Origin of the sequence: Flavobacterium sp., assembly GCF_025352425.1 — a bacterium.
Classification (GTDB): Bacteria; Bacteroidota; Bacteroidia; order Flavobacteriales; family Flavobacteriaceae; genus Flavobacterium.
Genome location: NZ_JANXTI010000031.1, coordinates 1 through 115,343 on the forward strand (window position 1 = coordinate 1; position 115,343 = coordinate 115,343).

Annotated in this window: 111 protein-coding genes and 1 tRNA gene (1 of these 112 running past the window's edge); 50 read left to right on the forward strand and 62 right to left on the reverse strand. The window is 35.1% G+C overall.

The window, feature by feature from the left end:
- Positions 1–218 precede the first annotated feature (218 nt).
- The gene (locus Q0Q99_RS03890; protein WP_293891733.1) at positions 219–1,274 is read left to right on the forward strand and encodes a ferredoxin--NADP reductase; all 1,056 of its coding nucleotides are present in this window, start codon (positions 219–221) and stop codon (positions 1,272–1,274) included.
- 41 nt (positions 1,275–1,315) lie between these two features.
- Here Q0Q99_RS03890 and Q0Q99_RS03895 read toward each other — a convergent pair whose 3' ends face one another.
- On the reverse strand, positions 1,316–2,353 hold the full coding sequence (locus Q0Q99_RS03895; RefSeq protein ID WP_293892175.1) for a glycosyltransferase family 9 protein: 1,038 nt from the start codon (positions 2,351–2,353) through the stop codon (positions 1,316–1,318).
- A 57-nt stretch (positions 2,354–2,410) separates the two neighbouring features.
- On the reverse strand, positions 2,411–3,016 hold the full coding sequence (locus Q0Q99_RS03900) for a DUF4254 domain-containing protein (protein WP_293891736.1): 606 nt from the start codon (positions 3,014–3,016) through the stop codon (positions 2,411–2,413).
- Positions 3,017–3,145: 129 nt separating this feature from the next.
- On the opposite strand from Q0Q99_RS03900, the gene upp reads away from it, so the two are divergent.
- The gene (gene upp, locus Q0Q99_RS03905; RefSeq protein WP_293891739.1) at positions 3,146–3,799 is read left to right on the forward strand and encodes a uracil phosphoribosyltransferase; all 654 of its coding nucleotides are present in this window, start codon (positions 3,146–3,148) and stop codon (positions 3,797–3,799) included.
- On the opposite strand, the gene Q0Q99_RS03910 is transcribed toward upp, so the two are convergent.
- Positions 3,794–4,723, reverse strand: a complete 930-nt coding sequence (locus tag Q0Q99_RS03910; protein WP_293891742.1) for a DUF6427 family protein — start codon at positions 4,721–4,723, stop codon at positions 3,794–3,796. The two genes, upp and Q0Q99_RS03910, sit on opposite strands and share 6 nt — an antisense overlap.
- A gap of 45 nt (positions 4,724–4,768) precedes the next feature.
- On the opposite strand from Q0Q99_RS03910, the gene Q0Q99_RS03915 reads away from it, so the two are divergent.
- A complete protein-coding gene (locus Q0Q99_RS03915; protein WP_293891745.1) occupies positions 4,769–4,999 on the forward strand; it encodes a uracil phosphoribosyltransferase in 231 nt (76 codons plus the stop codon).
- Here the strand turns inward: Q0Q99_RS03915 and purD are convergent.
- Entirely contained in the window at positions 4,991–6,265 is a 1,275-nt protein-coding gene (purD, locus tag Q0Q99_RS03920; RefSeq protein ID WP_293891748.1) for a phosphoribosylamine--glycine ligase, read from the reverse strand. The genes Q0Q99_RS03915 and purD overlap by 9 nt on opposite strands.
- Before the next feature lie 113 nt (positions 6,266–6,378).
- Between purD and Q0Q99_RS03925 the strand changes: the two genes are divergently transcribed.
- Both Q0Q99_RS03925 and Q0Q99_RS03930 read left to right on the forward strand, forming a co-directional pair.
- On the forward strand, positions 6,379–7,737 hold the full coding sequence (locus Q0Q99_RS03925) for a T9SS type A sorting domain-containing protein (RefSeq protein ID WP_293891751.1): 1,359 nt from the start codon (positions 6,379–6,381) through the stop codon (positions 7,735–7,737).
- Between the two features lie 59 nt (positions 7,738–7,796).
- Positions 7,797–9,110, forward strand: a complete 1,314-nt coding sequence (locus tag Q0Q99_RS03930) for a phenylacetate--CoA ligase family protein (RefSeq protein ID WP_293891754.1) — start codon at positions 7,797–7,799, stop codon at positions 9,108–9,110.
- Positions 9,111–9,116: 6 nt separating this feature from the next.
- On the opposite strand, the gene Q0Q99_RS03935 is transcribed toward Q0Q99_RS03930, so the two are convergent.
- The 22 genes from Q0Q99_RS03935 to Q0Q99_RS04040 form a co-directional block, all read right to left on the reverse strand.
- Positions 9,117–9,884 carry a glycosyltransferase family 2 protein gene (locus tag Q0Q99_RS03935; RefSeq protein ID WP_293891757.1) on the reverse strand — a complete coding sequence of 256 codons (768 nt, stop codon included), beginning with the start codon at positions 9,882–9,884 and terminating at the stop codon, positions 9,117–9,119.
- Position 9,885: 1 nt separating this feature from the next.
- Entirely contained in the window at positions 9,886–11,253 is a 1,368-nt protein-coding gene (locus tag Q0Q99_RS03940) for an undecaprenyl-phosphate glucose phosphotransferase (protein ID WP_293891760.1), read from the reverse strand.
- Between the two features lie 6 nt (positions 11,254–11,259).
- The gene (locus Q0Q99_RS03945) at positions 11,260–12,243 is read right to left on the reverse strand and encodes a UDP-glucuronic acid decarboxylase family protein (protein WP_293891763.1); all 984 of its coding nucleotides are present in this window, start codon (positions 12,241–12,243) and stop codon (positions 11,260–11,262) included.
- The gene (locus Q0Q99_RS03950) at positions 12,240–13,607 is read right to left on the reverse strand and encodes an O-antigen ligase family protein (RefSeq protein ID WP_293891766.1); all 1,368 of its coding nucleotides are present in this window, start codon (positions 13,605–13,607) and stop codon (positions 12,240–12,242) included. Before Q0Q99_RS03950 ends, Q0Q99_RS03945 begins: the two co-directional genes overlap by 4 nt.
- The gene (locus Q0Q99_RS03955) at positions 13,543–14,655 is read right to left on the reverse strand and encodes a DUF1972 domain-containing protein (RefSeq protein WP_293891769.1); all 1,113 of its coding nucleotides are present in this window, start codon (positions 14,653–14,655) and stop codon (positions 13,543–13,545) included. The genes Q0Q99_RS03950 and Q0Q99_RS03955 overlap by 65 nt, the downstream gene beginning before the upstream one ends.
- Positions 14,656–15,030: 375 nt before the next feature.
- Positions 15,031–16,200: a glycosyltransferase family 4 protein gene (locus Q0Q99_RS03960; protein WP_293891772.1), complete on the reverse strand. Its 1,170-nt coding sequence runs from the start codon at positions 16,198–16,200 to the stop codon at positions 15,031–15,033.
- Positions 16,197–17,423: a hypothetical protein gene (locus Q0Q99_RS03965; RefSeq protein WP_293891775.1), complete on the reverse strand. Its 1,227-nt coding sequence runs from the start codon at positions 17,421–17,423 to the stop codon at positions 16,197–16,199. The genes Q0Q99_RS03960 and Q0Q99_RS03965 overlap by 4 nt, the downstream gene beginning before the upstream one ends.
- Positions 17,423–18,100, reverse strand: a complete 678-nt coding sequence (locus Q0Q99_RS03970; protein WP_293891778.1) for a hypothetical protein — start codon at positions 18,098–18,100, stop codon at positions 17,423–17,425. The genes Q0Q99_RS03965 and Q0Q99_RS03970 overlap by 1 nt, the downstream gene beginning before the upstream one ends.
- Before the next feature lie 42 nt (positions 18,101–18,142).
- Complete coding sequence (locus tag Q0Q99_RS03975) at positions 18,143–19,408, reverse strand: oligosaccharide flippase family protein (protein WP_293891781.1); 1,266 nt, start codon at positions 19,406–19,408, stop codon at positions 18,143–18,145.
- Between the two features lie 87 nt (positions 19,409–19,495).
- On the reverse strand, positions 19,496–20,035 hold the full coding sequence (locus tag Q0Q99_RS03980; RefSeq protein ID WP_293891784.1) for a hypothetical protein: 540 nt from the start codon (positions 20,033–20,035) through the stop codon (positions 19,496–19,498).
- A 55-nt stretch (positions 20,036–20,090) separates the two neighbouring features.
- Complete coding sequence (locus Q0Q99_RS03985; RefSeq protein ID WP_293891787.1) at positions 20,091–21,938, reverse strand: glycosyltransferase family 39 protein; 1,848 nt, start codon at positions 21,936–21,938, stop codon at positions 20,091–20,093.
- Positions 21,939–21,940: 2 nt separating this feature from the next.
- Positions 21,941–22,654: a glycosyltransferase gene (locus Q0Q99_RS03990; protein WP_293891790.1), complete on the reverse strand. Its 714-nt coding sequence runs from the start codon at positions 22,652–22,654 to the stop codon at positions 21,941–21,943.
- On the reverse strand, positions 22,642–23,400 hold the full coding sequence (locus Q0Q99_RS03995) for a hypothetical protein (protein WP_293891793.1): 759 nt from the start codon (positions 23,398–23,400) through the stop codon (positions 22,642–22,644). Before Q0Q99_RS03995 ends, Q0Q99_RS03990 begins: the two co-directional genes overlap by 13 nt.
- A 3-nt stretch (positions 23,401–23,403) precedes the next feature.
- Positions 23,404–24,291: a dTDP-4-dehydrorhamnose reductase gene (rfbD, locus tag Q0Q99_RS04000; protein ID WP_293891796.1), complete on the reverse strand. Its 888-nt coding sequence runs from the start codon at positions 24,289–24,291 to the stop codon at positions 23,404–23,406.
- Complete coding sequence (gene rfbC, locus Q0Q99_RS04005) at positions 24,285–24,836, reverse strand: dTDP-4-dehydrorhamnose 3,5-epimerase (protein WP_293891799.1); 552 nt, start codon at positions 24,834–24,836, stop codon at positions 24,285–24,287. The genes rfbD and rfbC overlap by 7 nt, the downstream gene beginning before the upstream one ends.
- A 3-nt stretch (positions 24,837–24,839) precedes the next feature.
- Entirely contained in the window at positions 24,840–25,697 is an 858-nt protein-coding gene (rfbA, locus tag Q0Q99_RS04010) for a glucose-1-phosphate thymidylyltransferase RfbA (protein ID WP_293891802.1), read from the reverse strand.
- A gap of 3 nt (positions 25,698–25,700) precedes the next feature.
- Positions 25,701–26,681, reverse strand: a complete 981-nt coding sequence (locus Q0Q99_RS04015) for a hypothetical protein (RefSeq protein ID WP_293891805.1) — start codon at positions 26,679–26,681, stop codon at positions 25,701–25,703.
- 9 nt (positions 26,682–26,690) lie between these two features.
- The gene (locus Q0Q99_RS04020; protein ID WP_293891808.1) at positions 26,691–28,385 is read right to left on the reverse strand and encodes a hypothetical protein; all 1,695 of its coding nucleotides are present in this window, start codon (positions 28,383–28,385) and stop codon (positions 26,691–26,693) included.
- Positions 28,386–28,424: 39 nt separating this feature from the next.
- Positions 28,425–29,300 carry a carboxypeptidase-like regulatory domain-containing protein gene (locus Q0Q99_RS04025; RefSeq protein ID WP_293891811.1) on the reverse strand — a complete coding sequence of 292 codons (876 nt, stop codon included), beginning with the start codon at positions 29,298–29,300 and terminating at the stop codon, positions 28,425–28,427.
- Positions 29,301–29,307: 7 nt separating this feature from the next.
- Positions 29,308–30,807, reverse strand: coding sequence for a GH3 auxin-responsive promoter family protein (locus Q0Q99_RS04030; protein ID WP_293891814.1), 1,500 nt, complete (start codon positions 30,805–30,807; stop codon positions 29,308–29,310).
- 3 nt (positions 30,808–30,810) lie between these two features.
- A complete protein-coding gene (locus Q0Q99_RS04035) occupies positions 30,811–31,164 on the reverse strand; it encodes an SdpI family protein (protein ID WP_293891817.1) in 354 nt (117 codons plus the stop codon).
- Positions 31,165–31,174: 10 nt separating this feature from the next.
- Positions 31,175–31,975 carry a M23 family metallopeptidase gene (locus Q0Q99_RS04040; protein WP_367174975.1) on the reverse strand — a complete coding sequence of 267 codons (801 nt, stop codon included), beginning with the start codon at positions 31,973–31,975 and terminating at the stop codon, positions 31,175–31,177.
- A 237-nt stretch (positions 31,976–32,212) separates the two neighbouring features.
- On the opposite strand from Q0Q99_RS04040, the gene Q0Q99_RS04045 reads away from it, so the two are divergent.
- Entirely contained in the window at positions 32,213–32,407 is a 195-nt protein-coding gene (locus Q0Q99_RS04045; RefSeq protein WP_293891823.1) for a twin-arginine translocase TatA/TatE family subunit, read from the forward strand.
- Between the two features lie 64 nt (positions 32,408–32,471).
- Here the strand turns inward: Q0Q99_RS04045 and Q0Q99_RS04050 are convergent, their stop codons facing one another.
- The 3 genes from Q0Q99_RS04050 to rpiB are packed head-to-tail and all read right to left on the reverse strand — an operon-like array spanning position 32,472 to position 36,014.
- On the reverse strand, positions 32,472–34,637 hold the full coding sequence (locus Q0Q99_RS04050; protein WP_293891826.1) for a Tex family protein: 2,166 nt from the start codon (positions 34,635–34,637) through the stop codon (positions 32,472–32,474).
- Between the two features lie 42 nt (positions 34,638–34,679).
- Positions 34,680–35,582, reverse strand: coding sequence for a cation diffusion facilitator family transporter (locus tag Q0Q99_RS04055; protein ID WP_293891829.1), 903 nt, complete (start codon positions 35,580–35,582; stop codon positions 34,680–34,682).
- Positions 35,583–36,014, reverse strand: a complete 432-nt coding sequence (rpiB, locus tag Q0Q99_RS04060; RefSeq protein ID WP_293891831.1) for a ribose 5-phosphate isomerase B — start codon at positions 36,012–36,014, stop codon at positions 35,583–35,585.
- 727 nt (positions 36,015–36,741) lie between these two features.
- Here rpiB and rnr point away from each other — a divergent pair.
- The 3 genes from rnr to Q0Q99_RS04075 are packed head-to-tail and all read left to right on the forward strand — an operon-like array spanning position 36,742 to position 40,361.
- A complete protein-coding gene (gene rnr / locus Q0Q99_RS04065; protein ID WP_293891833.1) occupies positions 36,742–38,925 on the forward strand; it encodes a ribonuclease R in 2,184 nt (727 codons plus the stop codon).
- Between the two features lie 20 nt (positions 38,926–38,945).
- On the forward strand, positions 38,946–39,611 hold the full coding sequence (locus tag Q0Q99_RS04070) for a head GIN domain-containing protein (protein ID WP_293891835.1): 666 nt from the start codon (positions 38,946–38,948) through the stop codon (positions 39,609–39,611).
- A 54-nt stretch (positions 39,612–39,665) separates the two neighbouring features.
- Positions 39,666–40,361, forward strand: coding sequence for a LysE family transporter (locus Q0Q99_RS04075; protein WP_293891838.1), 696 nt, complete (start codon positions 39,666–39,668; stop codon positions 40,359–40,361).
- 231 nt (positions 40,362–40,592) lie between these two features.
- Here the strand turns inward: Q0Q99_RS04075 and Q0Q99_RS04080 are convergent.
- Positions 40,593–40,663, reverse strand: a tRNA-Cys gene (locus tag Q0Q99_RS04080).
- A gap of 78 nt (positions 40,664–40,741) precedes the next feature.
- Positions 40,742–41,101, reverse strand: a complete 360-nt coding sequence (gene folB / locus Q0Q99_RS04085) for a dihydroneopterin aldolase (RefSeq protein WP_293891841.1) — start codon at positions 41,099–41,101, stop codon at positions 40,742–40,744.
- A gap of 117 nt (positions 41,102–41,218) precedes the next feature.
- On the opposite strand from folB, the gene Q0Q99_RS04090 reads away from it, so the two are divergent.
- The 4 genes from Q0Q99_RS04090 to Q0Q99_RS04105 all read left to right on the forward strand — a co-directional run bounded on the left by Q0Q99_RS04090 (position 41,219) and on the right by Q0Q99_RS04105 (position 44,116).
- Positions 41,219–42,904: a glutamine--tRNA ligase/YqeY domain fusion protein gene (locus Q0Q99_RS04090; protein WP_293891844.1), complete on the forward strand. Its 1,686-nt coding sequence runs from the start codon at positions 41,219–41,221 to the stop codon at positions 42,902–42,904.
- 275 nt (positions 42,905–43,179) lie between these two features.
- Complete coding sequence (locus Q0Q99_RS04095) at positions 43,180–43,509, forward strand: YtxH domain-containing protein (protein WP_293891847.1); 330 nt, start codon at positions 43,180–43,182, stop codon at positions 43,507–43,509.
- On the forward strand, positions 43,506–43,859 hold the full coding sequence (locus Q0Q99_RS04100; protein WP_293892178.1) for a competence protein: 354 nt from the start codon (positions 43,506–43,508) through the stop codon (positions 43,857–43,859). Before Q0Q99_RS04095 ends, Q0Q99_RS04100 begins: the two co-directional genes overlap by 4 nt.
- A gap of 2 nt (positions 43,860–43,861) precedes the next feature.
- A complete protein-coding gene (locus Q0Q99_RS04105) occupies positions 43,862–44,116 on the forward strand; it encodes a DUF6327 family protein (RefSeq protein ID WP_293891850.1) in 255 nt (84 codons plus the stop codon).
- 28 nt (positions 44,117–44,144) lie between these two features.
- Here the strand turns inward: Q0Q99_RS04105 and Q0Q99_RS04110 are convergent, their stop codons facing one another.
- Positions 44,145–45,131 (reverse strand): SPFH domain-containing protein, encoded by a 987-nt coding sequence (locus Q0Q99_RS04110; RefSeq protein ID WP_293891853.1) that lies wholly within the window; start codon positions 45,129–45,131, stop codon positions 44,145–44,147.
- Positions 45,132–45,209: 78 nt separating this feature from the next.
- Here Q0Q99_RS04110 and Q0Q99_RS04115 point away from each other — a divergent pair, with 78 nt between their 5' ends.
- Together Q0Q99_RS04115 and Q0Q99_RS04120 are read left to right on the forward strand one after the other, a co-directional pair.
- A complete protein-coding gene (locus Q0Q99_RS04115) occupies positions 45,210–45,854 on the forward strand; it encodes a PorT family protein (protein WP_293891856.1) in 645 nt (214 codons plus the stop codon).
- Positions 45,855–45,884: 30 nt separating this feature from the next.
- Positions 45,885–46,949 (forward strand): hypothetical protein, encoded by a 1,065-nt coding sequence (locus Q0Q99_RS04120; protein WP_293891859.1) that lies wholly within the window; start codon positions 45,885–45,887, stop codon positions 46,947–46,949.
- A gap of 415 nt (positions 46,950–47,364) precedes the next feature.
- Here the strand turns inward: Q0Q99_RS04120 and Q0Q99_RS04125 are convergent, their stop codons facing one another.
- Positions 47,365–47,577 (reverse strand): hypothetical protein, encoded by a 213-nt coding sequence (locus Q0Q99_RS04125; protein ID WP_293891862.1) that lies wholly within the window; start codon positions 47,575–47,577, stop codon positions 47,365–47,367.
- Between the two features lie 59 nt (positions 47,578–47,636).
- On the opposite strand from Q0Q99_RS04125, the gene Q0Q99_RS04130 reads away from it, so the two are divergent.
- On the forward strand, positions 47,637–49,067 hold the full coding sequence (locus Q0Q99_RS04130; RefSeq protein ID WP_293891865.1) for a hypothetical protein: 1,431 nt from the start codon (positions 47,637–47,639) through the stop codon (positions 49,065–49,067).
- 27 nt (positions 49,068–49,094) lie between these two features.
- Here Q0Q99_RS04130 and gltX read toward each other — a convergent pair whose 3' ends face one another.
- On the reverse strand, positions 49,095–50,600 hold the full coding sequence (gltX, locus tag Q0Q99_RS04135; protein WP_293891868.1) for a glutamate--tRNA ligase: 1,506 nt from the start codon (positions 50,598–50,600) through the stop codon (positions 49,095–49,097).
- 130 nt (positions 50,601–50,730) lie between these two features.
- On the opposite strand from gltX, the gene Q0Q99_RS04140 reads away from it, so the two are divergent.
- From Q0Q99_RS04140 to Q0Q99_RS04165, 6 genes are all read left to right on the forward strand, one after another.
- Positions 50,731–54,105 (forward strand): DUF4175 family protein, encoded by a 3,375-nt coding sequence (locus Q0Q99_RS04140; protein ID WP_293891871.1) that lies wholly within the window; start codon positions 50,731–50,733, stop codon positions 54,103–54,105.
- Positions 54,098–54,520 carry an rRNA maturation RNase YbeY gene (ybeY, locus tag Q0Q99_RS04145; RefSeq protein ID WP_293891873.1) on the forward strand — a complete coding sequence of 141 codons (423 nt, stop codon included), beginning with the start codon at positions 54,098–54,100 and terminating at the stop codon, positions 54,518–54,520. Before Q0Q99_RS04140 ends, ybeY begins: the two co-directional genes overlap by 8 nt.
- Position 54,521: 1 nt before the next feature.
- Entirely contained in the window at positions 54,522–56,393 is a 1,872-nt protein-coding gene (gene mnmG, locus Q0Q99_RS04150) for a tRNA uridine-5-carboxymethylaminomethyl(34) synthesis enzyme MnmG (RefSeq protein ID WP_293891876.1), read from the forward strand.
- Between the two features lie 54 nt (positions 56,394–56,447).
- Positions 56,448–57,305, forward strand: a complete 858-nt coding sequence (locus tag Q0Q99_RS04155; protein ID WP_293891879.1) for a class I SAM-dependent methyltransferase — start codon at positions 56,448–56,450, stop codon at positions 57,303–57,305.
- A gap of 224 nt (positions 57,306–57,529) precedes the next feature.
- Positions 57,530–58,117 (forward strand): OmpH family outer membrane protein, encoded by a 588-nt coding sequence (locus Q0Q99_RS04160; RefSeq protein WP_293892181.1) that lies wholly within the window; start codon positions 57,530–57,532, stop codon positions 58,115–58,117.
- 99 nt (positions 58,118–58,216) lie between these two features.
- On the forward strand, positions 58,217–60,481 hold the full coding sequence (locus tag Q0Q99_RS04165; RefSeq protein ID WP_293891882.1) for a helix-turn-helix domain-containing protein: 2,265 nt from the start codon (positions 58,217–58,219) through the stop codon (positions 60,479–60,481).
- On the opposite strand, the gene Q0Q99_RS04170 is transcribed toward Q0Q99_RS04165, so the two are convergent.
- Positions 60,482–60,868, reverse strand: coding sequence for a DoxX family protein (locus Q0Q99_RS04170; protein WP_293891885.1), 387 nt, complete (start codon positions 60,866–60,868; stop codon positions 60,482–60,484).
- A gap of 5 nt (positions 60,869–60,873) precedes the next feature.
- Positions 60,874–62,022 (reverse strand): DNA polymerase III subunit delta', encoded by a 1,149-nt coding sequence (locus Q0Q99_RS04175; RefSeq protein WP_293891888.1) that lies wholly within the window; start codon positions 62,020–62,022, stop codon positions 60,874–60,876.
- Between the two features lie 214 nt (positions 62,023–62,236).
- Here Q0Q99_RS04175 and pgk point away from each other — a divergent pair, with 214 nt between their 5' ends.
- The 4 genes from pgk to Q0Q99_RS04195 all read left to right on the forward strand — a co-directional run bounded on the left by pgk (position 62,237) and on the right by Q0Q99_RS04195 (position 67,233).
- Complete coding sequence (pgk, locus tag Q0Q99_RS04180) at positions 62,237–63,424, forward strand: phosphoglycerate kinase (protein ID WP_293891891.1); 1,188 nt, start codon at positions 62,237–62,239, stop codon at positions 63,422–63,424.
- 98 nt (positions 63,425–63,522) lie between these two features.
- Positions 63,523–65,772: a LysM peptidoglycan-binding domain-containing protein gene (locus Q0Q99_RS04185; RefSeq protein ID WP_293891893.1), complete on the forward strand. Its 2,250-nt coding sequence runs from the start codon at positions 63,523–63,525 to the stop codon at positions 65,770–65,772.
- Between the two features lie 39 nt (positions 65,773–65,811).
- Entirely contained in the window at positions 65,812–66,783 is a 972-nt protein-coding gene (locus Q0Q99_RS04190) for a DUF4837 family protein (protein ID WP_293891896.1), read from the forward strand.
- A 3-nt stretch (positions 66,784–66,786) separates the two neighbouring features.
- Complete coding sequence (locus Q0Q99_RS04195) at positions 66,787–67,233, forward strand: GNAT family N-acetyltransferase (RefSeq protein WP_293891899.1); 447 nt, start codon at positions 66,787–66,789, stop codon at positions 67,231–67,233.
- On the opposite strand, the gene Q0Q99_RS04200 is transcribed toward Q0Q99_RS04195, so the two are convergent.
- The 7 genes from Q0Q99_RS04200 to Q0Q99_RS04230 all read right to left on the reverse strand — a co-directional run bounded on the left by Q0Q99_RS04200 (position 67,230) and on the right by Q0Q99_RS04230 (position 75,064).
- Complete coding sequence (locus Q0Q99_RS04200; protein WP_293891902.1) at positions 67,230–68,042, reverse strand: OmpA family protein; 813 nt, start codon at positions 68,040–68,042, stop codon at positions 67,230–67,232. The two genes, Q0Q99_RS04195 and Q0Q99_RS04200, sit on opposite strands and share 4 nt — an antisense overlap.
- A gap of 1 nt (position 68,043) precedes the next feature.
- Positions 68,044–69,681: a S41 family peptidase gene (locus tag Q0Q99_RS04205; RefSeq protein ID WP_293891905.1), complete on the reverse strand. Its 1,638-nt coding sequence runs from the start codon at positions 69,679–69,681 to the stop codon at positions 68,044–68,046.
- A gap of 48 nt (positions 69,682–69,729) precedes the next feature.
- Positions 69,730–70,119: a ribonuclease P protein component gene (gene rnpA, locus Q0Q99_RS04210; RefSeq protein ID WP_293891908.1), complete on the reverse strand. Its 390-nt coding sequence runs from the start codon at positions 70,117–70,119 to the stop codon at positions 69,730–69,732.
- A gap of 1 nt (position 70,120) precedes the next feature.
- The gene (locus Q0Q99_RS04215; RefSeq protein WP_293891911.1) at positions 70,121–70,531 is read right to left on the reverse strand and encodes a hypothetical protein; all 411 of its coding nucleotides are present in this window, start codon (positions 70,529–70,531) and stop codon (positions 70,121–70,123) included.
- Positions 70,532–70,609: 78 nt separating this feature from the next.
- Positions 70,610–72,496: a M1 family metallopeptidase gene (locus Q0Q99_RS04220; protein WP_293891914.1), complete on the reverse strand. Its 1,887-nt coding sequence runs from the start codon at positions 72,494–72,496 to the stop codon at positions 70,610–70,612.
- A gap of 45 nt (positions 72,497–72,541) precedes the next feature.
- Positions 72,542–74,116 (reverse strand): S8 family peptidase, encoded by a 1,575-nt coding sequence (locus Q0Q99_RS04225; RefSeq protein WP_293891917.1) that lies wholly within the window; start codon positions 74,114–74,116, stop codon positions 72,542–72,544.
- An 87-nt stretch (positions 74,117–74,203) separates the two neighbouring features.
- Positions 74,204–75,064, reverse strand: a complete 861-nt coding sequence (locus Q0Q99_RS04230; RefSeq protein ID WP_293891919.1) for an MBL fold metallo-hydrolase — start codon at positions 75,062–75,064, stop codon at positions 74,204–74,206.
- A gap of 166 nt (positions 75,065–75,230) precedes the next feature.
- On the opposite strand from Q0Q99_RS04230, the gene Q0Q99_RS04235 reads away from it, so the two are divergent.
- The 10 genes from Q0Q99_RS04235 (at position 75,231) to Q0Q99_RS04280 (ending at position 83,104) form a co-directional block, all read left to right on the forward strand.
- A complete protein-coding gene (locus Q0Q99_RS04235; protein WP_293891921.1) occupies positions 75,231–75,560 on the forward strand; it encodes an iron-sulfur cluster assembly accessory protein in 330 nt (109 codons plus the stop codon).
- Positions 75,561–75,576: 16 nt separating this feature from the next.
- Positions 75,577–77,025 (forward strand): Fe-S cluster assembly protein SufB, encoded by a 1,449-nt coding sequence (gene sufB, locus Q0Q99_RS04240; protein ID WP_293891923.1) that lies wholly within the window; start codon positions 75,577–75,579, stop codon positions 77,023–77,025.
- A 24-nt stretch (positions 77,026–77,049) separates the two neighbouring features.
- Positions 77,050–77,802 (forward strand): Fe-S cluster assembly ATPase SufC, encoded by a 753-nt coding sequence (gene sufC / locus Q0Q99_RS04245; RefSeq protein WP_293891926.1) that lies wholly within the window; start codon positions 77,050–77,052, stop codon positions 77,800–77,802.
- A 68-nt stretch (positions 77,803–77,870) separates the two neighbouring features.
- Positions 77,871–79,187 (forward strand): Fe-S cluster assembly protein SufD, encoded by a 1,317-nt coding sequence (sufD, locus tag Q0Q99_RS04250; RefSeq protein WP_293891929.1) that lies wholly within the window; start codon positions 77,871–77,873, stop codon positions 79,185–79,187.
- A gap of 251 nt (positions 79,188–79,438) precedes the next feature.
- Positions 79,439–80,659: an aminotransferase class V-fold PLP-dependent enzyme gene (locus tag Q0Q99_RS04255; RefSeq protein WP_293891932.1), complete on the forward strand. Its 1,221-nt coding sequence runs from the start codon at positions 79,439–79,441 to the stop codon at positions 80,657–80,659.
- A 13-nt stretch (positions 80,660–80,672) separates the two neighbouring features.
- The gene (locus tag Q0Q99_RS04260) at positions 80,673–81,110 is read left to right on the forward strand and encodes a hypothetical protein (protein WP_293891935.1); all 438 of its coding nucleotides are present in this window, start codon (positions 80,673–80,675) and stop codon (positions 81,108–81,110) included.
- Positions 81,107–81,526 (forward strand): SufE family protein, encoded by a 420-nt coding sequence (locus Q0Q99_RS04265; protein WP_293891938.1) that lies wholly within the window; start codon positions 81,107–81,109, stop codon positions 81,524–81,526. Before Q0Q99_RS04260 ends, Q0Q99_RS04265 begins: the two co-directional genes overlap by 4 nt.
- Before the next feature lie 3 nt (positions 81,527–81,529).
- Entirely contained in the window at positions 81,530–82,258 is a 729-nt protein-coding gene (locus tag Q0Q99_RS04270; protein WP_293891941.1) for a hypothetical protein, read from the forward strand.
- A gap of 11 nt (positions 82,259–82,269) precedes the next feature.
- Positions 82,270–82,593, forward strand: a complete 324-nt coding sequence (locus Q0Q99_RS04275; protein WP_293891944.1) for an SUF system Fe-S cluster assembly protein — start codon at positions 82,270–82,272, stop codon at positions 82,591–82,593.
- Position 82,594: 1 nt separating this feature from the next.
- On the forward strand, positions 82,595–83,104 hold the full coding sequence (locus tag Q0Q99_RS04280) for a DUF2480 family protein (protein WP_293891947.1): 510 nt from the start codon (positions 82,595–82,597) through the stop codon (positions 83,102–83,104).
- Between the two features lie 51 nt (positions 83,105–83,155).
- Here Q0Q99_RS04280 and Q0Q99_RS04285 read toward each other — a convergent pair whose 3' ends face one another.
- Positions 83,156–84,298 (reverse strand): cystathionine gamma-synthase, encoded by a 1,143-nt coding sequence (locus tag Q0Q99_RS04285; RefSeq protein WP_293891950.1) that lies wholly within the window; start codon positions 84,296–84,298, stop codon positions 83,156–83,158.
- Between the two features lie 207 nt (positions 84,299–84,505).
- A complete protein-coding gene (locus Q0Q99_RS04290) occupies positions 84,506–84,961 on the reverse strand; it encodes a DinB family protein (RefSeq protein ID WP_293891953.1) in 456 nt (151 codons plus the stop codon).
- 69 nt (positions 84,962–85,030) lie between these two features.
- Between Q0Q99_RS04290 and Q0Q99_RS04295 the strand changes: the two genes are divergently transcribed.
- The 6 genes from Q0Q99_RS04295 to Q0Q99_RS04320 all read left to right on the forward strand — a co-directional run bounded on the left by Q0Q99_RS04295 (position 85,031) and on the right by Q0Q99_RS04320 (position 89,484).
- The gene (locus Q0Q99_RS04295; RefSeq protein ID WP_293891956.1) at positions 85,031–85,384 is read left to right on the forward strand and encodes an arsenate reductase family protein; all 354 of its coding nucleotides are present in this window, start codon (positions 85,031–85,033) and stop codon (positions 85,382–85,384) included.
- Positions 85,384–86,274, forward strand: a complete 891-nt coding sequence (locus tag Q0Q99_RS04300) for a DMT family transporter (protein ID WP_293891959.1) — start codon at positions 85,384–85,386, stop codon at positions 86,272–86,274. Before Q0Q99_RS04295 ends, Q0Q99_RS04300 begins: the two co-directional genes overlap by 1 nt.
- Before the next feature lie 89 nt (positions 86,275–86,363).
- Positions 86,364–87,224 carry a YicC/YloC family endoribonuclease gene (locus Q0Q99_RS04305; protein ID WP_293891962.1) on the forward strand — a complete coding sequence of 287 codons (861 nt, stop codon included), beginning with the start codon at positions 86,364–86,366 and terminating at the stop codon, positions 87,222–87,224.
- A gap of 9 nt (positions 87,225–87,233) precedes the next feature.
- Entirely contained in the window at positions 87,234–87,806 is a 573-nt protein-coding gene (gene gmk, locus Q0Q99_RS04310; RefSeq protein WP_293891965.1) for a guanylate kinase, read from the forward strand.
- A 33-nt stretch (positions 87,807–87,839) separates the two neighbouring features.
- Entirely contained in the window at positions 87,840–88,421 is a 582-nt protein-coding gene (gene nadD / locus Q0Q99_RS04315; protein ID WP_293891968.1) for a nicotinate (nicotinamide) nucleotide adenylyltransferase, read from the forward strand.
- A gap of 67 nt (positions 88,422–88,488) precedes the next feature.
- The gene (locus Q0Q99_RS04320; protein WP_293891971.1) at positions 88,489–89,484 is read left to right on the forward strand and encodes an NAD(P)H-dependent glycerol-3-phosphate dehydrogenase; all 996 of its coding nucleotides are present in this window, start codon (positions 88,489–88,491) and stop codon (positions 89,482–89,484) included.
- A gap of 92 nt (positions 89,485–89,576) precedes the next feature.
- Here the strand turns inward: Q0Q99_RS04320 and Q0Q99_RS04325 are convergent, their stop codons facing one another.
- The 12 genes from Q0Q99_RS04325 to Q0Q99_RS04380 form a co-directional block, all read right to left on the reverse strand.
- Positions 89,577–89,984, reverse strand: a complete 408-nt coding sequence (locus tag Q0Q99_RS04325) for a hypothetical protein (RefSeq protein ID WP_293891974.1) — start codon at positions 89,982–89,984, stop codon at positions 89,577–89,579.
- Positions 89,985–90,110: 126 nt separating this feature from the next.
- The gene (locus Q0Q99_RS04330) at positions 90,111–91,130 is read right to left on the reverse strand and encodes a phenylalanine--tRNA ligase subunit alpha (RefSeq protein WP_293891977.1); all 1,020 of its coding nucleotides are present in this window, start codon (positions 91,128–91,130) and stop codon (positions 90,111–90,113) included.
- A 40-nt stretch (positions 91,131–91,170) separates the two neighbouring features.
- Positions 91,171–91,527, reverse strand: a complete 357-nt coding sequence (locus Q0Q99_RS04335) for a hypothetical protein (RefSeq protein WP_293891980.1) — start codon at positions 91,525–91,527, stop codon at positions 91,171–91,173.
- A gap of 123 nt (positions 91,528–91,650) precedes the next feature.
- Entirely contained in the window at positions 91,651–92,397 is a 747-nt protein-coding gene (locus Q0Q99_RS04340; RefSeq protein WP_293891983.1) for a tetratricopeptide repeat protein, read from the reverse strand.
- Between the two features lie 46 nt (positions 92,398–92,443).
- Positions 92,444–92,824 (reverse strand): GxxExxY protein, encoded by a 381-nt coding sequence (locus Q0Q99_RS04345; protein WP_293892184.1) that lies wholly within the window; start codon positions 92,822–92,824, stop codon positions 92,444–92,446.
- A gap of 109 nt (positions 92,825–92,933) precedes the next feature.
- A complete protein-coding gene (locus Q0Q99_RS04350) occupies positions 92,934–94,700 on the reverse strand; it encodes a BatD family protein (protein ID WP_293891986.1) in 1,767 nt (588 codons plus the stop codon).
- A 19-nt stretch (positions 94,701–94,719) separates the two neighbouring features.
- Positions 94,720–95,466, reverse strand: a complete 747-nt coding sequence (locus Q0Q99_RS04355; RefSeq protein ID WP_293891989.1) for a tetratricopeptide repeat protein — start codon at positions 95,464–95,466, stop codon at positions 94,720–94,722.
- Positions 95,466–96,503 carry a VWA domain-containing protein gene (locus Q0Q99_RS04360; RefSeq protein ID WP_293891992.1) on the reverse strand — a complete coding sequence of 346 codons (1,038 nt, stop codon included), beginning with the start codon at positions 96,501–96,503 and terminating at the stop codon, positions 95,466–95,468. Before Q0Q99_RS04360 ends, Q0Q99_RS04355 begins: the two co-directional genes overlap by 1 nt.
- Positions 96,504–96,618: 115 nt before the next feature.
- On the reverse strand, positions 96,619–97,620 hold the full coding sequence (locus Q0Q99_RS04365) for a VWA domain-containing protein (protein ID WP_293891995.1): 1,002 nt from the start codon (positions 97,618–97,620) through the stop codon (positions 96,619–96,621).
- Positions 97,617–99,248, reverse strand: a complete 1,632-nt coding sequence (locus Q0Q99_RS04370; RefSeq protein ID WP_293891998.1) for a hypothetical protein — start codon at positions 99,246–99,248, stop codon at positions 97,617–97,619. The genes Q0Q99_RS04365 and Q0Q99_RS04370 overlap by 4 nt, the downstream gene beginning before the upstream one ends.
- A 105-nt stretch (positions 99,249–99,353) precedes the next feature.
- Positions 99,354–100,220 (reverse strand): DUF58 domain-containing protein, encoded by an 867-nt coding sequence (locus tag Q0Q99_RS04375; protein WP_293892001.1) that lies wholly within the window; start codon positions 100,218–100,220, stop codon positions 99,354–99,356.
- Positions 100,221–100,300: 80 nt separating this feature from the next.
- Positions 100,301–101,305, reverse strand: coding sequence for a MoxR family ATPase (locus Q0Q99_RS04380; RefSeq protein WP_293892004.1), 1,005 nt, complete (start codon positions 101,303–101,305; stop codon positions 100,301–100,303).
- Between the two features lie 215 nt (positions 101,306–101,520).
- Here Q0Q99_RS04380 and Q0Q99_RS04385 point away from each other — a divergent pair, with 215 nt between their 5' ends.
- Genes Q0Q99_RS04385 through Q0Q99_RS04405 form a run of 5 tightly spaced genes read left to right on the forward strand, consistent with a single transcriptional unit; the run spans position 101,521 to position 105,401 of the window.
- On the forward strand, positions 101,521–102,387 hold the full coding sequence (locus tag Q0Q99_RS04385; protein ID WP_293892007.1) for an aldo/keto reductase: 867 nt from the start codon (positions 101,521–101,523) through the stop codon (positions 102,385–102,387).
- A 19-nt stretch (positions 102,388–102,406) separates the two neighbouring features.
- The gene (locus Q0Q99_RS04390) at positions 102,407–103,558 is read left to right on the forward strand and encodes an ATP-binding protein (RefSeq protein WP_293892010.1); all 1,152 of its coding nucleotides are present in this window, start codon (positions 102,407–102,409) and stop codon (positions 103,556–103,558) included.
- A complete protein-coding gene (locus Q0Q99_RS04395) occupies positions 103,551–104,288 on the forward strand; it encodes a metallophosphoesterase family protein (protein WP_293892013.1) in 738 nt (245 codons plus the stop codon). The genes Q0Q99_RS04390 and Q0Q99_RS04395 overlap by 8 nt, the downstream gene beginning before the upstream one ends.
- Positions 104,289–104,322: 34 nt before the next feature.
- Positions 104,323–104,817, forward strand: coding sequence for a DUF6646 family protein (locus Q0Q99_RS04400; protein WP_293892017.1), 495 nt, complete (start codon positions 104,323–104,325; stop codon positions 104,815–104,817).
- A gap of 2 nt (positions 104,818–104,819) precedes the next feature.
- Positions 104,820–105,401 carry an alkylphosphonate utilization protein gene (locus Q0Q99_RS04405; protein WP_293892020.1) on the forward strand — a complete coding sequence of 194 codons (582 nt, stop codon included), beginning with the start codon at positions 104,820–104,822 and terminating at the stop codon, positions 105,399–105,401.
- A 49-nt stretch (positions 105,402–105,450) separates the two neighbouring features.
- On the opposite strand, the gene Q0Q99_RS04410 is transcribed toward Q0Q99_RS04405, so the two are convergent.
- The 4 genes from Q0Q99_RS04410 to Q0Q99_RS04425 form a co-directional block, all read right to left on the reverse strand.
- On the reverse strand, positions 105,451–105,825 hold the full coding sequence (locus tag Q0Q99_RS04410; protein ID WP_293892023.1) for a carboxypeptidase-like regulatory domain-containing protein: 375 nt from the start codon (positions 105,823–105,825) through the stop codon (positions 105,451–105,453).
- A gap of 105 nt (positions 105,826–105,930) precedes the next feature.
- On the reverse strand, positions 105,931–107,499 hold the full coding sequence (locus tag Q0Q99_RS04415) for an aldehyde dehydrogenase family protein (protein ID WP_293892026.1): 1,569 nt from the start codon (positions 107,497–107,499) through the stop codon (positions 105,931–105,933).
- Between the two features lie 161 nt (positions 107,500–107,660).
- Positions 107,661–108,197 carry a 3-hydroxyanthranilate 3,4-dioxygenase gene (locus tag Q0Q99_RS04420; RefSeq protein WP_293892029.1) on the reverse strand — a complete coding sequence of 179 codons (537 nt, stop codon included), beginning with the start codon at positions 108,195–108,197 and terminating at the stop codon, positions 107,661–107,663.
- A gap of 132 nt (positions 108,198–108,329) precedes the next feature.
- Positions 108,330–109,439, reverse strand: a complete 1,110-nt coding sequence (locus tag Q0Q99_RS04425; RefSeq protein ID WP_293892032.1) for an endonuclease/exonuclease/phosphatase family protein — start codon at positions 109,437–109,439, stop codon at positions 108,330–108,332.
- A gap of 140 nt (positions 109,440–109,579) precedes the next feature.
- Between Q0Q99_RS04425 and Q0Q99_RS04430 the strand changes: the two genes are divergently transcribed.
- From Q0Q99_RS04430 to Q0Q99_RS04440, 3 genes are read left to right on the forward strand one after another with little or no spacing between them, the layout of a single operon-like run.
- A complete protein-coding gene (locus Q0Q99_RS04430) occupies positions 109,580–112,393 on the forward strand; it encodes a carboxypeptidase-like regulatory domain-containing protein (protein ID WP_293892035.1) in 2,814 nt (937 codons plus the stop codon).
- 11 nt (positions 112,394–112,404) lie between these two features.
- Entirely contained in the window at positions 112,405–113,022 is a 618-nt protein-coding gene (locus tag Q0Q99_RS04435) for a choice-of-anchor J domain-containing protein (protein WP_293892038.1), read from the forward strand.
- 13 nt (positions 113,023–113,035) lie between these two features.
- Positions 113,036–114,415, forward strand: coding sequence for a DUF5689 domain-containing protein (locus Q0Q99_RS04440; RefSeq protein WP_293892041.1), 1,380 nt, complete (start codon positions 113,036–113,038; stop codon positions 114,413–114,415).
- A 425-nt stretch (positions 114,416–114,840) separates the two neighbouring features.
- Here the strand turns inward: Q0Q99_RS04440 and Q0Q99_RS04445 are convergent, their stop codons facing one another.
- Positions 114,841–115,343 carry the 3' portion of an OmpA family protein gene (locus Q0Q99_RS04445; RefSeq protein ID WP_293892043.1) on the reverse strand. Its footprint extends 1,366 nt past the window's final position, so 503 of the gene's 1,869 nt are visible here — the last part of the coding sequence; its start codon lies beyond the right edge, outside the window — the gene reads right to left on this strand; the stop codon is at positions 114,841–114,843.

Genomic DNA, 115,343 nt, shown 5'->3' on the forward strand with positions numbered 1-115,343 from the left:
CTTCTAAAACTCTAAAATAATTTTTTACTATATTTGACATAGATATTGGTTTGTTTGGCGACATCAAGATACTGAATTTCAGTATCTTGACCAATATCTAATCAATTTATTTTACTTCAAATAATTACACCCAACGGGTTATACATAATAATCTTATGTGTTGTTTTTATATTTCCTTAAAACTTAATCATTTCTTACCTTTGCAAAAATTATTTTACATGCATTCATTTTATAAATTACAGATTAAGGAAGTAAAACACGAGACTCCTAATGCCATTTCTGTTGCTTTCAATATACCTGCCGAATTAAAAGCTGCATACCAATTCACGGCGGGTCAATACGTAAACCTAAAACTAACTTTAGACGGACAGGAAATTCGTCGTGCCTATTCAATTTGTTCTTCACCTAATAGTGGCGAATTGCGAATTGCGATAAAATCTGTTAGAGAAGGTCATTTTTCAAAATTTGCGAATGAAAATTTAAAGGTTGGGGATATTTTGGAAGTTGGTCAACCGGAAGGAAAATTTACTTTCGAGCCATCGTTTTCTAACTTGAAAAACTATGCCGGTTTTGTTGCAGGTAGTGGCATTACGCCGGTTGTGTCTATCCTGAAATCGGTTTTGGAAAGCGAACCAAAAAGTACTTTTGTTTTGGTTTATGGCAACAAAACTCCGGATGAAACTATTTTTTACAATGAGTTACACGAGCTGCAACTCAAATATGTTGGGCGCTTTTTTGTTCATTACGTTTTTAGCCAAGCTAAAGCCGATGGTGAGCTTTTTGGACGCATTGAGAAGTCGACCGTTAATTTTGTTTTGAATAATAAACACAAGGAAAAAGAGTTTGATAAATTCTATTTATGTGGTCCGGAAGCCATGATTAATTTGGTTTCTGATGTTTTGGCAACCCACAATATTCTTGAGGAAAATATCAAATTCGAATTGTTTTCTACATCTACAACGAACGATAATCCAAGTGCTGAGACGCATACCGGACACACCAAAATTACCGTGATGGTTGATGATGAAGAAACTATTTTTGAAATGTCGCAAAAGCAAACGGTTCTCGAAGCCGCTTTGAAACAGGGAATTGATGCGCCTTATTCCTGTCAGGGTGGAATTTGTAGTTCCTGCCTGGCGCGAATTACTAACGGAACAGCCGAAATGAAAAAGAATACTATTTTAACTGATAGTGAAATTGCCGAAGGATTGATCTTAACGTGTCAGGCACATCCCACTTCTGCAGCCATTTATGTTGATTATGATGATGTATAATTAGAGCAAGAAGCAAGAGAAAAGAATATAGATTTCTTCTTTCAGCGAAGCGGTCTTGCTTCATACAGCAGATCGGTCTTGGCTCTAATTTTTTCAACAATAGCTTCAACAGGAATTGTTCGCATAGCCTCTTCATAACCTTTAACTTTCTTATTCCCATAAACCGATGTCGGCAATTGCGGAAACTTCTCTCTGTCGGAAACCAAACAGTTTTCCAACGGTTGATTGAATGGTGCAAATCCCGCAAAAGGATGCGTTGCGCCCCAAAGCGTAATCACTTTTAACCCAAGCATTGCGGCAATGTGTGCATTCCCAGAATCCATAGAAAGCATTACATCAAGGTTAGAGATTAAATCCAATTCTTGTGGAAGTTTGAGTTTCCCGGCAACGTTAATGACGTTATCTTTTCCTAAAGCAAACAAATTCAGGATTTCACTTTCCTTGTTTCCTCCGCCAAAAAGAAAGATATTATTATTTGAATCTGATGACAATTCATCAATCACTTTCTGCATCAAATCCTGCGGATAAACCTTACTGTCGTATTGGGCAAATGGCGCGATTCCTATCCACTTGTGATTTGCTTTTTCGCCTGAAATTTCTAAAATTTCTTTTGATAAATCCGCTTTTTGAGGAAACTGTGGATTAGATAAATCGAGTTTAAAACCCAGTTTTTTAAACGTTTCAACATGCCTTTCAATCATTGTTTTGGTTGGCTTGAAGACTTTATTTTGGGCTCGGGTTAAAGCTCTTTTTTCTGCTCTGCCTTTATCCGTAAAAGCTACTTTTTTTCCGCTTAAGGCAAATAAGTTTCGGATAATTTGTGAACGCAACACATTGTGCAAATCGGCAACAGCATCAATGTTTAATTTCTTTAAATCGGAATATAATTTCAATAAGCCCAGGAAACCTTTGTGTCTTTCTTTAACATCAACTGCAAAGAAATTCACATTTTCAATTCCGTCAAAAAAAGGTTTGAAAAACGGTCGGGAAACAACCGTGATTTTCACACTTGTCCCGACGCTTCGGGATTGTTCAACAAATGCTCTAATAACAGGAACTGTCATCGCGACATCGCCCATGGCAGATAATCGGATGACAGCTATATGTTCGATTGGTTTTGACAAAAGATTGCCGGTTTATTTTTTATTTTGGTACAAAACCGGATTCAAATCATCATCGTTGTACATTTTCATTTGCTTGTACACTTTCATAAATTTGTCGCCATTTTCAATATCGGTCAATAAATCATCAATTGCTGTTGACAAATCGGTTCTTTGTTCCAATAAGACATTTAATTTTAACTGGCATTTATCTCGGTGTTCTTGTGAAGCTTCAGCACGATTGGCTTCTTCTGTCATATGGAAAATCTTTAATGCTAAAATGGATAGTCTGTCAATCGTCCAGGCTGGACTTTCGGAGTTTATTTTAGCGATATCTTTTACTTTAACATTGCTGTATTTTTGAAGAAAATAGCTGTCGATATATTCAACCATATCGGTTCGCTCCTGGTTGGAAGCATCGATTCTTCTTTTCAAAACCAAAGCAGCAACCGGATCAATGTTTGGGTCACGAATAATGTCTTCAAAATGCCATTGAACTGTATCAATCCAATTCTTAAAATACAACAAATGTTCTATCTTCTCTTTTGGATACGGATTGTTAACCGGTTGGTCTACGTTGTCATGAACATGATAATCCCTGATGCTTTGTTCAAATATAGAATAGGCTAATTTTGAAAACATAATTTTAAATTTTATTTATTTAACTTCGTTCGGTTCCCGCTTTGGCGGTTCGGGTTATAAATTCGACTAAAGTCTCGGGGGCAAAGATAGTTTTTTATACTTTTACCTAAACATACAAATTCCACATTCATGCAACTTCATAATATTTCGGAAAACAATAGTATCCTCAATCATTTTTTAGCCCAAATTCGCGATGTCAACATTCAAAAAGACAGCATGCGTTTCAGGAAAAACATTGAACGAATAGGTGAAATAATGGCGTATGAATTGAGTAAAACTTTAGAATACAAAGCTATTGATGTTCAAACTCCGTTAGGCATTAAACACACCACAACCATTGCCGACAATGTAGTTTTGTGTTCCATACTTCGGGCCGGATTGGCATTACATATGGGTTTTATGAATATTTTTGACAATGCGGAAAATGGCTTTGTTTCTGCCTATCGCCATCATTATAAAAACGATGATGATTTTGAGATTTTGGTTGAATACCAGGCTGCACCTTCTTTTGAAAATAAAAACCTCATTATGATTGACCCGATGCTTGCCACAGGCCATTCGATGGTGGCGGTTTTAAACAAGTTACATTTGGAACAAAAACCAAAAGAAATCCATATTGCGGTTGTAATTGCGGCACCCGAAGGTATTGAATACCTGAAGCAAAATCTTCCGGATAGCTGCCATCTTTGGATAGCTGCGATAGATGAAAAACTAAACGAGAAAAACTACATCGTGCCTGGCCTTGGCGACGCCGGAGATTTGGCGTATGGAAGCAAATTATAGCTGAGAAAAATAGCTAAAAAAACATCCCAAAATAATTAATAACAATACGATTTCCTGATACATTTTGTTTTGGGAAGATTCAATGTTTATGGTACACATTACTGCTAATGGCATAAAAGTAAAAATCAACATGTCATTGTTTTTCTCAGGCGAAATCAGAAATATTGTTACTCCGATTATAACTCCGAAAATCATTTTTTTATAAGAAGCTTGTAAAATCAAAGGTTTGTTGGTCAGGGAAAAAATCAATGATGACAGAAAATATAAGGCAATAACAACAAAAAATGAAAGAGCAATATTTTGATAATTATTGCTAAAATAATCCAATTCAAAATTAGTTTGGGTTTGATTTAAAATGTGGGTTATCCATGTTTGATCAAATGCTAAAGCACCAACCATAAATATAATCGCGGTTGCAAAAAAAGCTAAAAATGGCAAAAGCCAGTTCCTGTAATCTCTTGAAACGTGAAAAATAATGGAGATATATACCAATAAAATAAAGAGAATGCACCAAAAATGAAATAAGCTGGCTATGAAAATCCACATCGAAGCATCGAAAATCTTTTCTTTTGGCGCTTTTAACGTTTGCAGTGAAATCATTCTTCGGATAGCCAGGAGAAGAAAAAAATTGGCAAACAATAAATTAGAATTATTAAAAACAGCCGGAAAAATGAGCAGAAACAATAAGAAAAATAAAATAGTATAACTGCTATTTCTCGTAAGGTTGTTCTTTTTTACCGTAAAGTTTACCAGGAAAAAGGAAGCCAATAATAGCAAAACAAGAGCTGCCGTTTTATAAAATCCATTGGAAAAAATCGTTGTAAGCAAATCACTTGATTGATACATAAAAAAGAAAAGAAGCAGCAGAACGACCACCAAAGCATTATTAAGCAATGTAGATTTTTTAAAAACGCTTGTTATCATAAGGATATTTTATACATTTGTGCTGTAAATATAACATTTTATAAAATGAGAGCATTTTTTGAAGGTATTCAATCTTTATTTGTAGATTTTTTATTCAAACCACTTGATTTTTTGCGTTCTTTAGAGTTAAGCAGTTGGTGGTTGGCTAACCTTGTTAGCTGGATTATGATAATAATTTGTGGATATTACATTGTTTACTGGTGTAAACAATTAACCATCCACCGCGCTAACAATGAAGAAAACCAGGATACCACGGCCCATTCTTTCTTAAAGTAAGTCGAATCCAATATCTTTTCTAAAATACATCTTATCAAAATGCAGCTTGACTATATTTTGGTAAGATTTTTTTATGGCTTCTTGGAAGTCATCGCCAAACGAAGTGATTGCTAAAACTCTTCCGCCATTGGTTATTACTTTCCCATTTTCTATTGTTGTTCCTGCATGGAAAACAAGAGAATTTTCAATATTGTCCAGTCCTGAAATTTCGTAGCCTTTTCCATAATCTTCAGGATAACCACCGGAAACTATCATAACTGTGGTAGCGCTTCTTTCATCAATTTCCAACGACATTTCATCTAATTTCTCATTGCTTACAGCCTGAAATAATTCCACTAAATCAGATTTTATTCTCGGAATTACAACTTCCGTTTCGGGATCACCCATTCTAACGTTGTATTCAATTACTATTGGTTCCCCATTAACAATGATTAATCCAATAAAAACAAAACCTTTATATTCAATTCCGTCTTTCTGTAAACCCTGAATGGTTGGTTTTACAATTCGGGTTTCAATTTTTTCCAACAAAACAGCATCTGCAAATGGAACTGGAGAAATTGCTCCCATACCACCGGTATTTAAACCCGTGTCTCCTTCACCAATTCGTTTATAATCTTTAGCCGTTGGCAGAATTTTGTAATTTTTACCGTCTGTCAATACAAAACAACTTAATTCAATTCCGTCCAGAAATTCTTCAATAACTACTTTGCCACTTGCATTGCCAAATTTTGCATGAACCAACATATTTCGTAATTCTGTTTTCGCTTCTTCTAAATCGTGAAGAATTAAGACGCCCTTTCCGGCGGCTAAACCATCCGCTTTTAATACATAGGGCGGGTGTAGGGTTTCTAAAAATTCGCATCCTTTTTCAATAGTTGCTGCCGTAAAACTATCATACGCTGCGGTTGGGATTTCATGTTTTACCAAAAATTCTTTGGCAAACTCTTTACTTCCTTCCAATTGAGCGCCAACTTTTGATGGTCCAATAACCGAAATATGATGTAATGCAGAATCATTTTTAAAGAAATCATAAATTCCTGACACTAATGGATCTTCAGGGCCAACGACAACCATTTCAACTTTTTCCACAATGGCAAATGATTTTAAAGCCGTAAAATCGGTCGGAGTGATGGAAATGTTAGTTGCTATTGCGGATGTTCCGGCGTTTCCTGGCGCTACAAAAAGTGTTGAACATTTTGAACTTTGAAGGATTTTATATGCTAAAGCATGTTCTCTTCCGCCGGAGCCAAGTAGTAAGATGACCATCTTTTTAATTTTGATTGCAAAAATAACCTTTTCTCTATTAAAGATTTAATAAAATTTAAGTTGGTTAAAATAAAAATGTTATTTTTGTTTTCAATTATTTAAAACTAAAAACTATGAAAAAATTATTACTTACTTTTTCTTTAATTGCTTTAACCTCAACAATAAACGCTCAGTGGATTTCTCAGGAAACGGGCTTTCCTGACGCGAGCAGAGGTCTAAGCCAAATTAGCATTATCGATGCTAATACTGTATGGGCATTAGCCTACGATGGTTCTGGTCTTGGTGCTAATATTCAAGAATTTACAAGAACAACTGATGGCGGAACTACTTGGACTCCGGGAATTATAGATGTGGGAAATACGGTTTGGGAAATAAATAATATATCTCCTGTTAGCGCAGAAATTGCCTGGGTTTCGGCTATAAACAATATCTCCGGGGACGCAAATAATGGTGTTGGTTATATTTATAAAACTGCCGATCACGGTATGAACTGGACGCAACAATGTGCAACATGTTTTCAAACTGCTGGTTCGTCTTTCTTAAATGGGGTTTACTTTTTTAATAATCTTGTTGGTGTTGCCTATGGTGATCCTGTAGGTAGTGAATTTGAAATTTGGAGAACTACAAATGGTGGTACTAACTGGACTCAGGTGCCAGGTGCCAGCATAACAAATCCGTTAAGTGGAGAATATGGGTATAATAGTACGCCAATTGCTGCAGGAGGTACATTATGGTTCCCAACAAATAAAGGAAGATTATACAGAACCACTGACCAAGGAGCTACTTGGACAGCTGCTCAAGCGCCATTGACTGATTTTGGTGCTGCTTTACCGGCAAATAGTGGAAGTGCAATTTTTAGTAGTGCTACCAATGGTTATTTATTAAAAACATCGGGAACCGTTGCTACTCCTGTTTATACTTACTATACTACTACAAACGGTGGAGCTCTTTGGTCTGCAGGAACAACTTTTACAGGTACTCGTAGAATTCTTAATTACATTCCCGGAACTACAAATATCGTTGCTACTTCCCAAGCTGCACCCGTTGGGACATCTATTAGTACAAATAACGGGGGGGCCTGGACTGATCTTGAACCAACTGGGACAACTCAAAGAGGAGCCTCAGCATTTTTAACGGCATCTGTTGGTTGGAGTGCCGGTTTTAGTGATGGTGATCCACTTGGTTCGGCGGGTATTTTTAAATTATCTGGTCCTTTAGCAACGCCAGGTTTTGGAAACGCTGCTAAATATAAAGTATACCCTAATCCTGCTACTTCAGTAGTAACCATTTCTACTCCGGATGTTGATACTGCAAATTTATCAGTAACTGATTTATCAGGTAAAGTAGTGATGACTAAATCATTAAACGGAATTGAAAATACGGTAGATATTTCTAACCTTTCTACTGGTGCTTATTTCTTCGAAGTAAGTTCTAACAACAAAAAAGAAGTGGTAAAGATTCTTAAAAATTAATTCCAAATAAAATAGTATTTTTAAGGGCTGACATTTGTTAGCCCTTTTTTTATTGTCTTATGTTCAATTTTTTCAATTTATCGCTGCGGTTAAATGGTTTTCCTATAAAGGAAGCGTCTGCCGAATTGAAAAAGATTATGACTATTTCAGAAATTGATTATGGCAATTATAGCAATCAAAAGAAAAAGGAAATTGTTGATTATCATTTGCGACACAACAAATCATATCAAAATTTTGTTGGAAAAACATCTGTTGACCATTGGGATGAACTTCCCATAATGACTAAAAAAGATTTTCAAAAACCCCTCGCAGAAAGACTTTCGGAAGGATTTACTCCAGCAACCGTCTACGTAAACAAAACCTCAGGTTCTAGTGGCGATCCTTTTATTTTCGCAAAGGATAAATTTTGCCATGCCTTAACCTGGGCAAATAACATTCGTTGTTTTAGCTGGTTTGGAATTGATTTTAATTCATCGTTGCAAGCACGTTTTTATGGAATCCCATTAGATTTCATTGGCAACAAAAAAGAGCGCCTTAAAGACTTGCTGAGCAATCGTTATCGCTTCACTATTTTCGATTTGTCGGATGAAGTTTTGGAAAAAGTATTACTGAAGTTTGAAAAGAAAAAATTTGATTATATCAATGGATATACTTCTTCCATAGTTTTATTTGCTAAATTTTTACAAAAGAAAAATGTTGTTTTAACAACAGTGTGCCCAACATTGAAATGTTGCATCGTAACTTCTGAAATGCTTTTTGATGATGATAAAATTTTGCTTGAAAAACAATTTGGTGTTCCGGTTATCAATGAATATGGAGCTTCTGAACTCGATTTGATAGCGTTTCAAAATGCTGCTGGTGAATTACAAGTAAATTCAGAGACGTTATTTGTGGAAATTTTAGACAATAGTAACAATGTTTTGCCATTTGGAAAAGAAGGAAGAATTGTGATAACTTCATTATACAATAAAGCACATCCTTTTATCAGATATGATATTGGCGATGTTGGAATTTTAGACGAAAAAAGTACCACAAAGAAACCTATTCTTAAGAAGTTAATTGGCCGAACCAATGATGTGGCGGTTTTACCAAGCGGGAAAAAATCACCAGGATTGACCTTTTATTATGTTACAAAAAGCATCATTGAAGACGATGGTAATGTGAAGGAATTTGTGATTAAGCAAACAAAAATCGACACTTTTAACATTGAATATGTAAGTGAATTTGAGTTAACCGAAATTCAGATTCAACAAATTGAAAAAGCCATTACAACTTATTTAGAAAATGGTCTGACTTTTTTATTTGTCAGAAAAGATAAACTAGAACGTAGCAAAAGCGGAAAATTAAAGCAATTTGTTTCATTAGTTAAATAAAACAATTTATATTTTCTTACTATATCTTGGTTTAATAATAAGTTGTGTGAAAATAAATAGCATAATACAACCAAATGAAGCAAAATAATTCATTTTATGGAACTTATGGTAAACATTGAAATTGAACTTTAACAAATCCATTTTTGAAGACGAAATCGAATTATTCCTTATTCTGTAATAGGCCAGAACTTCGGGCACAGGTTGGGCAGCTTTTATTTTTTTTACAATGGTAAGCCACAACATCCAGTCCTGTCTTTTCCTTATTTGATTTATAGGGATTTTTCCAAGAATTTCCGCATTATAAATTACTGTAGAATTCCCAATGTAGTTACAAAAAAACAATTTTTTATAGGTCGTAAGGCCCGGTGCTTCTTTTCGTATATTTAAATCAATTCCTGCATCATCAATACATTCATAGAAACTAAAAGTAAATAGTAAATTGTTTTCTTTCATGAAATTCAATTGCCTTTCAAGTTTATTTGGCTTCCATAAATCATCCGAGTCCAGAAAAGAAATGTAAGATCCTTTGGATTTATCAACGCCATGGTTTCTTGCTACACCTGTGCCTTCATTTTTTGTTAAAGAATATAGCTTGATTCTAGCATCTGATTTAATTTCATTATTGATAATCTCAACCGTTTTATCGGTTGAAAAATCATCAATTATAATCAATTCCCAGTTTGAGTAGGTTTGTTTTTGAACCGATTGAATTGTAGCAGAAATGAATTTTTCAGAATTATACGTTGGTGTTATTATTGATACCAAGCTATCCATTTTAATAAGCTTTATCTTCTCCCCTAAAGATATTAAATACCGTTTGGAAAATGATTTTAATGTCCATGATTAACGACCAGTTTTCTATATAAAAAACATCAAGTTTTATACGGTTTACCATATCTTCTTCGGTTTCAATTTCTCCTCTGAACCCTTTCACCTGAGCCAAACCTGTAATTCCTGGCTTTACATAATGACGAACCATATATTTCTTTATTTTACTGGCGTAAGCTTTGTTTTGTGACCATAAGTGTGGCCTTGGTCCCACAACTGACATATCGCCAAGCAATACATTAAAAAACTGTGGCAATTCGTCCATACTTGTTTTTCTCATAAATTTGCCCATTCTAGTAACCCTTGGGTCATTTTTTGAGGCTTCCTGTTCGGTAAATCCGTTTACCTGCATGGAACGAAATTTATAACAGAAAAATTCCTCTTCATCCATTCCTGGTCTGCCTTGCATAAAAAATACCGGCCCTTTTGACTCCAGTTTTATTAATAAAGCCAATAAGGGAATAAGCCAGGAAAGTAGAAATATAATCACTAACAACGAAAAGCAAATATCAAAGCCTCTTTTTAGACCTTTTATGAACGGGTGATGAAGTTGTGTTTTTTGAAGCGAAAGAACAGGAAACAATTCATAGTAATCTATTTTAAGATTTTTGGAATAAATCTCTTTTGTATCCGGGATAAATTTTATCGCTTTTTTATTATCATCGGCAAACTCAACTAATTCCTTTAATTTTTCATTTGAGATTTCATTTAATGAGCAATAGATTTCGTCTACTTTGTTGTCAATCACAAATTGCTCTAAATCTTCTATTTTTCCTTTAACTTCCGGATTTTGCTTTTTATCTGAAAAGTACCCTAAGAATCTATAACCATAATCTTTTCTGGTTTCAAATACTTCTTTTAGTCTTATTGCTTCTGGTGTAAATCCAATTATAACAGCATTTCTAAAATTGCTTCCTGTTACAATTCTGTATTTTTTCAAGTAGAAAAACCAAAAATATTTGAAAGTTACAATAACGAGAAAACTTACGGTCATAAAAATTGCAATTGCTTTTCCGCTAAAGATTGTAGTTTTAGCAAAAGGGAAAAAAGCAATAACAACCAATAAAAAAACACTAAATTGTTTAACTAATTTAGTGACGATTTCTACCGGCGTTGTAAACCTGTAGACCTCATAATATTTTACAAGTACGGCGATAACAATCCAGGTGAAAGTTTGATACAACAAATAGTAAAACTGATTAAGATTCAGTTCTTTAAAGGAATATAAGCTCAATGAAGTGATAATGGCCAAATCGAAAAGTATATTTATCGGCCTTATATATTTTGAGTATCTACCTGTTTGTTGTGCAACCATATACTTCTAATGAATATATCCTTTAAAGTCTTTGTGTTCTTCTTTTAAAAGTTCTTCAGACGAAAGTGATTTGAAATATTCGTAGGTCAGTTTCATTCCTTCTTCTCGTGAAACTTTGGCTTCCCAACCTAAAATATTTTTGGCACGTGTGGTATCGGGCTGTCGTTGCATGGGGTCATTGATAGGCAGTGGATGGTAAACAACTTTTTGATTGGTACCTGTCAATTTTATAATTTCATCGGCAAAGTCCTTAATTGTAATTTCGTTCGGGTTTCCAATGTTAACTGGTTGTTCATAATCAGAATGAAGTAGTCTGAAAATTCCCTCTACCTGATCGGTAACATAACAAAACGAACGGGTTTGACTTCCATCTCCAAAAATGGTTAAGTCTTCGCCACGCAATGCCTGGCCAATAAATGCGGGAATAACACGTCCATCATTTAATCGCATCCTTGGTCCATAAGTGTTGAATATCCGAACGATCCGGGTTTCTACACCGTGAAAAGTGTGGTAAGCCATTGTGATTGATTCCTGAAAACGCTTAGCTTCATCATAAACACCTCTTGGTCCAATGGTATTTACATTACCATAATACTCTTCAGTTTGCGGATGAACCAATGGATCTCCATAAATTTCAGAAGTGGATGCAATAAGGATTCGGGCTTTTTTTACCCTAGCCAATCCTAAAAGATTGTGAGTTCCGAGAGAACCAACTTTTAAAGTCTGTATTGGGATTTTCAAATAATCTATTGGACTTGCAGGCGATGCAAAATGAAGAATATAGTCCAAATTTCCAGGCACATGAACAAACTTGGTTACATCGTGATGATAAAACTCAAAGTTTTTGAGTTTGAATAAGTGTTCAATATTTTTTAAATCTCCGGTAATCAAGTTATCCATTCCGATAACAAAATATCCTTCCGCAATAAAACGATCACAAAGATGCGAACCTAAAAACCCCGCAGCACCCGTAATTAATATTCTTTTCATATAATTTTTTCGGATTTGGAATTATTCTGTATAATTCCTGAATTAAAAAGGCAGTATAATAAAGTAAAAAACACAACACCTCTTTGTCTCCATAAAAATGATTCGGTCAAAAATAAACTTATCATTAGAACTGCGAAAGTAAAATGAACAAAATCTTTTGATTTAATTGCATTTTTAATGTTAGCTATCAACATAATTAACAACAATATTAAGCCAAAAATACCTAATTCAGAAAAATTTTGGATATATTGATTGTGAAAATTTTTTGATTGATAACCGCTGTCTGAATCATTTTTTTCTCCCATATAGAGATTGTAATGAATGGCTTTTTCTTTAATTTTTGGATAGGATGCGTTCAATCCAAAGCCTGTTAAGAATACCTTGTTTTCATTGATTAACTCAATAAAAATTCGCAATTGATATACCCTAAATGCCGTTCCGTTGAAGTAATCATTCGGCGTAAATGTTGGATTTGACCAAGCTTCTTTCAAACTCACATAATGAACGCCTGATGGAATACCTTCAACGACATTGGCACTTAAGCTTTTGTCTGTATTGGTTTGAAATTCGACTTTAAATCTGTCTTTTATCCTTCCTATTGAAAAGATTATTCCTAATAACAATCCAAAAATAATTAAGTTTCTAAGCCTTAATTTATGGGCAGTTTTAGAAAAAAAGAAAATGTTTATCAGCAAAAGAAATAAAACAACGAGTATGATGTTTTTGGAAGATAAAAGTAATATAAATCCAAAAAGCAAAACCGAAAGTAAGGTATCGGTTTTTGATTTTATTTCTTTGGTAAAAAAATAAAAGAAAGCAACCGCAACAAAAACTGACATGTGTATGGCATTCAGCAATTTTGGTACCAGTCCGAAGTCTTTGTCGTTTTCACCATGATAAAAGAACATTCTTGCATCTCCAATTATTAAATAGCGAATTATGGCTCTTACTGAATAATATAAGACAAATGCAACGATGACATAACTATAATATTCAATAATCTTTCTTTTTTGCTCCGAAGTATTTGTTTTAAAAATCAGAAAACCAAGAGGAATTAAAAGCAACGGTACTTCCTTTGACAAAGCGGAAAGTGTTGCTTTTGAATCTATGGACCAGAAATAGGAGATTACCATTAAAACGTAGAGCAGAATAGGAAAAATCAACTCTTTTTGAAGTTTGAAGTGTTCCCTTTTTAAAGAGATAAAAGCAACTAACAAAAATATTCCCAAAGAAACATTGTTTATCGCAAAACTAAAAGGAATGGTAAAAAGGACTAAAAGTATTGGAATAAAAGAACTGTTACTTTTGTTTTCTTTTATTAGATTTTGAATAACATTCTTCGAAAAGTTGTAAATATTCCCCATTTATTTTTTCCCAATTAAATTCATTCACAATCGAATCAAAATTGTTTTGAACTAATTGCAAGTTATCATTTTTTTTGATTGTATTCAGAATATTTTTTACTTCAAGTGCACTCGAGAAATAGTGGCTGTTTTCCTTTAAAATTCCTTTGTTGAAATCATTGTTATGTGCAATTACTAAGGCTCTGGAGGCCATCGCTTCCAGTAAGGATGGATTGGTTCCGCCAACAGAATGCCCATGAAAATACAAATTAGAAAAATAACGAAGATTATTCAAATGTTCGAGGTTATAGATTCCTCCCACGAATCGAATATTCTCGTGGCCTTTGAATTTATTTTTTAAATACTCCCCATATTTAGTCATGTGCTTTCCAATGACCAAAATTGGTGTCTTATCTTCATTCAAGGCTACTCCTTCAAGAACCATATCCATATTGTTTTCGGGTTCAAAGCGTGCCATAATCATATTGTAGTTTCCTTTTTCTACATTATATTCCTTTAAAAATTCTTCATTTGGAGAGGAAAAAGGATAGGCTCCATAAGCGATATAGGTAGATTCTTTTTTATATTTTTTTTCAAGAAACTTTTGAATCCCTAGTGAATCTGAAACCAAAAAGTCACTATTAATTGCCGCCAGTCTCTCAGCAAACTTTAAAAATTGTTGCACAGGTTTAGAGTATTTTGTTCTTTTCCACTCTAATCCGTCCATATTAGTAATAATGATTGATTTTTTAGGCAGTAAAAAATGCCAAACCGAATTGCTCGTATATCCCAATTGTAAAATGATATCGAAATCTCTTTTGCGTGAATCTATAATGCAATTGAAATCATAAACGAATTGCCCAAAGGTTCCAAATTTGTATTCAGGATCATATTGATGAATAATATTTACCCCGTTAAAATTCTGATTCTGAAAAGGATGATCGTGTGAGTTATAGCAATACACTTCGTGCCCTTGTTTGGCAAGATATACTGAAAAAAATTCAGCAAACTGCTCAAATCCCCCATAATAATTGGGCACACCACGAGTTCCTAGTATGGCTACTTTCATTGAAATCTAAACTTAGTGTGCAAAAATAACTTTTTTAGTAGTTTAAAAAAATTATTGCCGGTGTACTTTGATTTCTTTTTTATACTCTCTTCAAAAATCGCAATAAAGTTTGATAAAAGTATTTCTATAATAAACCATATACAACAAAAATGAAGTGTTGAAATTCTTTGATTATGAAATTTTCGGAGAAATGAAAAACGCGCAATATTTGGATAAAAACGGATTTTTTGTTGGTAATCACCAAGTTCCGTTAACCGAAGAAATGAAACATTTATATACCGTTTTATTGTTTTAGGAAATGGCTTTTTTGAATTGTTCCGCTGCGAATTGCCATGTGAATTTCTATTCCAAATAAACATATTCATTTTTTTTGTTTTATTCAAATAAGCTCTCAAAAATGTCCTCGAATTTTTCAACGTGTTTTTGTAATGAAAAATGATTAACGGTTCTGGTATAGCCATTTTCGCCAAAAAGCTTTCTCTTTTCACCATCCACTATAATGCTTTCTATAGCGCTGGCCAACGAAGCAGAGTTGTTTGGTTTGAATAATATGCCTGTTTCATTAGGCAATACTATTTCGGTCAAACCGCCGTGATTGGCTGCTATTACCGGTTTTTTGGAAAGCATGGCTTCAATAGCCACCATTCCAAAAGGTTCCGGTTCCGTTGAAGGCACGACTGCAATATCAATTGAATCCCAAAATTTCCAAATCCCTTCCTGAAAAGGAATGATCACGACTCTTTCTGTAAGGGCAAAATCGATTATTTTATGCTTTAAATCTATTTCAAAAACTTCTTGGTTTGGCGGTGCTGAACCAATAAAAACTAATTTGGTGTTTTGGTATTTGTCGGCAATTTTGTGAAATGCTTCCAATAATAACTGTTGTCCTTTCCAGCTGTTAATCCTTCCGACAAGTGCTATAACCAGCTCATTATTGCTGACTTTAAAATACTCTTTCCTAATCGCTGCAATCTCTTCTTGGGTGGTGTTTTGCTTTTGGGTTACATCCAAACCATTCCAGACAAAATGGGATTTTTTGGTCAATTTCTCATTGTCTTTTATCCAAAATTCCATCGTGGTTTTCGAATCATAAGCCGCTACATGATTGCAATCCAGCGACAATAATTTCACGAATCCTTTGTTGAATATTACCGGTTTGGCAATAATCTCCTGAACATGCCAAAGGTGTTTGATTTTGTTCTTTCGGGCAAAAATAATGCCTATCAACGCCGCCAAAGTATGTGAATATACGATGCTGAAGTTGTATTTTTTGTGAAGTGCATTAAGGGTTTTTAGTCCGTCGCGGTATTCTTTGAAAAAATTTAAGATGCCTTTGGGGGTAACCATTTTTCGGTAAAGCTTCAAAACCGGAGCAATAACGACTTCAATACCATTCTTTTCAAATTCTCTTTTTAATGATCCGTCAAATGGTAGAATCACTACTGACTTGTATTTCTGTTTATCCAAACTGGAGATAAACATTAAAATCGTTTTGTCGGAACCGTAAAGTTCGGCCGATTGATGTATAAAAAGGATGCTTTTCATTGATTATTGATTTTCTCTCTATAGGCAATTAAGAATCCTATTAGTATTGATTTGGTTTCTGTTAAATTATAAAACCCTAAAAATACCCAATTGGATACTAAAAGGAAAACACCTGTTCCAATAAAAAGCAGGTTGATATTGGAGACTATCGGTTTATTGGTTTTCATTTTTCGAAAGAAAAAGATCATGGTAAACAGATAAATAAAAATGCCTAACAAGCCCGATTTCAAGAAGACAATCATAAAACCATTGTGAAGAATGGAAATAAATCGGAGATTCATATCGCCCAACCAAACTTCTTGTTTTAAATCGATTTGAGAACCGATTCCTTTACCAAAGATTGTTGGTGTCAATCCGTCATTGGTCACTTGCCGAATGGTCATAATATTTTCATAGGAACGATAATTATCGTTGAAATCTTTATAATCTTCTCTGTTAATTTTGGTTTTGAACGGCTCCATCGGCGCCACTTTTATTTTATACAAAAATCCTTCAAGTCCTTCTGCGTTACGTCTTGGATTGGTTGAGACAATAATAAAATAACCAACCACAGAAGTGATTACAATACTAGCGATAATGGTTAGTGATTTTTTATTGATAACCAAATAACCTTTTACCGCTAAAAACAGAATAACGAATTGGATAAAATTGGTTCTAGCCAAATACATAAAAGCAGAAAACCCGACAATTAAAGTGAATATCCTTAATGTTTTTTTGGAATAATCAAGTTGAAACTGTTTATGAAACAATAAAATGATAAAAGTATAAACCTCATAATCACTGAAATAACCCGAAATATATCTGATTTCTGCTACGGTCGCTGCTCGGTAAATCAATACGGCGCTAAACAATGTTATGAAGTGACAAATCGCTATAAAAACACCCGTTTTCACAATCAATCTAAAGGCATTCTGAAAATTACGACCACACAATTGGTAACCCAAAAAGAAGCCTATCATTGGTTTGCAGAGATAGGTTATATCTCTAATGATTAAGTATTTTTGATAGTCGAAATTAAACGAAACTACTGTGGCAATAAGTAAAATTAAAGCATAAGGAATAACTAGTTTAAATAGCGAAATCGAATATCTTTTCTGGATTGTAAGTACAAAAGCTAAGCTCCATACTGATATGGTCAACTCAAAAATATCTAAATAAGGTACGGCAATACAGAGTATAAAAAGGAATTGATGAAACCAATTGTTAGGAATGGTTATTTTCATTAGGCTAACGTTTTGATTACTTTGGCCGGTATTCCACCAATAACGACATTATCGGGATAGCTTCCGTTTACCACAGCACCAGCGGCAACCACAGAATTATTGCCAACCGAGCAACCGTCTAAGAAAGTAACTTTGGCACCAACCCAAATATTATTGCCCAACTTAATGCCTTTAGACGTTATGCCTTGTTCTCTGATTAGTTTGGATGTATCGGTGAAATTGTGGTTTTCCGAATGAAAAGAAATATAAGAACCCATGATAACATCGTTTCCGATTTCAATGCCACCCGGCGCGCCGAAATGCGTAAAATCGCCTATGGCCGAATTGTTTCCCATCGTCAATCCCTTTCCGAATTTTGAAAAATGACTGGTAGAAAGTAATTTAGAATAGCATCCAATTTTGACACAATCACCTAAGATTATTTTTTCGGAAGCAAAACCGTCAATATCACAATGGCTTCCGATAGTAACGTTTCTGCCAAAAACTATGTTCCTGGAATTTAAGATTCTCGTGTTACTGCCAATGAATACTTTTTTCCCCGTTTTCAAAAACCCTCTAATCAACATTATCATGCGATTATAAAGAACCGAATAAATCAGTTTGGATGGAATTCGGTCATCAATTTGATAACTTTTTCCGGAGTTGGCCAGCATTTTTTTAAATAGTCTTTTAATCATCTAAGCGCAATTTTACTAAACGTTTCAAAAATACAATAGTTTTTAACTTGGGCGAAGAAATAAGCTGTTTTTAATCGTTTTGAAAAAAACGAATGAGGTAATAATTTCGGTGGCAATTAAGGCTATAAGCACACCTAAAACATGGTAAATTGGTGTAATCAGCAGAATAATAACCAAACTGATTATCGTAATAATCATGGTAACTTTAACATATCCACTTTGCTTGTTGGAAGCCAAAACCAATTGTTTCAGAGGAATTGTTATGCCTTGCAATATCGGAATAATGGTAGCAATTTTTAGCAAATTGCTTATAGTGGTTATTTCTTTAGGATTAAAATAGGTGACAATTTCAACCGAAAAAAATATAATGCCCATCATGGATAAAACGATAAAAAGAAAGTTCAAGCCATTGTAAAGTTTCCAGAAACGAAGCGCTTCATCGGTGCTTTTTTCTAATAAATAACACACTCTCGGATAAACAAAATTGAAGAAAAGTAAAATATAGGTTTTAAAAATGACAATGATTTGGTCGATGATTTTGTATTGTCCGGCCATCACATTTCCGCCAAAAAAACTGATTAACACTATGGGTGAATACATTTGCAGAGAAACAAAAATCTGAGAAGAAAAGATGGAGAAATTTGCTTTAATCATTTTGATTACTTCGGACTTCTTTGCATTCGAGAAAGAAAAAGAATGATGAAAAAGAATATAAAACCAAGTAATTGCGTAGGCAACAATCATCCCGATTCCCCAAAGGAGATTGCAGTAAACATAATCTTCTGCTTTGTTGATAAAGAGAAAAACACCGATTAGGTAAATTACTTTTGACAGAATATTGAGAATGGTTATCCATTTGAAATTTTCGATACCTTGTAGAAACCATGTTGGGTTGATATATTGCCCAACTACCATAGACAAGCTGAAAAAGAAAAGTGTTTTTTCTTGGCTGAAATAAGGAATAATATAGAAGAAGATTGAAGCCAAAACCAACATTGCTGTCAACAATAATAGCTTCGCCAAATAAGTGGTAACAAAAATACGCTCTAACTCCGCATGATTTTCCCGATTAATAGCGACCTCTTTTACCCCTACAATTTCGGAACCATAATCAACAAAAACCATAATAAAAAAGGCCAATGCCATTCCTACGCCTATTTTACCATAACCTTCTTCACCACAAATAGAAACAATATACGGAATGACCAGCAAAGGCGTTATCAAATTAAACCCTTGCCCAAAACCATAGATTATAAGATTTGAGAATTGTTTTTGATTTTTAAAAAGAGAGATTCCTTTTTGGAGCATTTCTAAGAAATTTTTTATAGCTTGAAACTAAAAAACCATAAATTGAAATTCAATTTATGGTTTTTTAAAATTTATAATACTTATTAATTATCTTGTTATCTTAATTAATTCTTCTTCTAATGTTGTGTGAGGATAAATTGAAGGTGCGGTAACTTGGTCAACTGTTTTTCGTTTTAAAACTCCTGTAGATTTATCAACAATAGTGTTTTCTTGATTTGGATAAAAATAATTGAAAATATCAGCACCTGAAGCAACAAACATTTTGTCTAAATAATTGAATGTCATTTTCTTTAAAACAATCTCTGTTTGTTCAACATTTTTGCCATATCCAAGGTCTATTCTAAAATCTGTTGGAATAACATCTTCGGGTAATTTAAAAACAACTTGTTGTACATTATCACTACCTTTTATTTGAGCCCAAACCGATTCTGTCTCTTCAAAATTAATAGATTTATCTTGAGTGTAGTAAAGATGCATATTATCATCTTTTTTAGCAATCAAATCTAATGTTACTAAAAACTGTTTTTCTTTAACTTCAGCAGGTTTTGCTTCTTCTGCTTGTTTTACATCATTTTTACATGAAAGTAAAGCGATGAGTGGTAAAAAAAATAAAACTTTATTTCTCATATTTTAAGTATATAATCTGCAAATATAAATTTTAATTTAATTCAAAACATATTAATTATTCAAAACTAAAATTTTTATCTGTTAGGAACAGTCCTTTTTTATTATTTTTAGTATCTATAATATATAAAGCAAGCACATAGGTTCCTTTATTAAAATCCGATTTTGAGAAAGTAGCATTAAAACCACAATTGGATATGTCATAACTGCTCTTAAAATAGCTTGTTACATCATCTCTTTTTACATTTTCACTTAAAATAATCCTGTTTTCATTATCTTTTATTGCCAACAATTGTATTTTGGTGCTTTCTGAACTTTGATCTAAAAAATAGGCCCATCCACTAATCGTTATTTGATTTGATTTTTCTTCAAACTTTTCAATATAAAAATTGATGTTATCTCCATTCTTTTCCTGAAAAGGGATAAAAGAAGAAAGATCAACAGTTGGTTTGTAATCACTTTTTATAACATAGTGTTTCACAAATGCATCAAAGTATTCGACGCTTTCATCAAGAAAATAATTCTTTTCTAAAAATGCTTTAGTTTCATGTGTTGGCTTAAAGACAGGTGTATGTCCATCAAAATACCAAAAACTTTTTAAATGTAGCGTATCGGCTTTTATACTTGTAACATAACCATTTATATCGTTTTCTATTACAGGTTTGTAATAGTTGTTTTGATTTAAATAATAGTTAAGATAAAAGCCGCCAAGTCTTGCTACAATTGTCTCATTTGCGTGTTTTTGAACCATATAGATGATAGCATGGCTAAATTGTGTTTTATAATAACTTGAGTAGAATTTTTTATCGTAAATCAAGTTTTTAATAGAAAAAAAAGAAAACAACAACAATACTGCTATTTGCAGGTATTTATTTTTAAAAGTACTAATTGCCATTGCAAGCAAGATTATAACCATAGGAAGAATGCAAATGTAATATCGGCTTACAACTATTGGTAGTAAAACATAAGAATAAATTAATGGAAATATGATGGTTATTACTATCAATAACAAAAGTAAAAGAACTGGATTAATAATCACTCTACCATCTTTTTTATTGATGCCTTTTTTATAGCCAATGAACGATAATACTATTGAAGCTATAAAAACGACAATTATAATGATGTTCAATATAGAATTGAATCCAAAGAATTCCTTAAACATCATTTCATAAGTATCCCATGTTGGCAGTTGAATCCAGATGGAGTCGCGTTTCGGATTTAATAAAACAATTATTATTGCCGGAATGTAAAGGATTGTAGTAATCAAACCTGCAAAAACGGATAGTTTTAGTCTTTTAAACAACTGATTTTTTCCATCCTTAAAGATAAAATACAAGAGTATAAAATAAAAGGAAATCAATACAAATACACCAAAAAACTGACTGTAAATCATTAACGATGAGCCAATAACAAATAAAATCATCGTCTTATAGTTGGGTTTTTTTAGGAATTTTATCAAAGTATATAATGCTATACATGTGGTGAAAAACAATAAGGAATACATCCTGCCTTCCTGAGAGTAGTATATCTGAAAGTAATTTATTGAGGTTAAGAATGCGGCTATTAAACCTACCTTCTTAGTAATTAATTCTTTACCTGCATAGAAGATGGAAAAAATTCCTAAAATTCCTAAAATTGCAGAAAAAAGTTTTAAAACCAAGGTAGTATATCCAAATAATAAGAAAAATATATGAACCAAAAAATAATATAACGGTGGATGCGGATCATGGTCTCTTAAAAAAGCATAAATGAATTGAAAATCATATTTAGGATCAGCAATATTTACCGTAAAAATCTCATCAATCCAAAGACTTTGAAAATCTAACTTATAAAACCTAAATAGCGCTCCAATAAAAGCAATGGCCAATAAGATTTTATTACTCTTTATCCAATCGATAATTTTCATTTTTAATAATTTTTAATCAATAAATACAGTTCTTTCAAGATTTTAAATGCCGTTTTCCAACCCAGCTTTGAACCATCAACATCTTCCCAGTTGTACACCGGAATTTCCCTTCCTTTACTTAGCAGGCTTTTCTGTTTTAACCGAACAAAAATTTCTACATCAAATAACCAGGAAGTTTTAAATGGTTTATCAAAAACTTGTTTTAAAATGGCACTCGAAAATATCTTTGCGCCACATTGGGTGTCGTATATGCCTAACTTGAATTTTAGGTTTATAAATGTAATGATAACCCTTCCAATGATATGGCGATGATATTTTCTTTTTATCCCAGAATTCAGTAAAAGTATCCTTGAACCTAATAAAAATTCTGTCTCACCCTTTTCAATCTCAACTAACAATCTTTTGACCTCAGATTCTGGAGTCGAAAAATCCGCATCAAAATAACCTATATAATCATAATTGTTTTTTTCTAGTAATAGATTAACTGATTTAAAGATTGTATTTGCTTTTCCTTGGTTTTGTTTAAAATTAAGCACAAAACATCTTTCTTCGTTTTTTAATGCAAAGTCAGTTATAACGTCTAATGTACCATCTTTACTACCGTCATTTGCCAAGTATATATCAATGCTTGTGTTTTCTATCAAATAGATTAATGAAGAGGTTTTTAACCTTTTTTCTTCGTTATAACACGGAATTATAATTGCTATTTTTTGCATAAACAATAACAAGAAAGTCCAGGAATAGTCATTCCAAGTTTTTTCAACAATAAGCTTATCTCAAAATCTATGGTCAACATCGTGTTTATTGCAGCTGTTTTTAGTTTTCCGGCTTTCCAATTGTCTATGGATTCATCTAGGTCCTTTTTAAGGAACTTATCCAGCTTTCTAAACAGCAGTAAAGAAGTGAAATAATATCCTTTGTCAATTATTGTAAACTCGTTTTTATCTAAAACGTTTTTTAATTGATTAAGCGAATATCTTCTATAATGACCTAATAAAACATCGTGGCTAGAAAAAACAGACTGAAAAGCCGGGACTGCAAAAAAGAAATAATTACTTTCTTTTGCCTGTAAATCATCAAGGATAATTTTCTCGTCTTCTAAATGTTCCAAGACATCCATACACAAATACAATGTTGGTGCTTTTTGTGTTATTGTTGTCAGATATTCATTGAGATTCTGGAAATAAACAACCTGACTGTTGTTGTTATTTGCTTTTAATTGTGCGATGACTTCGGGAGTGTAGGCCGTATCAATCGCATAATATTCTTGAGCCAAATTTTTATCTACTAAGGTGTGGATTATAAATGCATCACCACTGCCAATATCAACAATTCTGTCAATTGGAAATTTGATTTCTGATTGTTTTAAAAAGGTATGCAAAACATTCTTCCTCGAGGTTTCCCAAGGATGTCTGCTGTAATTACTCTTGTCATTTAATCTTGTGAACTCTGATATATCCATTTGTTAATGCTTAAGCTGTTGTAAACTGTCTTCCCAGTTTTTGATTTGAATTCCAAATGTAGTCTTCATTTTGGTCTTATCCAAAACACTAAACTTTGGTCTCATAGCTGGAGTTGGAAAACTTGAAGTAGGAATGGGCTGTAAATTTATAGTTATATTATTGACTTCAAATATCTTTTTTGCGAAATCATACCAACTGCACTGCCCTTCGTTGCTGAAGTTGTAAATGCCAAAGTTGAATGCTGGGTGTTGCACTTCGACAAGCTCAGTCTGACAAATTATTTTTACTAAACATTCGGCTAAATCAACGGCATTTGTTGGAGTTCCTATTTGGTCATTAACCACGGAAATCGAATCTTTTTCCGAAGCCAATCTCAACATGGTTTTCATAAAATTATTTCCAAATTGGGAATAAACCCATGAGGTTCTGATGATGTAATAGCTTTTAAGAGTCGCCTGAATAGCTTTTTCTCCGTCTAATTTGGTTTGCCCATAAACTCCAGTTGGATTTGGAATATCGTCTTCCGTATATCCTTTACCATTTTTCACACTGAGCGCAGTCGAAGTGCCATCAAAAACAAAATCGGTGGAAATATGAAGTAAAACCGTTGAATATTCTTTGCAGACTTGAGCTAAATTTTTAGCGCCGGTAACATTAATCAAATATGCTTTTTCGGGCTCGCTTTCGGCTTTGTCAACAGCAGTGTAAGCTGCGGCATTTATGCAATAGTTAGGTTTTATTTTAGAAAAAGTGGATTCGCAATTTTCGATATTGGTTATATCTAAGTCAGCAGAAGAGCAAAAAACAAAATGTAGTTCAGGATAATTTGGCGCAATAAATTGCAAACTCTGTCCTAATTGCCCATTGGCTCCTGTGACTAAAACTACCATACTTTTTTGGCGTTTTCTAATGTAGGTTGGACTTTATCCTTTTCTGAAATGATTAATTCCTCAACGGGAAAATCCCAATTAACATTTATGGTTTTATCATTATAGCTAATGCCACCTTCAGACTCTTTGTTATAAAAGTTATCACATTTGTAGAAAAAAGTCGCTGTTTCACTCATCACTAAAAACCCATGGGCAAATCCTCTTGGGACAAAGAACTGTCTCTGGTTTTCCCCGGATAAAACTACAGCTTCATATTGCCCAAATGTTTGCGAACCAGGTCTGATATCAACGGCAATGTCTAAAACTTCTCCATGTAATACGCGAACTAACTTGGCCTGAGCGTGCGCTCCTGTTTGATAATGCAAACCGCGTAAAACGCCTTTGGATGAAAACGATTGATTGTCCTGAACAAAATGTACTTGTTGATTAACTCCTTTTTGAAAAGTGTCTTCGTTGAAGCTTTCCATAAAATAACCACGTTCGTCTTTGATGATTTTTGGTTCAATGATAAAACAGCCTTGAAGTTTGGTTGGAATAAAATTCATGTCTTAAATCAAGCTAAGTAAATGTGTACCGTAACCACTTTTTAACAAAGGCTGGGCTAATTTTTCTAATTGTTTTGAATCTATATAACCCATTCTATAAGCGGCTTCTTCTATAGCGCCAATTTTTAATCCTTGACGTTCTTCAATAACCTGGACAAATTGTCCCGCCTGCATTAACGATTGGAATGTTCCCGTGTCTAACCAGGCTGTGCCTCTGTCGAGAATGCTCACTTTGAGCTTTCCTATTCGTAAATACTCTTTATTGACATCGGTGATTTCAAGTTCTCCCCGATGGCTTGGTTTAATATTAGCCGCGATTTCGACTACGTTATTATCATAAAAATAAATACCGGGAACGGCAAAATTTGATTTAGGATGTTCCGGTTTTTCTTCTATAGAAATTACTTTCCCGTCTTTATCAAAATCGACAACTCCATAACGTTCCGGATCCTGAACATGGTAAGCATAAATGATTCCTCCATCAGGATTATTATTAGTTAACAACAAATCTGAAAGTCCTGTTCCGTAAAAAATATTATCGCCAAGAACTAAGGCAACTTTATCGTTACCAATAAACTCTTTTCCAATAATAAACGCTTCGGCAAGGCCATTTGGATTTTCCTGTACAGCATACTCAAATCGACATCCCAAGCTTTTCCCATCGCCTAATAATTGTCTAAATAATGGTAAGTCATGAGGTGTTGATATGATTAAAATTTCATTAATACCGGACCACATCAAGGTTGACAACGGATAATAAATCATTGGCTTATCATAGATCGGCATCAACTGCTTACTAACCGCCAATGTCAATGGATGCAACCTTGTTCCCGATCCACCAGCTAAAATAATTCCTTTCATAATCTAACTTTTCAATTTTGCCATTTGGGTTTTGTAATACGATTTGAGGTACCCACCTAATACAAATAAAAATATAAACAATAATGGCAATATTAATTTCATTTTCCCGTTGACAGCCTTGTTGCTTTTAACATTTAATGTCGCACTGCTTTCCTTTATTATTTTGTCAAGATTAACCAATTCCAAACGGTGTGCACCTTGTTCATTAACCAGCTGATCTTTAATTTTAATGACTTCGTTTAATTGTGAATTTTCGTTGTAGTAAACCAGTTTATCACTTTTTTGTGATCCATTTGTAGTGTTTGAAAAAGCATTTAAAAGTCCGTTAATTTGAGAAATTATCGAATCATTCTCAGCCATTTTAATTTTAATGTTATTCACATATTCCTTCTGGATTATTTTATAGTAATCAGAATTATTAAGATAATTCAAAATAGGCTGAACCGTTTTTTCGTCTGAGGTTTCGTTAAGTGTCGAAAATGAAATAATATGATATGGGTAATTTTTACTTGTCAAACTTTCGTTTACAATCTTCTTAATGTCGCCGTCTTCTGCCATCAGTTTTATCAATTCAAAATTTTGAGCTTTATTGTCAATGAACTTATAGACGTCTGTAATTGGTATAATAGTAATTGCTTTGAGGTTTCTAGTCTCTTTAATTCCGATAATGTCTTTCAGGAATAGCGTGTCGTTATCTTCAATTTTGGAATTAATCAATTCAACTTTTGCATACAAATAATCTACTGCACCAAAATTTGGGCTTACAATAATCTGACTATCATATATTTTTGAAGTTTTATCAAGATACACCCCTAATCCGGCTCCAAGAACAAATAGTATTCCGATCCAAAGAATGTTTCTTTTAAAAAACAAAAATCCCCTGAAAATACTCGTTGAAATGTTCTCTAAAAAGTTGCCAATTTTCTTGGAAATCTGTGACAAATCTATTTCCTGATTGTCATTATTTTGAGATGTTGCACTCATAAAGAATAATTATTTTACGTTAAAAATTTGTTCTAATATCTTAATTGTAATCAAATAGGTGGGCTTTACTCCTGTCGTTCCCAAACCTCCTGAAGCCAAAGTGCTTCCTGTCTCTAAAGGATTATCAGAAGCATAATATGCATACCTTACTTTTACATTTTCCGGTATGCTTTTTCTGATTTTAGATGCCGATTGAATGGCTTTTTGATAATAGGCACCTTCCATCTCAAGTCCGATAACTTCCCATGTTGATTCGTGAAAAAACTTCAATAAATCTTTATTTTGAAGAGATGTCCCCAAAACCGTTACCATTGGTCCTGAACAAACAGGAATTCCGTTTCCTTCAAACATTTCTAAAGTCAGTTCATTTTCAAACGGATAGTTATCTGCTGTTCCTTCATTGATATGTGCGGACGGAATCATAATGTCACCTTTTCCGCCTTCCAGAATCCCGGCTTTACCCATTATCGAAACAGATTCAACATCCAAATGCGTTCTGATTTTTCCTTCTTTGTATGGTTTTAATAATTCGTCAATCGTTTCAAATGCCTGTTCGCCAAAAGCATAATCCATCACAATAAGTACCGGTGCTTTTTTGCCAACAACTGCCTTTGGAAAACTAGACTTCGCCCAATCAATTTTGGCGGTGTCAAATATCTGAACATCTATGTTGGTTCCTGAAAAGACATCCGGAAGCGAAATCATCCCTTGCTTTACGGCTACTTCTTCCACCTTGTTTCGAACGTCTTTTGCTCCCGATTTGCTTAATTCTTCATAAATAAAGAAATCTGATTTGTCCTTGAACTTCGTTTTTAAAACGTTTGTGGCAAATATCGAATTCATCACGCTATGCATGTTGGCACTGATAATGTGGATTGGCCGTTCCAGAAGATCATTGGCTTTCAAGGCTTCCTTAATATTGTTCGCCCAAATCTCTCCGTGGATATGATGACCTAATCGTTCCCTTAAAATCGGGCTAAAGGTGATAGTCCTTTTATTGTTATGGATAATTTCATCTATCGCCAATTTTCCTAACCAATAAACAACATGTAAAAAGCGATCTGGTTTTTCTTTGGTTCCAAAATCATCATAAATAGCTAATACTTCTGAAAAACTTCTACCTAAAACATTCGCCGCGTGAGATATTGCAATTTCCTTTTCCGTAAGCGACATTTTTTTGTTCTGTAAAACGGCTTCTTCCAGCTTTTCCCAATCGCGGGTTAGTTCTACTTCAAGCTCATCTAGCAAAACCCTGTCTTTTATTTTATGTGATTCGATAAAAATAAAAGTCAAATGCGTCAAAATATCATAAATGTCCGAACGTCCGCGTGTGATTTCCACATTCATTTGTTCGTTATCAATGCGATAACAGTTTCTTCTACGTTTTGGAGGAACAATCGGCTGAAAATGTGATTTTGAATATCCTTCGTCTGAAGTTAAGTTGATAAAACGGCATTCTTCAATGCCTACCGGAAGTCTTTCAATTACGTAAAGCAAACCACTAAGTTCTACTTTTTCTTCTGCAATGCTTCCATAAATTTCCGGTCGTAAAGAAAGCAAGGCTTCTCTTAAAGTTTCTCCCGAAACACCCATTGGTTTATAGAAACCTCTGTTGAATAAATGTCTCATGGTAATGTACAATCGTTCGATAGCAGCCGACGATTCTTGCGCTCTTGAGCGCGAAATGTTTTTAATTTCTTTCATTAATTTATTTTCTAACCCGCAAATATAGGGTTTTTGTCGTTAGTTGGTGAGAATAAGGTTTATTGCAGGTTCGTATACTTTCATTTTATCTGATGGATTGGCAATATCCTCTTTGGTTTGTTTATTCCATTTTCCGCCAGAGAAGGTGTAGATAAATTCTCTTTCTACATAATTATATAACACAAAAGGAAAGTATGTTTTTTGTATTGTTGTCTTATTGGTATTCGAATCTTTAACTTCTTTTTCCAATTTATTCTTTTCGATTATTAGCTTTTCAAAACCTACAAAGATGCCGGTTTTTGGCATTTTTAGTCCAAAATCGGTAACATCAAAGTACGATTTCTTAACGCCTTTTTTTACCGAAACCAAAAAGTCTTTATTCAGTAATTCATCTCCGGGAGAACCATCAGGATTAACCGAATAAAGATGGATTTTAAAAGACGCGCTTTCTAATTGGCTGTCTGTGAAAAAATTTACTTGTTTGATGTATCTTGTTCTTTTGTATTTTGGATTATATGGGAAAAATTTAGCGTCAATTCTTGGTGCGTTGTCAAAAGCCTGATAGTTTTCATTTTTAACTTTTCCAATTTCAATTATCCTGGTTTCAAATCTTTTGGCAATCACAACTTCTAATAGTTGAAACGCGTTTACTTTCAAAATAACTTTTCCTGCATCGGCAGCTTTAACCGTTTTCTTTTCATAGCCCATCGATGAAAAAATCAAATTTTTATTTGGCAAACAGTTAATAATAAACTCTCCATTTTCCTCGGAAGTAGTGCTGTTGTTTTCATTTTCAACCCAAATATTTACATATGAAATTGGTTTGTTAAATTCATCAACAACAATGCCTTTAACTTGGGCAGAAACCGCAGAAACCATCAACAACACCAACCATAACAATCTTTTTTCTTTCATCTTTATTCTAAAAAGTTTTTAACAAATCGGCAATTTTTCTATCGTTACTCAATCGCGGAATTTTATTTTGTCCGCCCAATTTCCCTATCGATTTCATATACTCCTGAAAACCATTTTTTGAAACTTTTGAAACAACCAATGTTTTCAATACTTTCCCAACAATCAAGTCGTCGTAGTAGCTGTTTTGTTTTCGCATTTCGTTGTCAATTTTTAAGGCAAATGCTGCAGGATTTTCAGGTTCGTTTTCAAATTCTATAAACCATTCGTGATAGGGTAATCCCGATTCTGGTGCAATTTGTGGCGCTACCGTAAATTCATTTACTCGAATGCTGGTGTTTTCCATTGCCTCTTTCAAAGCACATTCCACTTCTTTACCAATAACGTGTTCGCCAAAAGCAGAGATATAATGTTTGATTCGGCCGGAAACGATAACGCGATAGGGTTTTAAACTGGTGAACTGAATGGTGTCGCCAATATTGTAAGCCCAAAGTCCGGCATTCGTAGAAATGATTAAAACATAATTGACATTCAACCCCACTTCCCCAATCGTATAACGTCTTGGATTATTCGTAAAAAACTCATCTGATTTTACAAATTCATAGAAAATTCCCGAGTTCAAAAGCAGCAGCATTCCATCTTCATTTCTGCTCCCGAAGTTTCGGGACTGATAGGCAAAAAACCCTTCAGAAGCCGGAAAAAGCTCAATTGAGTCTACTTTTCTTCCGATAAGGTTTTCAAATTTTGCACGATACGGCTCGTAGTTTACGCCGCCATAAATAAACAAATTGAAGTTTTTGAAAATGTCGCCAACGGCTTTACCTCCTTTTTGTTCCAATTTTTCAAAATACATCTGAACCCAGGAAGGAATTCCTGAAATCACCGTCATATTTTCGTTAAAGGTTTCGGCAACAATCGCATCAACTTTGGTTTCCCAATCTTCAATGCAATTGGTTTCCCAGCTTGGCATTCGATTTTTCTGCAAATATTTCGGAACAAAGTGCGCTACAATTCCGGAAAGTCTTCCAAGGTTAATTCCGTTTTTTTCTTCCAAAATTGGACTTCCCTGCAGGAAAATCATTTTGCCGTCAACAAATGCTGTTTTTCCGGTTTCGTGAATGTAATTTAGAATGGCATTTCGCGCTGCTTCAATATGAAATGGCATGGATTCTTTGGTCAACGGAATATATTTCGCGCCCGAAGTTGTGCCCGAAGTTTTGGCAAAATAAATCGGTTTTCCCTTCCAAAGAATATCTTCTTCGCCTTTTACAACGCGGTCAACATAAGTCCGTAAATCTTCATAATCCCTAATGGGAACTTGATTGGCAAAGTCTTCAAAGTTTTTTATTTTAGAAAAATTATGGTCTTTTCCAAACTGGGTGTTTTTGGCTGAAGCCAGAAGATTTTGAAAAACTTTCTGCTGGGTTTCAATAGGATTCTGAACCCATTTTTGAGTTTTCCTGTGGATTATATTCGCAAATATTTTGGCCGCAACCGATTTTACAGACATAAATTATTTATTTGAAAAATTCTTTTTTAATGCTCGTTCTGTTGTGAGCAATAAATAAATACCTACTATAATCAAGGCGGTTATACTTATCGGCATTTCTATATCAACCGAAAAAGCAAATGCCAATTTCAAAAAAGAAAAAAGCATCAAAAACAATCCTCCTTCAATCATTCTTAAAGAAGAAAATCTTTGGGCAAAGTTCCATCGTTCTTGGCTTTTCATTGAAGACGAAGTTCTATAACCATAAAGCGAATTAATTTCTTTGGGTGGATAATAATACATGATTAATGCTACAAAAAAGAAAATTAAACCCGTCAAAAAAGGCATTCCCATTACATATTCCGCTATTCTATCCATAGTTTAAAAATTATTCAAATTCAATAAAAATACTCGGATCAATGGAATATCCATCCTTCCATAATTCAAAATGCAGATGCACTCCGGTAGATTCTTGTCCGGTTGAACCAGCCAAAGCAATAACTTCCCCCGTTTTTACCACATCGCCTTGCGAAACAGTTACTGAAGCCGCGTGTTTATAAACCGAAATAAATCCGCTGTTGTGTCTAATGATTACAACGTTACCGGTAGTTGGGGTCCAATCGGCAAAGATTACTCTTCCGCTCATGATGGATTTTATCGGAGTGTTTTTTGCCAAAGCAATATCAACCGCATAATGTTTGTTTGAAGGATTGTATTTTCCGGTTATGATTCCTTTCACAGGCGGAAATAAAACCGCGGTAACTTTTGGCTTTGCTTTTCCAAAAAGATTGTATTTATCATCTCTTTCCACTTCTTCCCTTAACTTTAAATCGGCATTTGAGGGTTTTAAATCCTCTTCAGAAACATGTTCTGAAGTGTTTGCCATAATAGAATCCTTATTGAATTTCGCATATTGCAAATCGCCCGTTAAAACCTTCTTAATTGATTCTATGTACGCTTCATTTTTCTTTAGCGCGTGATTTAATGAATCTGATTTCAGGGCTAATTCGGTAGCGTCCTTTTTTAATTGTGTGGAAGCATAACCTGGAATATATTCTCTCAAGGGCGTAAAAGCAATGATGTATGTAGTAATGAAAATAATTAAAAACGCACCAATTGTGGCTACTACAAAAACATTCATTAGCGTTAACCGAAGCGAAAAAATTTCTTCAAAAGTGTCTTCGTTCAATATAACCAAGCGGTTTTTTGTGAAGAGTTTTTTTTTGATTCGTTTTCGTTTGAGCCGTTTTTCGGACATATTTGCTTGAATGTGCTACAAATATAGAAAATAAGTTGATTTCGTCTTTTTTACTGTTAACGATGTTTAACTTATATTTATTATGTCGAAATCCAAAAGAGTGTTATTTTCTTTTTACCTTTGTTGAAGTTTATTTAAAATAATTCGCGAAAGCAAAAAATTAATATCATGGGGAAATTCGGAATCACAGAAATTGTACTTATTCTCGCTGTAGTTTTATTACTTTTTGGAGGTAAAAAAATTCCGGAGTTAATGAAAGGATTGGGCTCAGGAATAAATGAATTCAAAAAAGCGTCTAAGGGAGAAGATGAGGCTCATGCTGCTTCTAAAAAAGAACAAGAAGTAAACGAAGAGAAAAAATAATTTTCTTTCAAATCATCAAAAATACAAATCTCAAATTCCAATAATGGTGTTTGGGATTTCTGTTTTATAAAATCATTGTCAACTGAATACGTTTCCGTTCTTCGTCGACCTCAACGACTTTCACCTGAACGTGCTGATGCAGCTTCACGACTTCATTCACATCGGAAACAAAGCCGGCTTTGAGTTGCGAAATGTGAACCAATCCGCTTTCTTTAATTCCGATATCGACAAAACAGCCAAAAGCCGTAATGTTATTCACAATTCCGGGTAAAATCATTCCGGTTCTGACATTTTTTATGGTCGTAACGGTTGGGTCAAATTCAAAAACTTTTGCGGCTTTTCTTGGGTCAAGTCCTGGTTTTTCCAATTCTTTAACGATATCTTTCAATCCAAGAATTCCAATTTCCGGAGTGATGTAATTTTCTAATTTTATTAGGGATATCTTTTCTCTGTTTGCAATCAAATCATTGGTCTTTAAACCCAAATCCTTTGCCATTTTTTCCACAATTGGATAGGCTTCAGGATGTACAGCTGAATTATCCAAAGGGTTTTTTCCATTATGTATCCGAACAAAAGCTGCCGCTTGTTGGTACGCTTTATCTCCTAAACGCGGCACTTTTTTAATTTGCTTCCTGTCTTCAAATGGACCATTTTCTGAACGAAACGCTACAATATTTTCAGCCATTTTTTCTCCAATTCCGGAAACATAACTCAACAGCGATTTGCTGGCCGTATTGATATTTATTCCGACTGAATTCACACAACGCACTACAACCGTATCCAATTCTTCCTTCAATTTTGTTTGGTCAACATCGTGTTGGTATTGCCCGACGCCAATTGATTTGGGGTCAATCTTTACCAGTTCAGCCAAAGGATCAGAAAGTCGCCTTCCGATAGAAACAGAACCGCGAACCGTTACGTCATATTTCGGGAATTCCTCACGGGCAATTTTACTTGCGGAGTAAACGGAAGCGCCAGCTTCAGAAACTATAAAAACCTGAACCGGTTTGGCTTCGCCCTGTTCGCCTTTGGCTCGAGTGTCAAAAGCAATTTTCTTGATAAAGAATTCCGTTTCACGGCTTGCCGTTCCGTTTCCGATAGAAATTGCCTCAATGTTATAGGCATTAACCATCGAACGGATTTTTTTCATCGCCATCGCGCTTTCGTTTTGTGGTTGATGCGGATAAATGGTTTCATTGTATAATAAATCGCCTTTTTCATCGAGGCAGACTACTTTACAACCGCTTCTAAATCCGGGATCAATAGCCAAAATTCGCTTTTCTCCCAATGGCGGTGCCAATAAAAGCTGGCTCAAATTGCCTGCAAAAACATCAATTGCCTTACTATCGGCTTTTGCTTTTGCATCCTGTAGTGTTTCGTTTGAAATAGCTGGTTCGAGCAATCGCTTGTAGCAGTCTTTGATGGCTAATTCAATGTGATTGGTTGTGTCATTTTGGGCTTTTATGATTTCGTTTTCGATGAAAACAATCGCTTCTTCTCCCGACCCTTCGGGATTCAAATCAATATTTAATTTTACGAAACCTTCTGATTCTGCACGTAACATTGCCAATAACCGATGTGATGGTACTTTTGACATAGGCTCAGCCCAATCAAAATACTGGGAATATTTTTGAGCCGCTTCTTCGTCTTTTTTGGTTTTTACCACTTTAGTAGCTACAATCGCTTTCCGCTGGAACAATCCGCGAAGATTTTTTCGGATGTAACTATTTTCATTAATCCATTCTGCAATAATATCCCTCGCGCCCTGCAATGCTTCGTCTTCGTTTTTGATTTTGTCATTAATATATTGAGTTGAAATGAACTCGATATCGTCTTTTCCTTGTGCAAAAATGATTTTTGCCAAAGGTTCCAATCCGTTTTCACGCGCAATGTCAGCACGGGTTTTTTTCTTCTTCTTATAGGGTAAATACAAATCTTCCAATTCCGTCAAATTGAAACTTTCTTTAATTTTCCTAGCCAATTCCGGAGTAAGCTGACCCTGTTCGTCAATCGTTTTAAGAATAGATTCTTTTCGCTTTACAATTTCATCGAATTGTTTCGAAAGCTTGGCAATTTGTTCAATTACCACTTCGTCGAGATTTCCTGTTTGGTCTTTACGGTAACGTGAAATAAATGGGATGGTGCAATCTTCGGAAAGTAATTTTAAGGTTGCTTCAATGCTTTTTGGCGAAGCGGTAACCTGGCTCTGGATAAATTGTATGTTGGTCATTATTTGATTTAGGAATTTGGGGCTAAAGAATTCAAAGAATATTTAATCCTGAACGATAAAATCTTTTGGGTCTTTCTTTTTGAATTCAGGTTGGATGTTGGTATGGTTAATGTTGAATTTCTTTAACAAAACCATTTCGATTTTCTCTAACAAAATATTGAATTCGCTCATTTTAATATCTTCAGAGCAGTCAAGATGTGCTTCAAGATGCAGTTCGTCATCATTTAGGTTCCAAACATGGATGTGGTGTAATTTAGTAACACCTTTTATTTTGTGAACTTCTCGAACCAACTTTTTAATATCGATATAATCCGGAGTGAAAAGCATCAGCATTTTTGTTGCGGACTTGATTAAATCATAGCTTATATAGATAAGATAAAGTGCAATTAATAAAGTCATTACGCTATCAACCCAGAACCAACCATAAAATTTCATTAGGATTCCGCCAACCAAAACTCCCACCGAAGCCATCATATCACTTAATAAATGCAAATAAGCAGACTTCATATTTAAATTGTGTTCAGAATCTTTTTTCAGTAATAAAACCGAACCTCCGTTCACCCCGATTCCCAATAAAGCTAACCAAATGACTAAACCCGACTTAATAGGTTCCGGATGAAATACTCTTGTTGAAGCTTCATACACTAAAAATAATGCTACAATAATCAATGTTATTGCATTAATGAAAGCAGCAATCAATTCGGCGCGTTTGTATCCGAATGTATTGTTTAATGAAGCTTTTCTTTTGGATAATTTATGCGCTATCAAGCTAAAAACCAATGAAAGCACATCAGAAAAATTGTGTAATGCATCCGAAATTAGGGCTAAGCTTCCTGAAATAATTCCGCCTACAACCTGCGCAATAGTAATGAGAAGATTCAGTAAAATGGAATAAATCAGATTTCTTCCTTTGACTTCGTGTTTGTGAATGTGATTGTGGTCCATTTATTGGCAGGCAATTTTGTTAACCCGGTTGGCGTGTCTTCCGCCCTCAAAATTGGTGTTTAAAAAAATATCTACCATTTCAACAGCTTGTTGGATTGATGTAAATCGTGCCGGAATGCTAATAATATTGGCATCATTATGCTGACGTGCCAATCCGGCGATTTCTTTCGTCCAACACAATGCCGAGCGAATCTCTTGGTGTTTATTAACTGTCATATTAATTCCGTTTCCCGAACCGCAAATTACAATACCAAAATCGGCTTTTCCGGTTTCTACATCTAGTGCTACAGGATGTCCAAAATCAGGATAATCTACACTGTCGAAAGTATCCGTTCCGTGATTGACTATTTCGTGTTCTCTCTCTTCTAAAAAGGCAACAATTGCTTTCTTGTAATCTGGTCCGGCGTGATCATTTCCAATTGAGATTTTCATGGTGTTGTGAATATATATAGAAGGCAAATTTACGGAAAGTATTGATTGTATTTTTGTTTATTGTAAGTGTTTGATTTTTAAAAGATAAAGTTTATTAAGGTAATAATTATTTTATAACTATTTGAAAATAAATAAATTAGCTGAAATTGAGGTGCTGAAATCTGCAATTGTTAATTAATTTTTTTAATTCGTTGATAATCAGTTAACCTTAAATTAACATTAATTGTTAACAACTTCGGATAGAATTTTAGAAGTTTTTCTTGAATGTCGGGTTTAAAATTGTAATCAAAAACCCGATTGGATAAAACAAATTTAGTTTGGATAATTTGTAGAAAAGTTATTAATACAAAATTGCATCCTTTTAAACACAAATCAACAAAAAGTTGTCTACAAAAAACAGCTTTTCTTAGTTGTCAACAACTGTTAACTAAATCTTAAAAAGTGCTTAAAATGAAGGATTTAATTTCTTAAAACTATGTTAACAAATTAGTATAACAAAAGATAATTCTAGAATCTAATTTATATCAATAAAGTTATTGTACAAATTAACACGCTATAATAACCATCATAAATTTAAATTTAAAAATCTTTTCTTTTTGTTATTTTTAATATGTGTTGATAACATTCTTTTTATAAATTATAAAAGTTATCTTTTCTTAAATTCTTAAAACTTATTCTGATATCTTAATACTTCTTCGTAATTTTCAGCATTAATTAGAAATTAAAAATGAGTAAAAAACCTAAAAAGTTCGGAAAGAATGAAAAAACTTTTTCCGAGAAAATATTTAAGATACTTTCAAAGAACGCAAATAAGCCCTTTAACTACAAACAAATTGCGGCTATTTTAGAATTAGATGATACCAAAAGCAGGAATGAAATAATAAAGGATTTAAAAATTCTCGCAGCTCAAAAACTAATCATCGAATCTGAACCGGGAACCTATCTTGTCAAAGCATCAAGCCAGCAATATTACGAAGGAATCGTTGATATGACTTCGAGAAAATCAGGTTATTTTGTTTGTGATGAATTAGAAAACGATGTCTTTATTCCGTTTATAAATCTGAATCACGCTTTGGATAAAGATAAAGTGAAAGCCTACGTCTATAACCGAAGAAGTTCAAGAAAACCGGAAGCCGAAGTTATAGAAATCATCGAAAGAAATAAAACAGAATTCGTTGGTGTAGTTGATATTCAAAAGAATTTCGGATTTGTAACAACTGCCAATGCCAAAATGTATACCGATATTTTTATTCCAAAAAATAAATTAGCCGAAGCCGAACATGGTGATGTGGTTTTGGTAAAATTGGAAGATTGGCCGGCAAAAGCTGATTCACCTTTTGGTTCCGTTATAAAAGTTCTTGGAAAGCCAGGCGAACACAATACCGAAATTCATGCCATCTTAGCCGAATATGGTTTACCATATGATTTCCCTATTGAAGTTGAAGCGTATGCCAATAAAATTGATACTTCAATTACACAAGCGGAAATTGACAAACGTCGCGACATGCGAAAAGTATTGACATTTACAGTTGACCCAAAAGACGCAAAAGATTTTGATGATGCGTTGTCATTTCAAGTGTTGGAAAATGGTAATTTTGAAATTGGTGTCCACATTGCTGATGTTTCCCATTATTTAAAGGAAGGAACGATACTTGACGATGAAGCTTATAACAGAGCGACTTCTGTCTATTTGGTTGATCGCGTTGTACCGATGCTTCCCGAAGTGTTGTCAAATTTTGCCTGCTCGCTTCGTCCACATGAAGAAAAGTATACATTTTCAGCTATATTTCAGCTGAATGCAAAGGCGGAAGTTTTAGATTCCTGGTTCGGAAGAACCATAATTTATTCAGACCAGCGTTTTGCTTATGAAGAAGCGCAGCATATTATTGAAACTAAAAGCGATGTTATTCCGGCTGAGATTTCGTTAACAGGAAAAGAATATAAGGTTCCCGCGGAGATAGTAGCTGCGACTTTAAAGCAGGATGAATTGGCTAAGATTCTGAGAAGAAAAAGAATGGCTGATGGTGCTATATCTTTTGATAAGGTAGAGGTAAAATTCAATCTGAATGAAGAATCAGAACCTGTTGGTGTTTTCTTTAAAGTTTCTAAAGATGCTAATCACCTGATTGAAGAATTCATGTTGTTAGCCAACAGAAAAGTGGCGGAATTTATAGGAAAACAAAAGAAAACTTTTATCTATCGAATACATGACGAACCAAACCAGGATAAATTAATTAATCTGCAAACAGTGATTTCTAAATTTGGTTACGCTATAAATATGAAGTCAAAAAAGGAGATTTCACAATCATTGAATAAATTATTGAATGACGTCAACGGAAAAAAAGAACAGAATTTAGTTGACACACTGACAATCAGAAGTATGAGTAAAGCCAAATATTCTACCGAAAATATTGGACATTACGGATTAGCTTTTGATTATTACAGTCATTTTACTTCGCCAATTCGCCGTTATCCGGATGTTATGGCTCACCGATTATTGCAATATTACCTCGACGGAGGAAAGTCAGTCGATGCTGATGTTTACGAAGACAAGTGTGAACACTCCAGTAATATGGAAGGTTTAGCAGCACAAGCAGAAAGAGATTCAGTAAAATACATGCAGGTAAAATACATGCAGGATCACAAAGACCAAGAGTTTCTTGGAGTAATTTCAGGAGTTACGGAATGGGGAATTTATGTTGAAATTATCGAAAATAAATGCGAAGGAATGGTTCGTATTCGGGAAATAAAAGAAGATTATTATACGTTTGATGAAAAGCAATATGCCTTGGTTGGTCAGGCAACACAAAGTATTTTGCAGCTTGGTGATGAAGTGTTTGTAAAAGTAAAAACCGCTGATTTAGTTAAGAAACAATTGGATTTTAATTTTATAAGAAGAAATCAGAATTAGTATTCAGTAAACAAAAATTTATGAGAAAAGCAGCTTTTAGTTTATTGGTTTTTAATTCGATGGCTTTTGGGCAGATTGAAAAAAAAGTAGGCGATTTTAACAAAGTAACTTCGTTTGATAGAATTGATGTAATGTTAATTCCTGGTAATGAAAACATTGTGCAGCTGGAAGGTAAAGAAGCAGAAGAAGTTGAATTAATCAATAAAAATGGGGAATTAAAAATCAGGATGCCATTGACTAAGTTATTGAATGGAGAGAATATTTCTGTAACTGTTTTTTATAAAAAACTTACTGCGGTAGAGGCTAACGAAGGTTCCAGAATTGCTAGTGGCGATAAAATTAGTTCGGTTGTCTTTGACGTTAGTGCAAAAGAAGGTTCTGAAATAAAATTGATTTTAGATGTTGAAAAATTGAATGTGAGAACAGCAAACGGATCAAAGGTTTTACTAGAAGGAAACGCTGATATTCAAGATGTTTTAGTTAATTCGGGTGGCATTTACGAAGCGGAAGGATTAGAGTCACAAATAACTACTGTTTCTTGCAACGCTGGGGGTGAAGCAGCAATTTTTGCGACAAATATTGTTGACGCTAAAGTAAGGGCAGGTGGAAATATTGTAATTCACGGGCATCCGAAGCAAATTAATCAAAAAGTAATCGCAGGCGGGACCATTAAGGAAGCCAAATAGATTTATTCTAGATTGTAAATTTTAAATTCTAAATTGCTGAGTCAAATTTTAAAAATGATATTACTTCAGGATATTTTATCTGCCATTCCGCTTGGTTTCTTTCTAAGTTTTATGATTGGGCCGGTTTTCTTTGTATTGCTTGAAACCAGTGTTGTTAAAGGATTTAGAGCAGCAATTGTTTTTGATTTAGGAGTTGTTTTGGCAGACATTGTGTTTATTACCATTGCTTTTTTTAGTAGTTACCGATTAATTCAGAGCATCAAGGATGACCCGGCTTTGTTCATTTTTGGAGGCTTGGTAATGCTTACTTATGGGATTATTTCTTTTGTAAATAACAGAAAGGAAGCCAAAAAAAGCAAGCTTGATGAAATCGACCCAAATGAATTGGCTAAAACCAATTATTTATCACTATTCATTAAAGGTTTTTTCCTCAATTTTATCAATATTGGCGTACTGGGTTTTTGGTTGGCAATTTTAATAACCATTGGGCCCCAGCTTGAGTTGAAAACCCCACGGATGTTAACTTTCTTCTCTACTTTAATTGTCACTTACTTTATAACCGATATTTTCAAAATACTGTTAGCGAAGCAATTAAGAAGCAAGTTGAACCCAAAAAACATCCTTTTAATTAAGAAGCTAATCAGTATTGTTTTGATTCTTTCGGGCGTATTTCTTTTAACTCAGGGTTGGTTTCCAAAAGAGCAAAAAATGGTCAATAAAGCGTTTGAGAAGCTGGAGCATAAGAAATAAAAAAGAGCTATTATTTCTCGTAACTCTTTTGAAACATTTATCCCTACTCGAACATAACTTTAATTAATTTTCCTTAAAATTTATAAATAAAAAACCTCCAAGTTTGTTTTGCCAGTTCGCAGCGCTTGTGTATTTGAAGGTTTTATTGTCCGGATTCGAACATAGCTTTAATTAATTTGTTCTAAAAATTTACAATAAAAAAACCTCTCGTAAAGAGAGGTTTAAATTCCGAGGCATCGTCCGGATTCGAACCGGAGTAAACGGTTTTGCAGACCGGTGCCTAGCCGCTCGGCCACGATGCCGTTGGTGGGCAAATATACTAAAAAAGTTAAAAGGCAAATGGCAAAAGTCAAAAAGTTTTCTTTTCGTAATTCGTAATTTTAACTTCTGTATTCTTCCATCTCAATCGTTACAGCTTCAACATCACCTCCAATTGGTGGATTGAGTTTAGAAACCGCTAATAAAATCCTTGAAACCGAAGGAATCTCGCTAAAAATTCGTGATATAATTCGGTGAGCAACACGTTCTAATAATTTGGATCGAATCGCCATTTCTTCCACCACTATTTTATTTAAAAGTACATAATCAACTGTATCATTGAGTTCATCAGATACAGAGGACTTTCTTAAATCGGCTTTTATTTCCAAATCCACGCGATAATCCGAACCAATCCGTGCTTCCTCTTCCAAACAGCCATGAAAGGAAAATGTTCTTATATTTTGAAGTTTAATTGTTCCCATTTATTTAGTGTTCATTGTTCGGTAATTAGTGTTCAGTCTTTATGGTTTTAATAATAGCGCATCTGTTGTCTATTATCTATCATCTAAATTTTTATCTTTGCTAAAATTACAAAAATAATGGCTACAGAAGAGAAGTCGCTTAATTTCATTGAACAAATAATAGAAGAAGATTTGAAAAAAGGTTTGTCTGCTGACAAATTACGTTTTCGTTTTCCACCTGAACCTAACGGGTATTTGCATGTTGGTCATGCCAGCGCTATTTGTTTAAACTTCGGCTTAGGACTTGATTACCAGTCACCGGTGAATTTGCGTTTTGATGATACAAATCCGGCAAAGGAAGAGCAGGAATATGTTGACGCTATCAAAAAAGATATTGAATGGCTGGGTTACGAATGGAGTAATGAATGTTACGCTTCTGATTATTTTCAGCAATTATATAACTGGGCAGTTGAATTTATCAAGAAAGGAAAAGCCTATGTTGATAGTCAGTCTTCAGAAGCCATGGCAATCCAAAAGGGAACGCCAACAAGCCCTGGGACGGACTCGCCTTATAGAAATCGTTCCGTTGACGAGAATTTAGATTTGTTTACCCGAATGAAAAATGGCGAATTTCCAAACGGAACACATATTCTTCGTGCGAAAATAAGCATGGGCGCCAACAACATGTTGATGCGTGACCCAATTATGTACCGAATACTTCACGCACATCATCACAGAACAGGAAATGATTGGTGCATTTATCCAATGTATGACTGGGCTCATGGCGAAAGCGATTATCTGGAGCAGATTTCACACTCGTTTTGTACGCTTGAATTTTTGCCACACCGAGAATTATACGATTGGTTTTTAGATCAGGTTTATGATGAGAATAAAGTGCGTCCAAAGCAAAGAGAATTTGCACGTAGAAACTTGTCACATACGGTAGTTTCGAAAAGAAAGCTGTTGCAATTGGTCGAAGAAAAACATGTTACATCTTGGGATGACCCAAGGATGAGTACCATTTCCGGAATGCGTCGTCGCGGTTATCCCCCGATGGCAATACGGAATTTTGCCAATACTATTGGAATTGCAAAACGCACAAACTTAATCGATGTTTCGCTTTTGGAATTTTGTGTTCGCGAAGTTTTGAATAAAGCGGCTCCAAGAGTTATGGCAGTTTTGAATCCCGTGAAGTTGGTTATTACCAATTATCCCGAAGGAAAAGAAGAAATTCTTGATGCCGAAAACAGTCAGGAAGATGAAAGCTTAGGCTTCAGAAAAGTTCCTTTTTCAAGAGAATTGTACATTGAAAGAGAGGATTTTCAGGAAGAAGCTAATAAGAAATTTTTCCGCTTGACATTAGGAACTGAAGTTCGTTTGAAAAATGCGTACATCATTAAAGGTGAATCTGTAGTAAATGACGCTGCAGGAAACATAATAGAAATTCATTGTACTTATGATGAAGATTCCCGAAGCGGAAGCGGAACAGAAGCTTCTCAACGAAAGGTAAAAGGAACCATTCATTGGGTATCTATTAATCACGCCATTAAAGCAGAAGTCCGTATTTACGACAGACTTTTTACTCATGAAAATCCGGATGGAGACAAAGAAGTGGATTTTAAAGAGTATATCAATCCAAACTCACTGGAAGTAATTACAGGGTATTTGGAACCAAGTCTGGCGACATCTATAAACGGAGCGCGATTCCAATTCCAACGGTTAGGATATTTTTGTGTTGATAAGGATTCTTCTTCTGAAAAATTGGTTTTTAACAAAACGGTTGGTCTAAGAGATACTTGGGCAAAAGTGGAAAGTAAAGACTAATTTAAAATAGATTTTACAAATCAAAGCTCACTTTTTTTAGTGGGCTTTTTTATTATTTATAAATCTTATAAGAATTTAAAAACGCATAAATTTTAGTAATTAAAATCAGCCTTCATAAATTGATTTTAAGGCGTTTTTAAAAAATGAATAAGCCAATACATCATTTCATTCTTAAACTTAGCATCTCGCTCCTAATTAAGTTTCGATTGTTTAACAACGTTTTAGTACGCCGTATCTCTAAAATTCGTAAATTCCCTAAAATTAAATTTAAAATCATGTCTGGTAATAATAGAAAAAGTACGCTTGCACTTTTAATAGGTGCAGCAATCGGAGTCGGAATCGGAATTTTATTTGCACCGGATAAAGGTTCGAAAACGAGAGGAAAAGTAAAAAACAGAATTGACGATTTGAAAGATCAGGCAAAATCTAAATTGGACTTTCTAGATGATGAAACAAAAGAAAAAATCTCGAATGCTAAGGATGATTTAAAAGTAAAAGTGGAAAGCTTTCTTTCGGACACAAGTTACAAAGCCGAAGAAGCTATTAACTTTTTGGAAGAGAAATTAGCTGAACTTAAAAAGCAAAACTCCAAACTTCAAAAATAATGTTGGAAGAATTAAAAGAAAACGTAGAAGACATTCAGGAAAACGCCAAAGCCTACATTGAAAGCAATATTTCATACTATAAACTTTGGGGTTTTAAAGTAGCGATGAAGTCAACGACTTTAATTTTTAAATTTCTACTGATTGCAATTTGTTTAGTGATTTTCCTGTTGTTTATTTCTGTTGCCGGAGCATTGGTAATAGGGAAAGCTTTAGATAATTACGTTTTAGGATTTCTGGCTGTAGCCGGAATTTATCTGGTTGCCGCATTTCTTTTATTTTTGGTAAAAGATAAAATTGTCGAAGGACCAATCTTGGAGAAATTCTCAGAAATATTTTTTAACGAAGACTAACTATGGAAACGAAAAAATATTCATCCTACGCCGAAATAGATCACGATATAAAAGCTTTGAAAGCTGAAAGAGATTTTCATTATCAAAAAATAGTGCAGAGTATTGATAAAACGAAGCAGAGCATCATTCCTTCAAAGTCGGTTTCTTTAGTCGGAGAAATTTATAAAAAAGCAACTGGTGGAATAATTGGAACCGTCTTAAAGATAGCAGTTCCTTACGCCGTTAATTGGTTTATAAACAGAAAAAGAGGCAATTAAGCCTCTTTTTAATTAAATACAAATAAGATTATTTTGCTGGTTCTTCCGGGTTAGAAGTGTCGGATGGATTATAATCTAACGAAGAATGATTTCCTGATTTCTTAACTCTTTTTGGCTGGTTTTTCATTTGTTCACCCATAATGCTTGACGCGGTAAAACTTGTTACCATATTGTTCAACATATCACTCGCGGCCTGAGGAGAATTTGGCAACAAAATCAAATTTGAATTAGTATCCGCACCAATTGCCTGAAGCGTGTCATAATGTTGGGTAATTACAATCAAAGCCGAAGCTTCCTGCGAATTGATACCAACTTTGTTTAAAACATCAACACTTTCCACCAAACCTTTTGCAATTTCCCTACGTTGGTCGGCAATACCTTGACCTTGTAATTTTTTGCTTTCTGCTTCTGCTTTGGCTTTGGCAACAATTCGGATTCTTTGCGCATCTGATTCGAACATGGCTGCAGTTTTTTCTCTTTCGGCAGCGTTGATTCTGTTCATTGCATTTTTAACCTGAATATCCGGATCGATATCGGTAACCAAAGTATTGATAATGTCATAACCATACGTTGTCATTGCTTCGTTTAATTCGCGTTTTACAGCAATGGCTACATCGTCTTTTCTAACAAAAACGTCGTCCAAAATCAACTTTGGCACTTCGGCACGAACTACGTCAAATACATAAGCCGTGATTTGATCATGCGGATATTCCAATTTGTAGAATGCTTCATATACATGCTCAGGAATTACCTTAAACTGTACAGAAACTTTCATTTTAATAAAAACATTGTCTTTGGTTTGTGTTTCAATCATAACATCCAATTGCTGAATCCTTAGATTCACTCGACCGGCGATTCGATCAACAATTGGAAGTTTTAGCTGCAAACCAGAATTTCGGATACTTAAAAACTTCCCGAATCGCTCAACAACGACCGCCGTCTGTTGTTTTACCGTAAAGAAAGAAGAAAATAAAATAATAACACCAAGAAAAAGAATGATGAAGATAAATGGCATAATTTTGTAAATTAAAGGTTAGTAAAGTTGTTGTACGAAAAAAATGTATGTTTGTTACAAATTAAAAGTTACGAATTCATGAATAAAAAAATGACAATCCTTTTGTTGATGATTTCATCATTTGGATTTGCACAAACAGGCTACCGGGACGGAAACCGAATTGGGCTTTCGGCCGGGCTTTCACAAACAACATTATTCACAAATAATTTTGATGCTAAGCCCGAATTAGGTTTTTCCGGTGGACTTTCGGTAAGAGGAAATTATTATAATAACTGGAGCATGATTTATGGTATGCAGTTTTTCTCAAATAATTTTTCTTTGGAATCTTCTTTCGACCAAAAAATTAAATACAATATTCAGGGAGCTAAGGTTCGATTATTATTAAGCTATAATGTGATTGAAGATCATGTTTCTATTGATTTTGGCCCAGTTTTACAGATCAACGGGAAATTACAGCTTTCAACTTCTGATGAAAATATGACTATTAAAGGCACGATGCTCAAAGCGAATGACATTGTTGATGTTTCTCCCGTTAGCGGAAATTTTTATTTAGGCGTTTCTGCAGGAAGCAAAGTAATACGCGCCGTGCTCTTTTATGAATATGGATTTACTAACTTTCTGAATAAACTCAATAAGAATCAGAGCTTACAAGCTTTGAATAATGGCGATAGTTTTAAAGGAAATTTGGGAACGATAAATGGTCAGGTGATTTTTAATTTATAAAAAATCAATAAACTCATAAACAATAATATTATGAAAAAGAACTATTTAGTTAAAGCTACTTTTTTTGCAGCAATACTTTTTGTATCTACAACAAAATTATATTCTCAAAAATCATTTATTGTAACTAATGACAATGAGAAAATAATTGTTGATGATAACTTTTTTGACATTCAGCTTTCGCAGGAGAAAACAGTATATAAAACTCCAAATAATGATAGCAAAGAATTGATAAAATTCAAGAATATCAATTCGGGTATTTTAGGAGAATACAATATGAAGCGAATGAAACTGGCAGATGAAAAGCATGATGAGCTTTATTTCACCCTTGCTGAGTTAAAAGGAAAAAAAATGACCGGATACAATAAAATAAATACTACAGCAAACACAGGCCCTAATTTAGATCATGGAGGAGGAGCTATGGTTAAATTCATTTGTTACATATTAGATGAAAATGACAAGGTTCTGGAAAAAATGGAGACATCTTCATTGTCAGGAGAGAAATATGAAAAAATTAGAAAAACAACAGAAGATAAAATAACAAGATACTTTTCAGATTGTAAAGAAGTGATGGATAGGCTTAATAATGGTCTTGTAAAAAGACAGGAAAACACTAAATATTCAAAAAGCGCTGGTAAGATGTTAGATCGTTTGGCATCAGTTATGTCAAATATAGATGAGTTTTTTTCAACTCCAATCTATAGTAATTGCGACAAACCAAAACAAGAGAATTTATCAACTCAAACAGATGTTGAAGCACCAGTTTCCTTAGCAGAACAAAAGTATTACTTTGGAAAGATTAGCGCCACTCCTATGGGTAGTAACGGAACAAAAATGACAGATTATAGCTTTAAAGGAACCATAGTCATTAAGGATGGCTCAATCTCTTTCATAACCAAAGATGTTGAAACAAAATATAAAATAATAAGTTATCAGGACGGGATTATTAAATGTGATGATAATGGTAAAATCCATGCTATTACTATTACAAGCGAAACAGGAAAAAAAGGAAGTTTTGCCTACGACACAAAAATTACCTTTTTGTTAGACAAAAAAATGGGAGGTTCAACTTCATATTATTGGTGTAATGAAGAATAAGACATAAAAAAGCCCCGATTTAGTCGGGGCTTTTTTTTATAAACAAAGTGGTTCTTTATTTAGTCATTACTCGATAACCAATAAGCGTTACTCAATAACTAATAAGCGCTACTCAGTAACTAATAAACGTTACTCTATAACTAATAAGCATTATAGAATAACTAATAAGCGTTACTCAGTAACTAATAAACGTTATCGAATAACCAATAAGCGTTACTCAATAACTAATAAGCGCTACTCAGTAACTAATAAACGTTATCGAATAACTATTAAACGTTACGGGATAACTAATAAGCGTTACTCTATAACTATTAAATGTAACGGGATAACTATTAAGCGTTATCGAGTAACTAAAAAACGTTATCGAATAACTAGTAAACGGTATCAGATAACCAACAAGCAAATGAAGTTGGGTTTATAGGCTGCTGATTGCCTTTTCTAAACGTTTAATGGTTTCATCCTTCCCAATCAGTTCTACAATATTGAAAAGATGAGGGTCTTTCAGGGCGCCAACCAAGCTCAAACGGAAAGGCTGAAAGCCTTCAATAACGGCGATTGCTTCAAAGGAAACCTTTGGACAAATATTGCGCAGGTTATTTTTGATTTGTAACCAATAAGGAAAATACATTAATACTCTTATATTTGATGAATCCTAATTGAAAATCAATATTTAGAACGAATTAATTTATGAAGAAAATTATAACTATTTGTTTTGCATTTGTTTGCGTGTCTGCAACAGCCCAAATCACAGTGTATGAGTCAAATTTAGACAAAGTAAAATCTTTAATAAAATATGACTATTTACCATTTAAGAACAGACTTGTAGTTTTAGAAGCTTTCAAAAGAACCTCCACAGTTAGACCTCCTTTCTATAACGCGATTTCAATAGACGAAAATGGCAAAAGTGAATTAGTAATTGACAACGAAAAATTCAGATATTTTAATTATTCTTCCAAAAATGACGCCCTAAAGGGTATCTATCAAGATGGATTTGACGCCAAAGAAGGGTTCGTAATTGAAAATTCCAAAAAGCAAATTATAGATAATAAGGACTTTATCAATTTTAATCAGTATGATAATTTTTTCGATGATAAATACATCGTTATACTTACTGATGATAAAGGTAAAGGGTCGATAAACATCGAAAAAAAAGATATCTATCTTACAAAATACGATATAGCCAAAAAGACCATGAATACCGTTGCTCTTGAGAAGGTAGATATTCAGAGATTGCAAACAAAAGATATTAAAACTCCAAAAAGAGTATCCTTTAGACCTATTTTTAATACCGATAGTAATATTGAGATTATTACAAAATCAATATCTAAAAATAATAATTCAAGTGTTCTTTACAGAACAATTTATGATTTGAACGGAAAGAAAATCAATGACTATGCATATAAGACCACTTTGACAAAAGGGTTTTTATCTTATTTTGCTACATTTTCGACTACGCAAAACGAGATAAATGCTCCGGATAATGCTGATACATCTGTAATTCCAACGAAAGATTTAGATTTTAATGAATTCTACGTTGATAACAAAACAAACGAGGTTTATGTTTACGGGGTGGAGATGAATTCTAAAAAAGACCCAATCGGTTTCTACATCAACAAATTTTCTAGAGAAGGTAATTTAATTTGGGAGAAGTTCTATCCAGTAGACGATGATAAGAAAGGCTTTAATGATTTCAAATTGTTATGGAAATTTTCAAGTATTTATCTTTATGAGTTTATGGATGATGATAACGTTGTCATTTCGATTAGTGGAGAAAAGGGCGGAATGACCGACCTTTACAATCATTTCTTTGTAATCGACAAATCCTCGGGAAAACTAGTGAAAAGATCTTTTATGAGCGGCGATTTAAGAACCCGCAAAATGTATGCATATGGTGAGGATATGAATTCGGTTTTTGCTCAAATTAAAATTGGAACTGATAGGTACTGTAGCCGAAGCACTCTAATCGCCTTGGGCTTAAATCCGAAAGTCGACAAATATGTCAGAGGAGTTGTTAAAAAAGGGGATGTTTTTTTCGATAGTTTTATTACATCCAAGGGTGTTTGGTTAATGGAGAGCGACGATGCAACGTATTTCAAGGTAACCCTATTTAAGGAATAAAAAAGCCCCGATTATTCGGGGCTCTTTTTATAAAGTATCGATTGCCTTCTCTAAACGTTTAATGGTTTCATCCTTCCCAATCAATTCAACAATATCAAAAAGATGAGGGCCTTTCAGGGCGCCAACCAAGCTCAAACGGAATGGCTGCATAACTTTTCCCATTCCTATTTCGTTTTGAGTCATCCAGTCTTTTACATTGGTTTCAATATTTGCGGAAGTAAAATCGTCAATAGTGTCTATGACCAAAATCAATTCACTCATCAATGCGGATGTGTCTTCCTTCCAGTTTTTAGCTGCTTTTTCATCATAGGACGTTGGTGCTTCAAAAAAGAAATTGCTCATTTCCCAAAATTCGGAAACAAAATTCGCGCGTTCTTTTATTAGTGAAACAATCTTTGTTATGGTTGTAAAATCGGTATCAATTCCTTTTTCATACAGAATTGGAGCAAAACTTTTTGCCAGGCTTTCGTCGTCTTGCTTTTGTAAATATTGATGATTGAACCATTTGTTTTTATCAGGATCAAATTTTGCTCCAGCTTTATGAACTCTGCTCAAATCAAATTTCTGAACCAATTCTTCCAATGAAAATAATTCCTGGTCAGTTCCGTCATTCCAGCCTAATAGAGCCAAAAAGTTAATCACTGCTTCCGGAAAAAATCCTTTTTCCCTATAACCTGAAGAAACACCTTCTTCACTTTTCCATTCCAAAGGAAACACCGGAAAACCTAATTTATCGCCGTCACGCTTTGATAATTTCCCGTTACCAATAGGTTTCAAAATCAATGGTAAATGAGCAAATTCAGGCGCTTCCCAACCAAATGCTTTATATAATAATGAGTGTAGAGGCATCGATGGTAACCATTCTTCACCACGAATTACATGTGAAGTTTCCATCAAATGATCATCAACAATATTCGCCAAATGATACGTTGGCATTCCATCAGATTTAAATAGCACCTTATCGTCTAACAAATTGGTTTCAAAACTAATATCACCACGAATGATATCATGCAGGTGCAAAGTCTCGTTTACCGGCGTTTTAAAACGCACTACATAAGTTTCGCCAGCAGCAATTCTTTTTTCTGTTTCTTCTTCAGAAATTACTAAGGAAGTATCCAGTTTTTCACGATTATGCCAATTGTAGATGAAAGTCTTTCCTTGTTCTTCGTGTTGTTTTCTTTCTGAATCCAAAGCTTCCGCTGTATCAAATGCATAATATGCCCAACCCGAATTGATTAGGAGATCAACGTATTTTTTGTACAATTCCTTTCTTTCGGATTGACGGTATGGTCCAAACTTTTCATTCTTTCCGACGGTTTCGCTTGGCGCGATTCCTAACCATTCCAAAGCTTCGAAAATATAGTGCTCAGCTCCCGGAACAAAGCGGTTTTGGTCAGTATCTTCTATTCTCAGATAAAAGACACCGGTATGTTTTTTGGCAAATAAATAATTGAATAATGCAGTTCTGACTCCACCAATATGCAAAGGTCCGGTTGGACTTGGTGCAAAACGAACTCTTACAGGTCTTGACATTTTTTGTAAATTTTCGACAAAGATAAAATTTAATTAGCCACGAAATCACGAATTTTCTTTGGCAAACTTTTAACGCTTAGGTATTCGGTAAAAATTGTACATTTATCGGTTATAAAAAGAAAGTATAAAATTGGACAATTCAAAAATAATATATCAAAAATTAGAAGGCTTTATCAATAAGTATTATACTAATCAACTGCTGAAGGGATTCATTTTCTTTGTCGGAATTGGTTTGCTATATTTCCTGTTTACTTTGTTCGTAGAATATTTCCTGTGGCTTAAGCCAACGGCAAGAACGGTATTGTTTTACACCTTTGTTCTCGTTGAACTCTTTTTGTTTTTTCGGTTTATTTGTTTTCCGGTATTCAAATTAGCTAAGCTTCAAAAAGGTATTGATTATGAAGAAGCTTCAATTATTATTGGAAATCATTTTGGCGAAATAGAAGATAAGCTGACTAACTTTTTACAGCTATCTTATGACAGGAACAAATCGGAATTGTTAGCGGCATCAATCGACCAAAAAGCAAATACATTACAGCCAATACCTTTTGGAAACGCCATAAACCTCGGAAACAATAAAAAATATTTGCCTTTGGCGATAATCCCGATATTGTTTTTTGCGTTCTTTTATCTTTCTGGGAACAGCAATCTGATTTCACAAAGTTTGAATCGTGTGGTGCATTTTAAACAGCAATTTTTACCACCCGCGCCATTTGAATTTGAAGTCTTGAACAGTAATTTACTAGCAGAACAGAACAAGGATTTCCTTTTAAAAGTAAAAACCGTTGGAAAAGTTATTCCAGAAAATGCTATGATTTTCATTGGCGAGGAAAGTTATTATATGGAAAGTAATAAGGCCGGTGAATTTGAATTTGTTATTCCGAAACCATCTGAAGATTTAGAATTTCATATTGAAGCCAATGATGTTTCTTCACATGATTATGAATTGAAAGTGGTTACAGTTCCATCGATTGCCAATTTTGAGATGGCGCTGAATTTCCCTAATTACCTAAACAAAAAATCAGAAGTCATCAAGGGAACCGGTAATGCTATCATTCCCGAAGGAACACAGGTTACATGGAGAATGAATACTTTGGCCACGCAAAAAGTAGATTGGGTAAACGAAAGTGCGCATTACACTTTTGCTAAAAACGACAATATGTTTTCGTTGACTAAAAGCATTCTTCAGAACGTGGATTACCAAATTCTAACATCAAATAACAAAGTTCAGAATTATGAAAAACTGAATTATCAGATTTCGGTAATTAAAGATCAATATCCGACAATCAATGTAAACAATGCGCCAGACAGTTTAAAAGTAAATAAAAACTTTGTTTTAGGGCAGGTTTCAGATGACTACGGCTTGTCTAAACTGCAAATTGTGTATTATCCAAAAGACACTCCGAATCAAGCTAAGAAAGCTGCGATTTCGGTCAAGAGAGATATCTATGATCAGTTTGTGTTCTCTTTTCCGAGTAATCTTCCGGTAGAAGAAGGTGTTTCGTATGAATATTATTTTGAAATTTTTGATAACGATGCAATTCATAATTACAAAAGCACTAAATCGTCTGTTTTTAGTAACAGAATTTCAACTGAAACTGAAAAGCAGGACGAAATAATGCAACAGCAAAATGAGAATATCAACTCCATGTCAAAATCATTAAAAGCGCAAGACAAGCAACTTTCGGAATTGGATAAATTGCAAAAAATGGGCAAGGAAAAAGACAATTTAGAATACAAAGAACAGCAGAAAGTAAACGACTTTATTCAGCGTCAAAAGCAACAGGACGAAATGATGAAAGAGTTTTCAGAGAAGATGAAGGATAATTTAGAGCAGTTTAAATCAGAAAAGAAGGATGAGAAGAAAGAATTGCTTCAGGATAGATTAGAAAAGTCAAAAGAAGAAATAGAAAAAAATAAAAAGCTATTAGAAGAACTTCAAAAGTTGAATGATAAGATCAGTAAAGAGGAGTTGTTTGATAAAATGGAGAAATTCGAACAAGCAAGTAAAAATCAGACTAAGAGTTTAGAACAGTTGGTAGAACTGACTAAGCGTTATTATGTTGAGAAAAAGGCGCAGCAAATAGCAGATAAAATAAATAAACTTGCAGAAAAGCAAGATAAGTTAGCCGACAAAACGGATGAGAACAACGCAGAAAAGCAAGACGAAATCAATAAGGAATTTGATAAAATTAAGGATGAATTAAATGATTTAGAAAAAGACAATAAGGAACTTAAATCTCCGATGGATTTGCCTAAATCAGATGATAAGGAAAAGAGCATCGATGAAGATTTAAAAGATGCAAAAGATCAATTGCAGAAACAGCAAAAAGACAAGGCCAAGCCCAAACAGAAAAGTGCTTCAAAAAAAATGAAGCAAATGGGACAAAAAATGCAGGAGCAAATGGAGTCTGGAGATATGGAACAGATGGAAGAAGATGTAGCGATGCTGCGTCAGATTTTGGATAATCTTTTGGCATATTCGTTTTCTCAGGAAGAAGTAATGAAGCAGTTTAAGAATCTTAAACGCGGCCCCCCGTCATTTAATAAGAATCTAAAAATCCAGCAAGATTTAAAACAACAATTTAAACATGTTGACGATAGTTTGTTTGCGATGTCATTGCGAAATCCAAAAATAGCGGAAGACATTACTAAAGAAATTGGGAACGTTCAGTATAACGTTGATAGGGCCATTGAAACGTTGGCAGAAGCTAACGTTCCAAAAGGAAATTCTCACCAACAATATGCGGTTTCGTCTTCTAACAAGTTGGCCGATATGTTAAGTGATATTTTAAATGGAATGCAGATGCAAATGTCGGGTTCAGGAGCCGGAAAACCAAAACCTGGGCAAGGTGAGGGGCAAGGTATGCAATTGCCGGATATTATTAAGAAGCAAGAAGGTCTTGGAGAAAAGATGAAAAAAGGAATGAAAAAAGGCGATAAACCCGGCGAGGGGCAGGAAGGAAGTCAAGGAGAAAAAGACGGACAAGGACTGGGCGGTCAAAAAGGAAGCAATGGGAAGAGCGACGGTAAAGGTGAGGGCGGGAATGTAAAAGGCAATAAACCAGGTGGCGAGAATGGTCAGGAAGGAGAAGGCGACGCAAAAGCTATAATGGAAATTTACAAAGAGCAACAACAATTACGTGAAGCCCTGGAAAAAGAATTGAAGAAGCAAGGAGTTGGAGGTAACGGTCAAAATTCTTTGGATCAAATGAAGCAAATTGAAAAGCAATTGTTGAATAAAGGTTTTAATAATGAAACGCTTCAAAAAATTTTGAACGTAAAATATGAATTGCTTAAATTAGATAAAGCATTACAGCAGCAAGGGCAAGATACGAAGCGGCAATCCGAAACCAATAAGAAAGAATTTAATAATCTCGCAACTCCGTTACCAAGCAAGCTTCAGGAATATTTGAACAGTATTGAAATTTTAAATAGACAAAGCTTACCTTTGCGCTCAAATTTTAACCAAAGGGTTCAAGAATATTTCAAAACCAATGATTAGTTTTAATTACGAGTTAGACTTCAAACTAGCAGATGAAACCGCATATTCAGACTGGCTTTCCAAAGTAATCAGTTCTGAAGTAAAGATGGAAGGAGAGATTAATTATATCTTCTGTGACGATGATTATTTGTTGGAAATTAACCAACAATACTTAGGTCACGACACCTTGACAGACATCATTAGCTTTGATTATTCCATAGGAAACGAGCTACATGGAGATATTTTTATTTCTATCGAAAGAGTACGTGAAAACACTATTGATTTCAATGTTGATTTTGAAGACGAACTAAAACGTGTAATTGTACACGGAGTTTTACACTATTGTGGTTACAAAGATAAAAGCGAGGAAGACGAAAAACTTATGCGTCAAAAGGAAGAAGAAAAAATGAGTATGTTCCACGTGAAACAAAATTAAAATGTTTTTAGAAAAGTACGATATAGTAGTTGTGGGCGCTGGTCACGCGGGTTGTGAAGCAGCAGCGGCATCAGCGAATTTGGGCTGTAGCACCTTGTTGGTTACTATGAGTCTGCAGAACATTGCCCAGATGTCATGTAATCCGGCTATGGGCGGAATTGCGAAAGGACAAATCGTGCGGGAGATTGATGCCCTTGGAGGATATTCCGGAATTGTTTCTGATAATACAGCTGTGCAGTTTAAGATGTTGAACAAATCAAAAGGACCGGCAATGTGGTCTCCACGAGTACAGTCAGACCGAATGCGTTTTGCTGAAGAATGGAGATTGAGATTGGAACAAACTCCTAATCTTGACTTCTATCAGGAAATGGTGAAAGGCCTTTTAATCAATAATAACAAGATTGAAGGAATTGTTACTTCGCTGGGAATCGAAATCAAAGCTAAAACTGTTGTGCTCACAAATGGAACTTTTTTAAACGGATTAATTCATATTGGTGATAAACAATTTGGCGGAGGAAGGGCAGGTGAAAGTGCAGCATACGGAATTACAGACGACTTAGTCAAAGCCGGTTTTGAAGCCGGAAGGATGAAAACAGGAACACCGCCACGAGTCGATGGCCGTTCGTTGGATTATTCGAAAATGAGGGAAGAACCGGGTGATGATGTTCCAGATAAATTCTCATACTCTGATGAAACAAAACCCTTAGCAAAGCAACTGCTTTGTCATATGACCTATACTTCAAATGAAGTTCACAATATTCTTCGGGAAGGTTTTGATCGTTCGCCTATGTTTAATGGGAGAATTAAAAGTATTGGTCCAAGATATTGCCCATCTATTGAAGATAAAATTAATCGATTTGCTGATAAAGAGCGGCACCAGTTATTTGTTGAGCCGGAAGGCTGGAACACAGTTGAAGTATATGTGAATGGTTTCTCAACCTCATTACCAGAAGATATCCAATTTAAAGCCTTGCGTTCAGTGGAAGGATTTGGAAAGGTTAAATTCTTTCGCCCTGGTTATGCAATCGAATATGATTACTTTCCACCAACACAGTTAAAACACACGCTTGAAACTAAACTAGTGGAAGGTTTGTATTTCGCAGGGCAAATAAACGGAACAACAGGATATGAAGAAGCAGCTTCACAAGGAATGATGGCTGGAATTAACGCTGCCCTTAAAGTAAAAGAACAGGAGCCAATGATTTTGCGTCGAGATGAAGCTTATATCGGAGTTCTAATTGATGATTTAATTACAAAAGGAACTGAAGAACCGTATAGGATGTTTACATCGCGTGCCGAATACAGAACGCTATTACGTCAAGACAATGCCGATTTTAGGTTAACACCAAAGGCTTATGGAATTGGATTAGCTTCTGAAAAAAGATTACGCAGAATGGAGCATAAGTTTAATGAAAGCGAAAAAATGGTAAATTTTTTCAAAGAAACGAGTGTTACACCAGAAGAAGCAAATCCAATTTTGGAAGCCAAAGAAAGTTCAGCAATGATTCAGTCTGATAAAATGTTTAAAGTATTTTCGCGTCCGCAAATCGAATTAGATGATTTTCTTAAGTTTGATAAAGTTAAAGATTACGTTGCGGAAAATGATTTAGATAAAGAGATTGTCGAGCAGGCGGAAATTCAGGTTAAATATTCCGGTTATATTGAAAAAGAAAGGAATAATGCGGAGAAATTAATTCGATTAGAAGACATTAAAATCCCTGAGAATTTCGATTATCATAAAATTAAATCCATGTCGATAGAAGCGAAACAAAAGTTAAGTAATATTCGTCCTGTAACCATTTCACAAGCTTCAAGAATCAGCGGTGTTTCACCAGCCGACGTTTCTGTTTTATTAATTTACATGGGTAGATAGCTTTACGTTCCACGTGAAACCAAACTTGACAAGCCTTATCAATACAGTGTTTTTATGAGTTTTCAAAACAATATTTTTTTTAAAAAAGTTAGAGATTATTCGGTTTCAAAAGAAATTTTCGAATTGCATCACAACCCGGAATATGATTTATTAATTACGTTTCCGAAGCCAAGTCCGGAAAAGTTACCGCGCTATTATGACAGTGAAGATTATATTTCCCACACTGATGGAAAGCGTTCATTATTTGAAAGAATATATCATTTAATTAAAAACATTGCGCTTAAAAACAAAGTAAAATTAATTAATGCGCAATCTCAAAAAGGGAAAATTTTAGACATTGGAGCAGGAACTGGAGATTTTTTAGTAGTAGCAAAAAAAGATGGATGGCAAATAATAGGCATCGAACCAAGCACAAAAGCAAAGGCAATTGCTCAAAATAAAGGAATAAACTTTGCAGATAAACTCTCTGATTTAGAAACTTATTCTTTTGACATAATTACAATGTGGCACGTTTTAGAACACGTAACTAATCTTGACGAATATATTTCAGAATTGAAAAGACTGTTAAAACCAAACGGAACAATTTTTATTGCGGTTCCAAACTTCAAATCTTTTGACGCTACTTATTATGGGAGATTTTGGGCAGGGTTTGACGTACCACGACACATTTGGCATTTTTCGAAAACGGCAATTGATAGACTTTTTGCAGAAAAGGAAATGAAATTAATTGGAGTACTTCCAATGAAATTTGACAGCTTTTATGTGAGCTTATTATCAGAGAAATATAAAACAGGCAAAATGAATTATATTAAAGCTTTTTTTGTCGGTTTAAAATCAAATCAAAGCGGAAACCAAACAAAAGAGTATTCTTCCCATATTTATATTATAAAAAACCATCAAAAAGCGATATAAAGCACAACACTGAGTTAAACGAAATCAGAACATGCATCAAGCCATTTCAAATAAGAAACGCTTTTAAAGGGCTTTATTTGAGGTTGATTTTAATAGCCATTACCTATAAAAAATATTTTTACAATAACTTAAAATTATCATACAAAAAACTCTAAAATTCAACTCTTAGCTAAATGAATTTTATTTTATACTTTTGAAACACAAATTAAATTTATCAAATCATGATTAAAAAAACAGTTCTCCTTTTTACGTTTGTAATTGCAATTATTTCCTGCAATAAAACAACAGAAATAAAAGAATTTAAGACAGCTTACGTCGATACTTCAAAACTAATGGACGAATCAACAGAAGCTAAAGATATCGGAGCGAAATACAAAGACAAATCAAAAGTAATGGGTAATCAGTTAGAAGCTGAAGTAGCCCGTTTCAAATCAGAAGCGGCAAGTTTTAAGAAGAACGCGCAGGCAAATGGCCCAGCATGGGCACAACAAAAAGGCGCTGAATTGTCACAAAGAGAACAACAATTAAACTATGCACAACAGGCAATGCTGCAACAGTTGCAGCAAGAAAGCGGTAATGAAATAGACACGTTAGTTAGCAGCTATAGAAAGATGCTAAAAGAATATGGAAAGGAAAAAGGTTACGATTATATTTACGGATCAGGCGATGCATCACCATCAATTTTATATGCAAAAGACAACTATGATATCACCAAAGAAGTAATTAAGATGGTAAACGACAAATATAAATCTGCTGGCAAAAAAGAAGATTCAAGCCAAGCGAAACAAGCTCCAAAGGAAGAAAAGAAATAATATAATTTTTTTGTAAGAATAAAAAGCCTCAATTTGTAGGCTTTTTTTTGTTGTATGTTGAAATACAATGTTTTATATTTGCATCTTAAATTATAAGCCATGGAATCACTATCAGCCGAAGCAAACTATGTTTTGCAATTTATTAATCAAACCAATCGCTCCATTTTCCTTACGGGAAAAGCCGGAACAGGAAAAACCACACTTCTTAAAGAAATTATCAAATCAACACACAAAAACTGTGTCGTTGTTGCGCCTACAGGAATTGCAGCTTTAAACGCTGGCGGTGTTACTATTCATACGATGTTTCAGTTGCCTTTCGGAGGATTTATTCCCGATAATTCTACGCCTCAATTTTCAGAGAATTCTAAGTTTGAAACCAAGGCAACTTTACGCCGGCATTTCAAAATGAGTGGGTTGAAGAAATCTGTTATTCAGAATATGGAATTGCTAATTATTGACGAAGTCAGTATGTTGCGCTCCGATTTGATGGATGCTATAGACTTTATGTTGCAATCTGTTCGAAGAAAAAATATACCTTTTGGGGGTGTTCAGATCCTTTTTATTGGCGATTTATTGCAATTGCCACCTATAATTCGCGACGACGAATGGCGAATATTACAATCTTATTACAAAGGAAAATTCTTTTTTCATTCGCACGTTATTCAGCAAAATCCACCTTTATATATTGAGTTATCTAAGATTTTCCGGCAAACGGATGAACAGTTCATCTCGGTTTTAAATAACTTAAGGAATAATCAGATTTCGCAAAGCGATATTCAAATTCTCAATCAATTTGTACAACCCAATTTTGATTTGAAAGCCAATAAAGGCTACATCATTTTGACAACGCACAACGTTAAAGCCGATTCTGTAAATACACAATCACTGATTGATTTAAAAGGAAATTCTAAAGTATACAAAGCGTTAATTGTGGATGATTTTCCCGATAAGATTTTTCCTTTGGAAGAGAAATTAGAACTAAAAGTCGGAGCTCAAGTAATGTTTATCAAAAACGATTTGTCTTTTGATAAAAATTATTTTAACGGAAAAATGGGTATCATTAAATCGCTTTCAGATGAAGAAATCATGGTTCACTTCCCCGAAGAAAACAAAACCATTGAAGTAGAACGTTATGAATGGCAAAACATCCGCTATTATGTGGATGAAAACACCAAAGAAATCAATGAAGAAGTACTCGGAACATTTACGCATTATCCAATAAAATTAGCTTGGGCAATCACCGTTCATAAAAGCCAGGGATTAACATTTGACAAAGCGGCACTCGATGTTTCGCAGGTTTTTCTTCCCGGACAAGCCTATGTGGCACTTTCACGATTACGTTCATTAAATGGCTTGGTGTTGTTTTCTCCATTGCAAATGAACGGTATTTCCAGCGACCAGGATGTGATGCTCTACGCCGAAAACAAAGCTAATGAAGAACTTTTGAAAAACTCATTGAAGCAGGAAACCAAAAATTTTATTCATAACTACTTGAGATCCAGTTTTGATTGGACAGATTTGGCTCAGGAATGGCGCAATCATCAGTTTAGTTATAACGAAAATTCAGAACTATCGGCCAAATCAAAGCATGCTGTTTGGGCAAAAAAGCAGACCGAATCTATCGAAAGTCTTTTGGATTCATCCCGAAAATTCATCGCACAATTAAACTCACTTTTTAAAGAAGAGGAAGTTGACTTTAAATTTGTTTTCGAAAGAATTCAAGCCGCTCATTCCTTTTTTTTAAAACCCTTAGATAATCTTGTTTATGAAATTCTGTGGAAACTAGAAGAAGTAATTCGGATTAAAAAAGTGAAAGCGTTTTATGATGAATTAATTGTTTTGGAAACGCTGCAAACCAAGGCAGTTTTACAATTAATGAAAGCAAAATTGCTAATAGAAACTGTTGTAAAAGGTGAAACAATTTCTAAAGAAAAATTATCTTCGGATGCAATTAAATTTTACAAAATTAGAAAACTGGAAACCATTCGGGAAGAATTTAAAGATTTAAATGTGACTTTAATTGAAGATGAAGTTGATTTAGAACGCTATACCAAAAAGAAAAAAACAGATAAAACTCCGAAAAAATCCACCGTTCAGGAAACCCATGAATTATGGCTCGAAAAGAATTCTATCAAAGAAATTGCCGCAATCCGTAAGCTTACTACCCAAACCATTGCTGGTCATATCGCGAAACTTATAGAAACAGAAACCATCTCCATTTCAAATGTTTTGCCCGCAGAAAAAATTCAACAATTAGCCGAAGCCTTTAAAGGTTATAAAGAAGAAACCCTCAACGGATTGAAAGAGCAATATGGAGATAAATTCACTTGGGATGAATTGAAAATGTTTAAAGCAAGTTTGTAATTAGCTCAACCAAAAAACAGCTAATATGGCGGGAACAAAATAAATAGCAATCGTTCGCGCACCATCATAATCTTTAGCTAAACGTTGACCTAAAAGCAGTAAAATCAATGTAATGCAGGAAAAAACGGCGCCATAAAAACCAAATGCTCTTCCTCCGTTAATCAATAATTCAACACAACCAACCAACGTTAAAACACCTGTCAAAAGTTCCAGAATTAAAATAACTCCTAAAGAAAGAGGGACATGATTTTTTAGCAATGAAGTATGGGCAAAATGGCCTTTAAGCCAGTCTATATTTTCCTGCCAGCCAAAGATTTTATCATACGCAGATTGCACAAAGGTAACCGCAAGAAAAAGCAAAACAAGTATGGAAGCAGTGTTCGTCATGGTGGTTAATTTTTATGAATTAATCGAGTAAGTTTTATCGATAAATCGGTTAATATAATTTTGGCATTCCCGTTCCGTTCAATGTGATAAATTGCCTCAGAGAGTTCATTGAAAATTGGATTAATGTTGTTGCCATTTACAAACGGAGCAAATTTATCAAATGTAAAGTTTTCCACTTGTGGTTCCACGTAAACCAGATTTTTCGTTTCGTAATTGTGCAGCAAAGCCTGGCGGAACATAACGATGCAATAATTCAAAAACTGCTTTTGTCCTTCGCGACCCAAACCCGCAATTTCTTCGCTCCATGAAATTAGATCCTGAATGGCTGAAGCATTCTTTTTTGCAGTAAATGCAGCACGAACCCAAGCTACAAACCACTTTTCAAAAGGAAGATCTTCGGCATCATTTTTTACAATATGAAGTGCTTTATTATAATTTCCTTGTGCCTGATGAGCCACTTTTGACGCTGAAGAATCATCTAAAAAATAGCCGACTTTTAATGCTTTTGAAATTTCAGTTTCAGGTAACGCTGCAAAATGGAGTACTTGGCATCGTGATCGAATTGTTTGAATAATATCTTCTTCGTTTTCAGAAATTAGCAGGAATAATGTTTTCTGAGGAGGCTCTTCCAACAATTTTAGTAATTTGTTGGAGGCAGCGATGTTCATTTTATCCGCCATCCAAACAATCATAATTTTATAACCACCTTCATAGGATTTCAGCGCTAAAGACTTTAAAATTTCCTGAGCGTCTTCTACGCGGATTTCACCTTGCTTGTTCTGAACGCCCAAATGCTTGTACCAATCAAATAGACTTCCGTAAGGATTTTGAGAAACAAACTCGCGCCAATCAATTATAAAATCAGCACTTTTTGGTTTTGTTTTCACATCTTCATTAGTCACATTTGGATACACAAAATGCAAATCAGGGTGTGATAATGATTGAAACTTTAGATTGCAACTTTCGTTTCCACCACTATTTTCCTGACCTTGATTACTGCACAAAACAAATTGTGCATAAGCAATCGCCATAGCCAAGGTTCCACATCCTTCCGGACCAACGAATAATTGGGCATGTGGAATTCGCCCCGACAATGCGTTTTTTATTAGATGATTTTTAATATAATCCTGACCAAGTATGTCTGAAAACTGCATAGAGCAAATATAGAAGAAATTTAGAGGTTACTAAAAATGGCTCTCATTAAATCTGAAAATTAATCAAATTTCGCATTAATTAAGTTACATTTCATTGGTAATAAAGTTTTTAACCCTTAAAATTTGATTAAAAATCATCGATAAAAGAACAAAAATCATCGATGAAACTAAATTTTATTATATTTGCAATGACTCAAAACTATTGCTAGACAAAATGAAAACAATTCAGGATTTTAATTTTAACGCCAAAAAAGCAATAATTAGAGTTGATTTCAATGTGCCGATTGACGAGAATTTTAAAGTTACTGATGCCAACAGAATAGAGGCAGCAAAGCCAACCATAGATAAGATTCTTGCGGATGGCGGCATTGTAATTTTGATGTCACATTTAGGAAGACCAAAAGGGAAAGAAGACCAATATTCGGTACGACATATTGTTGCAAAAGTAAGCGAAGTACTGGGTGTAAATGTTCAATTTGCTTCTGATTGTAGAGGAGAGATTGCGACAAGCGCCGCTCAAAATTTAAAGCCTGGCGAGGTTTTATTATTAGAAAACCTCCGCTTTTACGCTGAAGAAGAAGCTGGAGATGAAAATTTTGCTAAGGAATTGGCTTCATTGGGAGATATTTATGTAAATGATGCTTTTGGCACCGCTCACAGAGCGCATGCATCAACGACAATAATTGCTAAATTTTTTCCGGACCGTAAATGTTTTGGATTGCTTTTAGCCAAAGAAATAGAAAGTTTAAATAGGGTTTTAAACAATTCGGTTAAACCGGTTACAGCGGTTCTGGGAGGTTCTAAAGTATCTTCCAAAATTACGGTTATCGAGAATATTTTAGACAAAGTGGATCACATGATTATAGGTGGCGGAATGACATTCACTTTTATAAAAGCCCTAGGCGGAAAAATCGGCAATTCAATTTGCGAAGATGACAAACAAGAATTGGCATTAGAGATTTTAAGTTTGGCCAAACAAAAAAACGTTCACATACATATTCCGGTTGATGTTGTTGCAGCAGATGCATTTGCAAATGACGCCAAAACGCAAATAGTTGATGTAAGGGAAATCCCTGATGGATGGCAAGGTTTAGACGCCGGACCAAAGTCATTAGCCAATTTTAAAGAGGTCATAATGAATTCTAAAACAATTCTATGGAATGGACCTTTGGGCGTTTTTGAAATGGAAAATTTTGCCAATGGAACCATTGAACTGGGAAATTATATTGCCGAAGCAACACATAATGGAGCTTTTTCACTTGTTGGCGGTGGAGATTCAGTCGCTGCGGTAAAACAATTCGGATTGGAAGATAAAATGAGTTATGTCTCAACTGGTGGCGGTGCGATGCTGGAGATGCTTGAAGGAAGAGTATTACCGGGAATAGCTGCCATTTTAAATTAATTTGTCGGGCACAATAAAAAACAATAAAAAACGTTATTCAATTGAGCTTTCAATTATAACATACAGATTTAAAATATACCACTTTATAAAATAAAGTTATGACTATAAAAAAACTGACCACGTTTGCATTACTGATGGCTTCTTCGGCAATTTTTGCACAAGACGCAATCGTTGCTACATCTGTAAAAAGAGAACCGCTCACCAGAAAAGAAGTTCTAGATTCTATAAAAGCCACATTTGTTCATGACAATCTGGCTTCGTGCATCGACAGTTTGTGGATGAAAGAAATGGTAAGTCTGGATTTATATTCGGACCTAACAACAGATATAAAAAATATAAATGTGGACGAAAAAGTCGACTACGAATTACCCACCGAACTTCTGAAAGAAAGGTTAAAAAAAATGGACGAGAAGTCGCCATTTAACATTGAATATAATGTAGGCTTAGAAAATGTAATCAAATCTTTTTTAAAGAACCGGAAAAAAGCATTTGAAAGATTGATGGGAATTTCCCAGTTTTATTTTCCAATGTTTGAAGAGTCGTTAGCAGCCCAAAATATTCCTTTGGAAATTAAATATTTATCCGTTGTAGAATCCGCGTTAAACCCAAGAGCGGTTTCAAGAGTTGGAGCAACTGGTTTGTGGCAGTTTATGTATCAAACCGGAAAACAGTATGATTTAAATATCAATTCGTATGTTGATGACAGAAGCGATCCTTTGAAAGCCAGTAACGCCGCAACACAATACATGAAAAACATGTATGCTATTTTTGGTGACTGGGATCTAGTTCTTGCCTCCTATAATTCCGGACCGGGTAATGTCGCAAAAGCCATCAGACGTTCGGGCGGAAAACAGAATTACTGGAACATTCGAAAATATTTACCAAAAGAAACACAAGGATATTTACCGGCCTTTCTAGCGACGATGTATATTTTTGAATACCACAAAGAGCACGGTATAAAACCTGATCGAGCTGTTGCAAATCATTTCGCTACGGATACAGTGATGATAAAAAATGCAATGACTTTCAAACAAATCTCAGACTTGTTAGATGTTCCGGTGGCAGAACTGCAGTTTCTAAACCCATCGTATAAGAGAGAGGAAATTCCATATTTCACCGGTGAAAATCACTATTTAAGATTGCCGGTTAACAAAGTTGCAGTTTTTACTTCCAATGAAGATAAGATTTATGCTTTCGTTCAATATGAGTCTAGTAAAAGAGAAAGGCCATATGAAAGTATGTTGGCAAATAATTCGAATTTTTCGGACAATGATGGCACAGTTTCAAGAGTAAAATTCCACAAAGTTAGAAAAGGTGATAGTTTAAGTGAGATTTCAGACAAGTATGGAATAACAATGTCAGAGCTTAAAAAATGGAATCATTTGCGAAGCAACAAAGCGCCAATGGGCAGAAGATTAAAAATCTATACCCAGGAAGCGATTGCATCAAATAACAAAAAGTTCACAAAACCCGACACAACTTCTGTAAAAGAAACAACAGCTTTAGCATCAAATACCGCTAAAATATTCAAAGAAGAAAAAGTGGTTTCGTATAAAGATGTCGTAAAATACCACAAAGTAAAAAGAGGCGATAATCTTGGTGAAATCTCCGATAAATATGGAGTTTCTGTCGCTGAAGTAAAAAAATGGAATCACATTAAAGGAAGCAATATAGTTCCCGGAAAAAGCTTAAAAATTATTAAAAATGAAAGAGTAGTAACTACGGTTAGAAAAGAAATAAAAACAGATAAAAATGCTCCTGAAATTGCTGTTGCTTCAAATGAAAACGATAAGCCAAGCGATTTTTATGAAGTTCAGAGAGGTGATAATTTATTCAGCATTGCTAAAAAATTCAATGTAAGTTTAGAAGATTTAAAAAAATGGAATAATCTGAACGACTTGAACGTTGAACAAGGTTCAAAATTAGCATTAGTTAATAATGATGCGGAAGCAGCAAAAGAAACAGCCTATAAAACCGAAGTTAAAATTACAGAACATATTGTTAACAAAGGAGAAACTTTAGGAAGTATTGCCCGTAAATATGATGTTGCGGTCTCAGAGATTAAAGACTGGAACAAAATTGAAGATAACAACGTTCAACTGGGCGCAAAATTAATCGTTGGTAAAAGATATGTAGTTTCTTCTGATAGCAAAATCACACCGGCTAAAAAGGAGAATATAGTTGTTAATGATAGAGACGAAGTAAAATTATATTACGTAAAAAAAGGCGATTCATTATTTAGTATTGCCAAAAAATATCCAGGCGTTTCGATTTCAGATTTAAAAAAATGGAACGGAATTAAAAGCGAAAGTTTAAAAGCCGGTATGAAATTAAAAATTAACGGTTAATTCCGAAAATCTTCTATAAATTTGGGTTTTATTTCAGGTATGAATAAGACCCTTTTTTTATTGTTTTTTGTCTCCTTTTTTGTCAGTTCCTGTTCATTTAAAAAGGAAAAGTTCCCCGACGATTCATCCGCCGCCATAAATACAATTGCTGTAATTATTGATGACCAGCTCTGGAACGGGGAAGTTGGTGACAGCATTAGGAACAAGTTTGCTTCTCCGGTGTTAGGTTTACCACAAGAAGAACCCTTATTTACCATCAACCAATATCCGGTAAAACTCTTTGAAGGATTCTCAACCGATAGTCGTAATATTCTTATTATCAAAAAAGGCAATGAGAATAAATTTGAACTAAAAGAAAACGAATTTGCCTCGCCACAAAACGCCTTTCACATTTCGGGAAAAACTTCCTTCGAAATATTAGAAATCCTGGAAAAAAACGCACCCGATATTATTAAAAAAATGCGTGCAATAGAAATTTCGCACAATCAAAAAATTATCAAGGATTCATTACTCGACACAAAAAAAATCCAAAAAAAATTTAATATAGATTTATTGATTCCTTCAAAATACGAATATGTCATGAGAAGAAAAAACTTCATTTGGCTTAAAAGTGAAATTGTCAGCGGGAATACAAGCTTAATCATTTACGAAATACCGTGGAAAAATATCCGACCAAGGTATGCGGTTAGCGATATTGTAATAACACGCGATTCCATCGGGCAATTATATATTCACGGTTCAGCTCCCGGAACAACAATGGTAACAGAAGAAGCCTATTCGCCTTATTTTTCAGAAACAACATTGGCAGGAGACAACACTTATGAAACCAAGGGGACTTGGCAGATGAAAAACGATTTTATGTCCGGGCCATTTATTAGTTATGCCATTTATGATAAATACAATCGACGAATTTTAGTTTTAGAAGGATTTTGTTATGCGCCATCAAAGAAAAAGCGCGATTTAATGTTTGAATTGGAATCGATTATTAAATCTATACAAATTAAAAAATAGCACATGAACTTAGAATGGAAAATAAAGCGATTTAAGGCACTAACTACTATTGAATTGTATAATTTACTACACTTGCGAAGTGAGGTCTTTATAGTGGAGCAAAAATGCCCTTATCAGGATGTTGACAACAAAGATCAAAAAGCGCTGCATCTTATAGGTGAAGATGATGGAGTAACGGTAGCTTATGCAAGATTGTTTAAACCGAAAGATTATTTTGAAGATGCTTCAATTGGACGCGTGGTTATCAAACCAACCTATCGGGATAAAAAACTGGGACACATCTTAATGAGAGAAGCAATTTATTTTATGAAGCACCAGTTTGGCGAAACTAAAATCACCATTTCGGCGCAATTATATTTAAAGAAATTCTACGAAAGCCACGGCTTTATTCAAACCAGTGAAACGTATTTAGAAGACGATATTCCACATATTGAAATGAAAAAAAATTAGGTTTTTGTAATGACTAACTCTACCCTTCTGTCATAATCTGCTCCTTTGCCAAGCGGCACCGTGTTTCCGTAACCTTTATAAGTCATGCGGGTTTTGGCTATTTTTTTCATCAATAAATATTTATAAACCGATTCGGCTCTATTTATTGATAGTTGCCTTTTTCTGGTATCTAAATCGATAGCTTCTTTTTGATAAGGCGGCGTGCAGCAAACATGCCCCTGAATTTCAAATTGAAGGGTTTTATATTTCATTAACAAACGCGCAATTTTGTCCAATTCTGTTTTAGATTTAAATGGCAATTTGCTGCTTCCCCTTTCAAATAAAATATTGTCCAAATATATATGATCACCAATGATATGATGTTTTTGAACCGTATTATAAAATCCTGGAATTTCAATTTTTGGCAAAGGTTTTAAGTGCAGAACTACATCTACACGGCGATTTTTAGAACGTTTCTCCGGAAGATTATCTACCATATCATCTTCAATTAAAATCCGCCCTTTGCCTTCAATGGTCACTATAATTTTACTTTTGATACCGGTTTCTATGAATTTGTCCCGAATCGCCGTAGCGCGTTTTGTAGAAAGTTTGAAATTATAGGCATCTTTACCAATATCATCCGTGTAGCCAAAAATTTGAATATCTTCGATACGGGTAGAATCATTTTTTTTGATAAAATCTATAGCCTCATTCACTTCTTTTTCATTCAACGTAAATTTGTCAAATTCAAAATAAACCGAATGAACGACTTCTTCCTGAGCCTGAAGAAAACAGCAAAATAAAAGCGGCACAAACTTTAAGAACTTCATATTAATTCTTCAATATCGAGTTATACTGTGATTTGTCGTTTAAGACTTCAACGGACTTTTTGATTTCAAAATTGCTTTTGACATAATATTGATACAATCCTTCTTTGTATTGGTATCGTTTTATAATTTCATCCAAAATTAAATTTTTGATTTCTTTTTGATTTTTGTCTATCAAGGTTTCCTCACTTTTCTCCAAAGCCGACAGCAATTGTTGGTATTCGGTTGCAATAGCAACATCTACATTTTCTTTCTTTGCTTTTTCCAAGGTGTTTCTCAAGGCCAGTTCAGTTTCGGTATCAAATGATATTTTTTCTCTCTTTAAGAAAGTTTTAAAATCGTTAAGATCCGCATCAGTTATAGTCGGAATTTTATCACCAAGCGTTGGGTTTTTGTAATAGTAATACGTGACGTAATTAAAAATCCCATCATTTTTCTGCAAGGCTTCTGCAATGCCACTTGTTTTAGTGTTTTCCAAAACAACATCGGGCAGAATCCCTCCCCCATCATAAACTGTTCTACCTTTTTTGGTTTTGAAAGCGTTATAATTTTTTTCTTCCGTTCTTATTGCTTTACCACTTTTATCTTTATGCGAATAATTCAATGCCTGAATACATCTTCCCGATGGTGTATAATATTTTGAAATGGTCACTTTTACCTGTGTGCCATAAGTCATATCAAACGGACGTTGCACCAAGCCTTTACCATAACTCCTGCTTCCGACAATAACCGCTCTGTCTAAATCCTGCAACGCGCCCGAAACAATTTCCGAAGAGGAAGCACTTTTACCATCAACAATAACCACCAATGGAATTTCAGTATCAATAGGGTCGCGGGTTGTTTTATAGGTGTTATTGTATTTAGAATTCTTTGATTTTGTCGTTACAATGATTTCATTTTTTGGAACAAAAAGATTGCAAATATTAACAGCTTCATTCAATAATCCGCCAGGATTTCCACGCAGGTCCAAAACAATTTGAGTCGCTCCATCAGTTTTTAGTTTCTCCAATGCCTCCTTTGTTTCTAATGAAGCTTTTTGATTGAATTGAGATAAGACAATATAACCTGTTTTATCATCCACCATTCCATAAAAAGGAACTGCTTTTACAGCAACTTCGTCCAGAATCAACTGCGTGCTCATTGGTTTTCCCTGACGCAAATATTTGATGTTAATCTTCGTGCCTTTTGCGCCTTTCATCAATTGGGAAGCATCGTCTTTGAAATCTGCTAAAAGAACGTCGCCAATCTGAGTGATTTCGTCACCGGCTTTTAATCCAGCTTTGTCTGCAGGAAATCCTTTGTAGGGTTCCTTGATGATGAGTTTGTCTTCTTTTCGGGTAATCATGGCACCAATTCCGGTGTATTCACCAGTGTTATTTATTTTGAATCTGATAACATCCTGTTCGTTAAAATAATTTGTATACGGATCCAAATCGGCCAGCATGCTTTTAATGGCTTTGTCCATTAATTCAGCCGGGGTTGTTTCGTCTACATAGTTTTGATTAACTGTTTTAAAAAGCGTAGTGAAGATTTCAATTTGTTTTGAAATTTCAAAAAAATCATCTTTAAAACTAACACCAACAAAGAGAAAAATACTCAAAATTGCGGGGATAAAATATCTTTTTTTAATTTTTATGAACATGGTCTTTTCTTTTTAAAAAGTTTACTAATATAACAAATAAGCTCCTGTTTAGATTGTGTTTTTTTCTTCTTTAATAACTTTGATAAACTTTTCAAAAAGATGAATAGTCTTTTCGTTTATTTCGGGATAAGTAAATTTTTCATTCGTCTGATAAAAAAACATAATGCAATATTTAGCCTCTATATTTTCAATCAAAAGCTGTTTGTTTAATCGATAGGATTCTCTTAAAATGCGCTTGAAATAATTTCGGTCAACGGCATTTTTAAAATATTTTTTTGATACTGAAACACCAATTTTTAAAGGCACTTCTTCTTCAAAATCATGTTTTATAAAAACCAAACGCAACGGATATTTACTAACCGATTTGCCTTCGGTAAAAAGTAAATCGATAATTTTTTTGCTTTTAAGTTTTTCGGTTTTTGGATATGAAAAATCCATGCTACTTGACGGGGTAAATATTGTAAACGAATTTTACTTCATTGTAAGTAATGTAAAACTGCACCCTGTTATTTTCCTTTTTCTTGGTAATGATTAAGATATTACACTTCGAAAATTTATTGTCAACGCATTCAAAAGGAACAATGTTTACATCTTCATTATCTGTTATTTCGCCATAAGCTTTAATTTTAAATGACTGTACTTCAGAAGAATTAATCATAATCAAATCTTTTTTCGGATCAAGTGTTATCAAAACTTTAGCGTTTACAAAATCAGACCACTCATTCCAGCTTCCGTTGTCTTTTTTATCTGTAAAACTTACGCTGCTGGTTTGAAAACGAATAGGTTGCCCCGAAGCAACACTTCCAAAACTTAAAAAAAGGGAAATAATAAGAAGTTGGATGGATTTCATTTTTTCATTTTTTTTATTGCGGTAAATCTACAAATTCTATTCCAGAAAAAAGAAAACCTTAAAAGTTTCACTTTGAGTTTACTTCACTTCATATACATTATTGTCTCTTTTAACATCGGCCATTAAACCGCTTGGGTCGAGCGTGATTTTTTTGATAGAATTTTTTGCTTTTGGAATTTCAAAAAAATAATTTGGATTGGCCCAAGTCCAGTCAGTTAAAATAGTTCGTTTAATTTCCGGAGTTGGGTTTTCTTTTTCAAAACTCATCATCCGTAACGGAACATAGAAACTCTCCTTTGTGCCATCTGTATATTCTACTAAAACATCCATAGGCATTGGCGTTCTGCCAATTCTTTCTAGAGAAACGCAAGTTCTGAGCACCGCGTCAGTTGCGCCTTCAACATTCTTAATTCCATAATCAACTGTGTTAAGGGTTTCCGTCCAATCGGTTAGATACCAATCTAAATTAGCGCCTGAAATGCGTTCTGCGGTTCGTTTTATATCGTTTGGCGTTGGATGTTTAAACTTGAAATCGGAATAGAAACGTTTCAACGCTTTTCTGGTATTTTCAGTTCCGATGAGGTATTCTAACTGAGTTAGGAAAAGCGCGCCTTTGTAATAAGAAGCAATCGTATAACTTCTGTTCACATCAAACCTGTCGCCATGTGTGGAAAGAGGTTGTTCTTTTCCCGATTCTACTAAATTGTAATACGTTTTGTAAATTGATTTAAAAGGATTTTCCGTTTTTTTATCCGGAATTTCATTCAGTGCTAAATATTCGATATATGTCGAAAAGCCTTCGTCCATCCAGGGATGTTTTGATTCATTTGAAGCTAAAATCTGCTGAAACCATGAATGAGCCAATTCATGTGGTGCCGCTTGCATCATATCCCTCGCAGTTCCGGTTCCAAGTAACAATGTACACATGGCATATTCCATTCCGCCGTCGCCACCCTGAATAAAAGAATATTGTTTGTAGGGATAATCACCAACGGTTTTATTATAAAAATCCATTACTCTTACCATTAAAGGCTCAAGGTCTTTCCAGTTTTGAATGTATTTTGGATTGTTTTTGTAAAGAAAATGCAAGTCGACATTGTTTGGCCCCTTAATAACATCGTGAAGATAATCTTTATCGGCAGCCCAGGTAAAATCGTGAACATTTGGCGCTATAAAATGCCATGTCAGGGTTTTTGCGTTTGCGTCTTTTTTTATCACTTTGCCTTTATCTTCATAGCCAAAACCAATCTCGTTATTATTCTGCAGATAACCTGTTCCGCCAAGAATGTAATTTTTGTCGATAGTAATGCTAACATCAAAATCGCCCCAAACTCCGTGAAATTCTCTTGCAATATAAGGATCGGCATGCCAGCCTTCAAAATCAAATTCCGCCATTTTTGGATACCATTGTGCCATTGAAAGTTCCACACCGACTGAATTATTTCTTCCCGAACGTCGAATCTGAACAGGAACCTGTCCGTCAAAATCAAGAGTAAAAACAGTTGATTTTCCTGGTAGAATTGGCTTAACTAAAGTCACTTCAAGAATGGTTGAAACTTCTTTAGTGTTAGCGGAAATTCCATCTTGTTTGAAGTTGGAAATTTTCAGATAACCTATTTCTTCCGGTTTTAATTTGGAAATACGGCTTTCCCTGATTTCTTTGCCATCAGGAGTTTTGGTTTTAATAAGAAATCTGCCATCAGGATCAGCAATTGTTTGGGCACACATGTCCATTTCACTTCCCGGCTGAAAAGCATTATTGAATAAATGGTAATAAACGCGACGTAGGGTATCGGAAGAATTATTAGTATATACGAGTTTCTGTTTTCCTGTGTATCGATAGGTTTTCACATCCATAGAAACTTCCATTTTATAATCTACTTTTTGCTGCCAATATCCTTTTGATTGTGCTGACACAGAAGTAATGCTCAATAGAGTAAAACCAAGTAAAAACTTATTGCCCATGCTGAAATGAAATAAAAAAAGGAAGTTTTTACGCTTCCTTTCCGGTTATAATTTTGGATTACTTTTTGCCGACTTCGATATTTCCTCTGCCATTTTCAGCGCACTGTAGGCGTTGACTATTTTTCCTGAAACAGAAGCTTCGGAAAATGGAATTTTTATTCGTTTTGAATCGACCAGAACTTCAAGGTTTAATGGCGTTCCGGATTGCATTAAAATTTGTTTTACTTGCGCCGCTTTTAAATTTGGATAATATTCACGAAGCAAAGTTGCGACGCCGGCGGCATTTGGTGAAGCCATAGACGTTCCCTGAAGGTATTTGTATTTATTCCCAGGAACCGTTGCGTAAATTTTTACACCAGGGGCATAAACATCTACATTTCGTTTTCCATAGTTAGAAAATTTCGCAATAACTTTTTCTCCGTATTCATAATTTAAAGCACCAACAGTCAATACGTTATCGGCAATTTCCTTTCCATCTACGTCGTCAGTTGGAAAGTTAGGTTCGGTATCAATATTTTTAGCATCATTCCCTGCAGCGTGGACAATTAGCACATCTTTACTTGCGGCATATTTTATAGCATCATAAACCCATCCAGCATGAGGAGAATAATCTTTTCCAAAACTTCCGTTAATCACTTTTGCACCATTATCAACAGCGTAACGTATCGCTAGAGCAATATCCTTATCATATTCATCGCCATTTGGCACCGCACGAACAGGCATAATTTCTACATTGTTCGCTACACCATCTCCGCCGAGTCCATTGTCTCTTCCCTGCGCAATTATACCAGCGACGTGAGTACCGTGAAGCGAGTCTTTACGGTCTTTAGAATAAACTACGTTGGTTCCGTATTTTTTGTCGTTTATATCTTCAGGATTGTCACCAACAAGTTTTCTGGCGTCAAAATCTTTATTCAGGTTATAATCCAACTGATCATATACATAGGTTTGAAAAGATTTTAAATCATCGTGAAAAGAGTCCCCTTTTTGAGTAGCGTAAGACAGCATTATTCTCTTTGCGTCATACAATTCAAATTTAGCCGAGGTCATATCTTTCAGTTCGGAAATGGTATAATTATCTTTTTTTAATACTCCACAAATCATTTTATCAGCGTTAAGCAGAACATCTACACTTTCTTTTGAATCCTGAACGTCTTTTAAGTTTTCTGTGTAGTCAGCCAATGCTCGTTTGTAAACTTCGGAACCATCATCACCTTTTTTCAAAATACGAACCATTTCAAGGTTTTCATTATTTGAATCGCCTAAAAAATTCCAGCCATGAACATCATCAATGAATCCATTTTTGTCATCATCCTTTCCATTGTTTGGAATTTCTTTTTTATTGGTCCAAATGAAAGACTTTAGATCTTCCTGATTTGTGTCAACGCCTGAATCTACAACTGCGACAATTACTTTTGTACTTTTTTTGTTTTTCAGTAATTCAGTGTAAGCTTTATCTACACTCATTCCGGGAATAGAATCCTTTTCTAGGTCAAGATGACTCCAGCGTTTTAGCTGTTGGTCTGTTAATGGCGTTTTTTTAGCTAATGGATTAGTAGCTGTTTGGGCAAACATTGTCAATGAAAATAATGACAATACAAGGATTTTTATAAATTTCATTTGTTTTAAATTTATTTAATTGGTGTAAAAATAAAATGTTTTGTTACAGCATGAGAAAGGATTAACAATACATTAAGATGATTAAGACTAACTTAAGATGTCTTTGCTGCTAAAAGTTTCCTTAAGCCGAATACCTCTTTCTGTATTTTCAACCGTTATAATTTCGTTATGTGCGTCGTGTTCAAGCCATAAATAGTAATTATTTTCTGCAGCCGTGGTTAAAAATTTGGCTTTTTCGGGCAGAGTTAAAAGCGGCCTTGTGTCGTAACCCATGACATAGGGCAATGGCAAATGTCCGGCGGTTGGAATCAAATCAGCACAAAAAACGATAGTTTTTCCATGATATTGAATATGTGGCAACATCATTTTTTCGGTATGTCCATCAACAAAGAAAATTCCAAAATCCAATTCTGATTTTTCCAGATAATCTCCGTCCGGTCTTTTAATAAAATTCAATTGCCCGCTTTCCTGCATGGGCAATATATTTTCTGAAAGAAATGACGCTTTTTCACGCGCATTTGGTTTTGTAGCCCAATTCCAATGGTTTTCATTGGCCCAGTATTTTGCATTTTTGAAAGCGACTTCATAACCCGATCTGTCTTTCTTCCAATTCACGCTTCCGCCACAATGGTCAAAATGCAAATGCGTCATAAAAACATCTGTTATATCATCACGATGAAAACCATATGTTGTTAATGATTTGTCCAGAGAATGATTTCCCCACAACGAATAATAGCCAAAGAATTTTTCCGATTGCTTATTTCCCATTCCCGTATCAATTAAAATCAATCGGTTTCCGTCCTCAATCAGCATGCATCTTGCTGCAATGTCAATCATATTATTTTCATCTGCCGGATTGGTTTTAGTCCAAATAGATTTTGGCACGACGCCAAACATAGCGCCACCGTCAAGTTTAAAATTCCCAGCTTCAATAGGATATAATTTCATTTATTATAAGAATTTAAAGTAATGCAAAGTACTAAAAATATACGCTTTAAATTGGTCAAAATCATTTTTTCTATTCTTAAATTAGTTATAAAAATCTATGCTTGTGCGGCAATAATGGATATTTGTGTTAACTTTGCCCATTATTTAGACAAAATTAAAATAAGCCATGATTAAAGTTTCTGATAATGCTAGTAAAAAAATCGTTTCGATGATGCAGGAAGACGGTTTTGATGCGGCCAACGATTACGTTCGTGTGGGCGTAAAAAGTGGCGGTTGCTCGGGCTTGTCGTATGAATTGAAATTCGATAAGGAACTGGGTGAAAACGATAAAGTTTTTGAAGATAATCACATAAAGATTGCCGTTGAGAAAAAATCATTCTTGTATTTAGCAGGAACAATTTTAGAATTTTCGGGCGGATTGAACGGAAAAGGATTTGTGTTTAACAATCCAAATGCATCCCGAACCTGCGGATGCGGAGAATCTTTTTCGCTATAAAAATTAACAAACTAAGATGGCAAAATATACCGAAGACGATTTAAAAGTTGAACTCGAAAGTAAAGAATACGAATACGGGTTTTACACTGACATTGAGTCGGAAACGTTTCCTATTGGGCTAAATGAAGACATTGTCCGGGCTATTTCTTTAAAAAAAGAGGAACCGCAATGGATGACCGATTGGCGCATCGAAGCTTTTCGTGCTTGGCAGGAAATGGTAGAGCCAAATTGGGCAAATGTTAACTATCAAAAGCCCGACTTTCAGGCAATTTCTTATTATTCGGCACCAAAAAAAGTGGACCCAAATAAAACCTTGGACGATGTTGATCCGGAACTTTTGGAAATGTACAAGAAGTTAGGAATCTCTCTTGACGAGCAAAAAAAAATGAACAATATCGCTATGGATATTGTAGTCGATTCGGTTTCTGTGGCAACCACTTTCAAGAAAACGTTAAATGAAAAAGGTATTATTTTTTGCTCCATATCGGATGCAATTAAAGAACATCCTGAATTAGTTAGAAAACATTTAGGAACCATTGTCCCACAAAGGGATAACTTCTACGCAGCATTGAATTCAGCGGTTTTCTCCGACGGAAGTTTCTGTTATATTCCAAAAGGCGTTCGTTGCCCAATGGAATTATCCACTTATTTCCGAATAAATCAGGCCGGAACCGGACAATTTGAAAGAACGCTTTTGATTGCCGATGAAGGCAGTTATGTTTCCTATCTTGAAGGCTGTACCGCGCCAAGCCGTGATGAAAATCAATTGCACGCGGCGGTTGTGGAATTAATTGCATTAGATAATGCCGAAATTAAATATTCTACGGTTCAAAACTGGTATCCTGGAAACAAGGAAGGAAAAGGCGGCGTTTTCAATTTCGTGACCAAAAGAGGTTTGTGTGAAAAAGGCGCGAAAATCTCCTGGACACAAGTGGAAACAGGTTCGGCCATTACCTGGAAATATCCTTCGGTTATTTTAAAAGGCGATAATTCCATCGGCGAATTTTATTCCATCGCGGTTACCAATAATTACCAACAGGCCGATACAGGAACGAAAATGATACATTTGGGTAAAAACACCAAATCAACTATCATTTCAAAAGGAATTTCAGCAGGAAAATCCCAAAATAGTTATCGAGGTTTGGTTCAGATAAGCGCTAGAGCGGATAACGCGCGTAATTTTTCGCAATGCGACTCGTTGTTGATGGGAAATAGCTGCGGTGCTCACACTTTTCCATACATCGAAAGCAAAAATTCATCCGCTATAATCGAACACGAAGCCACGACTTCAAAAATTGGAGAAGACCAGGTTTTCTACTGCAATCAGCGAGGCATTCCAACCGAAAAAGCAATTGCATTAATCGTAAATGGTTTCAGTAAAGATGTATTAAATAAATTGCCAATGGAATTTGCCGTAGAAGCACAAAAATTACTCGAGATTTCATTAGAAGGTTCCGTAGGATAATCATAATAAAAACACATTCAAAAAATGTTGCAGATAAAAAATTTACACGCAGGTGTTGAAGACAAAGAAATACTAAGGGGAATTAACCTTCAGGTAAATGCAGGAGAAGTTCATGCCATTATGGGACCAAACGGAGCAGGAAAAAGCACGCTTGCCTCCATCATTGCCGGAAACGAAAAGTATGAAGTTTCAGAAGGCAAAATCCTTTTGGAAGGCGACGATATTTCAGAATTAGCTCCCGAAGAAAGAGCACATAAAGGCGTTTTTCTGTCGTTTCAATATCCGGTAGAAATTCCCGGCGTTTCGGTTACTAATTTCATGAAAACAGCAATCAACGAAAGCCGCAAAGCCAACGGGAAAGAAGAAATGCCGGCGAACGAAATGCTGAAATTAATCCGAGAGAAATCAGAGTTATTGGAAATCGATAGAAAGTTCCTTTCGCGTTCATTGAACGAAGGTTTTTCGGGCGGAGAAAAGAAACGTAACGAGATTTTTCAGATGGCAATGATGCAGCCAAAATTGGCAATCCTTGACGAAACCGATTCAGGTTTGGATATTGATGCTTTGCGAATTGTTGCCAATGGCGTAAACAAACTGAAAAGCAGTGACAATGCAGTTGTTGTAATCACGCATTATCAACGTTTGTTGGATTATATCATTCCCGATTTCGTTCATGTTTTGATGGATGGAAAAATCGTAAAATCAGGCGGAAAAGAGCTCGCTTACGAACTGGAAGAAAAAGGATACGACTGGATTAAAGCCGAATTAGAAGTTTAAAAAAGTTCTCTGTTTTCAGTTCTTTGTTAATAACAATAACTGACAACCAATAACCGGCAACAAAAAATATGGAATTGAAAGATAAATTAATGGCGTCTTTTATGGCGTTCGAGGAAAGCATTGATGTACACAGCGAGCTGTACGATATTCGGACTTCGGCTATAAAAAACTTTGAAAATAAAGGTTTCCCAACCAAAAAAGAGGAAGCTTGGAAATATACCTCGCTGAATGCCATTTTAAAAGATGACTATTCGGTATTTCCAAAACACGAAAATGCGGTAGAATTTCCAGCTGTTAAGAAATATTTCCTACACGAAATCGACACACACAAAGTGATTTTTGTAGATGGAAAATTCAGTTCGTTTTTATCGGCAACCACTCATGACGGTTTAGACGTTTGTTTAATGTCATCGGCATTGAATAAGCCAAAATATAAAATGGTGATTGATGAATATTTCAACAAAATTGCCAGTAAAGACGAAACGTTGACATCTTTGAATACCGCTTTCGCCAATGAAGGAGCGTATATAAATATTCCGAAAAGCAAAGTGGTAGAGAAGCCAATTGAAATCATTTATTTCTCGACCGGAGTTGAAAGTGCTTTAATGGTTCAACCAAGAAATCTGGTAATTATTGGTGAAAATGCTCATGTTCAAATTATAGAAAGACATCAATCGTTGAATGAAAATCCGGTGTTGACCAATTCGGTTACCGAGATTTTTGCTCAAAAACGTGCTATCGTTGATTACTACAAAATTCAAAACGATTTACAATCGGCAAACCTTATTGACAATACCTATATTTCTCAAAAGCAGGAAAGTTTTGTGTCGGTTCATACGTTTTCTTTTGGTGGAAACATCACAAGAAACAACCTTAATTTTTACCATTTTGGCGAAAGAATCGATTCAACCTTAAAAGGAATTACGATTATTGGCGACAAACAGCATGTTGATCATTATACTTTAGTAAATCATGCAACGCCAAACTGCGAAAGCCATCAGAACTATAAAACTATTTTGGCGGGAAGTTCAACGGGAGTTTTTAACGGTAAGATCTTTGTAGAAAAAGAAGCGCAGAAAACAGATGCTTTTCAGCAAAACAATAATATTTTGTTAGGCGACAAAGCGACAATTAACGCCAAACCACAACTGGAAATTTTTGCTGACGATGTGAAATGTTCTCATGGTTGTACGATTGGACAATTAGACGAAAATGCTATGTTTTACATGCAGTCACGTGGAATTCCAAAGAAAGAAGCCAAAGCATTATTGATGTATGCTTTTTCAAACGAAGTGATTGAAAGCATCAAAATCCCGGAACTAAAACAACGCATTACCAAAATTATTGCTACAAAATTGGGTGTGAATTTGGGCTTTGATTTATAAAAAAAAGGCTGTCTTCCGACAAAACCCAGAAATCAAATCCAGTTGTGGATAAATAGCAATGCGTAAATAAACAAGAAGAATAAGTAGTAAAACACCGAAAACTTTGAGGAAATTTTTCATCTGGCTTAATTTGTATGCAATTTAAAAATAAGTAATCAAGAGACCACAACAAATCATAAATATTCGTCAATTCGTGGCTTTTTCCACTCAATTTTTTTACTTTTGTATTTAGAATTTTTCTAAATAAACTAATGTTAGATATAAATAAAATCAGGGCTGATTTCCCGATACTGAATCAAAAAGTAAACGAAAAACCGCTCGTCTATTTTGATAATGGTGCGACTTCACAAAAACCACAAGTTGTAATTGATGCTATTGTGGATTATTATTCGCGATATAACGCCAATATTCATCGTGGCGTTCATACGTTGAGCCAAATAGCAACAGATGCATACGAGCAAGCCAGAGTTAAAATCCAAAAGCATTTTAATGCCAAACATAATTATGAAATCATTTTTACTTCGGGAACAACCGAAAGTATAAATTTGGTTGCCAATGGTTTTGCGTCACTATTAAAAAAGAATGACGAAATCATTGTTTCAGCGTTAGAACATCACAGCAATATTGTGCCTTGGCAAATGTTGTGTGAAAATACAGGCGCAAGGTTATTGGTTATTCCGATGAATTATGATGGCGAATTATTGATGGATGAATATGAAAAATTACTTTCTGATAAAACAAAATTGGTCGTTTGCAATCATATTTCAAATGGTTTGGGTACAATTAATCCTATTGAATTCATAATAGAGAAAGCACATAAATTTGGAGCTGCTGTTTTGATTGATGGCGCACAAGCTTGTCCGCATTTAAAACCGGATGTCCAGGCATTGGATGTAGATTTTTATGTAACTTCGGCTCACAAAATGTGTGGTCCAACCGGAATTGGAATGCTGTATGGAAAAGAAGAACGGCTGCGAAAATTGCCACCATATAAAGGCGGAGGCGAAATGATTGCTACGGTAACTTTTGAAAAAACAACTTATGCCGATTTGCCCTATAAATTTGAAGCAGGAACACCAAATATTTGTGGTGGAATTGCCTTTGGAACCGCCATCGATTATATGAATGAAGTTGGCTTTGACACTATCGCGGCTTATGAAAAAGAATTGCTGGCTTACGGAACCAAACGATTAATGGAAATCGAAAATATAGAAATTTATGGTCCAAAAAACCTGAATAAAAAAGCCTCCGTAATTTCATTTAATATTAAGGGAATTCATCCGTATGATGTTGGCACGATTATCGATAAACTGGGCATTGCCGTCCGAACAGGACACCATTGTGCACAGCCAATTATGGATTTTTATAAAATCCCCGGTACTATAAGAGCAAGTTTTGCTTTTTATAATACCAAAGAAGAAATAGATTTGATGATTCATGCGTTGAAAAAAGCACAAATAATGTTATCTTAAAAACACCTAAAAAATGAAAGCAATTACCATGATTTTACTGTCTGTTTTCCTTGGAAAAAGTTGCAGCAACGAAGCGCAAAACGATATTGCAAACACAACATTACAGTATACGGCAACGACACGAGGATTTTTTCAAAAAATTATTGTTATCAATCAAAAAGCTACTGTTTTTCGAGATAGAAATAGTGAAAAAAATCCGGAACAAATTACAATTTCAGATAAAGACTGGAAAGAAATCATTGGCTATTTTGAAAAGATCGATTTGGAAAAAGTGCCAACTTTAAAAGATCCAACACAAAAAAGATTTTACGATGGTGCTGCAATTGCCAATCTGAAAATACGTTACCAGGATAAAAACTATGAAACAACTGATTTTGATCACGAATTCCCACCCGCTGAAATTGAGAAATTAGTTAACAAAATTGTTTCACTAGGTAAAGCAAAAGAATGACGATACAGGAAATACAGGATGAAATTGTTGACGAATTTTCAATGTTTGACGATTGGATGCAACGATACGAATACATCATCGATTTAGGGAAATCATTGCCGTTGATTGATGAACAATATAAGACCGAAGATAATATTATCAAAGGCTGTCAGTCAAAAGTTTGGGTTCATGCTGAGCAAAATGGAGACAAAATACTTTTTACTGCTGATAGTGATGCCATTCTGACAAAAGGAATTATTGCGATTTTAATTCGTGCCTTCTCCAATCAAAATGCAGCTGATATTCTAGAAGCCAATACCAATTTTATAGATGAAATTGGTCTCAAAGAACACTTGTCACCAACACGTGCCAATGGTTTAGTTTCAATGATAAAAAAAATAAAATTGTATGCTTTGGCGTTTAATGCTAAAAGTTAATTGATGAAATACCTTTTAAACATAATATTTCTAATAAGTTTTTGGAATTGTTTTTCACAGAATAATTATCCTAGCGAACCAAAAGAATACAAAAAGATACATTTTGTTTATGAACAAAAATCAAATTATTATTTGAATGAATCTGGAGTTTATGCTGACACTCTTTTGTTATCATTTAATTTTCCAAAACTCAAATACACGATTGTAAAAAACCCAAATGAACCTAATACAATTTGTGGATTTGTTCCTTTTTCATCGTTCATTGATGAAGATAGAACTAGAATAATAGGCTCACTTTATCACACATATCAAATTTTTGAAGGGACCTATGATGCCAAAAAGAAGAAAACAAAAATAAAAGTAATACGAGACAATAAAGAAATAAGAGATGAAGTAAAGAAATATTTCAATGAATATAAATTTCCAAGATTTACTTACGGCATTGTAATAAATTATAAAAAAGAGAAAGACGACGGAATTTATACAAGTTACTTTAACCAACAGGAAAAGAAAGAACAAAAGTGTGTAATCGTATACGAAGATGAAAGGAAATTGTCTGGATATTTTAAAAAAGTAATGATTAATAGTGTAGATACATACCTTGTTGTTACAAATAAAAACCTTAATGACAAAATCACACCGGCTTTTTTCTTTACAAATAGTGAATTTGGAATTGAAAAAGTAAATGCTTTTTTCAGTACATATGAACTTAAATCAGTGACTTACGAATAAAATAAAAAACTATGGAAGAATTTAAAGACGATATCAACTTAGGCGAAAGTGTGGTGAAAACCTTAAAAAGTATTTATGATCCCGAAATTCCGGTTGATATTTATGAATTGGGATTAATCTACGATGTGATGATTAATGAAGATAATGAAGTAAAAGTTTTGATGACATTAACTTCGCCAAATTGTCCAGTTGCTGAAACACTGCCTCGGGAAGTAGAAGAAAAAATCCAAAAGATTGACACTGTAAAATCATGTGAAGTGGAAATTACTTTTGATCCGCCTTGGAGCAAGGATTTAATGAGCGAAGAAGCGAAATTAGAACTTGGAATGCTGTAATATGCAAGAAGAAATCGTAAACAAAGTCGCCAATTCAGTACTCGAAGTTTTCGATTTGGAAGATTATTATCCAACCGGCATTCGAACACAAATTGATGTTTCACAATGGCTTTTTGAAGGTTTTTTATTGAAGGAAAAAGACTTTCGTGAATCGCTGAGGAATCACAATTGGAAACAATATGAAAATCATTATGTAGCTATTGATTGTTCGACTGATGCCATAATTCCGGCCTGGGCTAATATTTTGGTTACGGTGTATCTTTCGCCTTTTGCAAAAAAAGTGGTTATAGGCAAACTAAACGCTTTGGAAACTGCACTTTACCACGAAATCCTTCCAACATTAGACTTTTCACAATATCAGGACAAGCCCGTTATCTTAAAAGGCTGCTTTAAAAAACCTGTTCCCGAAAGTGCTTATATCATGGCTATTCAAAAACTGCAGCCATTTGCTAAAAGCATCATGTATGGTGAAGCCTGTTCAGCAGTTCCTTTATTTAAGAAAGGAAAATAGATTAAAAAAATTCACGCATAAAAAAGTCCTGCTACGGCAGGACTTTTTGTTTTATCTAAATGCTTGTTCAATATCAGCTAATAAATCGTCGATATCTTCAATGCCCGTACTTAGTCGAACTAAATCATCGGTAATTCCAATCTCTTTTCTTTTGTCTTCCGGAATCGAAGCATGGGTCATCAAAGCCGGATGATTGGCCAAACTCTCAACACCACCGAGTGATTCTGCCAAAGTAAAAACTTTTAATTTTTCTAAAAAAGCAATAGCATCTTCTTTTTTACCCGATTTAAACGTGAAAGAAACCATTCCGCCAAAACCACTCATTTGTTTTTTGGCAATATCATGAAAAGGGTGACTTGGTAATCCCGGATAGTATACAGTTTCCACTTCGGGATGATTGCTTAAAAAAGCGGCTACTTTTTCACCGTTCTCACAATGTCTTTGTACACGCAAATGCAATGTTTTGATTCCTCTTAAAACGAGGAAACTATCCATTGGTCCAAGTGTTGCTCCGGTTGCGAATTGTTTGAAATGTAATTCATCACCCAATTCTTTGTCTTTTATAATCAAAGCGCCGGCAATTACATCTGAATGACCTCCAAGATATTTGGTAGCCGAATGCATCACGATATCTGCACCCAAATCCAACGGTTTTTGTAAATAAGGTGTAGCAAATGTATTGTCAACCGCAAAAAGAATATTTTTTGCTTTTGTAATTTTAGCAATTTCCTGAATATCGGCTAATTTCATCAACGGATTTGTTGGTGTTTCCACCCAAACTAACTTCGTATTTTCATTGATTAACGAATTGAATTTGGCAATATCATTCATATCCACAAAGTGGAATTTAAGACCGCTGTCTTTATAAATACGAGTGAACATTCGGTAGGTTCCACCGTATAAGTCGTCCATTGCGATGATTTCGTCACCGGCTTTGAACAATCGCAATAAACAATCGGTTGCAGCTAATCCTGATGAAAATGCTAAACCACGAGCACCATTTTCTATTGAAGCCAAAGCATCTTCCAAAGCCTGACGCGTTGGATTTGCAGCTCGTGAATATTCATAATCTCCAACAGGTTTTCCGGGTGAAGTCTGAGCGTATGTTGAGGTTAGAAATACGGGCGGCATTACGGCTCCGGTGACTTCTTCATGGTGTTGACCACCGTGTATTACTTTTGTATTGAATTTCATTTTAAATAAATATTAATTTTTTCAGTAAATGTTACGTACATTTTTGTTTTGATAGCCCAGATTACTTCACTGTGTTTTTATTCTTCAGCGGAGTTCAGTGAACCTTCGTGTTTGTAGTGGAAATCCTTTTTAAAGGATTCGCCGCAGCGATTGCGAAGGTAAAATAAATCCTTTAAAAAAATTGCAATGAATAGCTGGAAAAAGCTCCTAAATAAACTTTCTAATATTCATCATAAAACCCAAATGAAGTCCTTCGTGATAATTATTGAAATTCATGGCCTCCATGGTTGAAGCTAAATGAAATCCCGTTCCGGTTGTATATTCAGTATATGTAACAAACTTTCCATTGGCATAATCTTCTTTTGTCTTTTCTATCAATGAAAAAAGAAGCCTTTTTAGTTCGTCAATTTCAGCTTGTGTAGTTGTTCCTGTTGGTTTGCTGCCATTTTTATAGGTGTTGGTCATTTCTTCCGAAACATAAGTCGGCAATCCCGAAATTCGATACACCAATCCTTGCTGTGCGACGATAATATGGCCTAAATTCCAAGCCAGATTGTTACTGTAACCTTCCGGAATTTTGTTCAATTGTTCCAAAGAATAATTTTCTAAAAGGGTAAGATATAGCCTTCTGTTGGTTTCCCAAATTTTGAAAGTGGCGTCCATGAATTTAAATTTTTATCAAAAATACAGATTATAAGTTTCAAATGAATTTCCTTTGTAAAAAGAAATTCCATGACGAATAAAATATACTATTTAGCTTCTTGCGATACGTGTCGAAAAATTATAAAATCATTGCCAAATCCTGATAAATTGGAATTTCACGATATTCGTCAAAACCCAATTACACAGAAAGAATTAGAGGAAATGCATTCACTTTCCGAAAGCTATGAATCGTTGTTCAGCAAAAAGGCACAACTATATAAATCGATGGATTTGAAAAACAAATCGTTGACAGAAGCTGATTTTAAGAAGCACATTTTAGAGCATTATACTTTTTTAAGCCGCCCCGTTTTTATCATCGACGATAAAATATACATTGGCAACGGACAGAAAAATATCATAGAAGTTATAAAAGCATTGTCGTAATGTCAAAAAGAACCTGGGCAATGATTGCCGCCATGATGGTTTCGCTGATTTATGGCGTTTCGTTTACGGTTGCCAAAGATGTCATGCCGGTTTATATCAAACCTTTTGGCTTTATTTTACTACGTGTTATCGGTACTACTATATTGTTTTGGCTGGTTTCATTTTTTGGTCCGAGAGAAAAAATTCAGCTTCAGGATTTCCCAAGAATTGTCGCCGCAGCATTTTTTGGAGTGGCATTAAACATGCTGACTTTTTTCAAAGGATTGAATTTTACCACGCCTATTTCGGCAGCAGTGATTATGGTTACAACGCCAATAATTGTGTTGATTTTATCCGCGATTATCATAAGGGAAAAAATTAAACTTCGAAAGATTCTCGGAATTCTGCTTGGGCTTTTTGGCACCGGATTTTTAATTCTCTATGGAAAATCAATCGGGAATGCTACCAATGCTTCGCTCGGGAATTTATTGGTTTTCATCAACGCGGTTTCGTATGCTTTTTATCTGATAGTTGTCAAAAAACTGATGGATAAATACAACGCATTCACATTTGTTAAATGGATTTATTCCATCGGGCTTTTGATGGTTTTGCCATTTGGCTGGAATGAATATCAGGAAATTCATTGGTCAGTGATTCCGTTAACTATTCTTTGGGAAATAGCTTTTGTCGTAGTCTTTACAACCTTTTTTACTTATTTGTTAAACCTAATTTCGATGCGGGAATTGAAGCCAACCACGGTTGCTGTTTTTATTTATCTGCAGCCACTTTTTGCTACTGTTTTTGCTATGAGTTTAGGAAAAGACGAGCTGACATTAGTTAAAATATTATCAGCTTTTTTGATATTTTCCGGAGTTTATCTCGTAACACAGAAAAAAGTGAAGAGTGACTAATATTAGTGATTATCGCTAAACAAGATACTAATTACTAGTCACTAATTACTAATTACTTTCTTATATTTGAAGTCTATTAAAAAACACGAATGATACAATCAATGACTGGTTTTGGGAAAGCAACACTGCAATTACCAACAAAAAAAATTACTGTAGAAATCAAATCTCTAAACTCAAAAGGGTTGGATTTAAATACCAGAATGCCATCTGTTTTCCGCGAAATGGAATTGGGTTTGCGTAATCAGCTTTCGGCACGATTGGAGCGTGGAAAAATTGATTGTTCATTGTATATTGAAGCGACTGGAGAAGAAACTTCGTCAAAAATCAATGTCCCGATTGTGAGAGGTTATATTAACCAAATGAAAGCCGTAATTCCAAATGCTGATGAAACCGAATTGATGAAAATGGCGGTAAGAATGCCCGATGCCTTAAAAACAGAGCGTGACGAAATTGACGAAAACGAATGGCAAAAAATCCAAATCGTAATTGACGATGCATTAGAGAACATTGCTCAATTCCGAAAGGATGAAGGCGTTTCATTGGAAAAAGAATTCCTGCATCGTATTGCCAATATCATGACGTTGATGAATAGTGCGTTATCGTATGATGCCGAACGAGTTGAAACAGTAAAAACCAGATTGCGCACCGCTTTGGATGAATTAAAAGAGAACGTTGACGAAAACCGCTTCGAACAGGAACTGATTTTCTATTTAGAGAAATACGATATTACTGAAGAGAAAGTGCGTTTGGAAAACCACTTAAACTATTTCATAGAAACCATCGCAGGAACAGAAGCCAACGGAAGAAAATTGGGTTTCATCACACAGGAAATGGGAAGGGAAATCAACACCATGGGTTCTAAATCCAATCATACCGAAATGCAGAAACTGGTGGTGATGATGAAAGACGAACTAGAAAAAATCAAGGAACAGGTTTTGAATGTTTTATAGATTATAATAATGAACAACGGAAAATTATTAGTATTCTCAGCACCATCCGGTTCGGGGAAAACCACCATAGTCAGACATTTGTTGGCACAGCCTGAGCTGGATCTTGAGTTTTCTATTTCAGCTGCCACACGGGAACTTCGTGGCGAAGAAGTACATGGAAAAGATTATTATTTCATGTCGATTACCGAATTCAAAAAACATATCAAAGCAGACGATTTTATCGAATGGGAAGAAGTGTACCGAGATAATTTTTACGGAACGCTAAAGAGTGAAGTCGAGCGTATCTGGGCAAAAGGGAAAAACGTAATTTTTGATATCGATGTTTCCGGCGGATTGCGAATCAAGCATAAATTTCCGGTTGAAACTTTAGCGGTCTTTGTGAAGCCACCAAGTGTTGACGAACTAAAACGCCGCTTAAAGGAACGCTCCACAGAAACAGATGACAAAATAAACATGCGCATCGCTAAGGCACACGTGGAATTGGCAACGGCCCCCCAATTTGATACCGTTATCAAGAATTATGATTTGGATGTAGCAAAGGCGGAAGCGTATCAGTTGGTTAAAGAGTTTATTAAGGAGTAATCACTAATCACTCTTCACAAAATTACTAAAAGCATGAAAATAGGATTGTATTTCGGAACCTTCAACCCAATCCACATTGGGCATATGATTATTGCGAATCACATGGCGGAACACTCTGATTTGGATCAGATTTGGATGGTGGTTACGCCACACAATCCGCATAAACAAAAGACTACTTTACTTGATGATTACCAGCGTTTGCATATGGTAACTTTAGCCACCGAAGATTTCACCAAAATTAAGCCTTCGGATATTGAATTCAAACTGACACAACCGAATTATACCGTAAATACGCTGGCTCAATTGGAAGAAAAATATCCTACGCATGCGTTTGCTTTAATCATGGGCGAAGACAATCTGAATTCGCTTCACAAATGGAAAAACTTTGAAGTCATTTTGGCAAATCATGATATCTATGTGTATCCAAGATTAAACTCTGGTGAAATTGATGAGCAATTTGTCAATCACGCTAAAATCCATCGTGTTGGCGCACCGGTAATTGAACTTTCGTCCACATTTATCCGCGAAAGCATTAAAAACAAAAAGAATGTAGCGCCAATGCTTCCACAGAAAGTTTGGGAATACATTGATAGCAGTGCGTTTTATAGAAAATAGGGTAAAAATAATTGAACAAACATCATTTAAAAATGAGTATTTTTGATAGCTATAAATGTTTATTTACATGAATAAATCTCCAAAATTTGCAGTTATTGGCGGCGGAAGCTGGGCTACAGCCATTGCAAAAATGTTATGTGTCAATCTGGATGAAATTGCCTGGTACATGCGAAACGAATCGGCAATTGATCATATAAAAACCCAAAAACACAATCCAAATTATTTAAGTTCCGTTGAGTTTGATATCAAAAAACTCAGATTAACTTCGGATATAAACGAAGCGGTAGCGTACGCCGATTATATCATTTTTGCAATTCCTTCAGCTTTTTTAAATACCGAATTGGAAAAGTTAACCGTGAGTTTAAAGGGCAAAATTATTTTCTCTGCCATCAAAGGAATTGTTCCTGAAACGTTTCTGATAGTCGGGGAACATTTCAACAAAAAATACGATATCCCTTTTGAAAACATCGGTGTAATTACTGGTCCGTGTCATGCAGAAGAAGTCGCATTGGAGCGTCTTTCTTATTTGACAATCGCCTGTGGTGATTCGGATAAAGCGGAAGTGGTTGCCAATGTTTTAGCAGGAAATTATATTAAAACCAAAATTTCGGACGATATCATCGGAACAGAATACGCCGCCATGCTGAAAAACATTTATGCTATTGCAGCCGGAATTGCACATGGTTTGGGTTACGGAGATAACTTTCAGTCAGTCATAATGAGTAATTCCATTCGCGAGATGAAAAAATTCATCAGGAAAGTCCATAAAATGAAAAGAAATATTAATGATTCTGCTTATCTGGGCGATTTATTGGTAACAGGTTATTCAGTGTTTTCACGAAACAGAATGTTCGGGAATATGATTGGAAAAGGATACACAGTAAAATCTGCAATGATGGAAATGTCAATGGTTGCAGAAGGATATTATGCAGTGAAAAGCGCCTATAAACTTAATCAGGAATATAAAGCTAAAACGCCTATCATTGATGCTGTTTATCAGATTTTGTATGAAGGAAAAGAAGCGAAAGCGGTGTTTAAAGAGTTAACCGAGAAGCTGGATTAAAAAAGAAAATAGAAACAAGAGTAAAGAAGCAAGATTTTAATATGGGTTTAATAACAATTTTTTTCTTTCTTCTTTCAGCGCAGCGGTCTTTATTACCTCGCAATAACCCCATCCACAAACAAGATTGGAACTTCTTCCACATAATCAGGAGTAATGGATTGCGCCTTAAAGATAAATTTTTTATCGTATAAAGTATTCTCAATGAAATAGGTTACCATAAATTCATTGTTCAGTCGCAAAACAGCTGTTTCTAATAGTTCTATTTTAACAACAGAAACTGAGGGGACTTGAATAAAAACATGGCGCAGGAGCGAGGTTTTCTTCATTTCCCCATCGAGAGTACCAAAAGCTTTAGAAACTACCATTACAGAGTCTAAATCGAAGTCAGAATCATTAATCAGATAAACATACCAAACCTTTTCCATAAAGTCATCGCTCCATTCCTGAACAGCAGCAAGGAAAACATTTTCTACTTTTGGTATTTCAATGTCTTTTTTCAATTGTGAATTTTTAGGAGCTGATACCTGCTTTACGTTACAATCTTTTTGCTTTGTCACCCTGAGCGCAGTCGAAGGGCTTTTTTAAAGCAAAAAGGATTTCCACTGCAATCAGGGCTAGGGCTTCAGTTATATACTAGACTTAAACTGTTCAAGGAAACGCACATCGTTTTCATAAAACATTCTGATGTCGCCAATTTGGTATAACAACATTGCAATACGCTCGATTCCCATCCCAAAAGCGAATCCGTTGTATTCGTCAGGGTTGATGCCACAGTTTTTCAGAACGTTTGGGTCAACCATTCCGCAGCCCATAATTTCTAACCAACCAGTTCCTTTTGTAATACGGTAATCGGTTTCGGTTTTTAAACCCCAATAGATATCAACTTCGGCACTTGGTTCTGTAAATGGAAAATAACTTGGTCTCAAACGTATTTTGGACTTCCCAAACATTTCTTTGGTGAAATATAAAAGAGTCTGTTTCAAATCAGCAAACGAAACATCCTTGTCAATATACAAACCTTCAACCTGATGAAAAATGCAATGCGAACGTGAGGAAACCGCTTCGTTTCTGAAAACCCTTCCAGGTGAAATCGTACGAATTGGCGGTTTGTTGTTTTCCATATATCGCACCTGAACGGATGAAGTGTGAGTTCTCAGCAATACATCCGGATTTGTTTGGATAAAAAACGTATCCTGCATGTCTCTCGCCGGATGGTATTCGGGTAAGTTCAGCGCAGTAAAATTGTGCCAGTCGTCCTCAATTTCCGGACCTTCGGAAACATTGAATCCTATTGTTGAAAAAATATCGATGATTTGATTTTTTACCAGTGAAATAGGATGACGAGAACCTATAGTAATTGGCTCTGACGGACGTGATAGATCGCCATAGAAACCTTTTACTTCTTCTTTACTTTCCAGTTCTTCCTGAATGGCTTTTACCTTTTCTTCGGCAACTGTTTTCAACGTATTTATTACTTGTCCGAAGTCTTTTTTCTGGTCGTTTGGAATATTTTTGAACTCCGTAAAAAGTTCTTTAAGCAAACCTTTACTACCCAAATATTTGATACGGAAATGTTCTAGAGCTTCCTTGTTTTTGGTGTTGAATGCTTTAGCTTCTTCAATATGTTCTTTAATCTTGTCTATCATCGTTCTGTCGTTGAAGGTGCAAATTTAGGCTTTTTACTAATTACTCAATCACTTCTTTTTCCAGAAAATAATTCACAATGGCTTCTTTCATCAAAACCGATTGTTCTCCGGCTTTTAATGGTGGCAATTCCTCTTTGATTTTGTAATGTGGCCAACCATCTTTATCTACAAAATCAAATTCGTAGAAACCGTAAGGTTCGAGCAAACGGCAAATGGCAATGTGCATCAAATTTAGTTTTTCATCTTTTTTGAAAGCCTGCTTGAATTGCCCCAATTCCTGCACTCCGATTAAGTATATGATTGCGTCTAAATCCAAAATATCTCCCTCAGCAAACTGATTGGAAAGGATTTGAACGACACTGTCCCAGCGGGTTTTTAATTGTTCGTCTCTTGACATTTTTTAAATAGAGAAAAGAAAATAGATGATAGATAATAGACTTTTTGTCTAAATTTCAATTACCAGATTCTAAGTTAGGATTGCAAAGATAGTTACCTAAAAGCTAAAAGCTGAATGCTACAGCTAATTTTTAATTTCCTTAATTGCGCTTTCTTCAATCCAACCGGTAGTTTCATCTGTAAGTTCTACTTTCTTCCAGTTGGCGATGCTTTCCAAAATATAAACTTTGGTTCCTTCATGTATTACAAAAGCGTCTGGCGCAGCACTTTTTGGTTCGCTTTTTACGGACGCCGTTTCCGCAAAAACAATAGCGGGTCTTTCGTTAGCCATTCGGCCTTTTTCATAAAAACCGGAAGCAGCACTTAAACCAATTCCGATGAGCCACAGAAACATTCCAAAAAAGAAAATACGCTTCAACATCGCTGTTCCCGAAAAGTAATAACCCACAAAAAACAGCAAAAAGAAGAACCCAAAAGCGACCGAAATCCAAGCCCAAGTGTCGTAATAGTATTTTGCAGTGAAATCCTGAATCAGTTTACTGAAGCCTACTTTTGGAATGACTTTGATGTCGTCAATCGCCATTTTTCGGGCAAATTCTAAGTTGGTTTTTATTTCAGTATCATTCGGATTCAGCAATAATGCCTTTTCATAATTGTAAATGGCCGGCGCTACTTTGTGCAATTTGTAATAGCAATTTCCTAGATTAAAATACAATTCTGCTGATTGTTTTCCTGAGTTTGCAACGCTTTCATAACTCGAAATTGCGGCTTCATAATTTTCTTTTTCGTAGAATTTATTTCCCTGGTCAAAAGCATTTTGTGCCCAAAATGTTTGAGAAACGAATAATAGTATTAAAAGTATTTTTTCCATTTTTTAACCACGAAGTTCACGAAGAAGGCACGATGGACACAAAGATTTAAAGTGTACCATTGATAATTCTTCGAACACCATCTTTTAAAAGTTTAACATTAAAATTAATTAATAATCCCAATTTGCATTCTGATAATTTTAGATAAGTTAGCAATTGTGCCAAATGAACATCATTTAATGCCTCGACTGACTTTACTTCAACTATAAATTTATTTTCAACAATTATATCTATTCTGTAACCAATTTCTAAATTGACGTCTTCATATATCAAAGGTAGCGGTTTCTGTTTTTCGACTTTCAGATTTGTCTTTTTGAGTTCATAAAAAAGACATTCTTCATACGCACTTTCAAGTAAACCTGGCCCAGGAGCTTTGTGAACTTTCAGTGCGGATTCAAATACAATTTTCGATATTTCTTCTTCTGTAATCATAAATTTTATTTAACCACTAAGTTCACCAAGAACACACATAGCACACTATTTAAAATTTATTTTTTGTGACCATCGTGCCTTCTTCGTGTTCTTTGTGGTTAAGACATTATTTTAATTGCTTTTCAAGTTCAGAAATAATTACCACTGCTTTGTCATAATCTTGCTGAATGGCTGTTTCAGAAGATTGTGCATAACGCGCCAGCTCACAGTTTTCGGTCAGATGGATAAACTCTGAAACCGTTTCTGAATTTGCTTTTCGCGAAAGCAAAAGTTCGGTTATCTTGTCTTTGCTCATTTCTGAAGTTTCAATGTTTAGCCTGGCTTTTAGGAAATTGTGCATTGCTTTTTCAAGCGCAATATAAAAGGGTTCTTTATTGCCCAAATGTTTTTTGGCATCACCCAAATATTTCCTAGCCAAAGCATTCGACTTTTTGATTTTATTGCCCACTACATCATTGTCCATTTCGTCTTTTTTCCTTCTTCCGACAATCAAAAAAGGGATGGCCAAAAACGGTAAAATCATCAATGAATAAAACATACCGGAACCGAGAAAGTCATTCTGTTTGAGAGGTTTTAACGTTGTTTTTTGTTTGATATACGCAAACGATTTTGCGGCTTCAAATTTGGTTTTGGAAACATCATTCGGATTTGTTTTTTCTGAACTTGCCACACTCGGGCCATCCAAAACATTGATAGTTATGGGTTGGGAAGTGATGGTTTTATAACTATTCGAACCCAAATCAAAATAGGTAAAACTTAGTGGTTTGATTTGATAATTGCCTTTGTATTGCGGAATTATTGTGTATTTATCTGAAATTCTTCCTGTCATTCCGGTCAATGGAGTTGTAACATTTTCGTCATGAACCGGATCATACATTTCTAAAGCAGAAGGCAAAACCGGCTTTGGCAACGTGAACAATTTCATGTTTCCGGTTCCAACAACACTTACATCTAAATCTAGAGACTCTCCATTTTTCAATATGGTTTTGGACGGTTTTACTTTGAAATCCATACGGCCGACAGCACCGGAAAAATCTTCGGGCTTTCCTTTTTCAGGCAATGCTTTTACATTGATAATTTTACTTCCTGCCGAAACACGTTTGCTGTCTTCGGTAAGTAAGGCTTGCCCCCAAAAATTCCGCTTATTCGTTGGCACCTGGCAATCTATATCCAATGAAAGCGGCTCAATTTCCAGTTTTCCGGATTTTTGTGGATATAATACTGTTTTTCGCAACACGACATAGCGGTAGCGTTCGCCTTTAAATATTCCGTCCTGCGCGACCAATTGTTTGATATCGATATTTTGGCTCCAGAAATCATTGTATTTTGGTTTGTTCAGCTCGCGCCAATTAGTGATTCCAATGTTGTAACTGAAATACAATTTGTAAACAACGGTAATTGGTTCGTTCAGATACGGATTTGTTTTCGAAATATCCGCAACCAAATACAGATTGTCATCCGCGCTAACCGCCGGTGCTTCGTTTGGATCTTTTGGAATTTCAACGGCGTTGGTCACATTAATCTTGACGGGTGACGTTTTATAAATCTGCCCATTGATATCAATCGAGGCCTGTTTTAGAGTTAAAGTCCCTTTTTGTGTAGGCAATAAAATAAAAATATATGATTTATTAAATGAACTTCTTCCGTTTATCCAGGATTGACTCACGGATTGACTTGGTCCGCCAACGACTTTAAATCCGCAGGCTTCAAAATTCGGCGGGACAAAATTATCGCCATCCGCATTCATTGTAAAATCAACGCGAAGCCGTTCGTTTAATCCCAAGGTATTCTTGCTCACTTTTGCTTCAAATTGCACTTGAGCAAAAAGAGATGAGCTGATTAGTAAAACCGTTAAAATTATTATCCTTTTCATATTCAAATTTTCAAATTAACTACCAATCTTTTTCAGCTTTTTTAGGATTGGCTTGCACTTTTTGCTTGTTTACCTTGTCCTGAATTTTTTTCTCTTCATTATTTACAGCATCTAATAAATTCTCTAAACGTTGTTTTGAAATTCCGCCGGGTTGTGGTTTTGGTTTGCCTTGATCCTGATCTTTATTTTCTTTGTTATCCTTATCCTTATCGCCGTCTTTTTTATCCTTGTCTTTGTCTTTTCCATCTTTCTTGTCGTCCTTTTTATCCTTTTCTTTGTTCTTATCCTTTTTATCCTTTTTATCCTTGTCCTTTTTGTCATCTTTCTTTGGCGGGTTTTCCTTTAGCATCTTTTTGGCCAATGCATAATTATAACGAGTTTCTTCATCATCCGGATTGTTACGCAATGCATTTTTATAAGCTTCCACCGCGCCACCATAATCCTTGTCTTTCATCAGGGTATTTCCAATATTGTGAAATGCGTTGTGTTTTTCTGTTCGGGTTTTAGCGTTTTTCAATGCTGTTGCGTAATGGTATTTGGCTTCGCCAGACTGATTTTGCCTGTAAACAGCGTTTCCTAAATTGTAGGAAGCAATCGATTTCTTCGGATTTTTAGATTCTGACATTCTGTATTCTGCTTCAGCATCATCGTATTTTTTTTCGGCAAAAGAATCGTTTCCTTTTGGCAAATCCTTATCTTTTTCCTTGTCTTGGGCTTTCGCCAAAAAGGAAATCAAAATCAAACCATATAAAAGCAACTTTTTCATTATTCCTTTTCATTAAATAAATTCATCTTCTTCACCCATTTTGTCTTTTTCTCCAACAGGAAAACATCCAATAACAACAGGAAAAAACCAAACCCCAAAAACCATTGAAACTGCGACTTGAAATCGGCCATTTGGGTGCTTTCAAATTCTGTTTTCTGAATATTGTCTAAAGCGTGTTTCACATAATCCAGAACTTCTTTAGTCGAATTGCCGTCAACATAACCGCCGCCGGCACTTTTGGCAATGGTTCTCAATACTTCTGCATTTCTTTTCGTAATAACGACTTCGCCATTTTGATCGCGCTGAAAGCTTTCTACAATTCCGTTTCTTTTTAATGGAATCGTTCCGCCTTTTTCGGTTCCAACACCAATAGTCATTATTTTTAAGCCAACTTTTTTTGCTTCTTCTGCAGCATCTGAAGCGGAATCGGAATGGTCTTCACCATCGGAAATGATGATTAATAGTTTATTGGTTTTATCTTTTTTATCGATATAGGTTACAGCCAAATTAATAGCCTGGTCAATTGATGTTCCCTGCGCCGATATCATTCCGGGATTCATGGTTTGCAAAAACATTTTCCCAACACTGTAATCCGTTGTAATCGGTAAAACCGGGAAAGCACTTCCGGAATAGGCTATGATTCCGATGCGGTCGCTGCCCAAATTATTGATAATCTGAGAAACCAGTTGCTTGCTTTTCTCCAAACGGCTTGGCGCCACATCTTCGGACAACATACTTTTGGAAACATCAATCGCAAAAATGATATCGATTCCTTCGCGTTTTACGGTTTCCAATTTTGTTCCGATTTTTGGGTTAACCAATCCAATTATCAGACAAGTTAAAGCCAATAAAATCACAATCAATTTCAAAACAGGTTTGAAAGCTGATTTTTCAGGGCTCAATTTTTTGATTAACTCCAAATCTCCAAACTCGCGTTGCTTCTTTCTTTTCCAAATTTGAATGTACAGGAAAAGTAGTGCCATTACCGGAATGACAAACAAAAAGTATAAATACCATTTTTCTTCTAACTCGTACATATTTCTTTCTTAACCACTAAGCGCACAAAGGTTTTTCACTAAGTACACAAAGATTATTTTTTAAATAGAACATCGTGAGCTTTGTGCCTTTTTCGTGTTCTTTGTGTTTAAACTTTTATATAAAACTTCTATAAATTGTGTTTCGTAAACTAAACTCAAGCAAGATTAAAACTCCTGCAATCCAGACAAATATCCTGTATTTTTCATCATAATCATAGAATTTCAGCTCTTGAATTTCCGTAGTTTCCAGTTTGTTGATTGCTGCATAAATCGATTCCAATTTACTGTTACTACTCGCCCTGAAATATTTTCCGCCGGTATTTCTTGCTATGGTTTGCAATAAATTCACATCAATTTCAACAGGCATCATTTTAAATAAAAAGCCGCCATTTGGAGCATAAGCATAAGGAAACAGCGCATTCCCATTCGTTCCAATTCCGATTGTATATACTTTGATTCCATATTCTTTTGCAATTTGCGAAGCCGTTTCCGGTTCTATAAAACCTGCATTGTTAACACCGTCGGTCATCAGAATAATCACTTTGCTTTTGGCCTTGCTGTCTTTCAAACGATTGACAGCAGTGGTTAATCCCATTCCGATTCCTGTTCCGTCCTGTAAAACATTGTCATATTTGATGCTTTTAATAGCTTGTTGAACGATTGCTTTGTCGCTCGTAACGGGCGTTTTTGTATAAGCTTCGGAAGCATACACCACAATTCCGATTCGGTCATTTGGTCGTTCTTCCACAAAGTTCTCGGCTACTTTTTTCAAAGCTTCCATTCGGTTTGGACTTAAATCTTTGGCTAACATACTTCCGGAAACGTCAATTGCCATTACAATGTCGATTCCTTTGGTCGATTTGGTTTGGCTACTGATATCGACTTTTCTTGGACGCGCCATCGCTATAATCAACGAACTCAACGCCAATAATCGCAATACAAATAAGAATGGCTTTAGTTTGGCCAACAGCGATTTTCGCGCTTTGAAACCTTTCACTGAACTTATTTTCAAGGTTGCCGATTGCTGTTTTCTTTTCCAAATTTGCCACAAAACAAGTGCCGGAAGTAATAGAAACAACCAGAAAAACTCAGGATTTAAAAAACTTACATCTTTCATCTTTGTGCTGTTTGTAATTCGACCGAGTTTAACATTCTTTCGGCAATTTGCTGTCCGTATTTATCATCTTCGCGATGCATTACCATGATAGTTTGTAAGCCGCCGTTTTGACTGAAAAGCAACACTTCATAATACATTTTGGTTGACTTTCCTTTTATTTTATTCAAAACCGTCATCGTTCCATAAGCTTTCTTACCGGAAATTCCTTTTTGAGTATCAAAATCTTCTGTCTTCACAATGATGTTTTGCGCGCCTTGTGCTTCCATAATTTTGATGTAACCTTCAGCTGTTTTATCCAAATCCATTTGCATTGCCTGTTTGTAAGTTACTGTAGACACCGACATGTAGAAATCTTCCAACAAGCTTCCGTAACCAAAAGTCTGCATTTCCTTAATTAACGCCATAGCGTCTTTTGGAAGTGTATTTGTGGCATCAATTCGCTTCAGTACTTTTGGCGTTTCCACTCTCACACCTGGATTTCCATATTCGCTATAAACCCATTGTCCTTCGACTAAATCTTTGGTTGGATGACCTAAGAAATTGTCTTTTACATAGTCAAATCCTTTGAAATATAGTAAACCCAAAACAAAAATCATAAGCATTCCGAATACAATTCCAATCGTGGTAATGATACGAACGCGTTTTTGTTTTTTCAGTTTTTGCAAACGAGCCAATTCTTTCTGTTGTTCGTTCCATAATGCCAGTTCATCATTATCTTCGACAATTTCAGGAATGGATTTATGGATGATTACGATGGAGCTTGAAATCCGTTTTTTGTCTTCTTCGATTTCATAATCGAGCGGTTTTACCTTAGCAAATTTTACTAAATCGGCCTGCATCAAGACTTTTTCCAGATTTTCTACCGTTTCGTTTGAGAGTTTCAGTTTCTTTTGCTTTGCCGCTTTGCGCAATCCTTCAATCAGTTCCGAAGTCGTGCTTTCCATTGCCGGAATATGAATTTCTTCCTCAATATAATTACGTGCAATATCTGTCAGCTCCGAGTAATAATGTTTGATTTCGCCTTTTTGCCAAAGCTCTTTGGTTTCCAATTGTTGCAATAAAGTTGTTGCTTTTTCGATAGGAGATTTAAAAACAATGGCTTCAACTTTTGGCTTATTTTGTCTTTTTTTAATGAATAGATAAATGAAATAACCCGCAATTCCGATAGCCAACAAGATTAAAAGGTAAATCCACCAGGTTCCTAATGGACTTTCAGCTTGCGCGATGTCTTTGATGTCGTACATCTTTTGCTTTAGCGTATCGACTTTAACATCGTTAACTTCTACTTTGATGCTGTCTGAAAAAACAGGTTTTCCGTTGATCAAAACAGAAATTCTTGGAATAACATATTTTCCGCTGTCGAATTGCGTTAAGCCGTATTTTTTGATTAGTTCATATCGCGCACCATTCCTAACCGTGTCAATTTTATACGAGTGAATAACTTCTAAAACGCCAAAATTCTTCGCGAAAGGGAATTTTACTTTGGATAATGTATCAACTTCGGTTTTTAAAGTCAACTTGAATTCGGCGCCAATTTTATTTTTGGTAACGTTAACAGAAGTCGTCACTTTTTGGGCAAAAAGCGAAGTCGATAACAGACAAAATACTATATATAATTTGAACTTCATTTTATCTTTATTTAACCACGCGGTTCACTAAGGTTGCACGAAGCGCACTAAGGAAAATCTTTGTGACCATAGGGCCTTTGTTGTGTTCTTTGTGGTAAAACATTCTTATCTCGATTTAAAATATCCTAATAATTTTGTCACATAACTTTCGTCAACTCTTGTATTCACTGTTCCCGAACCGCATTTTGAAAAGACATCTTTAAAATAACTCACTTTATCCTGATATTGTTTTTCATAACTCAATCGCGCTTTTTTAGAACCGGTATTTACCAATAAAATTTCTCCGGTTTCGGCATCTTCCATTTCCACCATTCCGATGTTTGGCATTTTTTCTTCGCGGATGTCGTAGACACGAACACCGGTAATGTCATGTTTTTTTCCGGCAATTTTTAAGGTTTTCTCATAATCCTCTTCGACCATAAAATCAGAAATCACGAATACAATCGCTTTCTTTTTCTGCGTGCTCGATAGGAATTTCAATGCTTGGGATAAATCTGTTTTTTTACTTTTTGGCTGAAATTCGATAAGTTCACGAATGATGCGCAGCACGTGAGATTTTCCTTTTTTTGGAGGAATATATAATTCAATTTGGTCGGTGAATAAAATCAAACCAATTTTATCATTATTCTGTGTTGCCGAAAAAGCCATCGTGGCAGCAATCTCGGTTACAATTTCACTTTTCAGTTGGTTTTTGGTTCCAAAACTTTCCGAACCTGAAATATCAACCATCAACATCATGGTCAATTCGCGTTCTTCTTCAAAAACTTTGACATACGGTTCGTTATAACGTGCGGTCACATTCCAGTCAATAGCTCGAATATCGTCGCCAAACTGGTACTGACGCACTTCCGAAAACGTCATCCCACGGCCTTTAAACGACGTGTGGTATTCGCCCGAAAAGATATGATCACTCAGTCTTCGGGTTTTGATTTCGATTTTACGAACTTTTTTGAGTAAGTCTTTTGTTTCCATTTTTTCAGTTGTCGGTTGTCGGTTGTCAGTATTTGTAGCAATGATTAACAGCTAACTAGTAACAGAGAACGGATAACTGATTAAGGTACCTCGATTTCGTTTACGATTTTGTTGATGATGTCAACAGAAGTAATGTTTTCCGCTTCCGCTTCATAAGTAACTCCAATCCTGTGACGTAATACATCGTGAACCACGGCACGAACGTCTTCAGGAATTACATAACCTCGACGTTTAATGAAGGCATAACATTTGGCTGCGACCGCCAAATTGATGCTACCACGTGGCGAAGCTCCAAAACCGATAAGTGGTTTTAAACTTTCGAGCTTGTATTTTTCGGGATTACGAGTAGCAAAAACGATATCTAAAATATATTTTTCGATTTTTTCATCCATGTACACTTCGCGAACGGCTTCTTGTGCTTTAAGAATTTGTTCAACAGAAACTACAGCATTTACTTTTTCATAAGCACCTTTTAAATTCTGACGTATAACCAATCTTTCTTCATCCATTTTTGGATAATCGATAACAGTTTTCAGCATAAAACGATCGACTTGCGCTTCCGGTAAAGGATACGTTCCTTCCTGCTCAATTGGATTTTGTGTTGCCAAAACTAAAAATGGCCTGTCTAATTTAAAAGTAGTGTCTCCAATAGTCACTTGTTTTTCCTGCATCGCTTCAAGCAAAGCAGATTGTACTTTTGCCGGCGCACGGTTAATCTCATCGGCAAGAATGAAGTTGGCGAAAATTGGTCCTTTCTTAATAGAAAATTCGTTGGCTTTGATATTGTAAATCATCGTTCCTACAACATCTGCCGGCAATAAATCGGGTGTAAACTGAATACGGCTGAAGCTTCCGTGAACTGCCTGTGACAGAGTATTTATGGCTAAGGTTTTCGCCAGACCCGGAACGCCTTCCAGCAAAATATGTCCCTGGCCTAAAAGTCCAATTAACAATCGTTCAATCATGTGTTTTTGGCCAACAATGACTTTATTCATCTCCATAGTAAGCAAGTCAATAAAAGCACTTTCTCTTTCAATTTTTTCATTAATTGCTCTAATGTCTAAAGCAGTACCATTTTCTTCCATAGTTAACTCTATTTATTCTAATGTGTGACGGTTATAATTTTAACATTTCAAAAGTGAAAATTTAATCCCTTACGAGATGTTAACAATGCGTTAAAACTTTACAAAACATCCCTATTTTAAGGATGATTTATGATTTTCTTTTTATAATTTTAAGACCTAATCTATTTTCGGGATTTTTCATGTAGAAAATAATTAGATTTTCAAAGACTAAATAAATGAAAACGAACTTATCGCCTATTATTGCCGGAACTATGAATTGGGGCGTTTGGGATAAAAACCTCTCGACTTCAGAAATGGAGCATCTGATCCACATTTGTATAGAAAATCAAATCAGCAGTTTTGACCATGCCGATATTTATGGAAATTATACTACCGAATCTGATTTTGGAAAAGCTTTTAAGCAAAGCGGTATCGACAGAAAGCAAGTTGAGTTTATTTCTAAATGTGGAATTCAACACGTAAATGGCCGAGATAATGCTGTTAAACATTATGATTACTCAAAAGACTATATCATTTGGTCGGTTGAGAATTCATTAAAAAATTTGCAGACTGATTATTTGGATGTTTTACTGTTGCATCGCCCAAGTCCGTTGATGGTTGCTGATGAAATTGCAGAAGCAGTAACTAAATTAAAAAAAGAAGGCAAAATTATTGATTTTGGAGTTTCAAATTTTATGTCCTCGCAAACGGAATTAATTCGCCAAAAAACAGAAGTTGATTATAATCAGATACAATTTTCCGCAACGCATCATGAGGCAATGTTAGATGGAAGTTTAGATTATATGCAGTTGCACACTATTAGACCAATGTCTTGGAATCCGTTAGGAACCGTTTTCAGGGAAGATAATGAACAAACGAGAAGGCTGAAAAAACTATTGGCACAATTGGTAGATAAATATCATTTAGGTTCAGATACTATTTTGTTAGCTTGGATTTTAAAACATCCTGCGAAAATTATTCCGGTTGCCGGAACAGTAAATATTGCGCGAATCCAAGCATTGATGAAAGCCGTTGAAATGAATTTAGACCAATTGGATTGGTTTGCCATTTGGACAGAAAGCATGGGGAATAAGGTTCCGTAAAAGATTGTAATTTAGCCAAATGATTAACAAGCGTCTTCTAATAAAAAACCTCTTGGCTCACAATGATGAGTGTAGTTTTTATGATAAGAAGCGTCAACTAAATTTACATACCAAAGAAGGAAAAGCTAAGTTTTTGAAACATATATGTGCTTTGTCTAACTCCAATCCTTCTAATAATTCTTATATTGTTGTTGGTGTTGAAGATCAGGACAATGAAATCCTTGGTGACGACTTTTTCGACGATAGCAGAATCCAGAATCTGGTAAATGCTTATTTGGAAAATCCACCAAAAATCCAATATGAAAATGTGCCTTTTCCGAATTTGCCAAAAGACAGGGTTGTTGGCTTGGTCACGATAAAACCAAAACACAAAGCTTCTCTTTTTAAGAAAAATATTCATACTATTTTGGCCAATACGGTTTTTGTGAGAGTAGGAAGCAACTCAATGCCTACGGAAGAAAAAATCCCGTATTCTAAACTTAATATTGAAACCGTTATCAGTATTGAAAACAGTTCAAGAAACAGTATTGCCTATACATTGGATGGTGTGATTGATTTTATGAATAATCGTCACAAAGACATGACATCAAAGTATAATGTCTTTAAGGAATTGTTTGTAATTTGCTGGGCAGGAGTTCCGAAAAAAATCCGAGACACAACATATCTCTCTCGCGTGGATATTGAATTGATAAACGAACAAGTTAAACTTTTTTATTCGGCACACGATGTTGTCTCTATTAGTTATGACGAACAAAGCTTTACTATTATTGAGCACGTGCCACTTGGGCTGAACGATAAAACCAGTTATTATCCGTTGGAACAATTGACTATTCATTTTTTTGATAATGGGTATTATAAAATGGAAACCAAACTGCTTTTTGAGCCGCCAGCGTATAATAAGAAAATGCTCCATCATATTTATAACGCCAATATTGCAATGGTCAATAAACTAGAAAAAGGATTGCCGCTTAGCGAACGCGAAGAAAAAGATTTGGAAAATTTACCTTCTACTTTGATGATTTGTTATCTTAATGGTTTTACTGATGCAAAGCAAAAACTTATCGATGTAAAACTTTTGCTAAAAGCACAAAAAAACGCAACGGTTTATCTAAGTTTTAAGGAAGCCATGCGAATATTGAGAAAAATGAAATATGATAGAAACAATGCATAGAAAACTAGTAATAGGCGATATCCACGGCGGATTAAAGGCTGTACATCAAATTATAGAAAGAGCTAAAGTCACCAAAGATGACACGTTGATTTTTCTTGGAGATTATGTTGATGGTTGGAGCGAATCGCCACAGGTTTTAGACTTTTTAATCAAATTAAAAAAAACGAATAACTGCATTTTCATCCGTGGAAATCACGATGAATTACTTTTGGATTGGTTAACGAATGACAATAAAAACATTGATGAAGGAATGTGGTACAAACACGGCGGCGAAGCTACAGTTATGGCTTATGCCAGCTTTTCATGTGAGAAAAGACAATTACACATGGAATTTCTTAGACAGTTAAAAGATTATTATCTGGACGAAAATAACCGATTATTCATCCACGCCGGTTTTACCAACATGAATGGTGTTGAACATGAATATTTTCCAAAAATGTTTTATTGGGACAGATCACTTTGGGAAACCGCTTTGGCATTAGACGGATCCATTCCGAAAGACAGCATACATTATCCCCAAAGGCTAACATTATACAACGAGATTTACATTGGCCACACACCCGTAACCAAAATAAATGAAACGGTTCCAATCCAAAAGGCGTGTTTGTGGAATATGGATACTGGCGCAGCTTTCACGGGACCACTGACCATTATGGATGTTGATTCAAAAGAGTTTTGGCAGAGCGATCCATTGAAGGATTTGTATTTTAATGAAAAAGGAAGGAATTAATTTGACTATTTTTGTAAAAAAAAAATAAAACAAGATGAAAAAACTAATTACAGTCGTTGCAATTATCACGGTAAGTATGATAAATGCGCAGGCATACAAAGGAAAAGGTGATATCAAGGCGCAGGTAGGCTTAAACATTCAGGATCACGGAACCGGAATAAATGTTGGAGCAGATTTTGGTTTAGGAGAAAACATGTCCTACGGATTTGTTGCTTCCTATTTGCTTTCAGTGCAAGAAGTTGCTGGATTTAAACCGGATTTTGCAGATAGAGCCGACGCAAAAATACGTTTCAACGCCAATTTAGGAAGTGTGTTTAAATTGGATAAAAAGATGGATATCTATCCAGGATTGAATTTAGGGACAAGAAATTTTGGAGCGCATTTAGGTTTCAGGTATTTCTTTACAGAAGGTTTCGGAATGTATACTGAAGCCGGAATTCCGCTAGCAAAATACGATTCAAATGTTCAAGGGTTTGAAGAATACAATAATCAATTTGTATTTCAGATAGGAGCCTCTTTCAATTTATAGAAATGAGTGTTATCGACCAAAGATTAAACGAAAGAAGCGGTTCCAAATGTGAGTTGTGTGGTGCCACAGAAGACTTAAGAATTCATTTAACCAAAGAAGAATCCATATCTTTAGACAACTCGGTTTTGGTATGTACCACTTGCAAAAACCAGATAGAAAACACGACACCAACCGATGCCAATCATTGGCGATGCCTTAGCGACAGTATGTGGAATGAAAACAAACCGGTACAAGTTGTAGCGTGGCGCATGCTTAACCGATTACGTGGAGAAGGTTGGCCTCAGGATTTGCTTGACATGATGTATCTTGATGAAGAAACCTTAATTTGGGCAGGTGCAACCGGCGAAGGTGAAGATGAGGATGGCAAGATTGTACATAAAGACGGGAATGGCAATATTCTTAAAGATGGTGATTCCGTTGTTTTGATTAAAGATTTAGATGTCAAAGGAGCAAACTTTACCGCAAAACGAGGAGCGGCAGTTCATAACATTAAATTGGTTTGGGATAACGTCGAACAAATTGAAGGAAGAGTCGAAGGACAACATATTGTCATTTTGACGCAGTATGTAAAGAAGACGAAATAGGAAATTCACAATAAAAAAAGCGTCCCGATTTGAGACGCTTTTTTTATGATTAATTCGAATGCAAATCTACAGTTAATGATTGCGGAATTACATGACAAACATTTGCCGTTACTACAATTGGTGATGAAGTATAGGTTTGATAACCCTCTTTTGTTATTGTAATAATGTATGTTCCGGTTCTTTCTCCGGCTCCTGCAAAGGAATATTCTAACCCCGGAATGAGGTGTAAGTTTTCATGATAACCATCATCTGTCGCTTCGACAGTAACACCTTCTACCAACGGATTTCCCGTTGTGGCGTCGAGAACAACCACATTTAATCCGTAAACAAAATCTTGTGTACAAACAATTTGGTTATCATCGTTTTCACAAGTTGATGCCAATAAGAATGGTGTACACAATACAAATAAGAATAATTTCTTCATAACTTTTGAGTTTAGTTTTTTGATTAGATATGAAATAGCTCATAAAGTTGCGTAAAAAAACCGACTAAAATTTAGTCGGTTTAATTTTTTATAAAAAAGGTTGAATTACAAATCAAATTTAATTCCCTGAGCTAATGGCAGGCTGGTAGTATAATTTATTGTATTGGTTTGTCTTCTCATATATACTTTCCAGGCATCTGAACCGGATTCACGACCACCGCCGGTTTCTTTTTCGCCACCAAAAGCGCCGCCAATTTCAGCTCCGGATGTTCCGATGTTTACATTCGCTATTCCGCAATCAGAACCTGCTACAGATAAAAAGGCTTCCGCTTCGCGAAGGTTGTTTGTCATAATTGCTGATGATAAACCTTGTGCTACGCCGTTTTGAACGTCGATAGCATTTGTAACATCTCCCGAATATTTTAATAAATATAAAACTGGTGCAAATGTTTCGTGCTGAACGATTTCAAATGAATTTTTAGCTTCTGCGATTGCTGGTTTTACATAGCAGCCGCTTTCGTAACCATCACCAGAAAGAACGCCGCCTTCAACCAAAATTTTACCACCTTCGGCAACAACTTTTGTCAAGGCGTTGTTATACATTTCAACTGCGTGTTTGTCGATAAGCGGTCCAACGTGATTGTTTTGGTCTAATGGATTCCCAATTCGCAGTTGACCATAAGCACCAACAATAGCATCTCTTACTTTGTCGTAAATACTTTCATGAATAATCAATCTACGGGTTGAGGTACAACGCTGACCTGCGGTTCCGACAGCTCCGAAAACAGCTCCGATTACAGTCATTTTGATATCCGCATCCGGAGTTACAATGATGGCGTTGTTTCCACCAAGTTCCAATAGCGATTTTCCTAAACGAGCCGCACAAGCCTGGGCTACAATTTTTCCCATTCGGGTGGAACCAGTTGCAGAAACCAAGGGAATTCGTTTGTCGTGAGTCATCAATTCACCCACTTTATAATCGCCATTGATTAAACAGGAAATTCCTTCCGGAAGATTGTTTTCTTTCAATACTTCGGCTATAATATTTTGACATGCAATTCCGCATAACGGAGTTTTTTCAGATGGTTTCCAAACGCAAACATCGCCACAAATCCATGCTAATGCTGTGTTCCATGCCCAAACGGCAACGGGAAAGTTAAAAGCTGAAATGATTCCCACAACTCCCATTGGGTGATATTGCTCGTACATTCTGTGTCCGGGACGTTCCGAGTGCATTGTCAATCCGTGCAATTGACGCGAAAGACCAACAGCAAAATCGCAGATGTCAATCATTTCCTGAACTTCGCCGTAACCTTCCTGCAATGATTTTCCCATTTCATAGGAAACCAATTTTCCAAGTGGTTCTTTTTTCTCACGTAATTTTTGTCCAAACTGACGCACGATTTCTCCACGTTGCGGCGCTGGCATGAGTTTAAAAGTTTTAAAAGCTTCGGTTGCAGATTGCATTACTTTTTCATAATCGGCAGCAGTGGACGCTTTTACTTTTCCGATTAATTGTCCGTCTACAGGCGAGTATGATTCGAAAGTTTCTCCGTTTGAAAACCAATTATTTCCTGTTGAAGTTCCTTCGTTTATAGCTTTTACCCCAAGAGTTTCAAGCGCTTCGGTCATGCCGAATTGTTGGGCTATTGTTGAATGTGTTATTGTTGACATTGTATTATGTAATTAAATTTTTGACAAAAGTAAATCTTTATTTTGAATTTTAGCCCAGATGGGAACGGCATCCTTTTATTGTTTTGTAGAAATGCCCTTCGACTGCGCTCAGGGTGACAAAACAATAAAAGATATAGTGAACAGCTGGAAATAGCTCCTAATTATTTTGCTGTAAACCGTGAATCACTTTCCATTTCCGTTCCGCATTTCTCGCACGTTCTTAAATCTTTGGAATTATAGAAATGTTCGAAATGATGCAGAAAATCTTTTTCGATATCGGTTAGCGGGAAATAGACTTCATAGAGTTTGTTGTTACAGTTGTCGCAAAACCAAAGCAAGCCATCTTTTGCATTTGTGCCGGCGCGTTTTAATTCGATAACCAATCCGATTGAACCTTCACTTCTATTGGGAGAATGTGGCGTTTTTGCCGGATGCAGATACATATCACCAGCGGATAGTTTCATGGCTTTCTTTTCGCCATTGTCCTGAACATACACAGTAATTTCACCTTCCAGTTGGTAGAACAATTCTTCGGTTTCGTTATAGTGATAGTCTTTCCGCGCATTTGGACCCGCAACAATCATAACAATATAATCGTTGGAATCAACGTAGATGTTTTTATTGCCAACTGGTGGTTTTAGGAAATGACGGTTTTCGTCAATCCACTTGTTGAGGTTGAATGGTTTTTGAATTGCCATGGAGAAATTGTTTTAATTTAGCCTCGCTCCGTTCGCTACGCTCGGGTTACATAATTCGACCAAAAGGTCTCGGGTCACGAAATTAGTAAAATAAAAAAGGTTAGCGCGAACTAACCTTTTTTATTATTGTTTTTACTTTATTTCCTTAATCAAATAAACATACACCGGAAAGTGGTCACTAAATCCGATTTCGGTGGCTCCATGTCTTAAAGGATAGCCTTTATATTGGCCGACTGTAGTTATCATAAAAGGTTTGTTGTAAACTCCCGCTTTCCAATAGCGATAGGAAGAAAAATCTTTTTTGAGTAAAGTTTCCGACAGCATTATTTGGTCAAAAATATCGCCGGCATCTCTGTAAAACAACGAAGCATTCCCTTCTTTTGCCATTTGTTCGAAAGGATTGTAAACACCAAATTCTTTTACTTCTTCTTTTTTCCGTTTAGCTCCGACACCTTCTTTTACACTTTTATTATAAGTTCCGTCGTTCAAATCTCCCATGTTGATGATTTTGGCGTTCGGGTTTACCTTGTATATAGAGTCCATTATTTTTCGGTCTAATCTTCCTGCGGCTTCACGAAAAGGAGAACTTTTTTTCTCACCACCAGATCGTGATGGCCAGTGATTTACCATTACATTAATTTCTTCGCCATCCAAAAATCCGGTTACTAATAGAATATCTCTTGTGTAAACTCTGTCTAAGTTTTTATCAATTTCAGATTTATCATCAGAGGCATCGTCTTTGTCATTTTTTTCTTTTGCTTTATTGTTTAGTTGATTTCTATAAATCAAAAGAGGGATATTTTTAAAGCTTGTCGGTCTGAAATGTTTTTTCTGGTATAACAAGGCAACATCAATTCCTCTTTTATCTGGAGAATCAAAGTGTACGATACCATAATCTTTTCCAATAAGGGCAGGTTCTTTGATTAAATCTTCTAGAACACCTCTGTTTTCAATTTCAGCGCCACCAATTAGCGTAGGAGAATTATTGGGATTGTCAGTTGAGCCAATCTCTGACAAAACTCTCGCGAGGTTGTGTAATTTTTGTTTGTACTTTTTTGAAGTCCAGTTTTGAGCTCCGTTTGGCAACCATTCTTCATCGTTGTTTGCTTCGTTAATAGTATCAAACAAATTTTCAAAGTTATAGAACGCAACCGTATGCACGATGTACTTTTTTGCTTGTGCATTTGTCCCTGAGATTGCGAATAAAACAAAGAAAAGGACGATTAATTTTTTAATTCTCATAAAAGTTATTATTAATTTAATATCAAGTTTTTACAAACTTCGAGCCAAATGTATATAATATTATTAAAAGATGTACATTTGTCGGCTGTTAAGTTTCCACTTTGGGCTTAACGTAAGGAAAAATTAATTTAATATTATTTATGAAAAAACTTGTTATTAGTACATTATTCGTAATGCAAGTGCTTTTTGTTTTCGCACAAACAACAACAGGGATAACCGGAAAAGTTGTTGATTCAAAAAGCCAGAAACCATTACAAAGTGTAGTTGCGGCCATTCAGAACACCAGTTTAACAGTGCTAACAGATGCTAATGGTGTATTTACTTTCAAAGATGCTCCCAAAGGAAGTCAATTAGTTCAAATTAAAAGTACCGGATTTAAAGACCAACTGTTATCAGTTGATGTTGAAGATGGGAAAATGTTAGATTTAGGAGTTGTTGTTTTAGAGGAAGATATTACTTCAGAACAGCAATTAAGTTTAATTACAATTACAGAAAATGATTTAGGTGATGACAATAGTGGTTCTGAAAGTACTTCAGGATTACTTCAAGCTTCAAGAGATGCTTTTCAGCAAGCTGCGGCTTTCAATTGGGGTCAGGCTCGTTTTAGAGTAAGAGGACTTGATAATGAGTATGGAACTACCATGATTAATGGCGTTACCATGAATAAAATTTATGACGGAAGACCACAATGGTCAAACTGGGGTGGCTTAAATGACGCAACAAGAAATCAAGAGTTTACCACAGGTTCAGGACCTTCTGATTATACTTTTGGCGGAATCCTCGGAACACAGGAAATCAATACAAGAGCTTCTATATATAGAAAAGGTTCTAGAATTTCGTTTTCCGGAACAAATACAAACTATAGCTGGAGAACGATGGCAACTCATGCTTCGGGAATGAGTACAAGCGGATGGGCTTTTGTAGTTTCTGCTTCTGGCCGTTGGGCTAAGGAAGGTTACTTTGAAGGAACAGATTATGATGCTAAAGCTTTGTTTGCCAGCGTTGAGAAAAAATTCAACGATCATCATTCCTTGAACTTTACCTCTATTTATTCTGAAAATAGTCGTGGTAAAAGTTCTCCAAATACCGCTGAAATTACTCGATTAGCCGGCGTTAAATACAATTCTTATTGGGGTTGGCAAGATGGTAAAAAAAGAAATTCGAGAGATAAAGAAGTTAACGAGCCTATTTTGATGTTGACACATTATTGGAAAATGTCTGATAAGACTAATCTGAATACAAGTGTTGCCCATCAATTTGGTAAAATTGGCAATAGCCGTTTAGCTTATCAAGGGGTTAATAATCCAGACCCAACCTATTACAGAAACTTACCGAGTTATTACACTTCTGCTTACAATCCTGATGATTACACCGATTTTCTGGGCGATGACCCTGCAAATGTAGCAGCTGGTATTAGTGCAGCTTCAAACTTCTTGGCACACAAACAAATTGACTGGGATAATTTATATAACACAAATAGAGGTTCATCTGATGGTCACAGTGCTTACATATTATATGAAGACAGAACAGATGATAAAGTTTGGACAGCTAACTCAGTCCTAAACTCACAATTGGCGGATAATATTAATATGAATGCCGGTGTGACTTTTAGAAATTTAAAATCTCACAATTTCGCTAGTGTTTTAGATTTATTAGGAGGTCAATATTTTGATGATAAAAATTATTTTACAAATACTGCCGATCAACAACAATCTGATTTAAATAATCCAAACAGAACCGTTGTAGTTGGTGATAAATTGGCATACAACTATAATTTATCAGCCAATACTATTGATGCTTTTACTCAATTTAAATTTACCTATAAGAAAGTAGATTTTTATTTGGCAGAATCATTTACAAGAACCCAATACCAAAGAGAAGGATTATATAAAAATGGAGTATATCCAACAAATTCTTTCGGAAAAAGTAATACATATCTTTATGAAAACTTTGGCTTCAAAGGTGGATTAACGTATAAAATTTCTGGTAAACAATTCCTAAATTTCAATGCTGCCTACATGACTAAAGCGCCGTCATTGAGAAATGTTTTTCCTAATGCACGTATCAATGATAATATTTCAGTGGGACTTCAATCAGAAAACGTTACAAGTGGAGATGCAAGTTATATCATAAAAGCACCAAAATTCAAATCAAGATTAACAGCTTATTATTCTAACATTAAAAAAGGAACAGAAACTTCATTCTTTTACGGAGAAGGAGTTTTCTTGGATGATGGTGGTGATGGTGGAGATGCTTTTGTCGCAGAAACACTTTCAAATGTTGAAAAACAAAACATTGGTTTAGAATTAGGCATGGAATATCAAATTACATCAACAATTAAATTATCTCTTTCGGGTGCCTATGGAGAGAATACCTATAATAATAATCCAGATGTATCATTAAATAACGATAATTTAGCAACTCCAACGAATACTAATCCTGTAGCTGATTTTGGACAAGCGCATTTAAAAGGATATAGACTAGGCGGTGGTCCACAGACTGCAGCTTCATTCGGAATTGAATATAGAGATCCAAAATTCTGGTGGATTGGCGCGAATGCGAATTACATTGCAGATAATTATTTGAATATATCATCTTTGTTAAGAACAGATAATTTCTATAGAAATCCTTTAGATTTAGAAGGATTATCTTTCCCGGAAATTACACCGGAAAGAGCAAAAGAATTATTGACACAAGAAAAGTTTGATGATTTCTATTTACTAAACGTAACCGGTGGTAAATCTTGGAAAGTAGGAAAGCAAACCTTTGGTTTCTTTGCGAGCATCAACAACGTTTTAGATGTTACCTACAAAACAGGCGGATTTGAACAATCAAGAAAAGCTAATTTCAGAGAAGTTAATCAGGATGTTTCCAGCGGAACTCCCGCTTTTGCTCCTAAATATTTCTACGGTTATGGTAGAACTTATTTCCTAAATTTATATATTAATTTTTAAATTATATTGTTATGAAAATTTATAAAAAAATTGTACTTGTGTTTGTGGCATTATTGCCATTTACAGGTTGTTCACCAGAAAATGACATTAAAATTGGTCAGTCCACTGACTATACTTTTTTCGAAGAGTTTTTGGGTAACACAGCAGATGGTAATGTAATTAACATTACGGGTTGGACTAACTATGCTCAAACGGGCACGGTAGCATGGATTGAAGGTATTTATAGCGGATCAAAATATGCGGAGTTCAGTGCATATCAATCTGGTCAAGCGTCTAATATTGCTTGGTTAATTTCACCTGCAATAAATATGGATACAAAAGATCACGAAACATTGGTCTTTGATGTTGCTCAGGCTTACGTTTCTTCGCCTTCTAACTCAATTGAGTTATTAATTTCAACTGATTACGATGGTACAAATGTATTGGCGGCTAATTGGCAACCTGTATCATTTACAACGCCACCATTAAATTATGATACTAATTTTACTTTTTTTAGTTCAGGATTAGTTGATTTATCCAGTTATACTGGAAATATTTACATTGCGTTCAGATGTAAAGGTTCAGGTACAAATAGTACCCTTGATGGAACTTATGAATTGGATAACATTAGAATTTTTGACAAAAAATAAATCATAAAAAACTATGAAAAATATAATTTTAAAATCAGGCTTATTGTTAACTTTAGTAATCGGACTTTTCACGAGCTGTGCATCAGACGATCACTATACTACACCAGAGAATACTTTGGTTACGTATGAATTAATTTCTACAAGAACTGTGGCTTCTGTTAATTCTGCCGCAACATCAACACCCGTTCAGTTTGCTACTCCCGATATCATCGAGGCTTATGTGACGTCAAGTGATGAAAAAGGTACATTCTATAAATCTATCTCGTTCCAAACTATTCCAACCGATGGTTCAGATCCAATTGGATTCAGTGTGCCTATAAACGTGACAACATTGTATGGAAAAGGGTTCATACCGGGAAGAAAAGTTTACATTCAACTAAATGGATTATATGCTGCTATTGTTTATGGCTCTTTACAAATAGGATCGTTATATAATGGAACTATTGGAAGAATTTCTGAGTTTGAATGGCAAGACCATTTATTCCCATCAGCAACAGTTGTTCCCGAAAGCGATATGCTTAGAACATTTAGTTTAGCAGCTGCTTATACTGATGCTAACCAAAACACCTTGATAGAATTAGATGGCGTTCAATTTTCGGATTCATCAATAGGCAGAACGTATTATGACATTGATTCTGGCGGAGGTGCCACAAATCACATGTTATCTTCTACAGCAGGTGGAGCTGAAAGAATTATCCGTTTCAGCAGTTTTGCCCCTTTCGCATACAATAAGGTGCCTACTAATAGTGGTAAAATTAGAGGGGTTGTAACAAAATATGACACCGATTTTCAATTCATAGTTAGATATGAACATGATATTAAATTGACTGCACCTCGTTTTGATTCAAATCCACCGGTAGGAGGAACCGCATTAGTGTACTCAGGAACAGTAAATGAACCTTTTACTTCATATAACGTTGGCACTACCGTTTTTCCAAAATACATTAACGATCCAGTAGTTGGAAGCAGATTGTGGCAGCTTAAAACTTTTAGTGGTAACAAATATATAGAAATGAGTGGTTTTGCGGGATCTGGAAATCCTGGAGTTCCGGCTAAAGTATTGTTTTTTGTGCCTGTTGATTTCACTGCCGCAAACAACTTCACATTTAAAAAAGAAATTCGATATAATGCAGGTGCAGCTTTAAATGTTTATTATGTAACTGCAGCTAATTATACACCGGGTTCTCCTGTAAATATGAGTTCTTTTGTTAATATTACATCAAATTTTACTATTAATTACCCAGCAATAGGCTCTTCAGAAAATTCATTTTCTTCTCCTGGAACCTATCCAATTCCTGCAAGTTTAACTGGTAATGGATATTTTGTTTTTGAATATGTTGGAACAACAACCGTTACGACGACAGTTCAGCTTGACGATATCGTTATCAATTAGTATTCGTAAAATACAGCTTATAAAAAGAAAGGTCCCGATTTATCGGGACTCTTTTTTGTTTAAACTTGTCATTCTTCCATCACTAGAAACACCATTTTAGCAACTGTATAAAATGGGCTATATAGCAACTTATTTTTGTTAGGAGAAACACATACAGAATTCAGATTTATGGTGTCAAATTAAGTTTTAAAACAGACTAAAAGCCTTGTTTTCACACGTTGAATCTACTTTGTTACATTCGGCTCTTCAGTTTGTTACATAGCACTCCTTAGTGTCACATGCTTCTATTCCTTACATAGCATACCTCACTTGTAATTATCTGCATAACTTTATTATTGACAACGCTATGAGAATCATTAGATATAGCACAAAAAAATCCCGTCAAACTTATTGACGGGATTTTTAGCATTATTTTATTCTGATACTTACTTTACAATCAGGAACTCTGACCGTCTGTTTAAAGAATATTGCGCTTCTGTACATGGTTTACAAACTTCTTTAGGTTCTGATTCTCCCATTCCTTTTCCGGAAATTCTGCTGGCATCGATTCCTTTAGAAATTATGTATTGAACAGTTGATTTTGCTCTTCTGTCAGATAAAGTCATGTTATAGTCATCGCTTCCTCTACTATCTGTATGCGATTTTGCCATGATAACCATTTTGTCATTATTTTTCATCACCTGAACCAATTTATCTAATTCAAAAGCACCTTCCTGAGTGATATTGCTTTTGTCAAACTCAAAGTAAATAGGTTTTAAGATAATTTCTGTTTCGGTCACAATAACATCTATTGGTTGTAATGGTGCATCGACATTGGCTTTTGGCCCTTTACTTTTGGCCACAGCGAAAGTATTGCCTTCATAACCATCTTTTGAAGCCTGAACTACATAAGCTCTGTCGCATTCAACTCGGTAGCCTACCTCGCCTT

What these genes read in the sequence shown, in the direction of transcription:
- Q0Q99_RS04035 (WP_293891817.1), bottom strand. Translation starts at nt 31,164, where the DNA reads ATGGATAGAATAGCGGAATATGTAATGGGAATGCCTTTTTTGACGGGT.
- Q0Q99_RS04435 (WP_293892038.1), top strand. Translation starts at nt 112,405, where the DNA reads ATGAAAATTTATAAAAAAATTGTACTTGTGTTTGTGGCATTATTGCCA.
- Q0Q99_RS03900 (WP_293891736.1), bottom strand. Translation starts at nt 3,016, where the DNA reads ATGTTTTCAAAATTAGCCTATTCTATATTTGAACAAAGCATCAGGGAT.
- Q0Q99_RS04275 (WP_293891944.1), top strand. Translation starts at nt 82,270, where the DNA reads ATGGAAGAATTTAAAGACGATATCAACTTAGGCGAAAGTGTGGTGAAA.
- Q0Q99_RS04285 (WP_293891950.1), bottom strand. Translation starts at nt 84,298, where the DNA reads ATGAAATTCAATACAAAAGTAATACACGGTGGTCAACACCATGAAGAA.
- Q0Q99_RS03895 (WP_293892175.1), bottom strand. Translation starts at nt 2,353, where the DNA reads ATGGGCGATGTCGCGATGACAGTTCCTGTTATTAGAGCATTTGTTGAA.
- rnpA (WP_293891908.1), bottom strand. Translation starts at nt 70,119, where the DNA reads ATGGATTTTTCATATCCAAAAACCGAAAAACTTAAAAGCAAAAAAATT.
- Q0Q99_RS04185 (WP_293891893.1), top strand. Translation starts at nt 63,523, where the DNA reads ATGACTATAAAAAAACTGACCACGTTTGCATTACTGATGGCTTCTTCG.
- Q0Q99_RS04385 (WP_293892007.1), top strand. Translation starts at nt 101,521, where the DNA reads ATGAAAACGAACTTATCGCCTATTATTGCCGGAACTATGAATTGGGGC.
- Q0Q99_RS04020 (WP_293891808.1), bottom strand. Translation starts at nt 28,385, where the DNA reads ATGAAAGAAATTAAAAACATTTCGCGCTCAAGAGCGCAAGAATCGTCG.
- Q0Q99_RS04125 (WP_293891862.1), bottom strand. Translation starts at nt 47,577, where the DNA reads ATGTATTTTCCTTATTGGTTACAAATCAAAAATAACCTGCGCAATATT.
- Q0Q99_RS04195 (WP_293891899.1), top strand. Translation starts at nt 66,787, where the DNA reads ATGAACTTAGAATGGAAAATAAAGCGATTTAAGGCACTAACTACTATT.
- Q0Q99_RS04260 (WP_293891935.1), top strand. Translation starts at nt 80,673, where the DNA reads ATGAAAGCAATTACCATGATTTTACTGTCTGTTTTCCTTGGAAAAAGT.
- Q0Q99_RS04215 (WP_293891911.1), bottom strand. Translation starts at nt 70,531, where the DNA reads ATGAAATCCATCCAACTTCTTATTATTTCCCTTTTTTTAAGTTTTGGA.
- Q0Q99_RS03915 (WP_293891745.1), top strand. Translation starts at nt 4,769, where the DNA reads ATGAGAGCATTTTTTGAAGGTATTCAATCTTTATTTGTAGATTTTTTA.
- Q0Q99_RS03945 (WP_293891763.1), bottom strand. Translation starts at nt 12,243, where the DNA reads ATGAAAAGAATATTAATTACGGGTGCTGCGGGGTTTTTAGGTTCGCAT.
- Q0Q99_RS03940 (WP_293891760.1), bottom strand. Translation starts at nt 11,253, where the DNA reads ATGGTTGCACAACAAACAGGTAGATACTCAAAATATATAAGGCCGATA.
- Q0Q99_RS04200 (WP_293891902.1), bottom strand. Translation starts at nt 68,042, where the DNA reads ATGAAGTTCTTAAAGTTTGTGCCGCTTTTATTTTGCTGTTTTCTTCAG.
- purD (WP_293891748.1), bottom strand. Translation starts at nt 6,265, where the DNA reads ATGGTCATCTTACTACTTGGCTCCGGCGGAAGAGAACATGCTTTAGCA.
- upp (WP_293891739.1), top strand. Translation starts at nt 3,146, where the DNA reads ATGCAACTTCATAATATTTCGGAAAACAATAGTATCCTCAATCATTTT.
- Q0Q99_RS03935 (WP_293891757.1), bottom strand. Translation starts at nt 9,884, where the DNA reads ATGGATAGCTTGGTATCAATAATAACACCAACGTATAATTCTGAAAAA.
- Q0Q99_RS04130 (WP_293891865.1), top strand. Translation starts at nt 47,637, where the DNA reads ATGAAGAAAATTATAACTATTTGTTTTGCATTTGTTTGCGTGTCTGCA.
- Q0Q99_RS03910 (WP_293891742.1), bottom strand. Translation starts at nt 4,723, where the DNA reads ATGATAACAAGCGTTTTTAAAAAATCTACATTGCTTAATAATGCTTTG.
- Q0Q99_RS04090 (WP_293891844.1), top strand. Translation starts at nt 41,219, where the DNA reads ATGGCTACAGAAGAGAAGTCGCTTAATTTCATTGAACAAATAATAGAA.
- Q0Q99_RS04425 (WP_293892032.1), bottom strand. Translation starts at nt 109,439, where the DNA reads ATGAGAATTAAAAAATTAATCGTCCTTTTCTTTGTTTTATTCGCAATC.
- Q0Q99_RS04205 (WP_293891905.1), bottom strand. Translation starts at nt 69,681, where the DNA reads ATGTTCATAAAAATTAAAAAAAGATATTTTATCCCCGCAATTTTGAGT.
- gltX (WP_293891868.1), bottom strand. Translation starts at nt 50,600, where the DNA reads ATGTCAAGACCTGTAAGAGTTCGTTTTGCACCAAGTCCAACCGGACCT.
- Q0Q99_RS03955 (WP_293891769.1), bottom strand. Translation starts at nt 14,655, where the DNA reads ATGAAAGTAGCCATACTAGGAACTCGTGGTGTGCCCAATTATTATGGG.
- Q0Q99_RS04420 (WP_293892029.1), bottom strand. Translation starts at nt 108,197, where the DNA reads ATGGCAATTCAAAAACCATTCAACCTCAACAAGTGGATTGACGAAAAC.
- Q0Q99_RS04155 (WP_293891879.1), top strand. Translation starts at nt 56,448, where the DNA reads ATGAGTTTTCAAAACAATATTTTTTTTAAAAAAGTTAGAGATTATTCG.
- Q0Q99_RS04360 (WP_293891992.1), bottom strand. Translation starts at nt 96,503, where the DNA reads ATGTACGAGTTAGAAGAAAAATGGTATTTATACTTTTTGTTTGTCATT.
- rfbA (WP_293891802.1), bottom strand. Translation starts at nt 25,697, where the DNA reads ATGAAAGGAATTATTTTAGCTGGTGGATCGGGAACAAGGTTGCATCCA.
- Q0Q99_RS04370 (WP_293891998.1), bottom strand. Translation starts at nt 99,248, where the DNA reads ATGAAGTTCAAATTATATATAGTATTTTGTCTGTTATCGACTTCGCTT.
- sufC (WP_293891926.1), top strand. Translation starts at nt 77,050, where the DNA reads ATGTTGCAGATAAAAAATTTACACGCAGGTGTTGAAGACAAAGAAATA.
- Q0Q99_RS04095 (WP_293891847.1), top strand. Translation starts at nt 43,180, where the DNA reads ATGTCTGGTAATAATAGAAAAAGTACGCTTGCACTTTTAATAGGTGCA.
- sufD (WP_293891929.1), top strand. Translation starts at nt 77,871, where the DNA reads ATGGAATTGAAAGATAAATTAATGGCGTCTTTTATGGCGTTCGAGGAA.
- Q0Q99_RS04400 (WP_293892017.1), top strand. Translation starts at nt 104,323, where the DNA reads ATGAAAAAACTAATTACAGTCGTTGCAATTATCACGGTAAGTATGATA.
- Q0Q99_RS04330 (WP_293891977.1), bottom strand. Translation starts at nt 91,130, where the DNA reads ATGATAGACAAGATTAAAGAACATATTGAAGAAGCTAAAGCATTCAAC.
- Q0Q99_RS04105 (WP_293891850.1), top strand. Translation starts at nt 43,862, where the DNA reads ATGGAAACGAAAAAATATTCATCCTACGCCGAAATAGATCACGATATA.
- Q0Q99_RS03930 (WP_293891754.1), top strand. Translation starts at nt 7,797, where the DNA reads ATGTTCAATTTTTTCAATTTATCGCTGCGGTTAAATGGTTTTCCTATA.
- Q0Q99_RS04070 (WP_293891835.1), top strand. Translation starts at nt 38,946, where the DNA reads ATGAGAAAAGCAGCTTTTAGTTTATTGGTTTTTAATTCGATGGCTTTT.
- Q0Q99_RS04015 (WP_293891805.1), bottom strand. Translation starts at nt 26,681, where the DNA reads ATGAGTGCAACATCTCAAAATAATGACAATCAGGAAATAGATTTGTCA.
- rpiB (WP_293891831.1), bottom strand. Translation starts at nt 36,014, where the DNA reads ATGAAAATCTCAATTGGAAATGATCACGCCGGACCAGATTACAAGAAA.
- mnmG (WP_293891876.1), top strand. Translation starts at nt 54,522, where the DNA reads ATGTTTTTAGAAAAGTACGATATAGTAGTTGTGGGCGCTGGTCACGCG.
- Q0Q99_RS04025 (WP_293891811.1), bottom strand. Translation starts at nt 29,300, where the DNA reads ATGAAAGAAAAAAGATTGTTATGGTTGGTGTTGTTGATGGTTTCTGCG.
- Q0Q99_RS04415 (WP_293892026.1), bottom strand. Translation starts at nt 107,499, where the DNA reads ATGTCAACAATAACACATTCAACAATAGCCCAACAATTCGGCATGACC.
- Q0Q99_RS03970 (WP_293891778.1), bottom strand. Translation starts at nt 18,100, where the DNA reads ATGATTAAAAGACTATTTAAAAAAATGCTGGCCAACTCCGGAAAAAGT.
- Q0Q99_RS04390 (WP_293892010.1), top strand. Translation starts at nt 102,407, where the DNA reads ATGATTAACAAGCGTCTTCTAATAAAAAACCTCTTGGCTCACAATGAT.
- rfbC (WP_293891799.1), bottom strand. Translation starts at nt 24,836, where the DNA reads ATGAATTTTATTCCAACCAAACTTCAAGGCTGTTTTATCATTGAACCA.
- Q0Q99_RS04270 (WP_293891941.1), top strand. Translation starts at nt 81,530, where the DNA reads ATGAAATACCTTTTAAACATAATATTTCTAATAAGTTTTTGGAATTGT.
- Q0Q99_RS04440 (WP_293892041.1), top strand. Translation starts at nt 113,036, where the DNA reads ATGAAAAATATAATTTTAAAATCAGGCTTATTGTTAACTTTAGTAATC.
- gmk (WP_293891965.1), top strand. Translation starts at nt 87,234, where the DNA reads ATGAACAACGGAAAATTATTAGTATTCTCAGCACCATCCGGTTCGGGG.
- Q0Q99_RS04115 (WP_293891856.1), top strand. Translation starts at nt 45,210, where the DNA reads ATGAATAAAAAAATGACAATCCTTTTGTTGATGATTTCATCATTTGGA.
- nadD (WP_293891968.1), top strand. Translation starts at nt 87,840, where the DNA reads ATGAAAATAGGATTGTATTTCGGAACCTTCAACCCAATCCACATTGGG.
- Q0Q99_RS03985 (WP_293891787.1), bottom strand. Translation starts at nt 21,938, where the DNA reads ATGAAAATTATCGATTGGATAAAGAGTAATAAAATCTTATTGGCCATT.
- Q0Q99_RS04335 (WP_293891980.1), bottom strand. Translation starts at nt 91,527, where the DNA reads ATGTCAAGAGACGAACAATTAAAAACCCGCTGGGACAGTGTCGTTCAA.
- Q0Q99_RS04230 (WP_293891919.1), bottom strand. Translation starts at nt 75,064, where the DNA reads ATGAAATTATATCCTATTGAAGCTGGGAATTTTAAACTTGACGGTGGC.
- Q0Q99_RS04280 (WP_293891947.1), top strand. Translation starts at nt 82,595, where the DNA reads ATGCAAGAAGAAATCGTAAACAAAGTCGCCAATTCAGTACTCGAAGTT.
- Q0Q99_RS04300 (WP_293891959.1), top strand. Translation starts at nt 85,384, where the DNA reads ATGTCAAAAAGAACCTGGGCAATGATTGCCGCCATGATGGTTTCGCTG.
- Q0Q99_RS04365 (WP_293891995.1), bottom strand. Translation starts at nt 97,620, where the DNA reads ATGAAAGATGTAAGTTTTTTAAATCCTGAGTTTTTCTGGTTGTTTCTA.
- sufB (WP_293891923.1), top strand. Translation starts at nt 75,577, where the DNA reads ATGGCAAAATATACCGAAGACGATTTAAAAGTTGAACTCGAAAGTAAA.
- Q0Q99_RS04225 (WP_293891917.1), bottom strand. Translation starts at nt 74,116, where the DNA reads ATGAAATTTATAAAAATCCTTGTATTGTCATTATTTTCATTGACAATG.
- Q0Q99_RS04405 (WP_293892020.1), top strand. Translation starts at nt 104,820, where the DNA reads ATGAGTGTTATCGACCAAAGATTAAACGAAAGAAGCGGTTCCAAATGT.
- Q0Q99_RS03960 (WP_293891772.1), bottom strand. Translation starts at nt 16,200, where the DNA reads ATGAAAAGCATCCTTTTTATACATCAATCGGCCGAACTTTACGGTTCC.
- Q0Q99_RS04410 (WP_293892023.1), bottom strand. Translation starts at nt 105,825, where the DNA reads ATGAAGAAATTATTCTTATTTGTATTGTGTACACCATTCTTATTGGCA.
- Q0Q99_RS04175 (WP_293891888.1), bottom strand. Translation starts at nt 62,022, where the DNA reads ATGCAGTTTTCAGACATACTTGGTCAGGATTATATTAAAAATCATCTA.
- Q0Q99_RS04305 (WP_293891962.1), top strand. Translation starts at nt 86,364, where the DNA reads ATGATACAATCAATGACTGGTTTTGGGAAAGCAACACTGCAATTACCA.
- Q0Q99_RS04045 (WP_293891823.1), top strand. Translation starts at nt 32,213, where the DNA reads ATGGGGAAATTCGGAATCACAGAAATTGTACTTATTCTCGCTGTAGTT.
- Q0Q99_RS04190 (WP_293891896.1), top strand. Translation starts at nt 65,812, where the DNA reads ATGAATAAGACCCTTTTTTTATTGTTTTTTGTCTCCTTTTTTGTCAGT.
- Q0Q99_RS04355 (WP_293891989.1), bottom strand. Translation starts at nt 95,466, where the DNA reads ATGAAAAAGTTGCTTTTATATGGTTTGATTTTGATTTCCTTTTTGGCG.
- Q0Q99_RS04430 (WP_293892035.1), top strand. Translation starts at nt 109,580, where the DNA reads ATGAAAAAACTTGTTATTAGTACATTATTCGTAATGCAAGTGCTTTTT.
- Q0Q99_RS04290 (WP_293891953.1), bottom strand. Translation starts at nt 84,961, where the DNA reads ATGGACGCCACTTTCAAAATTTGGGAAACCAACAGAAGGCTATATCTT.
- Q0Q99_RS04075 (WP_293891838.1), top strand. Translation starts at nt 39,666, where the DNA reads ATGATATTACTTCAGGATATTTTATCTGCCATTCCGCTTGGTTTCTTT.
- Q0Q99_RS04220 (WP_293891914.1), bottom strand. Translation starts at nt 72,496, where the DNA reads ATGGGCAATAAGTTTTTACTTGGTTTTACTCTATTGAGCATTACTTCT.
- Q0Q99_RS04030 (WP_293891814.1), bottom strand. Translation starts at nt 30,807, where the DNA reads ATGTCTGTAAAATCGGTTGCGGCCAAAATATTTGCGAATATAATCCAC.
- Q0Q99_RS04295 (WP_293891956.1), top strand. Translation starts at nt 85,031, where the DNA reads ATGACGAATAAAATATACTATTTAGCTTCTTGCGATACGTGTCGAAAA.
- Q0Q99_RS03965 (WP_293891775.1), bottom strand. Translation starts at nt 17,423, where the DNA reads ATGAAAATAACCATTCCTAACAATTGGTTTCATCAATTCCTTTTTATA.
- ybeY (WP_293891873.1), top strand. Translation starts at nt 54,098, where the DNA reads ATGATTAGTTTTAATTACGAGTTAGACTTCAAACTAGCAGATGAAACC.
- Q0Q99_RS03980 (WP_293891784.1), bottom strand. Translation starts at nt 20,035, where the DNA reads ATGAGAAATAAAGTTTTATTTTTTTTACCACTCATCGCTTTACTTTCA.
- rfbD (WP_293891796.1), bottom strand. Translation starts at nt 24,291, where the DNA reads ATGGTAGTTTTAGTCACAGGAGCCAATGGGCAATTAGGACAGAGTTTG.
- Q0Q99_RS04165 (WP_293891882.1), top strand. Translation starts at nt 58,217, where the DNA reads ATGGAATCACTATCAGCCGAAGCAAACTATGTTTTGCAATTTATTAAT.
- Q0Q99_RS04235 (WP_293891921.1), top strand. Translation starts at nt 75,231, where the DNA reads ATGATTAAAGTTTCTGATAATGCTAGTAAAAAAATCGTTTCGATGATG.
- Q0Q99_RS04120 (WP_293891859.1), top strand. Translation starts at nt 45,885, where the DNA reads ATGAAAAAGAACTATTTAGTTAAAGCTACTTTTTTTGCAGCAATACTT.
- Q0Q99_RS04375 (WP_293892001.1), bottom strand. Translation starts at nt 100,220, where the DNA reads ATGGAAACAAAAGACTTACTCAAAAAAGTTCGTAAAATCGAAATCAAA.
- Q0Q99_RS04320 (WP_293891971.1), top strand. Translation starts at nt 88,489, where the DNA reads ATGAATAAATCTCCAAAATTTGCAGTTATTGGCGGCGGAAGCTGGGCT.
- Q0Q99_RS04340 (WP_293891983.1), bottom strand. Translation starts at nt 92,397, where the DNA reads ATGGAAAAAATACTTTTAATACTATTATTCGTTTCTCAAACATTTTGG.
- Q0Q99_RS04395 (WP_293892013.1), top strand. Translation starts at nt 103,551, where the DNA reads ATGCATAGAAAACTAGTAATAGGCGATATCCACGGCGGATTAAAGGCT.
- Q0Q99_RS04055 (WP_293891829.1), bottom strand. Translation starts at nt 35,582, where the DNA reads ATGGACCACAATCACATTCACAAACACGAAGTCAAAGGAAGAAATCTG.
- pgk (WP_293891891.1), top strand. Translation starts at nt 62,237, where the DNA reads ATGAAAACAATTCAGGATTTTAATTTTAACGCCAAAAAAGCAATAATT.
- Q0Q99_RS03890 (WP_293891733.1), top strand. Translation starts at nt 219, where the DNA reads ATGCATTCATTTTATAAATTACAGATTAAGGAAGTAAAACACGAGACT.
- Q0Q99_RS03950 (WP_293891766.1), bottom strand. Translation starts at nt 13,607, where the DNA reads ATGGGGAATATTTACAACTTTTCGAAGAATGTTATTCAAAATCTAATA.
- Q0Q99_RS04255 (WP_293891932.1), top strand. Translation starts at nt 79,439, where the DNA reads ATGTTAGATATAAATAAAATCAGGGCTGATTTCCCGATACTGAATCAA.
- rnr (WP_293891833.1), top strand. Translation starts at nt 36,742, where the DNA reads ATGAGTAAAAAACCTAAAAAGTTCGGAAAGAATGAAAAAACTTTTTCC.
- Q0Q99_RS03925 (WP_293891751.1), top strand. Translation starts at nt 6,379, where the DNA reads ATGAAAAAATTATTACTTACTTTTTCTTTAATTGCTTTAACCTCAACA.
- Q0Q99_RS04380 (WP_293892004.1), bottom strand. Translation starts at nt 101,305, where the DNA reads ATGGAAGAAAATGGTACTGCTTTAGACATTAGAGCAATTAATGAAAAA.
- Q0Q99_RS04170 (WP_293891885.1), bottom strand. Translation starts at nt 60,868, where the DNA reads ATGACGAACACTGCTTCCATACTTGTTTTGCTTTTTCTTGCGGTTACC.
- Q0Q99_RS03990 (WP_293891790.1), bottom strand. Translation starts at nt 22,654, where the DNA reads ATGCAAAAAATAGCAATTATAATTCCGTGTTATAACGAAGAAAAAAGG.
- Q0Q99_RS03995 (WP_293891793.1), bottom strand. Translation starts at nt 23,400, where the DNA reads ATGGATATATCAGAGTTCACAAGATTAAATGACAAGAGTAATTACAGC.
- Q0Q99_RS04110 (WP_293891853.1), bottom strand. Translation starts at nt 45,131, where the DNA reads ATGCCATTTATCTTCATCATTCTTTTTCTTGGTGTTATTATTTTATTT.
- Q0Q99_RS03975 (WP_293891781.1), bottom strand. Translation starts at nt 19,408, where the DNA reads ATGCTCCAAAAAGGAATCTCTCTTTTTAAAAATCAAAAACAATTCTCA.
- folB (WP_293891841.1), bottom strand. Translation starts at nt 41,101, where the DNA reads ATGGGAACAATTAAACTTCAAAATATAAGAACATTTTCCTTTCATGGC.
- Q0Q99_RS04350 (WP_293891986.1), bottom strand. Translation starts at nt 94,700, where the DNA reads ATGAAAAGGATAATAATTTTAACGGTTTTACTAATCAGCTCATCTCTT.
- Q0Q99_RS04265 (WP_293891938.1), top strand. Translation starts at nt 81,107, where the DNA reads ATGACGATACAGGAAATACAGGATGAAATTGTTGACGAATTTTCAATG.
- Q0Q99_RS04050 (WP_293891826.1), bottom strand. Translation starts at nt 34,637, where the DNA reads ATGACCAACATACAATTTATCCAGAGCCAGGTTACCGCTTCGCCAAAA.